The following is a 109,888-nucleotide window of genomic DNA, read 5'->3' as shown; positions in this document are numbered from 1 at the left end:
GTAAGGAGAAGGTCAACGGTTCGATTCCGTTTTGGGGCTCTGGGGTGCGTGATCCTCCGCTCAGGCGGTGGGCTCCATCTCATGGCGGCGTAGCTCAGTCGGTAGAGCAAACGGCTCATAATCGTTGTGTCACCGGTTCGAGTCCGGTCGCCGCTACGCCTAGTAGCCGATTGTAGGGTCGCTCCTCCGATCGGCTACTCTTCTCTGCGTTCATCTTCCGTACCGGCAAGGAGCACTCACGTGGCTGCCACCGACGTCCGCCCGAAGATCACGCTGGCCTGCGTGGAGTGCAAGGAGCGGAACTACATCACCAAGAAGAACCGGCGCAACGACCCGGATCGCATGGAGATGAAGAAGCACTGCCCCCGCTGCAACGCCCACACGGCCCACCGCGAGACCCGCTGACCGGACCGGGACCCGCCACGATGGCGCTAGACCAGTCCTTCGTCGGGCGGAGCTACTCCCACGACGGCCCGCCGTACGAGGTGGGGCGGGAGAAGATCCGCGAGTTCGCCGAGGCGATCGGGGACGACAACCCCGCGTACTCCGACCCGGAGGCCGCGAGGAAGCTCGGCCACCCGGACGTGATCGCCCCGCCCACCTTCGTCTTCGCGATCAGCCACCGCGCCGTCGAACGGCAGGTCATCGCGGACCCCCAGCTCGGTCTCGACTACAGCCGGGTGGTCCACGGCGACCAGAAGTTCACGTACTCGCGCCCGGTGCGCGCGGGGGACCGGCTGCTGGTCACCTCCACCATCGAGTCGATCAGGACGATGCGGGGCAACGACATCCTGGAGATCCGTGGCGAGGTCCACGACGCGTCGGGGGAGCACGTGGTGACCGCGGTCAGCAAGCTCGTGGCGCGCGGGCCCGAGGAGGACGAGGGCGGGGGGAGCGCGGCATGACGGCCCAGATCGCCTACGCCGACGTCAGCGTCGGCACCGAGCTGCCCGCGGCGACGTTCCCCGTCACCCGGGCCACGCTGGTGCGGTACGCGGGCGCCTCGGGCGACTTCAACCCCATCCACTGGAGCGAGCGGACCGCCCGCGGCGTCGGCCTGCCGAACGTCATCGCGCACGGCATGTTCACCATGGCCGAGGCGATCCGCGTGGTCACGGACTGGGTCGGTGACCCCGGCGCGGTGGTGGAGTACGGGGTGCGGTTCACCAAGCCCGTCGTGGTGCCGGACGACGACACCGGCGCCCTGATCGAGGTCACGGCGAAGGTCTCGGCCAAGCTCGACGACGAGGCCCGCACCGTTCGGGTGGACCTCACGGCCACCAGCGCGGACCAGAAGGTCCTCGGCGCCTCCAAGGCCGTCGTCCGTCTCGCCTAGCCGCCGTCCAGCCATCGTCCAGCCGTCGTTCACGTGGGGGCCAGGTCGCCTGACCTGGCCCTTTCTTTCTGGGTTGACGAGATAGTGATTGACCACTAACTTATTCCCCATGGCCAGGGAGAGCATCCGTATGAGCGCCGAGGAGCGGCGCGAGGCGGTGCTGCGTGCCGCGATCAGCGAGTTCGCCCGCGGCGGGTACGCGGGCACCGCGACCACGGCGATCGCGCGGCGGGTCGGCGTCTCGCAGCCGTACCTCTTCCGGCTCTTCCCCGACAAGCGGGCCATCTTCCTCGCCGCCGCCACGCGCTGCACGGACGAGATCCGGATCTGCTTCGAGCGCGCGGCGGAGGGGATCGACGACCCCGGGCAGGCCCGCGAGGCGATGAGCAGGGCGTACACGGAGCTGATCGCCGACCGGGACCGCCTGATGTTCCAGATGCAGGCGTACGTCGCGGTGTACGCGGCGGAGATGGCGGGGGACCACGCCTTCGGCGAGGAGATCCGCGCCTCCTGGGCGCGGCTGTGGGACTCCTCGCACCTGCTGCTGGGCGCGGACACGGAGGGGACCTGGGACTTCATGAGCACGGGCATGCTGATCAACGTGCTGCTGTCGCTCGGCTTCCCCGAGGGGCACCGCACCTGGAACGCCTGCGACATCTTCGCCGAGATGAACCACCCCCCACCGGGCCCCGACGCCCGCGATCCCAACGACCACTGAGACGACGCCGACGTGTGCCGCACGCCGACGTCGGTGCCCTTCGCCATGTCCACAGAAGTTATTGACCGCTCACTAATTGTTCGAGCGGGCCACGACGACCGAGCGAGAAAGTGACCTCATGCGCGACCACGCACCGCCCCAGCCCACCGACCAGCGGCGCTCCCTCGCCGTCTGGACCCTGCTGCTCACCGGCGCCGCCACCTTCATGGCCGCCCTCGACAACCTCGTCGTCACCACCGCGCTGCCCGTCATCAGGGAGGACCTCGGCGGTGACCTCACCGACCTCGAATGGGTCGTCAACGGCTACACGCTGCCGTTCGCCTGTCTCCTGCTGCTCGGCGCCGCGCTCGGCGACCGCTTCGGCCGCCGCCGGATCTTCACCGTCGGCATCGCCCTGTTCACGCTCGCCTCGGCCGGCGCCGCCCTCGCCGGCTCCACCGGGGAGCTCATCGCCGCCCGCGCGGTGCAGGGTGCCGGCGCGGCGATCCTCATGCCACTCAGCCTGACGCTCATATCCGCGGCCGTCCCGGCCGAACGGCGCGGCGCCGCCTTCGGCATCTGGGGCGCGGTCAACGGCCTGGCGGTCGCCGGCGGCCCGCTCGTCGGCGGCGTCATCACCGAGCACATCGCCTGGGAGTGGATCTTCTGGCTGAACGTTCCGATCGGCATCGCCCTGCTGCCGCTCGTCCGTGCCCGGCTCGCCGAGAGCCACGGCCCGAACAACCGCCTCGACCTGGTCGGCACCGTCCTGGCCAGCGGCGGCCTCTTCGGCGTCGTCCTGTCGATCGTGCGGGGCCACGAGCACGGCTGGACCTCCGGCTCGGTCCTCGCGGGCTTCGTCGCCGGCGCCGTGCTGCTCGTCGCGTTCGTCGCCTGGGAGCTGCGCACCCCCCACCCCATGCTCCCGATGCGCTTCTTCCGCTCGCGCGCCTTCAGCGCCGTCAACGCCGCGAGCCTGCTGATGTTCGCCGGCATGTTCGGGTCGATCTTCCTGCTGACGCAGTTCCTCCAGCTGATCCAGGGCTACTCGCCCACCGACGCCGGCCTGCGCATGCTGCCGTGGACCGCCATGCCGATGGTGGTCTCCCCGATCGCCGGCGCCCTCGCCGACCGCATCGGCGGCCGGCCCATCGTCGCCACCGGCATGGTGCTGATGGCGGCCGGCCTCGGCTGGCTGGCGGTGCTGGCGGAGCCCGAGGTCAGCTACGGCAGCCAGGTGCCCGCGTTCGTGCTCTGCGGCGCCGGCATGGCGATGTTCTTCGCCCCGACCGGGGCCATGGTGATGGGCTCGGTGGCCGAGGAGGAACAGGGCATCGCCTCGGGCGTCAACAACTCGCTGCGCGAGGTCGGCGGCGCCCTCGGCGTGGCCGCGCTCGCCTCCGTCTTCTCCTCCCAGGGCGGCTACGAGTCGCCGCAGGCGTTCACCGACGGCCTCGTGCCCGCCGTGTGGGTCGGCGTCGCGGCGCTGCTCGCCGCCGCGGCCGCGATCCTCGTCGCCCCGGGACGCCGGGCCGGCCGCGCCGGCACGGGCGCGGGCGGCGGTGCGGGCGGCGGTGCGGGCACGGGGACGCGGCAGCCGGACCCGGGCCCGGAGAAGGAGCTCGCGCCCCTCGGCTGAACCACCCACCGCGCACCGCCTCTCACCGTGCGCCGGCTCTCACCCCCCAGCGCCCCTCGACCGGGCCGTTCCCCCCACCAGGGCGACGGCCCGGTCGAGGGGAAAGCCGCGTCACGGGCCGCCCCCGCCGTATCCTGAGCGGGTGCAGGAGACCCGCGACGCCCCCCTCGCCCCGCTGACGACCCTGCGTCTCGGCGGGCCCGCCGCCCGCCTCCTCACCGCCACGACCGACGCCGAGGTCGTCGCCGCCGTCCAGGAGGCCGACGCCTCGGGCGCCCCGCTGCTCGTCCTCGGCGGCGGCAGCAACCTCGTGGTCGCCGACGCCGGATTCCCCGGCACCGTGCTGCGCGTCGCCACCTCCGGCCGCGACCTCGACGGCACCCACCTCGAACTCGCCGCCGGCGAGAACTGGTCGGCCGCCGTCGCCCACGCCGTCGACGCCGGCCTGGCCGGCGTCGAGTGCCTCGCCGGCATCCCCGGCAGCGCCGGCGCCACGCCCATCCAGAACGTCGGCGCCTACGGCCAGGAGGTCGCCACCACCATCACCGAGGTCGTCGCCTACGACCGCGCCGCCGGCCGCACCGTCACCCTCCCCGCCGCCGACTGCGGCTTCTCCTACCGCCACAGCCGGTTCAAGGCCGACCCCACCCGTTTCGTCGTGCTCCGCGTCCGGTTCGCCCTCGACGACGCCGGGGGCCTGTCCGCCCCCGTCGAGTACGCGGAGGCCGCCCGCGCCCTCGGCGTGCGCCAGGGGGAGCGCGTACCCCTGGCGGACGCCCGCGAGGCGGTGCTGAAGCTCCGCGCGGGCAAGGGCATGGTCCTCGACCCCGAGGACCACGACACCTGGTCGGCCGGCTCGTTCTTCACCAACCCCGTCCTCACCGAGGCCGAGCACGCCGACCTCCTCGCGCGCGTCGCGGAGCGCCTCGGCCCCGACGCCCCCGCGCCGCCCGCGTACCCCGCCGGCCCCGGCCGGGTGAAGACCTCCGCCGCCTGGCTCATCGACCACGCGGGCTTCCCCAAGGGCTACGGCTCGGGCCCCGCCCGCATCTCGGGCAAGCACACCCTCGCGCTCACCAACCGTGGCGCCGCCCGCACCGCCGACCTCGTCGCCCTCGCCCGCGAGGTGCGCGACGGCGTGCGCGCCGCGTTCGGCGTCACCCTCGTCAACGAGCCCGTCTGCGTCGGCTTCACGCTCTGAGCCAGGGCCCATCCGGGGGCCGGCGCCCCCCAGCGTTAGCCCGCGAGCCAGGTGTCGATCTCCACCAGCAGCTTCTCCCGCACCTCCGCCGGCGCCGTGCTCGCCCGTACCGACTGCCGCGCCAGCTCCGCCAGCTCCGCGTCCGTGAAGCCGTGGTGCTCCCGCGCGATCTCGTACTGCGCCGCGAGCCGCGCCCCGAACAGCAGCGGGTCGTCCGCCCCCAGCGCCATCGGCACCCCCGCCTCCCACAGCGTCCGCAGCGGGACGTCGGGCAGCTCCTGGTACACCCCGAGCGCCACGTTCGACGACGGGCAGACCTCGCAGGTCACCCCCGCCTCGGCCAGGCGCTCCAGCAGCCGGGGGTCCTCCGCCGCCCGCACGCCGTGGCCGACCCGGTGGGCCCGCAGGTCGTCCACGCAGTCCCGCACGCTGGTCGGCCCCGACAGTTCGCCGCCGTGCGGGGCCGACAGCAGCCCGCCGTCCCGCGCGATCGCGAAGGCCCGGTCGAAGTCCCGCGCGAAGCCCCGTCGTTCGTCGTTGGAGAGCCCGAAGCCCACCACACCCCGGTCCCGGTACCGGACCGCGAGCCGGGCCAGCGTGCGGGCGTCCAGCGGGTGCTTGGTGCGGTTCGCCGCCACCAGCACCCGCATGCCGAGGCCCGTCTCGCGCGCCGTGGTCTCGACGGCGTCCAGGATGACCTCCAGCGCCGGGATCAGGCCGCCGAGACGGGGCGCGTACGACGTGGGGTCGACCTGGATCTCCAGCCACCGCGAGCCGTCCCGCAGGTCCTCCTCCGCCGCCTCCCGCACCAGCCGCTGGATGTCCTCCGGCGTGCGCAGGCAGGACCGGGCGATGTCGTAGAGCCGCTGGAAACGGAACCAGCCGCGCTCGTCCGTGGCCCGCAGCCGGGGCGGCCGGCCGCTGCTGAGCGCCTCCGGCAGGTGGACGCCGTACCGGTCGGCGAGCTCCAGCAGCGTGGCCGGCCGCATCGAGCCGGTGAAGTGCAGGTGGAGATGGGCTTTCGGGAGGGACCGAATGTCGCGCGCACGTGCCATCCCAGGATGGTGCCGCACGGGCCGGGCCACCGGGTAATCGACGGCCGGCCGGCTCGCTCGGACGTGCGAGGACGGCCTACGCGGGCGGCGTCGCGCGGGCGGCGTGCGCGGGCGGCGCGCGAGGCGGCGAACGCTCAGGCGAGGAGCCGCTGCATCCGCGAGACGCCCTCGACCAGGTCGTCGTCGCCCAGCGCGTAGGACAACCGCAGGTACCCGGGGGTGCCGAAGGCCTCGCCGGGGACCACCGCCACCTCCGCCTCCTCCAGCAGCAGCTCGGCCAGTTCGAGGCTGCTGCGCGGCCGACGGCCGGCGATCTCCCGGTCCAGCAGCGCCCGCACGGACGGGTAGGCGTAGAACGCGCCCCGCGGCTCCGGGCAGCTCACGCCGTCGATCTCGTTCAGCATCCGCTGGATCGTCCGCCGGCGGCGGTCGAACGCCTCGCGCATCGCCGACACCGCCGTCAGGTCGCCCGAGACGGCGGCCAGCGCGGCGACCTGGGAGACGTTGGCGACGTTGGAGGTGGCGTGGGACTGGAGGTTGGTCGCGGCCTTCACGACGTCCTTCGGGCCGATGACCCAGCCCACCCGCCAGCCGGTCATCGCGTAGGTCTTCGCGACGCCGTTGACGACCACGCAGCGCTCGGCGAGCTCGGGGACGGCCACCGGCATCGAGGTGAAGCGGGCGTCGCCGTAGACGAGGTGCTCGTAGATCTCGTCCGTCAGCACCCACAGCCCGTGCTCGACGGCCCAGCGGCCGATCTCCGCCACGCGCTCGGCGGGGTGGACCGCGCCGGTGGGGTTCGAGGGTGAGACGAACACCAGCAGCTTCGTGCGCGGGGTGCGGGCCGCCTCCAACTGCTCGACGGAGACCAGGTACCCGCTGGTGTCGTCGGTGACGACCTCGACCGGGACGCCGCCGGCCAGGCGGATCGACTCGGGGTAGGTCGTCCAGTACGGGGCGGGCAGGAGGACCTCGTCGCCCGGGTCGAGCAGGGTGGCGAGGGCCTCGTAGATCGCCTGCTTGCCGCCGTTGGTCACCAGCACCTGGGAGGCGTCGACGCGGTACCCGGAGTCGCGCAGCGTCTTCGCCGCGATCGCCTCGCGCAGCTCGGGCAGGCCGCCGGCCGGGCTGTAGCGGTGGTACCGGGGCTCGCGGCAGGCCGCAGCCGCGGCGTCCACGATGTAGTCCGGCGTCGGGAAGTCCGGCTCGCCCGCGCCGAAGCCGACGACGGGCCGGCCGGCGGCCTTCAGGGCCTTGGCCCTGGCGTCCACGGCGAGGGTGGCGGACTCGGCGATCGCGGCGACGCGCGCGGAGATCCGGCCCGTGGGGGAGGGCGGGGTCGCCGGGGTGGACGGTGCGGCGGCCTGTGCGGGGTCGTTCGTTGCGGCACTCATACGGGCATCGTGGCAGACCACGGGGGTGGCGGAGGCGCCGGCCGGCGGGGTGTGGCCGGGCCCGCGGGCGCCGGGCGGGGGCCCTCGGCGCCGCCGCCGTGACCCGTCGGGCCATCCGGAGCGGCTACGCGATCGACGCGCGGCGTCCCGAGCACGTACACTCTTGCCTCGTTGGTCCTCACCAACCGTTGTCCGGTAGGTTGAGGGCGAGCCTAGGGTCGTAGCTCAATTGGTAGAGCACTGGTCTCCAAAACCAGCGGTTGGGGGTTCGAGTCCCTCCGGCCCTGCTGCACGCACAGGCCGTCCGGGCAGCCGGGCGGCTTATGACCATGACCGGGATCAGGTGAGGACGAGTGGCTGGGATCACAGACTCCGTGGAGGCGCCGGAGCCCCGGGGCGAGAGCACCGGCCGTCGAGGCAGGCGCGCGAAGCGTGGACCACTGGGCAGGCTCGCCCTGTTCTACCGACAGGTCATCGCCGAGCTGCGCAAGGTGGTCTGGCCTGGCCGACGCCAGCTGACCACGTACACCACGGCGGTGATCGTCTTCGTCGTCGTCGTCATCCTCATCCTGACCGTGCTTGACTGGGGATTCAGCCGAGGCGTCGAGTGGATCTTCGGCTGAGCACGTCATCGTGCACCACCCCGTCAACCCGGAAAGCCAGGAAGAAGCAGCTACCGTGTCTGAGCCGTCTGACCCGAACCTGAACGACGCGGTGCCCGCCCCCGAGGGCGAGGACACCGAGCGCGACACCGTCGAGGCAGCGGACACCGCCCCCGAGAACACCGCCCCGGAAGCGGCCGAGGAGGCCGACGAGGCCGAAGAGGTCGAGGTCACCGAAGCGGCCGAGGAAGCCGACGAGGCGGACGAGGACGAGGCTGGGGCGGCGGAGGCCGAGGAGGCCGAGGCCGAGGAGCCGGTCGACCCGGTGGCGCAGCTGCGCGAGGAGCTCAGCCAGCTGCCCGGCGAGTGGTACGTCGTGCACACCTACGCGGGGTACGAGAACCGCGTCAAGACGAACCTGGAGCAGCGGGCCGTCTCGCTCAACGTCGAGGACTACATCTTCCAGGTCGAGGTGCCGCAGGAGGAGGTCGTCCAGATCAAGAACGGCGACCGCCGCACCATCAAGCAGAACAAGCTCCCCAGCTACGTGCTGGTCCGCATGGACCTGACGAACGAGTCCTGGGGCGTCGTGCGGAACACCCCGGGCGTCACCGGCTTCGTGGGCAACGCCTACGACCCGTACCCGCTGACCCTCGACGAGATCGTGAAGATGCTGGCCCCCGAGGCCGAGCAGAAGGCCGCGGCCGAGGCCGCGGAGGGCGCCCCGTCGGCCGGCCGCAGGGTCGAGGTCCAGGTGCTCGACTTCGAGGTCGGGGACTCGGTCACCGTCACCGACGGCCCCTTCGCCACCCTCCAGGCGACGATCAACGAGATCAACCCCGACTCGAAGAAGGTCAAGGGCCTGGTCGAGATCTTCGGCCGCGAGACCCCGGTCGAGCTCAGCTTCGACCAGATCCAGAAGAACTGACAGCGGCGGTCTTCGAGCGACAGCGACAGAGCAGCGACAGAACAGCGACGAAGAGGCCCCTGACCGGCGCGTGTGGCGCGGGTCAGGGGCTTTCGCGTGGTCGGTGGGTGGCGGGCGTCGGGGCGTCGGGCGTCAGAACCAGCGCGGGAGGGTGGGCAGCGGGGCCGCGGCGCTGAGGCCGTGGGTGCCGCGGCCGGTCAGCCAGCGGACGAGGTCGGCCATGGTGCCCGTGACCGCCAGCGGGTCCGTGCCCCCCGTGGTGAGCGGTTCCGCCCGGTCGCTCGGCAGAAGCGTGAGCGCGGGCGCCACCTCCCCGCGGCGTCGCCAGGCTGCCAGCACGTCGACCGCCAAGCGGTCCAGCATCGCGGGCGGCACGTCGCGGAAGGTGCCGCCGTTGCCGAGGTCGACGGCGTGGACCCAGACCTCGCGGGCGCGCATCCAGGCCGTCTCCCGCGCCGGGACGGTGCGGCCCTGCGCGGTGCGCACCTCGGCGTCCCAGGCGGCCGACGGCAGGTCGCGCCACTCGACGTTGAGGTGGACCTCGGCGTGGGCGACGAGGTTGCGCAGGGCGCGGGCGGGCAGCGTGGCGCCGTCGGCGATCTCGGCGGCACGACGCTCGGGCGTCGCGTACATGGGCGTGGCCCGGCCCGTCCTCGCCCAGACGCACAGCCGCGCCAGGGCGCGGGCGTTGTACCCGACGTGCGCGGTCAGGGCGCGGCGGTTCCAGCCGGACAGCAGGCTCGGCCCGTCCAGGCCCTCGTCGCCGGCGTCGGGCAGCTCGCCGAGCTTCCTGGCGAAGTACGCGGTGCCGGTCCTGGCCCAGGACAGCTCGGTGTGGGGGGCGCCCGGGGCGTCCTCGCGCGCGCCACGGCCCTGGCGGGCGCGCAACGCGGCGCGCGCCCGCCGGAGGTAGTCCGTGTCGCCCGTCATGCGCCGTCCGCCACGACGGGGTTGGTCAGGGTGCCGAGGCCCTCGATGGTGGTGGTGACGGTCTGGCCGGGGGTCAGGTAGCGGGCGGGCTTGCGGGCGTGGCCGACGCCGCCCGGGGTGCCGGTGGCGATGACGTCGCCGGGGCGCAGGGTCAGGATCGTGGAGGCGTAGGCGACGAGTTCGGCGGGGCCGAAGACGAGGTCGCCGGTGGAGGCGCGCTGCACCTCCTCGCCGTCGACGGCGGTGACGAGGTCGCTTCCCGGCTCCCACTCGTCGGTGGTGACCAGCTGCGGCCCGAACGGGGTGGTGGCCTCGAAGGTCTTGCCCTGGAGCCACTGCGGGCCGCGGTACTGCCAGTCCCTGGCCGTGACGTCGTTGAGCACGGCGTATCCGGCGATGGCGGCGCGCGCCTCGGTCGGGCCCGCGCGGCGGACGGCGGTGCCGATGACGATGGCCAGTTCGCCCTCCCAGTCGAGCTTCTCGCTCTCCGGCGGCTTGCGGATGCCGTCGCGCGGGCCGATCAGGGCCTCGGGGTACTTGGCGAAGAGCGTGGGGAACTCGGGGAGCTCGCGGCCCATCTCCAGGATGTGGTTGCGGTAGTTGAGGCCGACGCAGAGGATCTTGCCCGGGGTGGGCACGACGGGCGCCAGCTCGGCGTCGGCCAGCGCCACGGTGGTGCCGTCGGCCTCGGCGGCGCGGGCGAGGGCGTCGGGGCCGCCGTCGCGCAGCAGGGCGCCGACGTCGGCGTGGCCGAGGCGGACGGCCTGGTCGCCGTCCACGCGGACGGCCTCGGTGCGGCCGTCGGCCAGCCGGATCGTCGCCAGTCTCATCGGGTGTCTCCTTCGGGTGCGTCGGGTGCGTCGGGTGCGCTGATGTGGGTGCGGGCGAAGTGGAGGCGTTCCATCACGGGCGCGTCGGAGAAGCGGAACAGGTCGAAGCCGCTCTCGGCCCGCAGGGAGAACGGCACCCAGGACGGCACGGTGAACAGGTCGCCGGGCCGCAGCTCGTGCCGCCGCCCGTCGAGGGTGACCTCGCCCCGGCCGTCGAAGACCTGGAAGACGCTGGACCCCACCTCGCGGCGGGTGGCGGTCGCCGCGCCGGGCCGCAGCCGGTGGAACTCGGCGCGGATCGTCGGCATCACGTCGCCGCCCGTGGTGGGGTTGACGTAGCGGACGGCGGCGTGGCCCTGCTCGACGGTGGCGGGCTGCCCCTCCTCCTCCAGCAGCAGCTGCTCGGTGAGCGCCCGGTCGGTGTGCTCCCAGCGGTAGGCGGCGATCGGCGAGGAGACCGTGTCGCGCAGGCCGCTGAGGGGGCGCAGCCCGGGGTGGGCCCAGAGGCGTTCGGAGCGGGAGAAGTTCGGCGTGGCGTAGTCGGTGACGCGGTCGGCGCCGAACTCGAAGAAGCCGGTGTCGGCGTAGTGCGAGAACGGGATGTCCAGGCCGTCGAGCCACGCCATGGGCTGGTCGGTCTCGTTGTGGTGGCCGTGGAAGTGCCAGCCGGGGGTGAGCAGCAGGTCGCCGCGGCTCATGCGGACGGGGTCGCCGTTGACGACGGTCCACACCCCCTCGCCCTCGACGACGAAGCGGAACGCGTTCTGCGCGTGCCGGTGCTCGGGAGCGGTCTCCTTCGGGCCGAGGTACTGGATGGCGGCCCACAGGGTGGGGGTGGCGTAGGCGGCGCCGCCGAGGCCGGGGTTGGCCAGGGCGATGGCGCGGCGCTCGCCGCCGCGTCCGACGGGGACGAGGTCCCCGGCGCGCTGGGCGAGGCGGTAGAGGGAGCGCCAGCGCCACACGTGGGCGGCGGCGCGGGGGGCCGGGGCCAGCGGCATCAGGTCGTCGCGCTGGGTCCACAACGGAGTGAGGTGCTCGGCCGTGAAGCCCTCGTACAGCGCGCGCAGTTCGGGGCCCTCGTCGCCGGTCATCTCGTTGTTCTCGGGCGGGGTGGTGGTCATGCGGGAGTCACCTCCGAGGCGGGTCGGTGGCCGCGCTTGGCCTGCTGAACCAGCGCGTAGACGCGGGTGCGCAGCTCGTGGAAGCGCGGGTCGTTGCGCGTGGTGAGCTGGTCGCGCTCGGCGGGGAGGTCGACGGCGACGTCCTCCAGGATCACGGTGGGCCGGGAGGACAGCACGAGGACGCGCTGGCCGAGGTAGATGGCCTCGTCGATGTCGTGGGTGACGAACAGCAGGGTCACGCCGAGGCGCTTCCACAGGTCGCGGACGAGGTCCTCCAGGTCGGCGCGGGTCTGCGCGTCGACCGCGGCGAACGGCTCGTCCATCAGCAGGATGCGCGGCTGGAACGCCACGGCGCGGGCGATGGCGACGCGCTGCTGCATGCCGCCGGAGAGCTGCCACGGGTAGGAGCCGGGCACGTCGGCGAGGCCGACGGCCTCCAGCGACTCGGCGACGAGGCGGCGGCGCTCCGCCTTCCCCACACCCTTCTCGCGCAGCGGCAGCTCGACGTTCTGCGCGACGGTCAGCCAGGGGAAGAGGCTGCGGGCGTAGTCCTGGAAGACGACGGCCATGCCCTCGGGCGGCCCCGCGACGGGCCGGCCGGAGAGGACGACCTCGCCGGAGGTGGGCGGCAGCAGCCCGGCGATACAGCGCAGCAGCGTGGTCTTGCCCGCGCCGGAGGGACCGACGATGCAGACCATCTCGCCCTCCCTCGTCGCGAAGCTCAGGTCGCGCACGGCCTCGGTCTCGCCGCGGCCCGAGCCGTACACCTTGCGCAGGGCCTGGACACGGAGCAGATCGGCCGTGGTGGTGGGGGCGGTGGGGCTGGTCATCGGTTACCTCCTCGTTGCGCTTGGCGCTGCCCGCGGTACCAGGCAAGGACGACGCGCTCGACGGCGCGGAAGATCAGGGAGAGCAGCAGGCCCACGAGACCGAGCAGGATGATCCCGGTCCACATCTCGGGCAGGGCGAAGCCGCGTTGGAACTGCACGATGGAGAAGCCGAGCCCGTTGTTGGCGGCGAACATCTCCGAGATCACCATGAGGACGATCGCGATGGACAGCGCCTGCCGGGCGCCGGTGACGATCTGCGGGCTGGCGCCGCGCAGCACCACGGTCCGGAGCCGCGTCACGGGCCGCAGCCGGTAGACGCGGGCGGTGTCGTGGAGGAGGCCGTCGATGCCGCGCACGCCCTCGACGGTGTTGAGCAGCACCGGCCAGATGGCGCCGGAGACGATGACGGCGACCTTCATCGTGGTGTCGATCCCGAGGAAGAGCATCAGGATCGGCGCCATCACCGGGGGTGGGATGGCCCGGAAGAACTCCAGGACGGGCTCGGCGAAGGCCCGCAGGGCCGGCCGGGTGCCGATGAGGACGCCGAGCGCGACGCCGAGGAGCAGCGCGAGGGAGTATCCGGCGGCCAGCCGGCCGAGCGAGGGCAGCACGTCGTCGGTGATGCGGCCCTCGAACCAGGTCGGGCCGAACTCGGCGAGGATCTCGCTGAGCGGCGGGAAGAAGAAGTTGTCCGCCCGCTCGGAGACGACCCACCAGAGGGCGACGAGCACCGTGGGCAGGCCGAGCAGCACCACGAGCCGCCTGCCGTGTCGGCCGAGCCGGGCGGCGGGGGACGCGGCCGACCCGGGGGCGGCGGCGGTGGGGGTGGCCGGGCCGGAGGGCGCGGACGGGGCGGTGAGCGAGGTCATCAGACGGCCTCCTGCCGGACGGAGGGGTGCCAACGGAGCACGCGGCGTTCGAGCAGCCGGGCCAGCAGGTTCACCGTGACGCCGAGCAGGCCGGCGACGATGACGAACGCGTACATCGGCGCGACCGCGCCCGAGGTCTGCGCGACGGCGATCAGCCGTCCGATGCCCGGCGTGCCGATGATCAGCTCCCCGGTGATGGTGAGGATCAGCGCGACGCTCGCGGCCAGCCGGAAGCCCGTGACCGCGTACGGCAGCGTGGTGGGCCACACCAGGCGCAGCGCCCGGGTGCGGTGACGGAAGCGGAAGGACCGGGCGGTGTCCCGCGCCACGGGGTCGACGTCGCCGACGCCGGCGAGCACCTGCATCAGGACCTGCCAGAACGCGGAGTAGACGACGAGGATGAGCGTCGCCTCCATGCCCGTGCCGTAGAGCAGCACGGCCACGGGGATGAGCGCCACGGCGGGGATGGGCCGCAGGAACTCGATCGTCGAGGCGGTGGCGTCGCGCAGCACGGGAACGGAGCCGATCACCATGCCGGCGACGGTCCCGGCGGCGAAGGCGAGGGCGAGCCCGGTGCCCCAGGTCCGGAGCGTGTCGAGGAGCGCCTGCCAGAACTCGCTGGTGGCCGCGCTGTCGCCGAGGGCGCTGGCCATCTCGCTGAACGGCGGGAGGTACCGGTCGTCGACCAGGCTGGTGCGGGGGAGAAGCTCGAGGACGGCGAGGAGCGTGGCCACGCCACCGAGCCCGAGGAGGGCCTTGCGCATCACTCGTCTCCCTCGCCGGCCGTGGTGGTGGGGGTGGCGATCAGAGAGTCCACATCGATCTCCTCGTCGGTGAAGCCGCTGACGAGCATCCGGTCGGCGACGAACCGGAGCGAGTCGGGGTCGACCCGGTCGCGGTAGGAGGGGAGCACCATCGCCTCGGCGAGCGCCGGGTCCATCTCCTCCAACTCGGGCAGCGCGGCCCGGAACTCCTCCGGGTGCTCGGTGATGAACGCCGCCACGTCCGCCACGGCCTCGCGGAAGGCCGCGGCCTTCTCACCGTTCTCGCGCAGGAACTCCTCGGTGGTGAGGAAGCAGCCGACCTGGAGGCCCTCGCGCGCCTCGGCGTAGGGCCGCATCACGGGCCGGAGCCCCTGCTGCTGGCCGATGGAGAGGAACGGCTCGATGACCCAGGCGGCGTCCACGCGTCCGCTGTGGAGGGCAGGCAGCATCTGGGGGAACCCGATCTCGGTGAACTGGATCTCCGAGGTGTCCACGCCCTGCTCCTGGAGCGCGGCGACGATGCTGATGTCCCCGATGTTCTGGAGGGTGTTGACGGCGATGGAGGCGCCGGCGAGGTCCTCGGGACCGTCGATGCCGGAGTTCTCGGAGACCAGGACGGCGGAGAAGTCGCGTCGGGTGTCGTCGGTCGCGAAGGTGCCGGGGGCGATGATCCGCACCGGCAGGCCCTGGTGGCCGGCGAGCATGCCGCTGACGACGTTGGATCCCGCGACGTCGAGGTTCCCGCCGACCAGGGCGGGGATGGCGGCGGCGCCTCCGGCGGAGGCGTCGATCTCCAGCTCGATGCCGTGGTCGGCGAAGATGCCCTGCTCCTGACCGAAGCGGAGGAAGGCCGCGGGCATGCCGTCGGTCTCGCCGACGCGGACCACGTTGGTGCCGTCCGTGCCGGAGTCGCCGCCGGCGGCGGTACCGCAGCCCGTGGCGCCGATCAGCGTGGCGGCGAGCGCCGCGCCCAGTGCGGCGGCGCCTCTCGCCCGAAACATCATTGTTGTCCCCTTCGCTCTCGGGCCGGGTGTGAGCAACGTAGGCGGCGGTCACGACGGCGGGGGACACCGGCCACTCAGATTCTTCTATGACGAATCTTTGGTCCACGGTAACCGCTGAGTCGACATTCACTGCCTACTGTCGGGCTCTGGCCACTGCTGACGCCACTCGACGCCACTCGACCAGCGTCCAGTAGCGTTCCGCACACAAGAATCGAGGACCAGCGCACATGAACGTCGTCATCGCGGGCGCGGGAGTCGGAGGCCTGACTCTCGCGCTGGAACTCCACCAGGCCGGGGTCCCCTGCCGCGTCCTGGAGGCGGTGCCGCGCCCGGAGCCCATCGGCGCGGGCATCAACCTCCTGCCCCACGCCATGCGCGTCCTGGGCGACCTCGGCGTCGAGGACCGCCTGGCCGCCGCCGGCGTCGAGACGCGCGAGGCGGTCTTCTTCAACCGCTTCGGCCAGCTCGTCTACCGCGAGCCGCTCGGCCGGCACGCCGGCTACGACCACCCCCAGCTCTCCCTCCACCGCGGCGACCTCCAGCTGACCCTGCTGGACATCGCGCGCGAGCGGCTTGGCGAGGACGCGGTCGTGCTCGGCCGCCGCGTGCTGGGAGCCGAGGACGCCGGCGACCACGTGCGCGTCACCGTGTCCAACGCGGCGACGGGCGCGGTCACCACCGAACGCGCCACCGTCCTCGTCGGCTGCGACGGCATCCACTCCGCCCTGCGTTCCCAGCTCTACCCGGACGAGGGCGAGCCCCGGTACTCCGGCGTCACGATGTGGCGCGGCGTCACGCCCTGGGAGCCGTTCCTCAGCGGCGCCAGCATGGTGCGCGCCGGCTGGCTCGCCTCGGGGAAGATGGTGATCTACCCGGTCCGCGACCGCGTCGACGCCGCCGGCCGCCAGCTCGTCAACTGGGTCGCCGAGGTCGAGCGCCCCCGCTCCCCCCGCCGCGACTGGAACCGCGCCGGCCGGCTGGAGGACTTCATCGACGTCTTCGCCGACTGGAACTTCGACTGGCTCGACGTGCCCGCCCTCATCCGGGGCGCCGAGACCGTCCTGGAGTACCCCATGGTCGACCAGGACCCGCTGCCCCGCTGGACCTTCGGCGGCATGACGCTCCTCGGCGACGCCGCCCACCCGATGGTGCCCCGCGGCTCCAACGGCGCCGGCCAGGCCATCCTCGACGCGCACGCCCTGCGCGTCGCCCTCCAGGAGTGCGCCGACCCGCGCGAGGCGCTGCTGCGCTACGAGGCCGAGCGGCTGCCCGCCACCGCCTCCGTCGTCGAGACCAACCGGACCCGGCCGCCGGATACGATTCTGAAGGAGGTGTACGAGCGGACCGGCGACCGTCCGTTCGCGCGCATCGAGGACGTCATCAGCACCGAGGAGATGGCCGAGATCTCCAGCAGCTACCAGAGGGTCGCCGCCTATGACAGAGACCGCGTCAACCGCACCGCGTGAGCCCGGACCCGGGTCCGGGGCCGCGTCCGGAACCGGGCCCGGAACCGGCTCCGGCGGGGACCGCGTCCGCGAGCCGGGCGACGGCTGGGCCGCCGCCCCGCCGTACTCCCTGGCCTCCGTCGACAACGCCCTGCGGCTGATCCGCGCCCTCGACGAGCACGGTGAGCTGCGCGTCTACGAGGCCGCTGAGCTCCTCGGCGTCGCCCGCTCCACCGCCCACCGCCTGCTGTCCACCCTCGCCTTCCGCGGCTTCGCCGAGCAGCGGGACGGCAGCCACGTCTACCGACCCGGCCCCGCCCTGGCCGAGGCGGGTCTGCGCGCCATCTCCCGCCTCGACCTGCGCCAGGTCGCCCGCCCGCACCTGCGGGCGCTGTCGGAGGAGACGGGCGAGACGGTCCACCTCGTGGTGCTGGAGGGCAACGGCGCCCGCTTCGTCGACGGCGTGGAGTCCACCCAGCCGCTGCGGGTGGGCCTGCGCATCGGCATGGTCCTCCCCGCCCACGCCACGGCGGCGGGGAAGGCCATCCTGGCGGCGCTGCCCCCCGAGCAGGTGCGCGACCTCTACCCGAGGGGGATGCAGACGCTGACCGACCGCACCCTGCGGACCCTGCCGGACGTCGAGCGCCACCTGACGGGCGTCGTCCGCGCCGGCTACGCCACCAACCACGGCGAGAGCGCCGACGACGTCTCGGCCGTCGGCGTCGTGATCCGCAACCCCGCGCGCGTCCCGGTCGCCGCCCTCGCCGTGGCGGCGCCGGCCGAACGCCTCCAGCCCGCGCGAATCCCGCTGGTCGCCATCCGCATACACCGCACCAGCCACGCCATCACCGACGCCATGACCGTTCCCCATTAGGGCCCAGCTCCCTACCAGGACCGGCGACCAGGCCCACGCCCTGCTGCTACGGTGACGCCCCTGCGACAGCGGAGAACGGGGAGGCGCGAGGATGCGGCGCTGTGGCTGGTTACTGACGGGCGTGCTCGTGGCCGTGACCGTGGCGGGCGCGGGCGGCTGCGAGGCCGGCGGCGAGCCGGGGAACGCGACGCTCCCACCCTCCCCCACGCCCTGCGCCTCCTGGACCCCGCACGGCTCGCCCCCGCCGCCGAGCGAGACCCGCCTCGCCTACCGGGCGGAGGAGATGGCGGACGGCTCGATCCACATGACCGTGGGCGACGTCGACGCCGCCCCCGAGAACCCCGACGCCGTCGCCGCCGTCGACCACCGCGCCCCCGCCTCCGTCGTCGACTGCGAGACCGTGCGGATCGAGACGGTCGAGGGCTGGTGGTGCACCACCACCGTCGAGCCGGTCGCGGTCGAGGGCGAGATCGTCGTGGGCGGCGCGGAACCCCGCGCCCGGATCGGCGCGGACGGCTTCGCCACCCGCTGCCACGGCCGGCTGCCCGGCCGGCTGCGGCAGGTCCACGAGATCCAGCGCGACAGCTGGTCGGGCTGGCGCCCCTACACCGAGGAGGCGTACACGGAGTGGACCGGCCGGCGGCGCCAGCGGGAGGGGGCCGTCTCCGAGCCGTGCCCGCGCGGCCGGGTGGGCACCTACGACTACCGGCTCGCGGTCCGCGTCGAGGTCGAGGGCATGACGGTCGGGGAGTCCCTCGCCGCCAGCGCGCCGATCAGGACCGACTGCGGCACGGGCGTCAGCTGAGGCGGCGGAAGGGCCCGGATTTGGGCGCGGGCACGGCAGCCGCTACCGTTGCACGGTATGCCTCCGTGCGGACGGCCGGCGGATGACCGCGGGCCCTCCCGGAGGCGGAACCTCTCTCTGAACGAAGGACCCGGAGACAGCATGCCTCCCAAGAAGAAGGTCGCGGGGCTGATCAAGCTCCAGATCCAGGCCGGCGCGGCCAACCCCGCACCGCCCGTTGGCCCGGCACTGGGCCAGCACGGCGTCAACATCATGGAGTTCTGCAAGGCCTACAACGCGGCGACCGAGTCGCAGCGCGGCTGGGTCATCCCGGTGGAGATCACGGTCTACGAGGACCGTTCCTTCACCTTCATCACCAAGACCCCGCCGGCCGCGAAGATGATCCTCAAGGCCGCGGGCGTGGAGAAGGGCTCCGGCGAGCCGCACAAGACCAAGGTCGCGAAGATCACCCGCGCCCAGGTCCGCGAGATCGCCACCACGAAGATGCCCGACCTGAACGCCAACGACCTGGACGCCGCGGAGAAGATCATCGCCGGCACCGCCCGGTCCATGGGCGTCACCGTCGAGGACTGAGCCCCTCCCGCCACCGTGGCAGGGCCTCGCGCTGGCCCGGACCACGACTCCGCACCACACATCCCCAGGAGCAGCAGTGAAGCGCAGCAAGAACCTCCGGGACGCGGCCGCCAAGGTCGACCGCACCCGCACGTACGCCCCGCTGGAGGCCGTCCGCCTCGCGAAGGACACCTCCACCATCAAGTTCGACGCGACCGTCGAGGTCGCCATGCGGCTGGGCGTCGACCCCCGCAAGGCCGACCAGATGGTCCGCGGCACGGTGAACCTGCCGCACGGCACCGGCAAGACCGCCCGGGTCCTGGTCTTCGCCACCGGTGACCGTGCCGCCGCGGCCGAGGCCGCCGGGGCCGACATCGTCGGCTCGGACGAGCTGATCCAGGAGGTGGCCGACGGCCGCCTCGACTTCGACGCCGTGGTCGCCACGCCCGACCTCATGGGCAAGGTCGGCCGCCTCGGCCGCGTGCTCGGCCCCCGCGGCCTGATGCCGAACCCGAAGACCGGCACCGTCACGCCCGACGTCGCCAAGGCCGTCACCGACATCAAGGGCGGCAAGATCGAGTTCCGCGTGGACAAGCACGCCAACCTCCACTTCGTGATCGGCAAGGTCTCGTTCGGTGAGGCGCAGCTCGTGGAGAACTACGCCGCCGCCCTGGAGGAGATCCTCCGGCTGAAGCCGGCCGCCTCCAAGGGCCGGTACCTGAAGAAGGCCGTCATCACGACGACCATGGGCCCCGGCATCCCCGTGGACACCAACCGCACGCGCGACCTCCTGGCGGAGGAAGCCGCCGTCTGACGCCCGCCGCCGGCTCGACGCCGGTCAGCGGTGGAATGCCCGTCCCCCGCCCTCCTGTGGAGGGGGGACGGGCATTCTCCTTGTCGGCGGGGCGGGTTACGGTGAGAGTCAGGTCATCAAGGAGGGGGACCGCGCATGCGTTCCACAGGCACCACCATCGGCAGAGCCGTCCTCGCGGGCGCCGCGGTCGCGGCCCTCGCGGTGGGCACGGCGGCCTGCGGCGGCTCGGAGTCCGGCCGCTTCGGCATGGACCAGGCGCCCGAGCGGGGAGGCGATCAGGCGGCGCCCGTGCGGGCGCTCACCGCCGCCGCCGAGAGCACCGAGGAGATCACCTCGGCCGACTTCCACGCCACCACCAGCGCGCCCGCGGCGGCGGGCGGGGACGTGTCGGTCAGCGGCTCGATCTCCTGGGAGGACGAGGTCGCCATGGAGCTCACCGTCGACGGTGAGCAGCTCGGCGCGGCCGGGGGAGTGGCGGGCATGCCCGCCGAGGTCGGCGTCGTCTGGCTCGACGGCGTGATGTACATGGACATGGGCGAGGCGTTCGCCGACAGCTTCGACGGCCGCAGCTGGATGCGGATGGACCTGATGGGCATCGTCGAGGAGACGGGCGACGAGGACCTGGCCGACGCCATGGCGCACGGCATGGAGCAGGCCAACCAGGACCCGGCGGAGCAGGTGGCGCTGCTGCTTCAGTCCCCGGAGATCGAGCACGTCGGGGAGGAGACGCTCGACGGCGCCCCGGTCGACCACTACCGCGGCACCATCACCGTCGAGGACGCGCTGGCGAACGGCGCAGGCGGGGCGGGTCTCAGCGAGGCCGAGCGCCAGCAGCTCACCGACACCATGCGTGAGCTGGGCGTCGACGCCTACGAGCTCGACATCTGGGTCAACGAGGACGACTTCCCGATCCGGACGCTCCAGTCCTACGACACCGCCGACGGCCCGGTCGAGTCCGAGGTCACCTACAGCAACCTCGGCACCGACGTCACCGTCGCCGCGCCGCCGGCGGACTCCGTGATCGACTTCATGGAGATACTCGGCTCCCTGGAGTCCGGCATGGTGTCCGGCTTCTGACACGGCCGTGACGGGCCCCGCCGGCACGCGGGGCCCCCGGACGGCACACGGGGCGGAGCCGGGCCCTTCCACGGTGCTCCGCCCGGTCGTGGCGTCCCGCGTCGCGCTGCCCGCGTCCGCCGTCGCGTGACGGATTTGCCTGTGCCGTCGCGGCTCGCGTATCGTCGCAGCGAAGCCAGAGACCGCAGGCTGCCGCCGGCCCCTCCCGGGACCAGCGGCCGAAGGATCCGCGACATCGCGGGCGGCCCGCGCAGGTGACACGGAAGACGAGGACCCTCGGGTCCGTACGCCCTGTGCGCCTGCGCCAGGGCGTTTCGCTTGTTTTCGTTCCCCTTCCGCGCGGTCGCCGGCATCGCCGGTATCCACCGGCATCAACCGGAATCGACCCGGAAGGAGGCAAGAGGTATGGCGAATCCCGAGAAGGTCGCGGCCGTCGCGGAGATCAGGGAGAAGTTCGAGAGCTCCTCCGCCGCCGTCGTCACCGCTTACACCGGTCTCACCGTCGCGCAGCTCAAGGAGCTGCGGCGTTCCCTCGGCACCAACGCGCAGTACCGCGTCGCCAAGAACACGCTGACGAAGATCGCCGCCAACGAGGCGGGGGTCACCGGGCTCGACGAGTTCTTCACGGGCTCCACGGCCGTGGCCTTCGTGACCGGGGACCCGGTCGAGGCGGCCAAGGGTCTGCGTGACTTCGCCAAGAGCAACCCCGCCCTGGTGATCAAGGGCGGCTTCCTCGAGGGCAAGCCGCTGACCGCCGGCGAGATCGAGAAGCTCGCGGACCTGGAGTCCCGCGAGGTGCTGCTGGCCAAGCTGGCCGGCGGCATGAAGGCGTCCCTGGCCAAGGCCGCGGCGACCTTCCAGGCCCCGCTGACGAAGCTCGTCCGCACCGCGGACGCGCTGCGCGAGAAGACCGCGCAGCAGGAAGAGACCGCGTCCGCGTGACCCGGCGGACGGCAGGGCCGCCTCGCCGGCCCCACCGCCCCCAGACCAGATCCCCCAGAGCTGTAACGAGTGGAAGGACCCCACCATGGCGAAGCTGAGCCAGGACGAGCTGCTTGAGCAGTTCAGCACGATGACCCTGATGGAGCTCTCCGACTTCCTGAAGGCCTTCGAGGAGAAGTTCGACGTCACGGCCGCCGCCCCGGCCGCCGTGGCCGTGGCCGCCCCGGGTGCCGGCGGCGCCGCCGCCGAGGCCGAGCCGGAGCAGGACGAGTTCGACGTCGTCCTCACCGGTGCCGGTGACAAGAAGATCCAGGTCATCAAGGTCGTGCGCGAGCTGACCTCGCTGGGCCTGAAGGAGGCCAAGGACCTGGTGGACAACACCCCGAAGCCGGTCCTGGAGAAGGTCAACAAGGAGGCCGCCGAGCAGGCCAAGGAGAAGCTGGAGGCCGTCGGCGCCGGCGTCGAGGTCAAGTAGTCCTCGTCACCCTGACGACACCACACCGACCGCGGCGGCATCCGCGGACCGCGCCGGGGCGATCATCCAGTCGGGTGGTCGCCCCGGTCGCTCTGGTGACCGCCCCCGCCACGAGGCGGCGGGACAGGTATGGTGATCTCCGGTCGCGACCTCCGGCTCCGGGGACGGGGCCTTGACGAACCGCGGTGGGCGCGCGATTCTCATGGTCGGCTCGGACGGTCACGGGCAGACGGGGCCCGCCGAGGCCGGCACCGCCAGATCGATCCATGATTCGAGGCATGGATTCGCGGCGAGGCGGGAAGTGATGCGGGCAGAAGGACACACGCCGGCAGCGAGGCGGCTGGCAGCGTGTCGCGTCGAACACCGAGGGTGCCCCCTCGATGATGGATGGCGGCATTGGACATCAGTGAGTCTTGTGGCTACACTGACCCTTTGCGCTGCCTATTAGCCTATCCCCTGCCCCGTCACCAGGGGGGGCGGTATGCGCGCAGAGAGTCCGAGCCCTCGGAAGGACCCCCCTCTTGGCCGCCTCGCGCAACGCCTCGACCAGCATCAACAACGGCACCAGCACCGCGCCCCTGCGTGTCTCCTTTGCGAAGATCAAGGAGCCCCTAGAGGTTCCGAATCTCCTCGCGCTGCAAACTGAGAGCTTTGACTGGCTCCTCGGCAACGACGCCTGGAAGGCTCGTGTCGAGGCAGCGCTTGAGAGTGGACATGACGTGCCCAGGAAGTCGGGCCTGGAGGAGATCTTCGAGGAGATCTCCCCGATCGAGGACTTCTCCGGCTCGATGTCGCTGACGTTCCGTGATCACCGTTTCGAGCCGCCGAAGAACTCGATCGACGAGTGCAAGGAGCGCGACTTCACGTACGCCGCGCCGCTCTTCGTCACCGCCGAGTTCACGAACAACGAGACCGGTGAGATCAAGTCCCAGACGGTCTTCATGGGCGACTTCCCGCTCATGACCGACAAGGGCACCTTCGTGATCAACGGCACCGAGCGTGTCGTCGTCTCCCAGCTGGTCCGTTCCCCCGGCGTCTACTTCGACAGCACGATCGACAAGACCTCCGACAAGGACCTCTTCTCCGCCAAGATCATCCCCTCCCGGGGTGCCTGGCTGGAGATGGAGATCGACAAGCGCGACATGGTCGGCGTCCGCATCGACCGCAAGCGCAAGCAGTCGGTGACCGTCCTGCTGAAGGCCCTGGGCTGGACCTCCGACCAGATCCTGGAGGAGTTCGGGGACTACGAGTCGATGCGCGCGACCCTGGAGAAGGACCACACCCAGGGCCAGGACGACGCGCTCCTCGACATCTACCGCAAGCTCCGTCCGGGCGAGCCGCCGACCCGCGAGGCCGCGCAGACCCTGCTGGAGAACCTCTACTTCAACCCCAAGCGGTACGACCTGGCCAAGGTCGGCCGGTACAAGATCAACAAGAAGCTTGGCGGGGACGAGCCGCTGGACGCCGGCGTCCTCACCGTCGAGGACATCGTCGCCACGATCAAGTACCTGGTGAAGCTGCACGCCGGCGAGACCGAGACCGTCGTCGGGGGCCGGACGATCGTGGTCGAGACCGACGACATCGACCACTTCGGCAACCGCCGCCTGCGCAACGTCGGCGAGCTCATCCAGAACCAGGTCCGCACCGGCCTGGCCCGCATGGAGCGCGTCGTCCGCGAGCGGATGACCACCCAGGACGTCGAGGCGATCACGCCGCAGACCCTGATCAACATCCGCCCCGTCGTGGCGTCGATCAAGGAGTTCTTCGGCACCAGCCAGCTCTCGCAGTTCATGGACCAGACCAACCCGCTCTCCGGGCTGACCCACAAGCGCCGCCTGTCGGCGCTGGGCCCCGGCGGCCTCAGCCGTGAGCGGGCCGGCCTGGAGGTCCGTGACGTGCACCCCTCCCACTACGGCCGGATGTGCCCGATCGAGACCCCCGAGGGTCCGAACATCGGTCTGATCGGCTCGCTGGCCGCCTTCGGCCGGGTCAACGCGTTCGGTTTCGTCGAGACCCCGTACCGCAAGGTCACCGACGGCGTCGTCACCGACGAGGTCCACTACCTCACGGCCGACGAGGAGGACCGCTTCGTCATCGCCCAGGCCAACGCCAAGCTGACCAGTGACTACCACTTCGCCGAGTCCCGCGTGCTGGTCCGCCGCCGTGGCGGCGAGGTCGACTACGTCTCCGGCTCGGACGTGGACTACATGGACGTCTCGCCGCGCCAGATGGTGTCGGTCGCCACGGCCATGATCCCGTTCCTGGAGCACGACGACGCCAACCGCGCGCTCATGGGCTCGAACATGATGCGCCAGGCCGTGCCGCTGATCCAGGCCGAGTCGCCGCTGGTCGGCACCGGCATGGAGTACCGCTCCGCAGTGGACGCCGGCGACGTGATCAAGGCCGAGCAGGACGGCGTGATCACCGACGTCTCCGCCGACTACGTCTCGATGCAGCACGACGACGGCACCCACGTCACGTACCGGCTGGCGAAGTTCCACCGCTCCAACCAGGGCACCTCCTACAACCAGAAGGTCCTGGTCGAGGAGGGCCAGCGGGTGGTGGCCGGCGAGGTCATCGCCGACGGCCCCTCCACCCAGCGCGGCGAGATGGCGCTCGGCAAGAACCTGCTGGTCGCCTTCATGCCGTGGGAGGGCTACAACTACGAGGACGCGATCATCCTCTCCCAGCGCCTGGTGCAGGACGACGTCCTGTCCTCGATCCACATCGAGGAGCACGAGGTCGACGCCCGCGACACCAAGCTGGGCCCCGAGGAGATCACCCGCGACATCCCGAACGTCTCCGAGGAGGTCCTGGCCGACCTCGACGACCGCGGCATCATCCGCATCGGCGCCGAGGTGGAGGCCGGGGACATCCTGGTCGGCAAGGTCACCCCGAAGGGTGAGACCGAGCTGACCCCCGAGGAGCGGCTGCTGCGCGCGATCTTCGGCGAGAAGGCCCGCGAGGTCCGCGACACCTCCCTGAAGGTGCCGCACGGCGAGACGGGCAAGGTCATCGGCGTGCGCGTCTTCGACCGCGAGGAGGGCGACGAGCTGCCGCCCGGCGTGAACCAGCTGGTCCGCGTCTACGTGGCGCAGAAGCGCAAGATCACCGACGGTGACAAGCTCGCCGGCCGCCACGGCAACAAGGGCGTCATCTCCAAGATCCTGCCCGTGGAGGACATGCCGTTCATGGAGGACGGCACCCCGGTGGACATCATCCTGAACCCCCTGGGCGTGCCCTCCCGCATGAACCCGGGCCAGGTCCTGGAGATCCACCTGGGCTGGCTCGCCTCCCAGGGCTGGCGCATCGAGGGCGAGGACGCGGACTGGAAGGAGCGGCTGCGCGCCATCGGCGCCGACGACGTCGCCCCCGGCACCAACGTCGCCACCCCCGTCTTCGACGGCGCCCGTGAGGACGAGCTCACCGGTCTCTTCGAGTCCACCATCCCCACCCGCGACGGCGAACGGCTGGTGATGCCGTCCGGCAAGGCGCGGCTGTTCGACGGCCGCTCCGGCGAGCCGTTCCCCGACCCGATCTCCGTCGGGTACATGTACATCCTCAAGCTCCACCACCTGGTCGACGACAAGCTGCACGCGCGCTCGACCGGCCCGTACTCCATGATCACCCAGCAGCCCCTGGGTGGTAAGGCGCAGTTCGGCGGCCAGCGCTTCGGCGAGATGGAGGTGTGGGCGCTGGAGGCGTACGGCGCCGCCTACGCCCTCCAGGAGCTGCTGACCATCAAGTCCGACGACGTCACCGGCCGCGTGAAGGTCTACGAGGCGATCGTCAAGGGCGAGAACATCCCCGAGCCCGGGATTCCCGAGTCCTTCAAGGTGCTCATCAAGGAGATGCAGTCGCTCTGCCTCAACGTGGAGGTGCTGTCCAGTGACGGCATGTCCATCGAGATGCGTGACACCGACGAGGACGTCTTCCGCGCCGCGGAAGAGCTCGGAATCGACCTGTCCCGGCGCGAGCCGAGCAGCGTCGAAGAGGTCTGACGGGTCTGGCCGGGGAGGGAGGCTCCTCTCCCTCCCCGGCAGTCCCCGGACCCGGAAGACCATTGACATGACACGACCCTGAGAGGGATTGACGAGAGTGCTCGACGTCAACTTCTTCGACGAACTGCGTATTGGCCTGGCCACGGCTGACGACATCCGTCAGTGGTCGCACGGCGAGGTCAAGAAGCCGGAGACCATCAACTACCGCACCCTGAAGCCCGAGAAGGACGGACTCTTCTGCGAGAAGATCTTCGGTCCGACCCGGGACTGGGAGTGCTACTGCGGCAAGTACAAGCGCGTCCGCTTCAAGGGCATCATCTGTGAGCGCTGCGGCGTCGAGGTGACCCGCGCCAAGGTGCGCCGTGAGCGGATGGGCCACATCGAACTGGCCGCCCCCGTCACCCACATCTGGTACTTCAAGGGCGTTCCGTCGCGCCTCGGGTACCTGCTCGACCTCGCTCCGAAGGACCTGGAGAAGGTCATCTACTTCGCCGCGTACATGATCACGTACGTGGACGAGGAGCGCCGCACGCGCGACCTGCCGTCGCTGGAGGCCCACATCTCCGTGGAGCGTCAGCAGATCGAGCAGCGCCGCGACGCGGACCTGGAGGCCCGCGCCAAGAAGCAGGAGGCGGACCTCGCCGAGCTGGAGGCCGAGGGCGCCAAGGCCGACGTGCGCCGCAAGGTGCGCGAGGGCGCCGAGCGCGAGATGAAGCAGCTCCGTGACCGGGCCCAGCGCGAGCTGGACCGCCTGGAGGAGGTCTGGAACCGCTTCAAGAACCTCAAGGTCCAGGACCTGGAGGGCGACGAGCTGCTCTACCGCGAGCTGCGCGACCGCTTCGGGACGTACTTCGACGGCTCCATGGGCGCCGCGGCGCTCCAGAAGCGGCTGGAGAACTTCGACCTCGACGAGGAGGCCGCCCGGCTGCGGGAGATCATCCGCACCGGCAAGGGCCAGAAGAAGACCCGCGCCCTCAAGCGGCTGAAGGTGGTCTCCGCGTTCCTGCAGACCTCCAACAGCCCCAAGGGCATGGTGCTCGACTGCGTCCCGGTGATCCCGCCGGACCTGCGGCCGATGGTCCAGCTCGACGGTGGCCGCTTCGCCACCTCCGACCTGAACGACCTCTACCGCCGCGTCATCAACCGCAACAACCGCCTGAAGCGACTGCTCGACCTCGGCGCGCCCGAGATCATCGTGAACAACGAGAAGCGGATGCTCCAGGAGGCCGTGGACGCCCTGTTCGACAACGGCCGCCGTGGCCGTCCCGTCACCGGTCCCGGCAACCGGCCGCTGAAGTCCCTGTCCGACATGCTCAAGGGCAAGCAGGGCCGCTTCCGCCAGAACCTCCTGGGCAAGCGCGTCGACTACTCGGCCCGTTCCGTGATCGTCGTCGGCCCGCAGCTGAAGCTGCACCAGTGCGGCCTGCCCAAGGCCATGGCGCTGGAGCTCTTCAAGCCGTTCGTGATGAAGCGCCTGGTGGACCTGAACCACGCGCAGAACATCAAGTCGGCCAAGCGCATGGTCGAGCGCCAGCGCACCGTGGTGTACGACGTCCTCGAAGAGGTCATCGCCGAGCACCCGGTGCTGCTCAACCGCGCCCCGACGCTGCACCGCCTCGGCATCCAGGCGTTCGAGCCGCAGCTGGTGGAGGGCAAGGCCATCCAGATCCACCCGCTGGTCTGCACGGCGTTCAACGCGGACTTCGACGGCGACCAGATGGCGGTCCACCTGCCGCTGTCCGCCGAGGCCCAGGCCGAGGCCCGCATCCTGATGCTGTCCTCGAACAACATCCTGAAGCCCGCCGACGGCCGTCCCGTCACCATGCCCACCCAGGACATGGTGCTCGGCCTGTTCTTCCTCACCACCGACGAGGAGGAGCGGGAGGTCAGGGGCGAGGGCAGGTCGTTCTCCTCCACCGCGGAGGCGATCATGGCGTTCGACGCCGGGGAGCTCTCGCTCCAGGCGAAGATCGACATCCGCTTCCCCGTGGGCTCCGTGCCGCCCCGCGGCTGGACCCCGCCGGAGGAGGGCGAGGGCGACGGCGGCGCCTGGCAGCCCGGTGACAGCTTCCGGCTGCGCACCACGCTCGGCCGCGCGCTGTTCAACGAGCTGCTTCCCGAGGACTACCCGTTCATCGACCAGTCCGTCGGCAAGCGGCAGCTGTCGCAGATCGTCAACGACCTCGCCGAGCGGTACCCGAAGGTCGTCGTCGCCGCGGCGCTGGACAACCTCAAGACCGCCGGTTACTTCTGGGCCACCCGCTCCGGCGTCACCATCGCCGTCTCGGACATCGTCGTCCCGGCGGAGAAGCCGGAGATCCTCGCCAACTACGAGGCGCAGGACGAGAAGGTCCAGAAGCAGTACGAGCGCGGTCTGATCACCAAGGACGAGCGCACCCAGGAGCTGATCGCGGTCTGGACGAAGGCGACCAACGAGGTCGCCGAGACCATGAACGCCCACTTCCCGAAGACCAACCCGATCTTCATGATGGTGGACTCGGGCGCCCGCGGAAACATGATGCAGATGCGCCAGATCGCGGGCATGCGCGGCCTGGTGTCGAACGCCAAGAACGAGACGATCCCCCGTCCGATCAAGGCGTCCTTCCGCGAGGGCCTCAGCGTTCTGGAGTACTTCATCTCCACGCACGGCGCCCGCAAGGGTCTGGCCGACACCGCCCTGCGAACCGCCGACTCCGGGTACCTCACCCGGCGTCTGGTGGACGTCTCGCAGGACGTGATCATCCGCGAGGAGGACTGCGGCACCGACCGTGGCCTGAAGCTGGAGATCGCGAGCCGTGGCGCGGACGGCGTGCTGCGCAAGGCGGAGAACGTCGAGTCCAGCGTCTACGCCCGCTGCCTGGCGGAGGACGTCGTGGTCGACGGCAAGGTGCTGGCCCCGGCCGGCACCGACCTCGGCGACGTGCTCATCGACGAGCTCGTCCTCCACAACGTGGAGACGGTCAAGACCCGTTCCGTCCTCACCTGTGAGTCCGCGGTCGGCACCTGCGCCATGTGCTACGGGCGCTCGCTGGCCACCGGCAAGCTGGTGGACATCGGCGAGGCGGTCGGCATCATCGCCGCCCAGTCGATCGGTGAGCCCGGCACCCAGCTGACGATGCGCACCTTCCACACCGGTGGTGTGGCCGGTGAGGACATCACGCAGGGTCTGCCGCGTGTGGTCGAGCTCTTCGAGGCCCGCACGCCCAAGGGCGTCGCGCCGATCTCCGAGTCCTCCGGCCGTGTGCGGATCGAGGAGACGGAGAAGACGAAGAAGGTCATCGTCACCCCGGACGACGGCTCCGACGAGACCTCGTACGCGGTCTCCAAGCGGGCCAGGCTGCTGGTGGGCGAGGGCGACCACGTCACCGTCGGCCAGCCGCTGACGGTCGGCGCGGCCAACCCGCACGACGTGCTGCGCATCCTCGGCCAGCGCGCCGTCCAGGTGTACCTGGTGGGCGAGGTCCAGAAGGTCTACAACTCGCAGGGTGTGTCGATCCACGACAAGCACATCGAGATCATCGTCCGGCAGATGCTCCGCCGGGTGACGATCATCGAGTCCGGCGACGCGGAGCTGCTGCCGGGCGAGCTCGTGGAGCGCTCGCGCTTCGAGTCGGAGAACCGTCGGGTGGTGGCCGAGGGCGGTCACCCGGCCTCCGGCCGTCCGCAGCTGATGGGTATCACCAAGGCGTCGCTGGCCACCGAGTCGTGGCTGTCGGCGGCGTCCTTCCAGGAGACGACCCGGGTGCTGACCGACGCGGCGATCAACGCCAAGTCGGACTCCCTGATCGGCCTCAAGGAGAACGTCATCATCGGTAAGCTCATCCCGGCCGGCACGGGCCTGTCCCGGTACCGGAACATCCGGGTGGAGCCCACCGAGGAGGCGAAGGCCGCGATGTACTCGACCGTCGGCTACGACGACATCGACTACTCGCCCTTCGGCACCGGCTCCGGCCAGGCCGTTCCCCTGGAGGACTACGACTACGGCCCCTACCAGGGCTGAGGTCTCGTCCAGAGGTCACCGAGAGACACGAGAACGGCCCGCCGCGGTTCGCCCGCGGCGGGCCGTTCCGCGCGTGCCGGGGTGGCTGGTTCTCGCGGGTGGGGTGCGCGGGGGAGGGCGATCGGGTTTCGTTTTGACCCTGGCCCATGTGCTGGGTAGGCTCTGACCTTGTGCCTGGGGTGTTCCCTGCTCTCTTTCAGAGTCAGCGCGAACTCCGGAATCTGCATATCCGTCGCGATCGCGGGAACCGTGCAGTCTTCGACACGCCCGACCGCGTGGGTCGGTGAGTGTCCCAGGTTAGTCTTACCGAGATCGGCACAGAGAAACCGGAGAAACGGTGCCAACGATCCAGCAGCTGGTCCGCAAGGGCCGGCAGGACAAGGTGGAGAAGAACAAGACGCCCGCGCTCGAGGGATCCCCCCAGCGTCGCGGCGTCTGCACGCGTGTCTTCACCACCACCCCCAAGAAGCCGAACTCGGCCCTGCGCAAGGTCGCCCGTGTGCGCCTGAGCAACGGGATCGAGGTCACCGCCTACATTCCGGGGGAGAACCACAACCTTCAGGAGCACTCCATCGTGCTGGTGCGCGGTGGCCGTGTGAAGGACCTGCCGGGTGTTCGTTACAAGATCATCCGTGGCTCCCTCGACACCCAGGGCGTCAAGAACCGCAAGCAGGCCCGCAGCCGTTACGGCGCCAAGAAGGAGAAGTAAGCCATGCCTCGTAAGGGCCCCGCCCCGAAGCGTCCGGTTCACGTCGACCCGGTCTACGGCTCTCCTCTGGTGACCTCGCTGATCAACAAGGTGCTGCTGCACGGCAAGCGTTCCACCGCCGAGCGCATCGTCTACGGCGCGATGGAGGGCCTGCGGGAGAAGACGGGCAACGACCCGGTCATCACCCTGAAGCGGGCGTTGGAGAACGTCAAGCCGACCCTCGAGGTCCGCTCCCGCCGCGTCGGCGGCGCCACCTACCAGGTGCCGGTCGAGGTCCGTCCCGGCCGTTCCTCCACGCTCGCGCTGCGCTGGCTGGTGGGGTACTCCCGCGCCCGCCGCGAGAAGACCATGACCGAGCGGCTCATGAACGAGCTGCTCGACGCGTCCAACGGACTCGGTGCCTCCGTGAAGAAGCGTGAGGACACCCACAAGATGGCCGAGTCCAACAAGGCGTTCGCGCACTACCGCTGGTAGTCGCAACCCACATCGAGACCGAGAGAAGACTGAAGCCAGATGGCTACCACTTCACTTGACCTGGCCAGGGTCCGCAACATCGGGATCATGGCCCACATCGACGCGGGCAAGACGACGACCACCGAGCGCATCCTGTACTACACCGGCATGAGCTACAAGATCGGTGAGGTCCACGACGGAGCCGCCACCACGGACTGGATGGAGCAGGAGCAGGAGCGCGGCATCACGATCACCTCCGCCGCCGTCACCTGTCACTGGTCGGTCGATGACGTGGACCACACGATCAACATCATCGACACTCCCGGCCACGTGGACTTCACCGTCGAGGTGGAGCGCTCGCTGCGGGTGCTCGACGGTGCGGTGACGGTGTTCGACGGTGTCGCCGGTGTCGAGCCCCAGTCCGAGACCGTCTGGCGTCAGGCCGACCGCTACGGCGTGCCGCGCATCTGTTTCGTCAACAAGCTCGACCGCACGGGCGCCGACTTCTTCCGCTGCGTGGACATGATCGTGGACCGGCTCAACGCCACCCCGCTGGTCATGCAGCTGCCGATCGGTGCCGAGGCCAACTTCGCCGGCGTCGTGGACCTGGTCCGCATGCAGGCGCTGGTCTGGTCGGCCGAGGCCAAGCTCGGCGAGATGTACGACGTCGTGGACATCCCCGAGGACCTGCGTGAGCAGGCCGAGGAGTGGCACGGCAAGCTCGTCGAGGCCGTCGCGGAGAACGACGAGGAGATGATGGAGCTGTACCTGGAGGGCGAGGAGCCCTCCCCGGAGCAGCTCACGGCGGCGATCCGTCGCGTCACCCTCGCCTCCACCGGCCAGGCCGACACCACGATCACGCCGGTCTTCTGCGGCACCGCGTTCAAGAACAAGGGCGTGCAGCCGCTGCTCGACGCCGTCGTGCGGTACCTGCCGTCGCCGCTGGACGTCGAGGCCGTCGAGGGCCAGTCGGTGAAGGACCCGGAGGAGATCATCCGACGCAGGCCGTCGGAGGAGGAGCCGCTCGCGGCTCTGGCCTTCAAGATCGCCAGCGACCCGCACCTCGGGAAGCTGACCTTCGTCCGGGTCTACTCGGGTGTGCTCGCGGCCGGCTCGCAGGTGATGAACCCGGTCAAGGGCAAGAAGGAGCGCATCGGCAAGGTCTATCGCATGCACGCGAACAAGCGTGAGGAGATCGACCACGTCGGTGCCGGAGACATCTGCGCGGTGATGGGTCTGAAGCAGACCACCACCGGGGAGACGCTCTGCGACGCCACCCACCAGGTGATCCTGGAGTCCATGGAGTTCCCGGCGCCGGTCATCGAGGTGGCCATCGAGCCGAAGTCCAAGGGCGACCAGGAGAAGCTGGGCATCGCGATCCAGCGGCTGGCCGAGGAGGACCCGTCCTTCCAGGTCAAGTCCGACGAGGAGACCGGCCAGACGATCATCGCCGGCATGGGCGAGCTTCACCTCGACGTGCTGGTGGACCGCATGAAGCGGGAGTTCAAGGTCGAGGCCAACGTCGGCAAGCCGCAGGTCGCGTACCGGGAGACGCTGCGCAAGTCGGTGGAGAAGGTCGACTACACCCACAAGAAGCAGACGGGTGGGTCCGGCCAGTTCGCCAAGGTGCAGATCAACCTGGAGCCCCTGGAGGGCGGCGGGTACCTCTTCGAGAACAAGATCACCGGTGGTCGCATCCCCAAGGAGTACATCCCCTCGGTGGACGCCGGCTGCCAGGAGGCGATGGAGTTCGGTGTCCTCGCCGGGTATCCGTTGACCGGTGTCAAGGTGACCCTGGTCGACGGCTCGTACCACGAGGTGGACTCCTCGGAGATGGCCTTCAAGATCGCCGGCTCGATGGCCTTCAAGGAGGCCGCCCGCAGGGCCGGTCCGGTCCTGCTGGAGCCGCTGATGAAGGTCGAGGTCACCACGCCCGAGGACTACATGGGTGACGTGATCGGCGACATCAACTCCCGCCGTGGCCAGATCCAGGCCATGGAGGACCGCAGCGGCGCCAAGGTCGTCAAGGCGCTGGTTCCGCTGTCGGAGATGTTCGGCTACGTCGGTGACCTGCGCAGCAAGACCTCCGGTCGCGCGAGCTACAGCATGGAGTTCGATTCCTACGGCGAGGTTCCCAAGAACGTCTCCGAGGAGATCATCGCAAAGGCGAAGGGCGACTGAGCCCGTAAGCTGGAGCTAAGGGACATTCGGGGACATTCGCGCAGCGAGTGATCCCCGGTGTCCAGCCCTTTATCAGGCGAAACGGTCAAGGGCGTCCCCCTCGGGGTCCTGACCGGTTCGGTACGACCAACTGAAACCTTCCGCAGCACCGCGGAGGGCGTACAGCACCAGTCCACAGGAGGACCCCAGTGGCGAAGGCGAAGTTCGAGCGGACTAAGCCGCACGTCAACATTGGCACCATCGGTCACATCGACCACGGCAAGACGACGCTTACCGCGGCGATCACCAAGGTGCTGCACGACGCTTTCCCGGACCTGAACGAGGTCTCCGCTTTCGAGAACATCGACAAGGCTCCCGAGGAGCGTCAGCGCGGTATCACGATCTCGATCGCGCACGTCGAGTACCAGACGGAGAGCCGTCACTACGCCCACGTCGACTGCCCGGGTCACGCGGACTACATCAAGAACATGATCACCGGTGCCGCCCAGATGGACGGCGCGATCCTCGTGGTCGCCGCCACCGACGGCCCGATGCCGCAGACCAAGGAGCACGTGCTCCTGGCCCGCCAGGTCGGTGTGCCGTACATCGTCGTCGCCCTGAACAAGGCCGACATGGTGGACGACGAGGAGATCATGGAGCTCGTCGAGCTCGAGGTCCGTGAGCTGCTCACCGAGTACGAGTTCCCGGGCGACGACGTCCCCGTCGTCAAGGTCTCCGCGCTGAAGGCGCTGGAGGGCGACGAGAAGTGGGGCCAGTCCGTGCTCGAGCTGATGAAGGCGGTGGACGAGTCCATCCCGCAGCCGGAGCGCGACGTCGACAAGCCCTTCCTCATGCCGATCGAGGACGTCTTCACCATCACCGGTCGTGGCACGGTCGTCACCGGCCGCATCGAGCGTGGTGTGCTGAAGGTCAACGAGACCGTGGACATCATCGGCATCAAGGAAGAGAAGTCCACCACCACCGTCACCGGCATCGAGATGTTCCGCAAGCTGCTCGACGAGGGCCAGGCCGGTGAGAACGTCGGTCTGCTGCTGCGTGGCATCAAGCGCGAGGACGTGGAGCGCGGCCAGGTCGTCATCAAGCCGGGTTCCGTCACCCCGCACACCGAGTTCGAGGCCACGGCGTACATCCTCTCCAAGGACGAGGGCGGCCGCCACACCCCGTTCTTCAACAACTACCGCCCGCAGTTCTACTTCCGTACCACGGACGTGACCGGCGTGGTGCACCTCCCCGAGGGCACCGAGATGGTCATGCCGGGCGACAACACCTCGATGCGCGTCGAGCTGATCCAGCCCGTCGCCATGGAGGAGGGCCTGAAGTTCGCCATCCGCGAGGGTGGCCGGACCGTGGGCGCCGGCCAGGTCACCAAGATCCTCAAGTGATCCGGGTGCGCTGACGGGCGCTCTGGCAGCGTCTGACGAAGGGGCCCCGCTTCCGCCGACTCCGGCGGTGGCGGGGCCCCTTCCGTGTGCGCGCCGCCGCCCGGGTTCCGGTGCGCGCCCGCCCGGCTTCCCGTCCGGCTCTCCGCCGGGCGCTCCGTCGGGTCCGCCCGGCCGGCCCCCCCGCCCGCGCCACGCGCGCCGCCGCTCGTCGCGGATATCGACCGCTCGTCGTGTACCTGGCGACCGTTCACCGCCGCATGCCGGCGTTCAGCGCGTGCTCCTGTCAAGCACCTGCCCTCGCGGTGTGACGCTCCTTACCTTTCCGACAGCGACAGCCGAAGGCGATGTACCAGCCGGATTGCCCGAGGCACCACCGGAGCGATCCCTGACAGGAGTCAACGATGACGAGCACTTCCAAGACCGGCGCCGGGGGTCCGCCCGGTTCGCCACCGGGCGGTGACCTGACGAGCCGCTCGATCGCGATGCACGAGGACCCGCGCTTCCGCGAGCTCCGTTCGCGCCTGCTGCGCTTCGTCTTCCCGCTGAGCGTCGGATTCCTCGTCTGGTACCTGCTGTACGTGGTGATGTCGGTCTACGCCCGCGACTTCATGGCCACCGAGGTCGTCGGCAGCGCCAACATCGCCCTCTTCTTCGGCCTGCTCCAGTTCGTCACCACCTTCGGCATCGCCATCTGGTACTCGCGCTACGCCGGCCGCCGCCTCGACCCCCTCGCCGACGAGCTGCGCGCGGAACTGGAGGGCAGCCCGTCATGATGACCTTCGCCGCCGAGTCCACCTCGGGGGAGCGCACCGTCACGCTCGTCCTCTTCGCCGTGCTCATCGCCGCCACCGTCGGCGTCACCATCTGGGCCGGCCGCAGCACCAAGACCGCCGCCGACTTCCACTCCGGTGGACGCGGCTTCTCCGGCGTCCAGAACGGCTTCGCCATCGGCGGCGACTACATGTCGGCCGCCTCCTTCCTCGGCATCGCCGGCATGATCGCCCTCTCCGGCTACGACGGCTTCCTGTACTCCATCGGCTTCCTCGTGGCGTGGCTGGTGGCCCTGCTGCTCATAGCCGAGCTGCTGCGCAACTCCGGCCGCTTCACCATGGCCGACGTGGTCTCGTACCGCATGAAGCAGCGCCCGGTGCGCACGGCCGCCTCCGTCTCCACCCTGATCGTCTCGATCTTCTACCTGCTGGCGCAGATGGTCGGCGCGGGCGCCCTCGTCTCGCTGCTCCTCGGCATCGAGGAGGGCCAGACCTTCCTGGGCATGGACGACGACACGGCGAAGATCGTCGGCATCGTCGTCGTCGGCATCCTGATGACCCTCTACGTCACCATCGGCGGGATGAAGGGCACCACCTGGGTGCAGGTCATCAAGGCGTCCATGCTGATGTCCGGCGCCCTGCTGATCACGATCCTGGCGCTCGCGATCTCCGACTTCAACTTCGGCGGGCTGATGAACGACGCCGCCGAGGCCAGCGGGGTCGGGCAGTCCTTCCTCGAACCCGGGCAGCGCTACGGCGTCGAGGTCGAGGGCGACGCCTGGAAGACCCTGACGAACAAGCTCGACCTGATCAGCCTCGGCCTGGCCCTGGTGCTCGGCACCGCCGGCCTGCCGCACATCCTGATCCGCTTCTACACCGTGCCCGACGCCAAGGCCGCCCGTAAGTCCGTCAACTGGGGCATCGGCCTGATCGGCACCTTCTACCTGATGACGCTGGTCCTCGGCTTCGGCGCCGCGGCACTCGTCGGACGGGAGGCCATCGTCGCCCAGGACCCGGCGGGCAACACGGCGGCTCCCCAGCTCGCCGAGGCCGTCGGCGACTACTGGGGTGGCGACTGGCTCGGCGCGGTGCTGCTGGCCTTCATCGCGGCGGTCGCGTTCGCGACGATCCTGGCCACCGTCGCCGGCCTCACCATCGCGTCCTCGTCCTCCCTGGCGCACGACTTCTACAACAACGTGCTGCGCCGCGGAAAGGCCAGCGGCGCGGAGGAGGTGCGGGTCGCGCGGTTCGCCGCCTTCGGCGTCGGCGCGGTCGCGATCGTCCTGGCGATCTTCGCGCAGAACCAGAACGTCGCCTTCCTCGTCGCCCTCGCCTTCGCGGTGGCCGCCTCGGCGAACGTCCCGACCCTGCTGCTGAGCCTCTTCTGGAAGCGGTTCAACACGGCGGGCGCGGTGACCGGCATCTACGGCGGCCTCGGCAGCGCCGTCCTGCTGGTCTTCTTCTCCCCCGTGGTCTCCGGCAAGGTCGACGCCGAGGGCAACAGCCTGGCGCTCTTCCCCGAGGGCGTGGACTTCCACTGGTTCCCGCTGGAGAACCCGGGCCTGGTCTCCATCCCGCTGGGCTTCCTGTTCGCCGTCGTCGGCACCCTGCTGTCGAAGGAGAGCAACCCCGAGCGGTTCGCACAGCTCCAGGTGCGTGCCCTCACCGGTGCCGGCGCCGAGAAGGCCTCCCAGCACTGACCGACCCCCCGTCCCCACTGATCCCCCGTCCCCACGACCCATCCGTCCCCCCACCCGACCGGTTCTCCGACCGCTCACCCCCCGCCGCGGACTCCCTCCCCGCGGACCCGCCGGGTTCGTGTCACCACCCGGCGACCAGCCCGGGGTCTTGAGAGGCCCCCTCAAGACCCCGGGCTTCACCTCGCCCGTCACCTGCAAGGACGTCCCCCGACGGGGGCGTGCAGGGGGGCGCACGGTGGTGGAGATTTCGAGCAATCGGCTGACCGAGCAACCCCGAGCCATCACACTGGGCACATGAAGGATCACCGGAAGACGCCTCCACACCTGACCATCAGGGTGACCCGCCGAGACGATCCGGTCTCCGAGGTCATCGAGCAGGACACCATCAGGTCCGCCAGGCGCTATCCCAACGTCGTCATCCGCGGCCCCGTCTTCGGATTCGCCCAGCAGACCCCGTCCGACGGCGACCGATGGCGCCTGCTGAGCGACGTCGCCGACGGCTTCCCCCAGCACTCCCGCGACGCCCTCAACTCCCACCTGTGGTTCCGGGCGAAGAACGAGACACGGCCGGGCGACCCGCTGCGCGAGGAGCTGCTGGCCGCCGTCGCCCGCCTGGAGTCCGAGCCGGTCAACGAGCTCGGCGTCGGCGACACCCGGTACCGCGTCGTGCGGGGCGACGAGTTCGCCCGCGTCGGCTCCGACGGCATCGAGGGCCCCCGCCCCACGGACCCCGACGAGCCGGGCCGCGACATGGGCGACCGCTCCACCACCGCGGCCTGCCGCACCACCGGCTTCGTCGTCGACCACGCCAGGGCCACCGGCATCATGGAGTCGATCCAGCGCATGGAGCTGCTCCCGCTGCGGTACCAGGCCGAACGCATCCCGAAGGACGTCCGCGACGACTCGCTGCGCGCCCTCGCCACCCACCCGGGAGTGGTCCTGCTGCCCGCCGCGTTCACCTTCGCCGAGCGCAAGCAGACCTCCTGGGAGCCGATGGCCGGCCTCCACCCCACCCCGCAGGACGCCCGCGCCACCCTCTTCAACTACCTCGCCGAGTTCCTGCCGAAGCTGGAGCACGACATCCCCGCCACCGACGCGGAGCTCTACGCCCGCGCCGCCGAGGAGTACCGCGCGGGACCGCCGAGGAACGAGCTGCTCGTCCTCGGCCGCCGCTTCCAGATCATCCGCGTGGAGCGCCTCATCCGCATCGGCCCCGACGGTCCCGAGCCGCCCCGCCCCAGCGACACCGACCCGTACGGCCCGATGCGGCTGCACCCCCCGCTCGCCGAGTTCGAGGAGCGTGAACGCGGGCTCGAACGCGGCCGCGGGCGCAGGACGGGCGAATGAGCCAAGGGGGACCTCGGGGCGCCTCCGGCGCCCTCGGCGGTTCCGACCGCGGGCGTCGCGGGAGGTCAGGCGGCGATCCCGGGGGAGGGCGGGGGAGGAGGAGGTTCGGGAGGTTCGGGGCGTTCAGGCTCTACAGCCTCGCGGCCCGCTGGGATAGCGTGCGGGACATGCTGGACCGACGGCGAGGGCGCCGGGTCGACGGCCGCCCCGACCCCGCGCACACCGTGCGCGTGCTCACCGCTGTCCAGCAGATCGACACCGACCTGCGCGACGGCCTGCGCGGTCGCGGCGGCCCCCAGGCCGCCCGACGGCTGCGTCGCCTGCTCCACTCCAGGACCGTCGTCCTCGCCGACCTCAACGGCGTCGTCGCCGTCGCGGGCCCCGACCCCGACCCCGAGGAGCTGGCCCCCGTCCTCGCCCAGACCTACGACCGGGCCGCCCACACCCACCGCGGCGCCTGGTCGGCCTCGCCCCTCATCGTCGACGGCGAGCTGTCGGGCGCGCTGGCCGTCCTGCACAACGGCGAGGACGACGCCGGACCCACCGAGGACGAGCTCACGGCCGTCGCCGCCCTCGTCTCCCGCTCCCTCGACCACGCCGCGCTGCGCCGGGCCCGTGCCCGCATCGCCCAGGCCGACCTGCGCACGCTGCGGGCCCAGATATCCCCCCACTTCCTGCACAACGCGCTCGCCGTGATCGGCGCCCGCATCCGCACCGACCCCGACCGCGCCCGCACCCTCCTCAACGACTTCGCGGACTACCTCCGCTACAGCTTCGCCACCAAGGGCGACTACGCCACCGTCTCCGACGAGCTCCAGGCCATCCAGACGTACCTGGAGCTCCAGCGCGCCCGCTTCAACGACCGCATGGAGCTCACCGTCCGCATGGCCCCCGAGGTGCTGCCCGTCGCCATTCCCTTCCTGGTGATCCAGCCCATCGTGGAGAACGCGGTGCGCCACGGCCTCGAACCCAAGCCGGGGCCCGGCTCCATCAGCGTCTCCGGCTTCGGCGAGGGCCCGCTGTGCGTCATCGAGATCGAGGACGACGGCGTCGGCATGGACCCCGAGCTCGCGCAGGCGATCCTGGCGGGCAGCGGCCCGCCCGCCAAGCGCGTGGGCCTGGCCAACGTCGACCAGCGGCTGCGGACCGTCTACGGGCCCGAGTACGGACTGGTCATCGAGACCGCACCGGGCAGCGGGACGAAGGTCGTCATCCGCGTGCCCCGTTTCAAGCGAGGAGTGGCCGCGACATGACGCGTGACACCACGGCGCGGCTTCGGACCCTGGTGGTCGAGGACGAGGCGTCCACCCGGGAGGAGCTGGCCGACATGCTCGCCGCGCTGCCGGAGGTCGGCGCCGTCGGCGAGGCCGACAGCGGCGAGGCCGCCGTGCGCAGCCTCGGCACCGACAGCTACGACGCCGTCTTCCTCGACATCTCCATGCCGGGGCTCGACGGCATGGCCGTGGCCCGCGTCGTCAGCCAGCTCTCCACGCCCCCCGCCATCGTCTTCGTCACCGCCTCCGAGCACCACGCCGTCGAGGCGTTCGGCATCGGCGCCGCCGACTACCTGCTGAAGCCCGTCCGCGCCGAGCGCCTGGCCGAGGCCGTCGGCCGCGTCCGCACGCTGCGCCGCCCCGCCCCCGCCCCGCCCGCGACCGCGGCCGACGAGCTCTCCGTCGTGCAGATCGAGACCGGCCGCCACACCGTCTTCGTCCACCGCAACGACATCCAGTTCGCCGAGGCCCAGGGCGACTACGTGCGGCTCCACACCGGCCAGGCCAGCCACCTCATACGCCTCTCCCTGAGCTACCTGGAGGAGGTCTGGGCCCCGGCCGGCTTCGTCCGCGCCCACCGCGGGTACCTCGTCGCCGTCCGCTGGGTCCGCGACCTGCGCGTCACCAGTTCCTCGGGGCTGCTGGCCCGCACCCCGGCCGGCGACGTGCCCGTCAGCCGCCGCCACGCCCGCGAGCTGAAGGAGCGGCTGCTCGCCGCCGTCCGCGACGGGGCGCAGGACGGCGTCCAGGACAGTCAGGACGCGCGCGAGGCCAGGGACGACGCCCGATGACCGCCTCCCCGCGCCGCGTCCGGATCACCAGCCCGCAGACGCGCATCGCCCTCTCCCGCAGGAACCAGCCCGCCCCCCACCTCCTGCCGCACGTCCTCGACGGCACGGGCATCGCCGCCGAGACCGATCCCGCCGACCACGCCCTCTACCTCAGGCAACGCCGGCTCGCCGTCCGCACTCTCTGCGTCCTGGGCGCCGTGGTCTTCGGCCTCAGCGGCCTGCTCGGCGCCCTCCCCGTGCTCGACCGCGTCTCGGTCCTCGGCATCCCCGCCTCCTGGCTGCTGCTGATGACCGCGAGCTACCCGTTGCTGCTCCTCATCGCCCTGCTCCACGTCCGCCGCGCCGAGCAGCACGAGCGCGCCTACGCCCACCACGCCCACCACGCCCGCCACTCCCGCAACGTCCACCACGCCCGCCCAGCACGTTCCGCCGCGGGATCCGCCGACGACCTCGCCGCCGGCGCCGCGGAGCACCCCTTCCTGCCATGACCGGACTGCTGGCGATCGGGCTGCTCTTCGCGGCCAGCATGGTCATCGGGGTCTACGGCGTGCGCGCCGCGCGCACCACCCCCGACTTCCTCGTCGCCTCCCAGCGCGTGGGCCCCGTGTGGAACTCGATGGCCATCGCCGGCGAGTACGTCTCGGCGGCCTCGGTTCTGGGGCTGGCCGGGCTCATGCTGAAGGACGGCATCGGCTCCCTGTGGTACGCGGTCGGCTTCACCGCCGGGTACGTGGCGGTGGCCGCGCTGGTCGCCGGGCCGATGCGCCGCTCCGGCGCGTACACCGTCCCGGACTTCGCCGACTACCGCCTGGCCTCCCAGGGCCTGCGCAAGCTGTGCGCCGTCATCGTCCTGGTGATCATGTGGCTCTACCTCGTGCCGCAGTTCAAGGGCGCGGGCGTCGTGCTGCACCTGGTCAGCGGCACGCCGTACTGGGTCGGCGTGGTGCTGGCGGGCCTGGTGGTCACCGTCTCGATCGCGGCCGGCGGCATGCGCTCGGCCACCTACGTCCAGGGCTTCCACTACCTCGTGAAACTGCTCTTCATCGCCGTCCCCGCCGTCTTCCTCGTCGTCCACGCCGGCGAGGACGCGCGCCAGGAGGCGCTGCACGTGGACGTGGACGACTGGAGTCGCCCGCTGCTGGACCTCAACGGCTCGGGCGAGCCACTGCTGGCCACCTGGTCCGTTCTCCTGGCCACTACCCTCGGCGCGGTGGGCCTGCCCCACGTGATCATGAGGTTTCACACGAGCGCCACCGCCTGGGTGGCGCGCCGGGTCGCCGTCGGCGTGATCCTGCTGCTCGGCGTCTTCTACCTCTTCCCCGCGGTCTACGGCCTGCTCGGGAGGGTCTTCACCCCGCACCTGGAGCACAGCGGGGACACCGACACCGTGGCGGTGGTGCTGCCGGGGGAGATCATCGGCGGCGGCTGGGGTGAGGTGCTCACCGCGATCGTCGCCGCCGGCGCCTTCGCGGCGTTCCTGTCCACCTCCTCCGGGCTGCTGATGGCGCTGGCCGGTGGCCTCTCGCACGACCTGGCCAGGCCCAGCGTGCCGCGGCTGCGCAAGGCGGTGGCGGGGGGCGCGCTCGTCGCGGTCCTGCTGTCGCTGCCCGCGGAGCGCGTCGACATCAACGTGCTGGTGGGCTGGGCGTTCGCGGTGGCCGCCTCCACGTTCTGCCCGCTGCTGGTGCTCGGCATCTGGTGGCGCGGCCTGACGCTGACCGGCGCGGCGGCGGGGCTGGCCACCGGCGTGCTGGCCTCGACGGGCGCGGCGCTCGCCTCCGTCCTCACCGACCCGGGCCAGGGCTGGCTCGTCGTCCTGCTCGCCCAGCCCGCCGCCTGGACGGTGCCCCTCGCCTTCCTCGTCATGATCACGGTCTCGCTGCTGGGCACCCCGCCCGACTGGTCGGAGCGGGCCGTCCTGCGCCTGCACGTCCCGCGCTGAACGCGCGGTGAAACGATCGCGCAACGGAACCCGCCGAACGATGTCGCACAGCGGTCTCAGGACGCGGGCGCGAGAGGGGCTCGACGAGCGGTTCGCGGGTGCGGGGGAGGGGCCGGGTGGGGACGAAACCACCCGATTGGCAAGCGCAGCGCCTGGTGTGGCACACTAACCAGGTTGCTCGGCTGAGAGTCGATGCTGCGCGCCTCCCGCCGGGAGGACCGGAAGCGAGTCCCACTGTATTCGTCGGGCCTGATCAGGCCCGGAAGTACCGGGATCTTCCGGGAAGCGTGGGCGGGGCATCAGCCAGGCACCCGGTGGATGTTCTCCCCCTTCTCCTCACCAAGGAAACCTCCGGGGGCGCACTGCGGGAACGGGCGCGACACGCCCGACCGCGTGGGTCGGAGGCGGGTGGGAGGCGAGGGCGAGCGGACGCCGGGAGCAGAGCGCCGACGACAGAGACAGGACGACGAAGTAGCCATGGCGGGACAGAAGATCCGCATCCGGCTCAAGGCCTACGACCACGAGGTCATCGACAACTCGGCGAAGAAGATCGTCGAGACGGTGACCCGCACGGGTGCGTCGGTCGCGGGCCCGGTGCCGCTTCCCACGGAAAAGAACGTGTACTGCGTCATCAAGTCGCCGCACAAGTACAAGGACTCGCGCGAGCACTTCGAGATGCGCACCCACAAGCGGCTGATCGACATCCTCGACCCGACCCCCAAGACCGTTGACTCGTTGATGCGCCTCGACCTGCCGGCCGGCGTCGACATCGAGATCAAGCTCTGAGCAGGCCGGGAGACTGAATCATGACCAAGCAGATCAAGGGAGTGCTGGGCGAGAAGCTCGGCATGACCCAGGTCTGGGACGACAACAACCGCGTCGTCCCCGTGACCGTGGTCAAGGCCGGCCCCTGCGTCGTCACCCAGGTGCGGACCAAGGACCGCGACGGCTACGAGGCCGTCCAGATCGCCTACGGCGAGATCGACCCGCGCAAGGTGAACCGCCCCCTGAAGGGCCACTTCGCCAAGGCCGACGTCACGCCCCGCCGCCACCTGGTGGAGATCAGGACCGTCGACGCCAGCGAGTACACCCTCGGCCAGGAAGTCACCGCCGAGGTGTTCGACTCCGGCGTCAAGGTCGACGTGACCGGCAAGAGCAAGGGCAAGGGCACCGCGGGCGTCATGAAGCGCCACGGCTTCCGTGGCCTCGGCGCCTCGCACGGCACCCAGCGTAAGCACCGCTCGCCCGGCTCCATCGGCGGCTGCGCCACTCCGGGCCGCGTCTTCAAGGGCCTGCGCATGGCCGGCCGGATGGGCAACGAGCGGGTCACCACCCAGAACCTGACCGTCCACGCCGTGGACGCGGAGAAGGGCCTGCTGCTCATCAAGGGCCCCGTCCCCGGCCCGAACGGCGGCCTCGTCCTGGTCCGCACCGCGGCCAAGGGGGCCTGAACACCATGACCACCGTAGACATCCTTTCCCCCGCGGGGGAGAAGACCGGCACCGTCGAGCTGCCGCCGGAGATCTTCGACGCCACCGTCAGCGTTCCGCTGATGCACCAGGTCGTCGTCGCCCAGCTGGCCGCGGCCCGACAGGGCACGCACAAGACCAAGACCCGTGGCGAGGTCCGCGGCGGTGGCAAGAAGCCGTACCGCCAGAAGGGCACGGGACGTGCCCGCCAGGGCTCGATCCGCGCTCCGCAGTTCACCGGCGGTGGCGTGGTCCACGGCCCCGTGCCGCGCGACTACTCGCAGCGCACCCCGAAGAAGATGAAGGCCGCCGCGCTGCGGGGAGCCCTCACCGACCGGGCCAGGCACGAGCGGATCCACGTGGTCAGCGGCGTGGTGGACGGCGACGCCTCCACCAGGGCCGCGCGCACCCTGCTGGAGAAGATCACCGACCGCAAGAAGCTCCTGCTGGTGGCCGAGCGCTCCGACACCACCGCGTGGCTGTCGGCGCGGAACCTCCCGCGGGTGCACCTCATCGACCCCGGCCAGCTCAACACCTACGACGTGCTGGAGTCGGACGACGTGGTCTTCACCAAGGCCGCCTTCGACACCTTCGTGGCCCGCGCCACGAACAAGCAGCCCGAGGGGAGTGACGCCTGATGGCCGACGAGTCCGTCGTTGAGGTGATCTCCAGCAAGGAGTTCTCCGACCCCCGCGACATCCTGATCAAGCCGGTCGTCTCCGAGAAGAGCTACGGGCTCCTCGACGAGAACAAGTACACGTTCATCGTGGACCCGCGCTCGAACAAGACCCAGATCAAGCAGGCCGTTGAGTCGATCTTCTCGGTCAAGGTCACGAGCGTGAACACGATCAACCGGCAGGGCAAGCGCAAGCGCACCCGCACCGGCTGGGGCCGGCGCGCCAACACCAAGCGCGCCATCGTGACCCTCGCAGAGGGCGACAGCATCGACATCTTCGGCGGACCGTACGTCTCCTGACGGAGACGACGGGCCGTCCGGAACCGGACGAGGACGTTAAGAATGGGAATCCGCAAGTACAAGCCGACGACGCCGGGCCGCCGTGGCTCGTCCGTCGCCGACTTCGTCGAGGTCACGCGGTCCACGCCGGAGAAGTCGCTGGTCCGCCCGCTGCACAGCAAGGGCGGCCGGGACAACTCCGGCCGGATCTCCATGCGCCACCAGGGCGGCGGCCACAAGCGGGCCTACCGCCTGATCGACTTCCGCCGTCACGACAAGGACGGCGTGCCGGCCAAGGTCGCGCACATCGAGTACGACCCGAACCGCACCGCGCGCATCGCGCTCCTGCACTACGCGGACGGTGAGAAGCGGTACATCATCGCCCCGGCCAACCTCCGGCAGGGCGACCGGATCGAGAACGGCCCCGCCGCCGACATCAAGCCCGGCAACAACCTGCCGCTGCGCAACATCCCGGTGGGTACCGTCATCCACGCGATCGAGCTCCAGCCCGGCGGCGGCGCGAAGTTCGCCCGCTCCGCGGGTGCCTCGGTGCAGCTGCTGGCGAAGGAGGGCCGCATGGCCCACCTCCGCATGCCCTCCGGCGAGATCCGCCTGGTCGACGTCCGCTGCCGCGCCACCGTCGGCGAGGTCGGCAACGCCGAGCAGTCCAACATCAACTGGGGCAAGGCCGGCCGCATGCGCTGGAAGGGCAAGCGCCCGTCCGTCCGCGGCGTCGTGATGAACCCGGTGGACCACCCGCACGGTGGTGGTGAGGGCCGCACCTCCGGTGGCCGTCACCCCGTGTCGCCGTGGGGCAAGAAGGAAGGCCGGACCCGTTCGCCCAAGAAGGCGAGCAACAAGTACATCGTCCGCCGCCGCAAGACGAACAAGAAGCGCTAGGAGCAGACGAGGATGCCGCGCAGTCTCAAGAAGGGGCCCTTCGTCGACGACCACCTGATGAAGAAGGTGGACGCGCAGAACGAAGCCGGCACCAAGAACCTCATCAAGACCTGGTCGCGCCGTTCGATGATCGTCCCGGCGATGCTGGGCCACACCATCGCGGTGCACGACGGCCGCAAGCACGTCCCGGTGTTCATCTCCGAGTCGATGGTCGGCCACAAGCTCGGCGAGTTCGCGCCCACCCGCACCTTCCGTGGGCACGTCAAGGACGACCGCAAGTCGCGGCGGCGCTGAGGCGGACGTGACCAACATGACCGAAGGGACAGCCATGGAAGCCGTGGCCCGTGCGCGCTACATCCGCGTCACGCCCATGAAGGCCCGCCGAGTGGTGGACCTCATCCGGGGCAAGGACGCGGCGGAGGCGCAGGCCGTGCTTCGTTTCGCGCCGCAGGCCGCGAGCGTGCCGGTGGGCAAGGTGCTCGACAGCGCCATCGCCAACGCCGCGCACAACCACAACCACACCGACCTCGACGACCTCTACGTCAAGGAGGCGTACGTCGACGAGGGTCCGACCCTGAAGCGGTTCCGTCCGCGGGCCCAGGGTCGGGCGTACCGGATCCGCAAGCGGACCAGCCACATCACGGTGGTCGTCAGCAGCAAGGAAGGAACCCGGTAATGGGTCAGAAGGTAAACCCGCACGGGTTCCGGCTCGGCATCACCACCGACTTCAAGTCGCGCTGGTACGCCGACAAGCTCTACAAGGACTACGTCAAGGAAGACGTCGCGATCCGCCGCATGCTCACGCAGGGCATGGAGCGGGCCGGCATCTCCAAGGTCGAGATCGAGCGCACCCGTGACCGGGTCCGCGTCGACGTGCACACCGCGCGTCCGGGCATCGTCATCGGACGCCGTGGCGCCGAGGCCGACCGGCTGCGGAGCAACCTGGAGAAGCTCACCGGCAAGCAGATCCAGTTCAACATCCTCGAGGTGAAGAACCCCGAGCTGGACGCGCAGCTGGTGGCCCAGGCCGTCGCCGAGCAGCTCTCCTCCCGCGTCTCCTTCCGCCGTGCCATGCGCAAGTCCATGCAGAGCACGATGAAGGCCGGCGCCAAGGGCATCAAGATCCAGTGCGGCGGTCGCCTCGGCGGCGCCGAGATGTCCCGCTCGGAGTTCTACCGCGAGGGCCGCGTGCCCCTGCACACCCTCCGGGCCAACGTGGACTACGGCTTCTTCGAGGCCCGCACCACCTTCGGCCGCATCGGCGTGAAGGTCTGGATCTACAAGGGCGACGTGAAGAACATCGCCGAGGTCCGTGCCGAGAACGCCGCGGCCCGCGCGGGCAACCGCCCGGCGCGCGGTCCCGGCGAGCGGCCGGCCCGTGGCGGACGCGGTGAGCGCGGCGGACGCGGCAGGCGCCCGCAGCAGCAACAGCAGGCCGCCGCCACCGAGGCGGCCGGCCAGTCGGCCCAGCCGGCCCAGGGCGGCCAGGCCGCCGCCGGCGAGAGCACGGGAACGACGGAGAGCTGAGCCATGCTGATTCCCCGTAAGGTCAAGTACCGCAAGCAGCACCACCCCAAGCGCCGCGGCATGGCCAAGGGCGGTACCGAGGTCGCCTTCGGTGAGTACGGCATCCAGGCCGTCACCGCCGCCTACGTGACCAACCGGCAGATCGAGGCCGCGCGTATCTCGATGACCCGCCACATCAAGCGTGGCGGCAAGGTCTGGATCAACATCTTCCCGGACCGGCCGCTGACGAAGAAGCCCGCCGAGACCCGCATGGGCTCCGGCAAGGGCTCGCCCGAGTGGTGGGTGGCGAACGTCAAGCCGGGTCGGGTGATGTTCGAGCTGTCCTACCCCAACGAGAAGATCGCTCGTGAGGCGCTCACGCGCGCCGCTCACAAGCTTCCGATGAAGTGCCGGATCGTCCGGCGCGAGGCAGGTGAGTCCTGATGGCCGTCGGCACCAAGGTTTCCGAGCTGCGCGAGCTGAACGACGAGGAGCTCGTCGTGAAGCTGCGTGAGGCCAAGGAGGAGCTGTTCCGGCTCCGGTTCCAGGCGGCCACCGGCCAGCTGGAGAACAACCAGCGCCTGCGGGCCGTCCGCAAGGACATCGCCCGGGTCTACACCCTGATGCGCGAGCGTGAGCTCGGCATCGAGTCCGTGGTGGTGGAGGCCCAGGCGGAGCCCGCTGACCAGGCCGAGGCCGTGGAGGACGCCCGATGAGTGAGAACACCGTGACCGAGACGAACGCGGAGCGCGGCAGGCGTAAGACCCGCGAGGGCCTCGTCGTCAGCGACAAGATGGACAAGACCGTCGTCGTCGCCGTCGAGGACCGCGTGAAGCACGCCCTGTACGGCAAGATCATCCGCCGCACCAGCAAGCTCAAGGCACACGACGAGCAGAACGCCGCCGGCGTCGGCGACCGCGTGCTGCTGATGGAGACCCGTCCGCTCTCCGCGACCAAGCGCTGGCGCGTCGTGGAGATTCTGGAGAAGGCGAAGTAACCAATGATCCAGCAGGAGTCGCGACTGCGCGTCGCCGACAACACGGGTGCCAAGGAGATCCTCTGCATCCGTGTTCTCGGTGGCTCGGGTCGCCGCTACGCGGGCATCGGGGATGTCATCGTGGCCACCGTCAAGGACGCGATCCCCGGTGGCAACGTGAAGAAGGGCGAGGTCGTCAAGGCCGTCATCGTGCGCGCCGTGAAGGAGCGCCGCCGGCCCGACGGCTCGTACATTCGCTTCGACGAGAACGCCGCCGTCCTGCTCCGCAACGACGGCGACCCCCGCGGCACCCGCATCTTCGGCCCCGTCGGCCGTGAACTGCGCGAGAAGAAGTTCATGAAGATCATCTCCCTCGCGCCGGAGGTGCTGTAAGCCATGAAGATCAAGAAGGGCGACCTGGTCCAGGTCATCACCGGCAAGGACAAGGGCAAGCAGGGCAAGGTCATCGTGGCCTTCCCCCGCGAGGACCGTGTCATCGTCGAGGGTGTCAACCGGGTCAAGAAGCACATCAAGGCCGGCCAGACGCAGCGCGGCTCGAAGACCGGTGGCATCATCACGACCGAGGCCCCCATCCACGTCAGCAACGTGATGCTCGTTGTGGAGAAGGACGGCAAGAAGGTCACGACCCGGATCGGCTACCGCTTCGACGACGAGGGCAACAAGCTCCGCGTCGCCCGGCGAACCGGTGAGGACATCTGATGACCACTGCCACCCCCACCATGCCCCGCCTCAAGGTGCGCTACCGCGAGGAGATCATCGGGAAGCTGCGTGACGAGTTCAAGTACCCGAACATCATGCAGGTGCCCGGCCTGACCAAGATCGTGGTCAACATGGGCGTGGGCGAGGCCGCCCGCGACTCCAAGCTGATCGAGGGCGCCGTGAAGGACCTCTCCACGATCACCGGCCAGAAGCCCGTGGTGACGCGGGCCCGGAAGTCCATCGCGCAGTTCAAGCTCCGCGAGGGACAGCCGATCGGTGCCCACGCCACGCTGCGCGGCGACCGGATGTGGGAGTTCCTCGACCGCCTGCTGTCGCTGGCGCTGCCGCGGATCCGTGACTTCCGCGGCCTGTCCCCCAAGCAGTTCGACGGTCAGGGCAACTACACCTTCGGCCTCACCGAGCAGCTGATGTTCCACGAGATCGACCCGGACGCGATCGACCGGGTGCGCGGCATGGACATCACCGTGGTCACCACGGCCAAGACCGACGATGAGGGCCGCGCCCTGCTGCGCCACCTCGGATTCCCGTTCAAGGAGGCGTGAGCAGCTGTGGCGAAGAAGGCTCTGATCGCCAAGGCCAACCGCAAGCCGAAGTTCCAGGTGCGGGCCTACACCCGCTGCCAGCGCTGCGGTCGGCCCCACTCCGTGTACCGCAAGTTCGGCCTGTGCCGCGTCTGCCTGCGCCAGATGGCGCACCGCGGCGAGCTGCCGGGCGTCACCAAGAGCTCCTGGTAACCCTGCTACGCCGCAGGTCCCCGCGCCTGGTCACCACCAGGTGACCGGCGGGGGAAACCGCGGCGGGAGAGGCCGAAGGCCATCCACATGACCATGACCGACCCCATCGCGGACATGCTGACACGGCTCCGGAACGCGAACTCCGCGTACCACGACACCGTGACCATGCCGCACAGCAAGATCAAGTCGCACATCGCGGAGATCCTCCAGCAGGAGGGCTACATCACCGGCTGGAGCACCGAGGACGCCCCCGTCGGCAAGAACCTGGTGCTCCAGCTGAAGTTCGGCCCGAACCGGGAGCGTTCGATCGCCGGCGTGAAGCGGATCTCCAAGCCGGGCCTGCGGGTCTACGCGAAGTCCACCAACCTGCCCCGGGTGCTGGGTGGCCTGGGAGTGGCGATCATCTCCACCTCCCACGGCCTGCTCACCGACAAGCAGGCGCAGAAGAAGGGCGTGGGCGGGGAAGTCCTCGCCTACGTCTGGTGACGAGGGATACGGAAGGAGAGCCAAGCCAATGTCGCGCATCGGCAAGCAGCCCATTCCGGTCCCCGCCGGCGTGGACGTCACCATCGACGGCCGCACGGTCGCGGTCAAGGGCCCCAAGGGCTCGCTGTCGCACACCGTGGCGGCACCGATCGAGGTCGACCGCTCCGAGGACGGCACCATCGTGGTGACCCGCCCCAACGACGAGAACAAGGTCCGTGCCCTGCACGGCCTCTCCCGCACGCTGGTGGCGAACATGATCACCGGCGTCACCGAGGGGTACGTGAAGCGGCTGGAGATCAGCGGCGTCGGGTACCGCGTCGCGGCCAAGGGCAGCACGCTGGAGTTCTCGCTGGGCTACAGCCACCCGATCGTGGTGGAGCCGCCGGAGGGCATCACCTTCAAGGTCGAGACGCCCACGCGGTTCAGCGTCGAGGGCATCGACAAGCAGAAGGTCGGCGAGGTCGCGGCGAACATCCGCAAGCTGCGCAAGCCCGACCCGTACAAGGCCAAGGGCGTGAAGTACGAGGGTGAAGTGATCCGCCGCAAGGTCGGAAAGGCGGGTAAGTAAGCCATGCCATACGGTGTGAAGATCGCCAAGGGTGACGCGCGCAAGCGTGCCGCGGCCAAGCGCCGCCACCTGCGGGTGCGGAAGAAGATCTCGGGCACGCCCGAGCGCCCGCGCCTGGTCGTGACCCGGTCCAACCGCCACATGTGGGCCCAGGTCGTCGACGACGTCGCCGGTCACACCCTGGCCTCCGCCTCCTCCCTCGACGTCTCGATCCGTGAGACCGAGGGCGACAAGAGCGACAAGGCCAAGCGGGTCGGCGCCCTCGTTGCCGAGCGGGCCAAGGCCGCCGGCATCGAGACCGTCGTCTTCGACCGCGGCGGCAACAAGTACGGCGGGCGGGTGGCCGCGCTGGCCGACGCCGCCCGCGAGGCGGGGCTCAGGTTCTGAGCCGGTTCCGTCGTCCTAGAAAACGAGAAAGGTAGTACATCTCATGGCTGGACCACAGCGCCGCGGTGGCGGCGCAGGTGGCGGCGAGCGGCGGGACCGTAGGGGCCGGGACGGCGGCGCGGCCGCCGAGAAGACCGCCTACCTGGAACGTGTCGTCGCGATCAACCGCGTCGCCAAGGTTGTGAAGGGTGGTCGCCGCTTCAGCTTCACCGCGCTCGTCGTGGTGGGTGACGGCGACGGCACCGTCGGCGTCGGATACGGCAAGGCCAAGGAAGTGCCGGCCGCGATCGCCAAGGGCGTGGAGGAGGCGAAGAAGCACTTCTTCAAGATCCCCCGCATCCAGGGCACCATCCCGCACCCCATCCAGGGTGAGGAGGCCGCCGGCATCGTGCTGCTCAAGCCCGCCTCCCCCGGTACCGGTGTGATCGCGGGTGGCCCCGTCCGCGCGGTGCTGGAGTGCGCGGGCATCCACGACGTGCTGAGCAAGTCGCTCGGTTCGTCGAACCCGATCAACATCGTGCACGCCACGGTCGCCGCGCTGAAGGGCCTTCAGCGCCCCGAGGAGATCGCGGCCCGCCGCGGCCTGCCCCTCGAAGAGGTGGCGCCCGCCGCTCTGCTGCGGGCCCGCGCGGGAGTGGGTGCGTGATGGCGCGGCTGAAGATCACCCAGGTCAGGTCCCAGATCGGGACCAAGCAGAACCACCGGGAGACGCTGCGCTCGCTGGGCCTGAAGAGGATCAACCACTCGGTCGTCAAGGACGACCGTCCGGAGATCCGCGGCATGGCGAACACCGTGCGCCACCTGGTGACGGTCGAGGAGGTGGACTGAGATGGTGGAGTTCGCGAAGGACGGCGGTCAGGCCGGCGGCCCGATCAAGCTCCATGACCTCCGCCCGGCCGCCGGTGCCAAGAAGGACAGGATCCGCAAGGGTCGCGGTGAGGCCTCCAAGGGCAAGACCGCGGGCCGTGGCACCAAGGGCACCAAGGCCCGTTCGCAGGTGAGGGCCGGATTCGAGGGTGGGCAGCTGCCGCTCCACATGCGGCTGCCGAAGCTGAAGGGCTTCAACAACCCGTTCCACAAGCACTACCAGGTCATCAACCTGGACCGCCTGGCCGAGCTCTACCCCGAGGGCGGCGAGGTGACCAAGGCCGACCTGGTGGCCAAGGGCGTGGTCCACAAGAAGGAACTGGTGAAGATCCTCGGCCGTGGGGAGATCTCCGTGGCAGTGACGGTGTCGGTCGACGCCGTCTCCGCCTCCGCCCGCGAGAAGATCACCGCGGCCGGCGGCACCGTCACGGAGTCCTAGACGGACGACCCAGGTCGACGACGGCCCCCGTCGTGTGCGCGGCGGGGACCGTCCGGCGTGGTGGCGCCCTTCGCCGCCCGCCGCCGTCGCAGACGTTCGACCGTGGCGCCGAGGGTCGTCCCCCCCGGCGCCACGGCGGTCCTGACTTCGGTACCGGGGCGGCACCCCGGGCTGGCTCGGCGGAGGCTGGTCATTCCGGCCAGGCGGTAACGCCGGTATCGTTGCGAAGGCCGTCGCCACCGCAGGACCCTTCGTTACCCGTCGAATATCCGTTGAACTTCAAGACCGTCACCTCTCGCGCGCGGCGCGGGGGGCGCAGGAGGAGCCGTGCTCACCGCGTTCGCCCGGGCGTTCCAGACGCCCGACCTGCGTAAGAAGCTGCTCTTCACCCTCGGCATCGTGGTGCTGTTCCGGGTGGGAGCACACATCCCCGTCCCAGGCGTGAGCTGGTCCAACGTCAATACGTGCGTTCAGGAGATGGAGGACCAGACGGGCTCCTCGAGCCTCTTCGGTCTGGTCAACATGTTCAGCGGTGGCGCGCTGATGCAGCTGACCATCTTCGCGCTCGGCATCATGCCGTACATCACCGCGAGCATCATCCTCCAGCTGCTGGTGGTGGTGATCCCGCGTCTGGAGGCCCTGAAGAAGGAAGGCCAGTCCGGGACCGCCAAGATCACCCAGTACACGCGCTACCTCACGGTGGCGCTCGCCGTGCTCCAGGCCACCGGCCTCGTGGCCACCGCCCGCAGCGGCACCCTCTTCCCCCAGTGCTCGGTGCGCAACGAGATCATCCCCGACAACTCCATCTGGGCCACCATCGTCATGGTGATCTGCCTGACCGGCGCCACGATCCTGATCATGTGGATGGGCGAGCTCGTCACCGACCGCGGCATCGGCAACGGCATGTCGCTGCTGATGTTCGTCTCCATCGCCGCCGGCTTCCCCGCCTCGCTGTGGCAGATCAAGCAGCAGGGCAGCCTCGCCGACGGCTGGATCGAGTTCGGCGTGGTCGTCGCCTGTGGTCTCGCGATGGTGGGCCTGGTGGTCTTCGTCGAGCTGGCACAGCGCCGCATCCCCGTGCAGTACGCGAAGCGGATGATCGGCCGCCGCTCCTACGGCGGCACGTCCACGTACATCCCGCTCAAGGTCAACCAGGCGGGCGTCATCCCCGTCATCTTCGCGTCCTCGCTGCTGTACATCCCGCAGCTGCTGGTGCAGTTCGCCGGCTCGAACAACGAGTCCGGCTGGGTGGACTGGATCAACCGGTACTTCACGGGCGGTGACCACCCGTACTACATCATCACGTACTTCCTGATGATCGTCTTCTTCGCCTTCTTCTACGTCGCCATCACGTTCAACCCCGAAGATGTCGCGGAGAACATGAAGAAGTATGGTGGCTTCATTCCGGGCATCCGTGCGGGTCGCCCCACGGTGGAGTACCTGAGCTACGTGCTGAACCGCATCACGTGGCCGGGCTCGCTCTACCTGGGCCTCATCGCGCTGGTGCCCACCGTCGCGCTGGTGATGTTCCAAGCCCAGCAGGACTTCCCCTTCGGAGGGACATCGATCCTGATCATCGTGGGCGTGGGTCTGGAGACCGTCAGGCAGATCGAGAGCCAGCTCCACCAGCGTAACTACGAAGGGTTCCTCCGCTGATGCGCATCGTCCTCACGGGACCCCCTGGCGCGGGCAAGGGCACGCAGGCCGTGCTGCTCGCCAAGCGTCTGGAGATCCCACACATCTCCACCGGCGACCTCTTCCGGGCCAACATCTCCCAGCACACCGAGCTGGGTAAGCAGGTCGAGTCGATCCTGCGCGAGGGTGGCCTGGTGCCCGACGAGGTCACCGTGGCGATGGCGGCGGACCGCATGGAGCGGCCCGACGCCGAGGACGGATTCCTGCTCGACGGCTTCCCGCGCAACATCGCCCAGTCCGAGGCGCTCGACGGCCTCCTGCGGGACTGGGGCCACAAGCTCGACGCCGTGCTCGACCTGGAGGTTCCCGAGGAGGAGGTCGTCAAGCGGATCGCGGGTCGCCGCGTCTGCCGGACCGACTCCAGCCACGTCTTCCACCTGGACTACAGCCCGCCGCGGCAGGAGGGCGTCTGCGACGCCTGCGGCGGCGAGCTGTACCAGCGGGAGGACGACCGCGAGGACACCGTGCGGAAGCGGCTCGCGGTCTACCACGAGGAGACCGAGCCGATCATCGACTACTACCGGGCCCAGGGCCTGGTCGTGACGATCTCCGCCCTCGGCACGGTCCCCGAGGTCACCCAGCGCGCGATGGCGGCCCTCCCGGACCGCGGCGCGTAACCCGTCAGTCCCGGGGCGCCGCCACCCCCACACGGGCGGCGGTGCCCCCACGGAAGTCCCCACAGAAGCCGTCACGGAAGCGAAGCCGCGGCAGGCGGCAGGAGCGAAGTCACACCACCATGGTCGAGATCAAGACCCCCGAGCAGATCGCCAGGATGCGGGCCGCCGGCCTCGTCGTGGCCGAGATCCACCGCGCCTGCGCGGCGGCGGCGGTGCCCGGGGCCACCACCAAGGACCTGGACGAGATAGCGGCCCAGGTCCTGGCCGACCACGGCGCCAAGCCGAACTTCCTCGGCTACGGCGGCTTTCCCGCCACCATCTGCACCTCCGTCAACGAGGTCGTCGTGCACGGCATCCCCGATCGGGTGACGGTGCTGAAGTCGGGCGACATCATCTCCATCGACGCCGGCGCCATCGTGGACGGCTGGCACGGCGACGCCGCCCTCACCGTCCTCGTGGGCGAGGGGCACCCGCCGGAGGTGGCCGAGCTCAGCCGCGTCACGGAGGAGTCCCTCTGGGCGGGCATCGCCGCGATGCGCAGGGGCAACCGCCTGGTGGACATCTCCCGGGCCATCGAGGGGCACATCCGCCGCCAGCCGCTGCCGCCCTCGGGGAGGTACGGGATCATCGAGAGCTACGGCGGCCACGGCATCGGCAGCGAGATGCACATGGACCCGCACCTGCTGAACTACGTCGACCGCAGGCGGGGACGCGGCCCGAAGCTCGTGCCGGGGATGTGCCTGGCCATCGAGCCGATGGTCTCCCTCGGCACCGCGAAGACGCACGTGCTGGCCGACGAGTGGACCGTCAAGACGAACGACGGCACGTGGTCGGCGCACTGGGAGCACTCCGTGGCCCTCACGGAGGAGGGCCCGCTGGTCCTCACGGCCCCCGACGGCGGGCGTGAGCGCCTGGCCCGCCTCGGCGTGACGGCCGCCCCCGATCCCCTCGCGTAGCCTCTCAGCAGGCATAACGATCTTCCCATCGGGGAATGGATCACTGATTCGTCTTTTTGAGTGGGGTGCCGTAGACTGGTGCGTCGGTCCTGGTACACCCCTGTGTCAGGGCTGTCCCAGGTAGCCGATTCCGGAAGGTGAAGCGCTCAGGCATGGCCAAAAAACAAGGGGCCATCGAGATCGAGGGCACCGTCGTCGAGTCTCTCCCGAACGCGATGTTCAAGGTGGAGCTCCAGAACGGCCACCAGGTCCTCGCGCACATCAGCGGCAAGATGCGAATGCACTACATCCGCATTCTTCCCGACGACCGGGTCGTGGTGGAGCTGTCTCCGTACGACCTGACGCGCGGACGGATCGTCTACCGGTACAAGTAGCCAGGACACCCCCAGTAAACCGTCGATCCAGATCCAGACTCGGAGAACCTCGCATCTCATGAAGGTCAGGCCGAGCGTCAAGAAGATCTGCGACAAGTGCAAGGTGATCCGCCGCCACGGCAGGGTCATGGTCATCTGCGAGAACCTGCGCCACAAGCAGCGCCAGGGCTGACCGCACACCGACCGCATCCGCGCACTGTCGCTGCTTCGCCGCGCGACACTCAGACATCCGCATCGCAGTCACCCGCCCCCCCGCCTCGGCGGGGACGACACCCCCGGTCGGAGGCCGGGGACCCGGACACACGTCCGGGAACGGTGCTGCGCAGACCTCCGACGACCCACAGGAGCCACATTCATGGCACGCCTCGCCGGCGTTGACCTCCCGCGCGACAAGCGCGTCGAGGTCGCCCTCACCTACGTCTTCGGCATCGGGCGCACCCTTGCCAAGGAGACGCTCGCGAGTACGGGAGTGAACCCCGACACCCGCGTCCGCGACCTTGTCGAGGAGGACCTCGTCAAGCTTCGCGAGTACGTGGACAACAACATCCGGGTGGAGGGTGACCTCCGTCGCGAGATCCAGGCCGACATCCGCCGCAAGGTTGAGATCGGCTGCTACGAGGGCCTGCGCCACCGCCGCGGACTGCCCGTCCACGGCCAGCGCACCAAGACCAACGCCCGCACCCGCAAGGGTCCGCGTCGCGCCATCGCCGGCAAGAAGAAGCCGGGCAAGAAGTAGTCCACCGGTCCGCTCACGTCAGTGCGTCCCGCAGGACCTACTCCGTAGGACCGACCAGGACCGACCACCTCCAAGGAGTTCCACCACATGCCACCCAAGGGCCGTGGCGCCGGCGCCAAGAAGGTGCGGCGCAAGGAAAAGAAGAACGTCGCCCACGGGCATGCTCACATCAAGAGCACGTTCAACAACACCATCGTCTCGATCACCGACCCCAGCGGCAACGTGATCTCCTGGGCCTCCGCCGGCCACGTCGGCTTCAAGGGCTCCCGGAAGTCCACGCCGTACGCCGCGCAGATGGCCGCCGAGAACGCCGCCCGCCGTGCCCAGGAGCACGGGATGCGGAAGGTCGACGTCTTCGTGAAGGGTCCCGGCTCCGGCCGGGAGACCGCGATCCGCTCGCTCCAGGCCACCGGCCTGGAGGTCGGCTCGATCCAGGACGTCACCCCCACCCCGCACAACGGTTGCCGCCCGCCCAAGCGTCGGCGCGTCTGACCAGGTGAAGTAGGAGACTGAAGAGAAATGGCGCGTTACACCGGGGCCGACTGCAAGCGTTGCCGTCGGGAGAAGCAGAAGCTCTTCCTCAAGGGAGCCAAGTGCGAGAGCGCTAAGTGCCCGATCGAGATCCGTCCTTACCCCCCGGGTGAGCACGGACGCGGGCGCACCAAGGACAGCGAGTACCTGCTGCAGAAGCGCGAGAAGCAGAAGTGCGCGCGCATCTACGGCGTGCTCGAGAAGCAGTTCCGTGGGTACTACAACGAGGCCAACCGCCAGCAGGGCAAGACCGGCGAGAACCTGCTGCGGATCCTGGAGTCCCGTCTGGACAACGTGGTCTACCGGGCCGGCTTCGCCAAGTCCCGCGACCACGCCCGTCAGCTCGTCCGGCACGGCCACATCCTGGTCAACGGCCGGAAGACCGACATCCCCTCGGCGCGGCTGTCCGCGAGCGACATCGTCGAGGTCCGCGAGTCCTCCCGCACCCTGACCCCCTTCCAGGTGGCGGTGGCGGAGGCCGGGGACAAGACGGTGCCCGCGTGGCTGGAGGCCATCCCCTCCCAGCTGCGGATCCTCGTCCACTCGCTGCCCGAGCGCCAGGTGATCGACACCCAGGTGCAGGAGCAGCTCATCGTCGAGCTCTACTCGAAGTAGCTCGCAGTAGACCGGCGAGAACACCGCACGACCCGGGATACGGGGGGACGGTCGCGTCCCCCCGTATCCTGAAAAGCACATGTTGTCTTCGTTCGGCATCAAATAGCGGTTGCCGAAGACTGGAGTCACCCCATGCTGATCGCTCAGCGCCCCTCCCTGACCGAAGAGGTCGTCGACGAGTTCCGCTCCCGGTTCGTGATCGAGCCGCTGGAGCCGGGCTTCGGGTACACCCTCGGAAACTCCCTGCGGCGTACGCTGCTCTCCTCCATCCCCGGCGCGGCCGTCACCAGCATCCGCATCGACGGCGTGCTGCACGAGTTCTCCACCGTGCCGGGCGTGAAGGAGGACGTGACCGACCTCATCCTCAACATCAAGCAGCTCGTCGTCTCCAGCGAGCACGACGAGCCCGTGGTGATGTACCTGCGCAAGCAGGGCCCCGGCCTGGTCACCGCCGGTGACATCGCCCCGCCCGCCGGCGTCGAGGTGCACAACCCCGACCTGGTGCTCGCCAGCCTGAACAACAAGGGCAAGCTGGAGATGGAGCTGACCGTCGAGCGCGGTCGCGGCTACGTCTCCGCCGTTCAGAACAAGCAGGTGGGCCAGGAGATCGGCCGCATCCCGGTCGACTCCATCTACAGCCCGGTCCTCAAGGTCACCTACAAGGTGGAGGCCACCCGCGTCGAGCAGCGGACCGACTTCGACAAGCTCATCGTCGACGTCGAGACCAAGGAGGCCATGCGCCCCCGCGACGCCATGGCCTCGGCCGGCAAGACCCTCGTCGAGCTGTTCGGCCTCGCCCGCGAGCTGAACGTGGACGCCGAGGGCATCGACATGGGTCCGTCCCCGACGGACGCGGCGCTGGCCGCCGACCTGGCCCTGCCGATCGAGGAGCTGGAGCTCACCGTCCGCTCCTACAACTGCCTCAAGCGCGAGGGCATCCACTCCGTCGGCGAGCTGGTGGCCCGCTCCGAGGCGGACCTGCTGGACATCCGGAACTTCGGCGCCAAGTCGATCGACGAGGTCAAGGCGAAGCTCGCCGGCATGGGTCTGGCCCTGAAGGACAGCCCGCCCGGATTCGACCCCGCCTCGGCCGCCGACGCGTTCGGCGCGGAGGACGAGGGCGACACCGGGTTCCACGAGACCGAGCAGTACTGACCAAGCAGCACTGATTCTGGTACTGCCCCGCTGACACCGGTACCTGGCACGGCCGGTGCAGACCTGACAGGAGAAACCAATGCCGAAGCCCACCAAGGGCGCCCGGCTGGGTGGCAGCCCGGCCCACGAGCGTCTGATGCTGGCGAACCTCGCCACCGCGCTCTTCGAGCACGGCCGCATCACGACGACCGTGGCCAAGGCCCGCCGGCTGCGGCCGGTGGCCGAGCGGCTCATCACCAAGGCGCGGAAGGGCGACCTTCACAACCGCCGTCAGGTGATGCAGACCATCCGCGACAAGAGCGTGGTCCACACCCTCTTCACCGAGATCGGCCCCCGCTTCGCCAACCGTCCCGGCGGGTACACCCGCATCACCAAGATCGGTAACCGCCGCGGCGACAACGCGCCGATGGCCGTGATCGAGCTGGTGGAGGCCCTCACCGTCCAGCAGGAGGCCGTCGGCGAGGCCGAGGCCGCCACGCGCCGGGCGGTCAAGGAGGCCGACGAGACGAAGTCGAAGGCCGACCTGGAGAAGGCTCCCGAGGACGCCGAGGGCACCGAGGCCGTCAACGAGGAGCCGGCGGACGAGGAGAAGAAGGACGCCTGACCGGTCCCTGACCGGACTCCGAGCGGCCTCCTTCGCACCGCGTCACCCGCGCCGGAAGCACCACGCGCACACCGTCGGGGCCCGCTCCCTCACCACGAGGGGGCGGGCCCCGACGCGTTCCCGGGAGAGCGTGGTCGGGGAGGGGCCGTGGAGCGTCGCTCGGTCAGTGGCGGCGGGAGCTCAGGGCACCGGCCAGGGCGTAGGCCGCGGCAGCGGCCGCAGCGGACGCGAGGAGGGGGAGCGGGAGCAGCCACAGGTCGACGGTGCCGGTGCGCGAGCCGTTGACCAGCTCGGAGACGGCGGCGTTCGCCGGCGAGACGTCGGCGACGAGGACCGTTACCGCCGCGAGCACGGCGGCGGGGATCGCCCGGCCGGCCCCGCGCACCACCGGCCAGGAGCACAGCGCCCCCACGGCCGTGCCCAGCAGCGCGCAGGCCAGGGCCGCCAGCAGGCCCGCGGCGGTGGCGTCGAGGCGGGGGACGGCGACCTCCCCTCCCGAGCCGTGTGGGGCGCTGACGCCCACGACGACGAGGGTGGTCACCGTGCCGAGCGCGGCGGACGCGCAGAGGGCCGTGAGCAGTCGGGAGACGTGGGCCCGAGCGGGGCCGCCGGCGGCGGCGACGCAGGCGCGGGCGGCGGGCGGCTCGGCCGCGGCGCACGCACGTGCCAGCCAGACCGCCGCGGGCAGCAGCGCGGCGGCCGACCAGCCGAGGGAGTCCAGGACGGGCTGGCCGCCCCGCACGCCGACCGCCAGGAGGATGGCGTGGAGCAGGAGGGGCGGCAGCCAGCGGCGGGAGCGCAGCAGCAGCGAGGCCTCGTACCTCAGGAGGGGGATCACGCGTCCCTTTCCTCGGCGCGCACCGCCCGGACGTGCCACGGCGGCTCCGCGGAGAGCAGGGCGAGCAGCAGCGCGTCGGACTGGTCGGCGGCGACGGTCAGGCGCAGGAGGCCGGGAACGGCGGCGGGCCCGCCGGACCCGCCGGGCTCGTCGGACGCGACGGATGCGACGGATGCGACGGGTGCGACCGAGTCCGGGAGGCCGGGGGGCAGCGCCGCGCCCGGCGGCCCCTCCGCCAGGACCGTCACGCGCGGGCGCGCCGAGCCGCCCCGCGCCGGGGGAGCCGCCGGAGCGACGCGCCCCCCGGCGACCCGGTACACGGCGCCCGTCACGCCCGCCAGGCGCCCCGGGTCGTGGTCGACGAAGACCACCGCGCCGCCGGCGGCGACGCGCTCGGCGACCGCGCGCTCCAACTCGCCCCGCGCGGCCTCGTCCAGGCCGCTCCACGCCTCGTCCAGGACGAGGAGACCGGGCTCGGCGAGCAGCGCCTGCGCGACGGCGACCCTCTGGCAGCCGCCCTTCGACAGCTCCGCGAGCGGCGTCCGCGCGTGCAGCCCCGCGCCGAAGCGCTCCAGCCACGCCTCGCCGCGCCGCGCCGCGACCGCCCCCCGCAGCCCGTGGACGCGGCCGAGGTGGGTGAGGTACCCGAGGGCGGTGAACGGCAGCTCGGACGGGAAGCGCTCCGGCACGTACGCGGCGCGCGGCCGGTCGGTGACGCGGCCGACGGTGGGGGCGTCGACGCCGGCGAGGAGCCGCAGCAGCGTCGACTTGCCGCTGCCGTTGGCCCCCACGACGCGCGTCAGCGAGCCGGGCGCCAGGCCCAGCTCGACGTCCCGCAGCACCCACGGGCCGCGTATGCCGTACCGTCGCCCGACTCCTCGAAGCCTCACGACCCGTGAACGTCCCCGCCCGGCCGGGAGATCCCCCCGCGCCCTTTCCGTCTCGCCGGGAAGGCGCGCCGGCGGGCCGGCGGGCTCTGAGAGGATCGGTGGCGTGAGCGATGGAGTGGGCGACGTGGTGCGGGTGCGGCTGGATCTGGCGTACGACGGGGCCGGGTTCGCGGGGTGGGCCAGGCAGCGGGAGCGGCGGACGGTGCAGGGGGAGGTCGAGGAGGCGCTGCGGATCGTCACGCGCGCCGAGCGGGGGTACGAGCTGACCGTGGCCGGGCGCACCGACGCCGGGGTGCACGCCCGGGGCCAGGTGGCCCACGTGGACCTGCCCGTGGCCGTGTGGCGGGAGCAGGGCGAGAAACAGCTGCTGCGGCGGCTGGCCGGCCGCCTGCCGCACGACGTGCGCGTGTGGCGGGTGACCGAGGCGCCGCCGCACTTCGACGCCCGGTTCTCGGCGATCTGGCGGCGGTACGCGTACCGGGTGAGCGACCACCCCGGCGGTGTCGACCCGCTGCGGCGGGGCCACGTGCTGTGGCACAACTGGCCGCTGGACGTCGAGGCGATGAACCGGGCGTCGGCGCTGCTGCTGGGCGAGCACGACTTCGCCGCGTTCTGCCGGCGGCGCGACGGCGCCACCACGATCCGGGCGCTGCGCGAGCTGCGCTGGGAGCGGCTGCCCGACGGCGTCGTGGAGGCCACCGTCAGGGCCGACGCGTTCTGCCACAACATGGTGCGCTCACTCGTCGGCGCGCTGCTCTTCGTCGGCGACGGACACCGGCCGCCCGAGTGGCCGGCCGCGGTGCTGGCGGCGCGGGTGCGGGACTCGGCGGTGCACGTGGTGCGGCCCCACGGGCTGACGCTGGAGGAGGTCGGGTACCCGCCGGAGGACCGGCTGGCGGCGCGGAACCGCGAGGCGCGGCAGATGAGGACGCTGGGCCCGGTGGACTCGCCGGAGTCGGTGGCCGGGGCGCTCGGCGCCGCGGGCGCGTAGAGGCCCCTGGCGGGGCCTGGGAGGGCCGGCGGGGCGTCGGGGGCGGTCGGGGGCGCGGGGGTGGCTGGTGGCCCCCACGCCCGCCGTCAGTCCTGGTTGCGGCGCTCCTCGACGCGGGCGCTGGCGGAGGCGGAGGCCTGGGCCTCGCCGCGCTGGATGATCAGCTCGAAGGCGTGGTCGTTGCCGTCGTGCGCGGCCTGCCGGGCGGGGGAGCCCTCGCCCGAGGCGGGGGTGCCGTCCGCGTTGCCCGCGATCGTGAAGTACGTGTACCTGCCCACCTGGTTCGCGGTGGTGGAGCAGCCGCCCGAGCCGCAGAAGTCCGGGGCGTCGCCGCTGGTCAGGGGCAGCAGGTTGAGCTCGGTCTCCTTGTGCGCGGCGTCCGCCTCCGCCTGGGAGGGGAACTGGGCGACGCCCACGGTCACCGCGACCGAGCCGTCGCTGTAGGTGGCGCGCAGCAGGGAGACGCAGTCGTGGCGGGTGAGCACGTCGCCGAGGGCGGGGGTGACGGCCGAGGCGCAGTCACGGTGCCCGGCGGTGGCCACCTCGTCGTAGGCGCGGCCGTCGATCTCCATCGTCGCGCCCGTGAAGAAGGAGTCCGCGGTGAAGGGCGCGAGGTCCTTGTCGGCGTCGGATATGAACTCGCGCGGCTCGGGCAGGGGTGGGAGGGTCGTCTCCGCGAAGGTCGGCTGCGGCTGCGAGGTGTCGGGCGGCAGCTCCTGCGGGTCGGGCAGCGAGGACGAGGAGCCCTCGGAGTCGCCGCCGCTGGTCACGATGGCGAGCGCCACCACGGTGCCGATGGCCGAGGCGGCGAGCACGCTGCCGCCGATCAGCCACCAGCGGCGGCGCAGCCGCGCGCGCTCGGCGTCGCCCGCCAACGCGCTCCAGTCAGGTGTCTGCGGCCCCCTCGGGCCGCTCGGGCCGCCAGGACCCCCGGGACTCCACCCGGGACCCCCCGGGCCTTGGCCATAGCTCATGGACGCATGATAGAGGGGTCGACCAGGGTGCTCGTTTTGACCCGTGAAGCCGGGGGCAGGTACCCTGCTTGGTCGATAATGCGTATGGCTTGCTCGATCTCACGTGAGAGGCCTTGCGCCGGTCCCGTCCCCGCGGGCAGGGCCTGTTCACCACTCACCAGAAGATAGCGAAGGCTACGACCGTGCGTACGTTCAGCCCGAAGCCCGGCGACATCCAGCGTCAGTGGCACATCATCGACGCCACCGACGTCGTGCTGGGCCGCCTGGCATCCCAGGCCGCCACCCTCCTGCGGGGGAAGCACAAGCCGGTGTACGCGCCGCACGTCGACGCGGGTGACTACGTCATCATCGTCAACGCGGACAAGGTGCACCTCTCCGGCAACAAGCGGACCCAGAAGCTCGCCTACCGGCACTCCGGATATCCGGGCGGTCTGCGGTCCATCCGCTACGACGAGCTGCTGGACAAGCACCCCGAGCGGGCGGTCGAGAAGGCGATCAAGGGGATGCTCCCCAAGAACTCGCTCGGCCGTCAGATCTTCACCAAGCTCAAGGTCTACGCCGGCCCCGAGCACCCGCACGGCGCGCAGAAGCCGCAGCCGTTCGAGATCACCCAGGTCGCGCAGTAGTCCGGCCACCCACCCTTAACGAAGAGAATTTCGAGGAGAACCGTGGCCGAGACCACCCCCGAGTCCCTTGACGCCGAGGTCCCCGAGGTCGAGGAGTACACCACCGAGTCCGCCCCCGAGGAGTTCGCCGGCGAGGCCGAGAGCGCGAGCGCGCGCTTCGGCGACCCGCTGCCCGGCGTCGGCACCGGCCGCCGCAAGGAGGCCATCGCCCGCGTCCGCATCCGCCCCGGCAGCGGCGTGTGGCGCATCAACGGGCGCACCCTGGAGGGGTACTTCCCGAACAAGGTGCACCAGCAGTCGGTCAACGAGCCCTTCAAGGTCCTGGAGCTCGACAACCGGTACGACGTGGTCGCCCGCATCTCCGGCGGCGGCATCTCCGGCCAGGCCGGTGCCCTGCGCCTGGGCGTGGCCCGCGCGCTGAACGAGGCGGACGTGGAGAACAACCGCGGCCCGCTGAAGAAGGCCGGCTTCCTGACCCGCGACGCCCGCGCGGTCGAGCGGAAGAAGGCCGGTCTGAAGAAGGCCCGTAAGGGCACCCAGTACAGCAAGCGCTGATCAGGCGGCTCGCCAGGCGTCCGCCTCCGGCGGCGCCTGGCGGTGCCCTGCTGGCGCCGCACCAGCCTTCGTTTGGGTCGATCCAGCGAACTTGGCGCAGAAGTCACTGACGCCCCGGCAGCCCCTGTCGCTGCCGGGGCGTTCCTTTTATACGGTTAACGCGGTGGGGGGCGCGACGGGGCGGGGCGGCCGTTCCGTAACACCCTTGAACCTCGGAGGACACCAGTGGGACGACTCTTCGGTACGGACGGCGTGCGCGGTGTCGCCAACGCGGATCTCACGGCCGAGATGGCGCTCGGCCTGGCGGTCGCGGCGGCGGGCGTGCTCGCTCCGGCCCGTGGGGGGGAGCACAACGGGAACGGGGACGCGAACCGGAACGGGAACGCGAACGCGAACGGGCGGGCGGCGCGGCGGCCGGTGGCCGTGGTGGGGCGTGACCCGCGGGCCTCCGGGGAGTTCCTGGAGGCGGCGGTGGTGGCGGGCCTGGCCAGCGCGGGCGTGGACGTGCTGCGGGTCGGGGTGCTGCCGACCCCGGCGGTCGCCCACCTCACCGGGCACCTCGGCGCCGACTTCGGCGTCATGCTGTCGGCCAGCCACAATCCCATGCCGGACAACGGCATCAAGTTCTTCGCCGGCGGCGGTCACAAGCTCCCCGACGAGCTGGAGGACCGGATCGAGGCGGCGTACGCCGACCACGCCGCGGGCCGGCGCGGGGGCCCCCGCCCCGTGGGGGCGGACGTCGGCCGCGTCACCGACTACGACGAGGGCTTCGACACCTACGTCGCGCACCTGGTCGACGCGCTGCCCAACCGGCTCGACGGCGTGACGGTCGTCATCGACGCCGCGCACGGCGCGGCCTCGCGCGTGGCGCCCGAGGCGTTCGCCCGCGCCGGCGCCCGGGTCGTCGCGATCGGCGCCGAGCCGGACGGCCTGAACATCAACGACGGCTACGGCTCGACGCACCTGGGCGCGTTGCGCGCGGCCGTGCGGGAGCACGGCGCCGACCTGGGCGTGGCGGTGGACGGCGACGCCGACCGGTGCCTGGCCGCCGACGCCGAGGGCCGGGAGATCGACGGCGACCAGATCCTCGCGATGCTGGCGCTGGCCATGCGCGAGGCGGGCCGGCTGCGGCAGGACACCGTCGTCACGACGGTCATGTCCAACCTCGGGCTGCGACTGGCGATGGACCGCGCCGGGCTGCGGCTGCGGCAGACGGCGGTCGGTGACCGGTACGTGCTGGAGGAGATGAAACGCGGCGGGTACTGCCTGGGCGGCGAGCAGTCAGGGCACGTCATCGTGCTCGACCACGCCACGACGGGCGACGGCACGCTGACCGGGCTGCTGCTGGCGGCCCGCGTCGCGGCGACGGGCCGGCCGCTGGCCGAGCTGGCGGCGGTGATGGAGCGGCTGCCGCAGGTGCTGATCAACGTCCCGGACGTGGACAGGAGCCGCGTCGACGACAGCCGTGAGCTGGCCGAGGCGGTGGCCGACGCGGAGCGGCAGCTCGGGGAGAGCGGCCGGGTGCTGCTGCGGCCCTCGGGGACGGAGCCGCTCGTTCGGGTGATGGTGGAGGCGAGGGACTCGGCGCTGGCGGAGACGGTGGCCACGGGGCTGGCGGACGTCGTCAAGCGGCACCTCGGGTGAAGGCCCACGTTGCCGCGCGGCGCGGGAGGCGACGGACCGTTCCGCGGTCCGAGGGCGGCCCTCGGCGTGCGGGGCGCCGTGTCTGACGCCGTGGCCTGACCCGACGCGTCCCCGCGGACACGCCCGGGAGGGCCGTCCCGTCATCCCCGGTGGCTCCGGGGGCGGCGGCTCACAGCTTGCGCAGCCGCAGCCGGCGGACCGCGTGGTCGGGGCCCTTCTGCAGGACGAGGGTGGCCCTGGCCCTGGTGGGCGCGATGTTCTCCACGAGGTTCGGTTCGTTGACCGCCCGCCACGTCTCGGCGGCGTAGGCCAGCGCGTCCTCCTCGGGCATCTCCGCGTACCGGCGGAAGTAGGACTCGGTGTCGCGGAACGCGGTGGCGCGCAGCCGGCGGAAGCGGTCGAGGTACCAGCGGCGGACGTCCTCGACGCGAGCGTCGACGTAGACCGAGAAGTCGAAGTAGTCCGCGAGTCCGACGCGGCCCGGCGGGGCCTGCTGGAGCACGTTCAGGCCCTCGACGATCAGGATGTCGGGGCGGCGCACGACGCGCCGTTCGCCGGGCACGATGTCGTACCGCAGGTGGGAGTAGACCGGGGCGCTGACCTCGTCCTGCCCCGCCTTCACGGCGGCGACGAAGCGGGTGAGGGCGCGGCGGTCGTAGGACTCGGGGAAGCCCTTGCGGCGCATCAGGCCGAGCCGGGCGAGCTCCGCGTTGGGCAGCAGGAAGCCGTCGGTGGTGACGCGTTCGACGCGCGGGTGCTCCGGCCAGCGGGACAGCAGCTCGCGCAGCAGCCGCGAGACGGTCGACTTCCCGACCGCGACGCTGCCCGCCACCGCGACGAGGAACGGGGTGGGCGGCTCGCCGGGGCCGCGGGTGCCGTCCGGGCCGGTGAGGAAGGTGCGGACGGCGTCGTGGAGCCGGCCCGTCGCGGCGACGTAGAGGTTCAGCAGCCGCGACAGCGGCAGGTACACCTCGCGCACCTCGGTCAGGCCGGTGACGTCCCCGAGGCCACGCAGCCGCGCCAGCTCGGCGTCGGTCAACGGCAGCGGCGTGCGCTCGCGCAGCGCGCTCCACTCGGCGCGGCCCAGGTCGACGTAGGGACGGACACGGCGGGGGACGGAGGCTGCCACCCGGACATTGTCGGCGTCGGGCTACGCTGCCCGCATGTGCGGGATCGTCGGTTACACAGGAGCCCAGGCCGCGCTGGACGTGGTCCTGGCCGGTCTCGACCGGCTGGAGCGGGGGCTCGCGGAGCCCGGATACGACGCCGCGGGGGTGGCCGTGCTCGCGGACGGCGGCCTGGCGGCGGCGAAGACCGCGGGTGAGCTGGGCGAGCTGCGGGCGCTGCTCGGGCGTCGCCCGCTCCCGACGGGCGGCACCGCCGTCGGGCACCTGCGCCGCGCCACCCATGGCGGCCCGACGCAGGACAACGCGCACCCGCAGCTGGACAACGCCGGCCGCGTCGCCGTCGTCCACGACGGCGTGATCGACAACCACGCCGCGCTCCGCGAGGAGCTGGCGGCCCGGGGCCACCAGCTGGCCTCGCAGACCGACACCGAGGTGGTGGCGCACCTGCTGGCGGAGGCGTTCTCCTCCTGCCAGGAGCTGGGCGAGGCGATGCGGCAGGTCTGCGGGGCGCTGCGCGGCTCCTTCGTGCTGCTGGCGCTGCACGCCGACGAGCCGGAGACGGTGGTGGCGGCGCGGCGCGGGATGCCGCTGGCCGTGGGGGTCGGCAGCGGGGAGGTGTGCGTCGCCTCCGACGTGGCGGCGTTCCCCGCCGCGTTCCCGGCGGGCGGCGAGGAGCTGGTGCGGCTCGACGCCACGGAGCCCGACCATGTCGTGGTGGTGCGGCGCGACGCCGACGAGGTCCGCTGCGAGATCACCGACGTGGCCGGCACGGTGGTCCACGCGTGATCGTCGGCGTCGGCATCGACGTGGTCGAGATCGACCGGTTCGGGCAGGCGTTGGAGCGCACACCGGAGCTGGCGCGGCGGCTGTTCGTCGAGGCGGAGCTGTGGCTGCCCAGCGGCGAACGGCGCGGCGTCGCCTCGCTCGCGGCGAGGTTCGCCGCCAAGGAGGCGCTCGCGAAGGCGCTCGGCGCGCCCGCGGGGCTGCGCTGGACCGACGCGGAGGTCACGCAGGCCGACTCGGGCCGGCCGCACCTCACGGTGCGGGAGACGGTCGCGGCCCGCGCCGCGGAGCTGGGGGTGCGCGGCTGGCACCTGTCGCTCAGCCACGACGCGGGGGTGGCGTCCGCGGTGGTGATCGCCGAGGGGTGATCGCTGAGGGGTGATCGGGGAGGCGTGATCGGGGGGTGGACGGGGAGGGGTGAACGGCGGTGGAGACGGCCGTTCAGCGCTCCACGGGTGCGGGCTGGTGGCCCAGGAGGTGCGACCAGGCCGCGGTCAGGGCCTCGCCGACCGTCGAGGCGCTGGGCGGCGCGGCGGCGAGACCGCCCGCGAGGCCGTGGACGTGGGCGCCGACCGACGCCGCGTCCATCGCGCCGAGTCCGGCCGCCAGCAGCGAGCCGACCAGGCCCGACAGCACGTCCCCGCTGCCGGCCGTGGCCAGCCACCCGGTGCCCGTCGCGTTGACCCGCACCGGCTCGTCGTCCGGCCCCGCGACCAGCGTCGTCGAGCCCTTGAGCAGCACTGTGGCGCCGTAGCGTCGCGCCAGCTCGCGCACGGCGGCGAGGCGCGCCGCCTCCACCTCCTCGCGGGAGCTGCCGAGCAGCGCCGCCGCCTCCCCCGCGTGCGGGGTGAGCACGGTCGGCGCGGCGCGGCCGAGCGACCGCTCCCGGTCCAGCCAGCGCAGCCCGTCGGCGTCGACCAGCACCGGGACGTCGGCCGCCAGCACGTCGTCGACGAGCTCGCCGGCCGCCGGCTCCGTGCCGAGGCCCGGCCCAACGACCCACGCCTGGACGCGGCCCGCGCGGTGCGGCGGACCCGCCGAGACCAACGCCTCCGGATACCGGGCGATCACCGCGTCCGTGGCGGGCCCCACGTACCGCACGGCACCCGCGCCGCCGCACAGCGCGCCCCCCACGGCGAGCACCGCCGCGCCCGGGTACCGGGCCGAGCCCGCCGCGACGCCGACCACGCCGCGCCGGTACTTGTCGGTCTCCGCGGCCGGGCGCGGCAGCAGCGCCGCCACGTCGGCGTCCTCCCACGCGATCACGTCGGGCCGCGCCGGCAGGTGCGGGCGAAGGCCGATGTCGACCAGCCGCACCCCGCCCGCGTGCTGGCGCGCCGGGTCCACCAGCAGACCCGGCTTGTGCGTGCCGAAGGTGACCGTCACGTCGGCGTGGACCGCCTCGCCCGTCACCTCCCCCGTGTCGGCCTCGACGCCGCTGGGCAGGTCCACGGCGACGACCAGCGCCTCGTCGGTGTCGACCGCGGCCAGCAGGCGCGCGGCGGCCGGCCGAAGCCCGCCCCGGCCGCCGATGCCGACGACGCCGTCCACCACCAGCCGCGCCCGGCGCAGCGCGTCCGTCGCCCGCTCCGGCTCCCCCTCCGGGTCCACCACCCGGCCGCCGGCGGCGCGGAGCGCGGCGAGGCCGGCCCGGTGGGCGCGCTCGGGCGACAGCAGCAACGCCGTCACCCCGGCGCCGCGCCGCGCGAGTCGGGCGCCGGCGAACAGGGCGTCCCCGCCGTTGTCGCCGCCGCCGACGAGGAGGACGACGCGGGCGCCGTAGGTGCCGCCGGAGGGGCGCAGGAGGCGCGCGCAGACGGCGGCGAGCCCCGCCGCCGCCCTGGCCATCAACGTCCCCTCGGGCAGGCGCGCCATCAGCGCCCGCTCGGCGGCTCTCACGGTCTCCACGCGGTATGCGGTCCTCATGGGCCCAGTCTGGCCCCTCCGGCGGCGGACGCGACGCGCGGGCGGGTCGCGGGCGGTGTCGGCGTGGCCGGCGGGCGGTCCTCGCCGAGGCTCCGCCCCGTCGTCACACGAGGTCACCACCCAGCGGTGTGTTCGGGGAATCTGCTGCGACACTGGGACTGATGAACGACCGCTCACCTCTCGGACCGACGTCGCCCGCCGGCCCCGGCCCCGCACCCGGCCCCGGCGCCGGCAGGCCGTCCGCACCGCCGCGTGACGACGCGTGGCGGCTGCGCGCCGACGTCGACCTCGACGCGCTCCGCTCCAACGTCCGCGCGCTGCGCGAGCACGCCAGCGGCGGCGCGCGGGTGATGGCCGTCGTGAAGGCCGACGCGTACGGGCACGGCCTGGTGCCGTGTGCCCGAGCGGCCCGCGAGGGGGGCGCGGCGTGGCTGGGGACGGCCACGCCCGAGGAGGCGCTGGCGCTGCGCGCGGCGGGGGACACGGGGCCGTTGCTGTGCTGGCTGTGGACGCCGGGCGGGCCGTGGCGGCAGGCCATCGAGGCCGACGTCGACGTGTCGGCGAGCGCCCGTTGGGCCGTGGCCGAGATCGTCGCCGCCGCCCGCGCCGCCGGCCGTGCCGCCCGCGTCCACCTCAAGATCGACACCGGGCTGGGACGCAACGGCTGCCCGCCCGCCGACTGGGCCGAACTGCTGGCCGCGGCCCGCGCCGCCGAGGCCGAGGGCGCGCTCACCGTCACCGGCGTGTGGTCGCACTTCGCCTGCGCCGACGAGCCGGGGCACCCCTCGATCGCCGCGCAGCAGGCGGTGTTCGTCGAGGCGTTGGAGGCCGCGAAGCGCGCCGGCGTCCGGCCCGAGGTGCGGCACTTCGCGAACTCGCCCGCCACCCTCACCCTCCCCGCCTCCCACTACGACCTGGTCCGCCCCGGCGTCTCCGTCTACGGCCTCTCGCCCTCGCCCGCGATCGGCACCGCCGAGGAGTTCGGGCTGCGTCCCGCGATGACGCTCCGGGCGCGGCTGGCCGCGGTCAAGCGGGTCCCCGGTGGACACGGCGTGAGCTACGGCCACCGGTACACCACGCCGGGCGAGACGACCCTCGCGCTGGTGCCCGCCGGGTACGCCGACGGCATCCCGCGGCACGCCTCGGGCGGTCAGGGCCAGGACGGCGGCCCGGTGTTGGTGGCGGGGAAGCTGCGGACCGTCGCGGGGCTGGTGGCGATGGACCAGTTCGTGGTGGACCTCGGCGGGGACACGGCCGCGGCCGGGGACGAGGCGGTCCTCTTCGGGCCGGGCGACGGGGGAGAGCCCACGGCGGAGGACTGGGCGCGCGCCGCCGGCACCATCGGGTACGAGATCGTCACCCGCGTCGGGGCCCGCGTGCCCCGCCACTACGTGGGGGAGCGCGTGGGGGACCGGGCGGGAGAGGGCGCGTGAGCTGGGCGCGGCGGGCGGGGATCGCGGGGGCGGCGCTCGGCGCCCTCGCCACGGGGGTCGCCGCGGGCGTCGCCGTGGAGCGCCTGACGGTGCACCGGACGGTCCGCCGCACGGCGCGGCTCGCGCTCGACGCGACGGCCCCGTTCGGCACGTTGCGCGGCACCCCCGGCACGGCCTTCGCCGACGACGGCACGGAGCTGTACTACGAGGTCGACGGCGAGCCCGACGACGGTGAGTCCGACGACGGAGGAGCGGACGACGGAGGCCCCGAGGCCGGTCGGTCCGAGGCCGGCGAGCCGGCGCACGACGAGGCCGGAGACGAGGCCGGCGGCGAGCCCGAAGGCGAGGCCGTGGCGGCGAGACGCGTGGCACCCACGGTGGTCTTCAGCCACGGATACTGCCTGGCCCAGGACGTGTGGCACTTCCAGCGCGCCGCCCTGCGCGAGACCGGCACCCGCGCCGTCTTCTGGGACCAACGCGCTCACGGCCGCTCCGCGCGCGGCCCGAACGGCCACGGCGGCGAGCCCGACACCCCGGTCACCATCGAGCGGCTCGGCCGCGACCTGCGGGCGGTGCTCGACGCCGCCGTCCCCGACGGGCCGGTCGTGCTCGTCGGCCACTCCATGGGCGGGATGACGATGATGGCGCTGGCCGAGCAGTACCCGGAGTGGGTCGCCCGGCGCGTCACGGGCGCCGTGTTCCTCGCCACCTCCGCCGGCGCGTTGGACGACGTGACCTACGGCTTCCCCGCCCCGGCCGCCCGCGCCGTGCGGCGGGTGCTGCCCGGGGTGCTGCGGGCCCTCGGCTCCCAGGCGGCGCTCGTCGAACGCGGCCGGCGCGCCCTCGGCGACGTGTACGCCGGCATCGTCCGGCGGTACTCCTTCGGCTCGCCGAAGGACGTGGACCCGGCGGTGGCGCGCTTCGCGGAGCGGCTGATCGACGCCGTGCCGGTGGACGTGGTCGCCGCCTTCTACCCCGCCTTCGGCGAGCACGACAAGACGGCGGCCCTCGGGGTGTACGCCGGCCTCGGCGAGGCGTTGGAGACGCTGGTCCTCGCGGGGGACCGGGACGAGCTCACCCCGCCCGAGCACAGCGAACGCCTCGCCGCCGCGATCCCCTGCTCGCGGCTGGTCATGCTGCCGGGCGCCGGCCACCTGGTGCTGTTGGAGCAGCCGGAGCAGGTCAACGCCCACCTCGCGGAGCTGCTCGCGCGTAGCATCGGGAGCCATGAACCAGGTGTCTGAGCTGTCCGGGGTGGCTGGGGTGACGGGCGTGTCCGAGGGGGCCGGGGTGCCGGAGGAGCCGGACGCACGGGAGGTGACGGTCAGCCTGTCCGTCACCGGCCCGGACCGGATGCGGGAGCTCGGGCGCGCGCTGGCCGCGCTGCTGCGGCCCGGGGACCTGCTGGTGCTCACCGGCGAGCTGGGCGCGGGCAAGACCACGCTGACGCGTGGCATCGGCGAGGGCCTGAACGTGCGTGGCCCCGTCACCTCCCCGACGTTCGTCATCGCCCGCGTCCACCCGCCGCTGGGTGACGGACCTCCGTTGGTCCACGCCGACGCGTACCGCCTGGGCGGGGACCTGGAGGAGCTTGAGGACCTCGACCTGGACGCGGCGCTGGCCGAGTCGGTGGTCGTGGTGGAGTGGGGCGAGGGCCGGGTCGAGGGCCTGGCGGAGGACCGCCTCCACCTCGTGCTCCGCCACCCCGACGGCGCACCCGACGAGCAGCGCGTCGTGACCCTGACGGGGCACGGTGCCCGGTGGGCGGGCGCCCGGGAGCGGCTGGCGGCGCTCGGGCGCGGCACCGCGTAGCGGTCGGGACGAAAGGGGCGGGCGCCGAGGTCGGTCGAGCCCGTCGAGCCCGTCGAGGTCCGACGCCGCCTACGGCACCACGACGACGGGCGTGCCGACCGGCGCGAAGTCCCACATGAGCTCCCCGTCCTCCCGCGACTGCCGCACCGCGCCCGTGCGCAGCTGCGCGTCCGGGTCGGGCGTCGAGCCGTCGGTGGCCGAGGAGAAGCCGAAGACCGTCGCGTCGGCGGCGGCGTGGAAGACCAGGACGTTCTCGATCGGCACCCCGTCGGAGCCGATGGTCTGCTCCGTCGCCGAGGTGACCTGGTACTCCCCGGGCGGCGGGTCGACCGAGCTGGGGAACGCCTCGTGGGTGTGCTCGACGATCTCGCCCGTGCCGTCGGCCGCTATGTCCACCAGCCAGATGCGGCTCTGCCCCACCGAGTAGACGACGCGCTTGCCCGTGCCCGAGTCCGCCGGCAGCGGTGGCTCCTGGTCCTGCCCACCACCCGCGCCGCCGCCCTCGCCGCCGGGCCCGCCGTCCCCCTCGCCGCCGCCGCGGCCCGAGCCGTCCGAGGACGACTCGCCTGTGGGCGGGCTGGCGAGCGGGCGGTCGTCGGCGGCCGAGGCCTGGTACGCGAAGAAGGCGACGACGCCCAGAGCCGCGACGGTGAGCGCGGTCACGAACGCCCCGGGTCGCCGCGGGCCGGAGGAGTGACGCGCCACGCTGTGCCGCCTTTCGCGCTGCCCGTTGGTCTGTGAGCGACGCTACCAGGGAGCCGACCGCCTCTCCCGTCGCCGTAGGCTAGCTGGCGTGCTGTTGCTCGCCCTGGACACCGCCACCCCCGCCGTCACCGTCGCGTTGCACGAGACCGACGCCGGCGTCCTCGCCGCCCACCAGCAGGTCGACGCCCGCCGCCACGGCGAGCTGCTGCTGCCGACCGTCCACCGGGTGCTGGCCGACGCCGGGCGCGGTCTCGACGAGCTCGGCGGGATCGTCGTCGGCACCGGACCCGGCCCGTACACGGGGCTGCGCGTCGGACTGGCCACGGCGGCGGCTCTCGCGCTGGCCCGCGACGTTCCCGTGCACGGGCTGTGCACGCTCGACGCGATGGCCTACGCGGCGGCGACGGGCGGAGAGGCCGACGGCGGCGGAGACGGCGGCGGGGCTCTCACCCCTGGCGAGCCGTTCCTCGTCGTCACCGACGCCCGCCGCAAGGAGGTGTACTGGGCGCGCTACGACGACGCCCGCACCCGCGTCGCGGGGCCGGCCGTGGCGCGGCCCGCCGAGCTGCCGCCCGAGGTGGCCGCGCTGCCCGCCGTCGGCGCCGGCGCCCTGCTCTACCCCGAGGTCTTCGCCGACGCCCGCCCCGCGCTGCCACGGCACGCCTCGGCTGTCGCGCTCGCGACGCTCGGCGCCGAACGGCTCGCGGCGGGCGAGGAGCTGCCGGCGCCGCGCCCGCTGTACCTGCGACGACCGGACGCCCGCGTGCCGACCGGGTACAAGGCGGTCCTCCCGACATGACCGGCTCGACGGCGGGGAGCGACCCGGCGGGGACGGGCCCGGCGGGGATCTCGCTGCGCGGGATGCGCTGGTGGGACCTCCAGGCGGTGCTCGCGCTCGAACGGGAGCTGTTTCCCGAGGACGCCTGGTCGGCGGGCATGTTCTGGTCCGAGCTGGCCCACGCGCGCGGCCCGCGCCGCTCGCGGCACTACGTGGTGGCGCGACGCGCGGCCGACGGCGCGATCGTCGGCTACGCGGGCCTGGCCGCCGCCGGTGCCGGCGGCGACGTGACCGGCGACGTGCAGACCATCGCCGTCGCCCCGTCCGAGCAGGGCCGCGGGCTCGGCGCCCGGCTGCTGACGGAGCTGCTGCGCGCGGCCACGGAGTTCGGCTGCCGCGAGGTCTTCCTGGAGGTCCGCACGGACAACGTCACCGCGCAGCGCCTCTACGCCCGCTTCGGCTTCGAGCCCCTCGGCATCCGCCGCGGCTACTACCAGCCGGGCAACCACGACGCCCTCACGATGCGCCGCGACCACGAGCGGGAGACGCGCGGGACCCCGAAAGCCTCGCAGGCCCCGAAAGCGCCTCAGGCCCCGAAAGCGCCTCAGGCGTCCGAGGACCAGAAGACTCCGACGACTCCGAAGAACCCGAAGGAGACGGACCACCAGCATGGCTGACGAACCCCTCGTCCTGGGCATCGAGACCTCCTGCGACGAGACCGGCGTCGGGATCGTCCGAGGCCACACCCTGCTCGCCGACGCCGTCGCCTCCAGCGTCGACGATCACGCCCGCTACGGCGGCGTCGTCCCCGAGATCGCCAGCCGTGCCCACCTCGAGGCGATGGTCCCGACCATCGAACGTGCCCTGGCCCAGGCCGGCGTGACCGCCCGTGACCTCGACGGCATCGCGGTCACCGCGGGCCCCGGGCTGGCGGGCGCGCTGCTCGTCGGCGTCGCGTCGGCCAAGGCGTACGCCTACGCCCTCGGCAAGCCGCTGTACGGCGTGAACCACCTCGCCTCCCACGTCTGCGTGGACCAGCTGGAGCACGGCCCGCTGCCGGAGCCGACGATGGCGCTGCTCGTCTCGGGCGGACACTCCTCGCTGCTGCTGACCCCGGACATCACCTCGGACGTGCGTCCGCTGGGCGCCACCATCGACGACGCGGCGGGCGAGGCGTTCGACAAGGTGGCGCGGGTGCTCGGACTCGGCTTCCCCGGCGGCCCGGTCATCGACCGGTACGCGCGCGACGGTGACCCGGACGCGATCCGCTTCCCGCGCGGGCTGACGGGGCCGCGCGACGCGCCGTACGACTTCTCCTTCTCCGGCCTGAAGACGGCCGTGGCGCGGTGGGTCGAGGCGCGGCGCGCGGCGGGTGAGCCGGTGCCGGTCGCCGACGTCGCGGCCTCCTTCCAGGAGGCGGTGGTGGACGTCCTCACCCGCAAGGCGGTCCGCGCCTGCCGGGACGAGGGCGTCGACCACCTGATGATCGGCGGCGGCGTCGCGGCCAACTCGCGGCTGCGCGCCATGGCCGAGGAACGGTGTGCGGCGGCCGGCGTCACGCTGCGGGTGCCGCGGCCGAAGCTGTGTACGGACAACGGCGCGATGGTCGCGGCCCTGGGGGCGGAGATGATGGCGCGGGGTCGACCCGCCTCCGACCTCGCGCTGCCGGCGGACTCCTCGCTGCCCGTCACCCACACGCACGTCCCGGGAGAGGCCCTGACATGAACGACGGCCCCACCGAGACCCCGGGGACCTCGGCACCGGGGACCTCGGCTCCGGCGACCCCGGCGCCCGCGACCTCGGCGCCCGCGACCGAGGCCCTGATGTGGGAGGCGCGCGCCGTCGCCGGCCGGGGCGCCGAGCTGCTGGCGTGGGTCCGTTCCGAGCGCCTGGACCCGGCGCCCGCGCGGCGGGAGACCTTCACGGCCTCGCCCGACCGTGTCCTCGTCATCACCTGGTGGCCGGCGGGCACCCGGCCCGTCGACCTCCCGGATCCCGCGCCCGAGCTCCTGCACCGCCCGGTCCACCGCTGGCGCTTCACCCAGGAGCCCGACGAGGAGTGAACGGCCGCCGCGAGAGGCGGACCGGGGGCGCGGTATTTCGGTGGGCGCCGAAGCGTTGGGGGGCTAGCGTGGCCGGCCATGGAGCAACGCCACGTACAGCCCGACACCGAGCGGGGAGATCGCCGTGAATGGCTGACGCTGGCGGCGGCCGGCGTGACGGTCGTCCTGTGGGCCTCGGCCTTCGTCTCGATCCGCTCGGCCGGGTCCTCGTACTCGCCCGGCGCCCTCGCGCTCGGGCGGCTGCTGACCGGGACCCTCGTGCTGGGCGTGATGTGCCTGGTGCGCCGCGTCGGGTGGCCGCCGCGTGCCGCCTGGCCGGGAATCGCCTGCTCGGGGGTGCTCTGGTTCGGCATGTACATGGTGGCGCTCAACTGGGGCGAGCGGGAGGTCGACGCGGGCACGGCGGCCATGGTGGTCAACGTCGGGCCGGTCCTCGTGGCGCTGCTGAGCGCCAGGCTGCTGGGGGAGGGGCTGCCCCGCCCGCTGCTGGTCGGCATCGCGGTGTCGTTCTGCGGCGCCGTCGTGGTGGGCCTGTCCAGCTCCGGTGAGACCGACGTGTCCGCGCTCGGCGTGCTGCTGTGTCTGGTGGCGGCCGTCACGTACGCGACGGGCGTCGTCGCGCAGAAGCCGGCGCTGCGGCACGCGGGGCCGTTGCAGGTGACGTTCTACGGCTGCGCGACGGGGGCCGTGGCCTGTCTGCCGTTCACCGGGGCCCTCATATCCGACGCGGCCGACGCGCCCGCGTCAGCCACGCTCAACATGATCTACCTCGGCGTCTTCCCCACCGCGCTCGCCTTCACGACGTGGGCGTTCGTCCTGTCGCGGATGACCGCGGGCCGGACGGGGTCGACGACCTACGTGGTCCCCGCCCTGGTCGTCCTCATGTCCTGGCTGGTGCTGGACGAGGTGCCCGCGCCCCTCACCCTGCTGGGCGGCGCGCTCTGCCTCTGCGGCGTGGCCCTCTCCCGCCGGGCGCCGCGGACGACCTCCTCCCGGACGGTGGCGGCACGGCCCGCGGCACCCGGGGCCGCGAAGCCGGCTGCGCCCGTAACGCCCGCCGCGCCCGTAACGCCCGCCGAGCCGGTGGCGTCCGCCGAGCCCGTGGCACCCGCCGGGGAACGGGACGCCGGCAGCGCGGCGGAGCCGGAGCCCCGCTAGCGGCTTCACGGCGGGGGCCCCCGGCAGGGTCCACGCCCGGGTCCACGGCCCACGGCCCCAGACGGTCGCTCTTGGTCGTCCTGGCCGCTCGGGGCCGTTGGCTCCGGAGCGAAGGACTGGTTCCTGCCGGACCGCGCGCGGTCCGGCGTCCTGAGACGGCGTTCACCCGAAGCCGAAGCCGAAGCCGGAGCCGGAGCCGGAGCCGGAGCCGGAGCCGAAGCCGAAGCCGCCAGGCGGCGGAGCGAAGCAGTCGCGGGCCGTCGAGCCGACGAGGACGGCAGAGCCCTCGCCGGCGACGCCCAGGGCCTCGGCGGGTGTCCGGCCCACCCTCAGGCGGAGGCGGCGGCCACGAAGAACGGAACGGCGACGAGGAAGCGGCCGGCCTCGGCACGCCGGTGCTGCTCGGCGAGCCACGCGTCGGCCTGCTCCCGGCCGACGGCGCCGCTCGCGCAGGCCGGCTCGGCGAGCCTGGTGAGCAGCGACAGCATCGCGGGGTCGGTGAACACGTGGGTGTGCGCCTCGACGGTGATGTCGTCGAAGCCGCCGTCCAGGAGCAGGTTGCGGTACTGGCGGCCGGCGCGGGGCGTGCCCAGGAGGTCGGCGCGGGCATACACGATCGTGCGGGTGAGCTCCGCGTCGTCCGAGTCGACCATGATGGCGTCCCAGTCCTGCCCGACCAGGACGATCCTGCCGCCCGGGGCGAGCACGCGACGTGCCTCCGCCACCGCGCGCGCTGGTTCCCGCAGTACGTGGAAGACCTTGTCGGCACGGTAGCCCCGCACGCTTCCGTCGGCGAACGGCAGGTCCTCCGCGCCCGCCTCCCGGAACTCGGCCGCCGACCATCGTTCCCGGGCCGCGGTCAGCATCCACGGGTCGGGGTCCACGCCCACCGCGTGGACGCCGCGTTCGGCCAGCTCGGCGACGGCGCGTCCGGCGCCGCAGCCGACATCCACGACGGTCGAGCCCGGGACGAGCGAGAGCAGTTCGTAGGAGCGGGCCCGCAGCCGGGTGGTGCTCGGTATCTGGTCGGCCGCGTCGAGGACGGCCAGCAGGGCCTGGGTGTCGCGGTGCTCTTCCACCGCTTCCTGGTTGTTGGACATGGACGCCAGGCTGTTACTTAATGTCGGCATGAAGTCAAGTGACGACAGCGGCGTCGGCACGATGGGCATCGGCGCCGTCGCGGCACGGTTCGGCCTGGCCACGCACGTCCTGCGGCACTGGGAGTCGATGGGCCTGCTGCACCCTGGACGGGACGCCGGCGGGCGCCGCCGCTACGGTGCCGACGACCTCACCCGCGTGGCGATGATCCTCCTCTCCAGGGAGGCCGGCCTCGGCCTGGGCACCATCAGGAGCCTGTCCGCCTCTGTCGATCGCGCCACCCGGCACGAGGTCCTGCGTGCCGAGGCCGAGCAGCTCCGATCGAGAATCGCGGCGGCCCAGGCGTCGTTGGAGCTCATCGAGGGCGGCCTGAACTGCGCGCACGAGGACGTCACCCAGTGCCCGAACTACCGGCGGCTCATCGCCGAGCGGGTCGGCCCTCGACTGCCGGCGCACGGACGGGCGCGAGACGGGAACCCCTGTGCTTCGCGGGACGACTGACCACGGATCGGCCGCGGAGCCGGTGATCCTGGGCCGTGGCTCCAGCCTCACGAGACGGCACAGCCGCAGGGCCACCCCAGGCCCCCGGAGGCCAGGCTCCTAGGACACGCCGCACAGGCGCAGCACCGCCGTGGTCGCGGCGCCCGCGACGACGATGACGGGGAAGGGCGCGCGGCGCAGCGCGAGCGCCCCCGCGACGACCACCCCAGCGGGCCGGGCCCAGCCCGCGAAGCCCTGGTCCTGCGTCACCGTGGCACTCGCGACGAGCGCGAGGAGGAGCACGACCGCCGCGGCGGGCAGCAGCTGGCGGAGCCGGTCGGGAATCTCCAGTCGGTCACGGAGCGCCGGCCCGGCGACGCGGAACGCGTATGTTCCGACGGCGAGCAGGACGATCGCCAGCAGCGGCATCGGAGGACCTCCCGGGGAAGACGAACATCAGGGCCAGGCCGGCCAGCGCCAGCAGCACGGGCAGCCCGGCGGGCAGGAACGGCGTGGTGGCGACGGTGACGACGGCCCCGGCGAGCGCGGCGTCCCGGGTGGCGCGGTCGCGGAGCGAGGGCAGCACCAGCGCCAGCAGCGCGGCGGGGAACGCGGCGTCGAGCCCGAGCGCGTCGGTGTCGCCGATGACGCCACCGGCCAGCGCGCCGAGCACGACCGCCACGTTCCACACCACGAAGAGGGCGACGCCGCACACCCAGAACGCGGCGCGGCGGGCGCTCGGGTCGCGCTGCCCCATCGCGAAGGCGACCGACTCGTCGATCGTCAGGTGCGCGCCGAGCAGCCGGCCGCGCCACCGGTCGCCGAGGACGTCGGCGACGGCGAAGCCGAACGGGAGGTGGCGCGCGTTCAGCACCAGGCCGGCGACGACGGCCGCGACCGGGCTGCCGCCGGAGAGCACGACGCCGACGGCCGCGAACTGCGAGCCGCCCGCGAAGACGAGGACCGACATGACGATCGGCACCCACAGGTCGAGGCCGCCGGCCACCGAGATGGCGCCGAACGACGCGCCGACGAGCCCGGCGGCCACGCAGACCAGCGCGATGTCGCGCAGCGTGGCCTGGTCCAGCGACGCGAATGACCCTGGTGTTCGACGAAACGAACGCATGTCCGTTATCCTGAACGGACTCGGCGTCGTTCGTCAAACCGAATATCTGGTCGTCCACACCGAACACCGCTGGTCGTGGCCCGGCCACCGGCCGGAGTCGCGGCGGGCCGCGCGGGGACGTCGAGCCGACGCCCGTACGGCGGCGCCCCCCGGCGCCCCCAGCGCCCCGCGGCACTCGGTAGCGCGAGCAGTACGAGCAGCAGCACGAACAGCACGAACAGCACGAACAGCACGAACAGTACGAACAGCACGAACAGCACGAACAGTACGAACAGCACGAACAGCACGAACAGCACGAACAGCACGAACAGCACGAACAGCAGGAGCAGTAGGAGCAGCATGGGAGACGGTCCCGCCCCCGCCAGTGACCTGACCGCCCGCATCGCGTCCGCCCTGCGGCGCGAGCGCGGGCGCGCCGGCCTCTCCCTCACGGAGGTCGCGCGTCGCGCGGGCATCGCCAAGTCGACCCTCTCCCAGCTGGAGTCGGGCGGGGGCAACCCGAGCGTCGAGACGCTCTGGGCCCTCGGCGTCGCGCTGGAGGTGCCGTTCAGTCACCTCGTCGACCCGCCACGCACCCCCGTGCGCGTGATCCGCGCGGGCGAGGGCCCCGTCACCCGTTCCGAGCGCGCCGAGTACACGGCCACCCTGCTGGCCACCTGCCCGCCCCACGCCCGCCGGGACATCTTCCGCATCACGGCCGAGCCGGGCGAGCCGCGCCTGTCCGATCCGCACATACCGGGGTCCTCCGAGCACGTCGTCCTCAGCTCCGGCCGCGCGCTCGTCGGCCCCGCCGACGATCCAGCCGAGCTGCTCCCCGGGGACTACGTCACGTATCCCGGGGACGCCCCGCACGTCTTCCGCGCCCTGGAGCCCGGCACCTCGGCGGTGCTGGTCATGGAGCACGTCTGACGAGCGAGCCGCCCGGCTGCCCGACCAGGAGGGGATTCGGCTGGGCGGCCGGGCGGCTCGACACTCCGAGGCTCGGAGCCATCGAGTCCCGGAGGCCCCTGGTGGCACGGTGATCGGTGACGGGCGGCCGATGGCCCGAGACGCCACCCCGGCGCAGTCGAGGTCGCCGAGGTGACGTTCAGGCCCTGGCCGTGATCCTGACCGAATCCGAGCGGGGAGGCGGTCGTCGCCACGGTTCCCCCCAGGTGTGGCCATACTGCCGGCGCGCTCTTTCCCGCCGCTTTCGTGCGATACCCCGTGCGCTTTCCTCCCGTCGCCGTCGCCCTCGTCCCGCCGCTCGCTGTCGGGCGTAACTGCTTATACTGGTTACATGACGGACGTGCCCCGCGGTCTCCCGCTCCGCTCCCACACCGGGGCGCCCTATCGCTTCGACGCCGGGGCGCTCTGCCTGGAGCTGCTGACCACCGGCGGGCCCGGCGCGTTCCGGAGGTACGAGGTGCTGCGCGAGCCCGCCGACGTCGTCGCGTGGGCGGAGCGGTCGAGGCTCGCGCCCACGCCCGAGCTTGCGGTCACCGAGGAGGAGGTGGCGCGGGCCAGGCGGCTGCGTGACGCGCTCTGGCACGTGGTGCTCGACGTGACGGGCACCGAGCCTCCCCCGGATCCGGATTCCCCTTCGGCCCCGCCCTCCCGGCTGGCCGACGCCGTCGCCACGCTGAACGAGGCCGCCGCCGAGCCGCCGTTGGCCCCGGCCCTCGGGCCCGGCCTGTCCCGTGCCTGGGCGGCCGGGCCGGCCAGCGGCACGCGCCTGCTCGCCACCGTGGCGCGCGACGCCGTCGAGCTGCTGACGGGCCCGTTCGCCCACCGCATCAGGGCCTGCGCGGCCGACGACTGCTACCTCACGTACGTCGACACCTCACGCCCCGGCCGCCGCCGTTGGTGCTCGATGGAGCACTGCGGCAACCGCCACAAGGTGCGCACGCACCGCGCCCGCCGCGTCTTCGACCACATCCCCGCCACGGCCCCACCCCCCGAGGAAGGTTGAGCGACCATGCCCCCGACAGGACTGACGCAGGACGCCGGCTGGCAGATCGGCGTCTCCCGCACCCTGCCCCACCCGCTCCCCGTCGTCTGGGACTTCGTCAGCGGACCCGAGGGCCTGGCCCTGTGGCTCGGTCCCGGCGCGGAGCTCACCCCCGAGCGCGGCGCCCCGTACCGGACGAGCACCGGCGTGACGGGCGAGGTCCGCGGGTACCGCCCCCACGACCGCATCCGCGTCACGCACGGCGCGACCACCGTGCAGGTGGCCGTCAGCGCCGCCGGGGACGGGGAGCGGACGACGCTCCGGTTCCACCAGGAGCGGATGGGCAGCGCCGAGGAGCGTGAACGGCAGCGGGCGCACTGGCGGCACGTGATGGACGAGGTCGCCGCCCGCCTGTGACGGGCCGCCGCCGAGCATCCCGCGCGGCGCACGCGGACGGCGACGCGGACGGGGCACCGACGGTGACGCGGGTCGGGACGTGGGCGGCGACGCGGGCGGCCGGCCCGTCAGGCGTCAGGACGTGCCCGCGTTGACGGTCGCGCTCTCGACCGCGAGGTCCGCCACGTCCGCCTCGTCCATGATCCGCGCGTACGTCCCGTCGTCGATGACCCGCTGCAACGCCTGCTGGAGCGCGTCGACGAGCTCCTCGTTGCCCTGCGGCACCGCGATGCCGTACGGCTCCACGTGGAACTGCTCGTCGGTGAGGGTCAGCCCGGTGGCGTCGAAGTCGGCCAGGACGGCCTCCGCGGAGACGTAGGGGAGGACGACGGCGTCCGCCTCTCCCGTCCGCGCCAGCTCGATCAGCATCTGGGTGTCGTAGCTCCCCGAGAACGGGATCTCCTGCGCACACCCGGCGGTCAGGCTCTCCGTCTCGACGAGCTCCCGCATCTGCGGGGTGTCCCAGCCGGCGACCACCCCGTCGCACAGGTCACCGAGGTCCGACACCTGGCCCGCCCGCCCCTCGCGGACCGCCAGGACGTACCCCGCCTGGAAGTGGTTGACGTAGTCGATCTCTCCCGCGGGGGCGTAGCCGTCCCCGTCGATGAGGCCGGCCATGCCCATGACGCTCTCGCCCGCCGCGGCCATGGTGGCCATCCTGATCTGAAGGTCCTCGTAGGAGGAGTGCTCGTAGACGATCTCCACGCCCAGCAGCTCGCCCATCGCGGCGGCGAGCTCGGGCTCGATGCCGGCCGGCTGGCCGTCCTCGCCCTCCGCGATGATCGGCGAGTCGGAGGTGTTGGCGACGACGACCGTGGTGAGCTCGCCGGCCTGCTGGACGTCGGTCGGCAGCAGGTGGTGCAGCGGCGCGTCGTCGGATCCCGTGCCGTCGTCGGGTCCCGTGCCGCCGTCGGGCCGCTCGTCGTCCTCGTCCGGCGTCCGGTCGCCCTCCGTCTCCAGCGGGGCCGTGGGGTCGTCGGTCGGCTGGTCGCCGGCCTGCGGGCCACCGTCGCCGGAGGAGAGGCTGATCAGCACGGCCACCAGCGTGATCACCGACGCCACGGCGGCGACCGCGACCGCCGCCCTCCGGGCGCGCCGTGTCCGTGCGGCGGCGAGGTCCTGCGGTGAGGCGGCGGGCGGCGCCGTGGTCACGGTGGGCGCGTAGGCCGGCGGCACCGACGACGGTGGCGGTGGCGGTGGCGGTGGGGGCGCGGCGGCCGGGTAGGCCGGTGCCGTGGTCTGCGGCGTGGCTGGTCCCGCCGCTGGTCCCGCCGCTGGTCCCGCCGCTGGTCCCGACGGCGCCGCGGGCATCGGACTGCCGAGCGCGAGCAGGCCGGCCGCGTCCCGCCCCAGCCGTGCCGTCAGCGCCGGCGGCAGCCACAGCCGCACCTCGTCGTCCCGCCCCGCCAGGTCGACGCCGCCGGCCGTCGCCGCGGCCTCCGCGACCTCCGCGGCCTCCGCGACCTCCGTCACCGTCGGCCGCTCGGCGGCGTCCTTGCGCAGGCAACGGGCCGCCAGCTCCCGCAGCGGACCCGACAGCGCGCCCGTCTCGGGACCCAGCTCGGGCTCCTCGTGCAGCACCCGGTACAGCAGCGTGTGGATCGACGGCTCCCCGCCACCGAACGGACCGGTCCCGGTCGCCGCGAACACCAGCACCGCACCGAGCGCGAACACGTCCGTCGCCGCGGTGACCTCCTCGCCGCGGATCTGCTCGGGGGCCATGTAGCCGGGGGAGCCGATCATCGAGCCGGTGCGCGTGGCGACGCTGGCGTCCGCGGCCCGCGCGATGCCGAAGTCGATGACCTGCGGACCCTCCAGGGTGACCATCACGTTGGAGGGCTTGAGGTCCCGGTGGACCAGCCCGCTGCCGTGGATGTCGCGCAGCGCCTGCGCGAGCCAGCCGGCCAGCGGCCACACGGACTCCTGCGGCAGGGGCCCGTGGAGCGAGGTGACGACGGAGTGGAGCGAGGGGCCCGGGACGTATCCGGTGGCGATCCACGGGACCGCCGCCTCGGTGTCGCTGTCCAGCACCGGCGCGGTCCACCGGCCGCCGACCCGCTGGGCCGCCGCCACCTCGCGGCGGAAACGCCGCCGGAACTCGGGGTCTGACGCCCACTCGGCGCGGACGAGCTTGACCGCCGCCGCGCGTCCGTCGGGTGCCCGCCCGAAGAAGACGTCGCCCATTCCACCCGCACCGAGCCGGCCCACCAGGTGGTAGGGCCCGACGGCGACCGGGTCGTTCGGACCGAGAGCCTCCACGTCGTCTCGCCTCCCCCTCCGCGCAACTCACGTCCACCCGTGGGCGCGTGGCGGCCATCCTAGTGACTCGCCCTCACCAGTCCGTTCCCGGCCATACTCCGGTGCGCGCCCGCCCGGCGACGCCCCATCCTGGGGACCGTGAACGACGACCGGGCGAACGGGCGCCACGTGCATCACCCGAGGAAGGCGAACGACGCGAACGTCGCCGACGCGAGCGGGGACGACGAGCGGGAGCCACGGCACCGGATACGCGCCGCCCACACCGCCTCCACCATCACCGTCTACCAGGCGTACCCGCCCGCGATCGGCCTCGCCGCCGCCCGCGACGGACGCTTCCCCAGCCTGTGGAAGCGCGACCGGATGACGTGGATCAAGCCGTCCTTCCTGTGGATGATGTACCGCTGCGGCTGGGCCACGAAGGAGGGACAGGAGACGGTGCTGGCGATCGACGTCAGCCGCGACGGCTTCGACTGGGCCCTGCGCCACGCCTGCCTGTCCCACCACGACCCCCGCCTCGACCCCGACCGGGCCACGTGGCAGCAGCGGCTGCGGCGCTCGCCGGCCCGCGTCCAGTGGGACCCCGAACGCGACCTGCGCCTGCGCCCGTTGCCCCACCGCTCCCTCCAGCTCGGCCTCGGCGGCGAGGCCGCCCGCCGGTACGCGGACGAGTGGATCGTCGCGATCAGGGACGTCACCGCCCTCGCGCGCGAGATCCACGCCCACGTCCGCGCCGACGCCCTCCCTCGCGCCGCCCGCCTGCTGCCGGAGGAACGCCCCTACCCGTACCCGGCCGACGGCGCACCGTTCCCGCCCTAGCCAGGCGGCCCGTGATCACCGAGAATCGCGGGGCAGGAGGGAGCAGGCGTGTCGGAGTTCGCAGAACAGGACGAGCGGGAGCGACGGGACCAGCAGGACCAGAGGGGTCGACGGGGCCGGCTGGAGCGTCGAGTCCCGGGGGATCAGACGGTCCCGGAGGACGGAAGCGGGAACGGGCGCGGGAACGCGGACGGGGACGCGGACGAGGACGGTGAGGGGCGACGGGAGACGCTGCGGCTCGTCCTGGAGTCGATGGTGCCCGAGTTCGGCCCCGGCCTGTTCGCGCTGGTCACGGAGCACGGCCGGCCCACCTTCGCCGGCGCGGCGGGAACGGCCGAGGTCGGGACGGAGCGGCGCATCCAGGCGGATGACCGCTTCCGGATCGGCGGCGTGACGCAGACCTTCGTCGCGGCGCTGGTCCTCCAGTTGGCGGGCGACGGTGGGGCGTTGAGCCTCGACGACACCGTCGAGCGCTGGCTGCCGGGGGCGGTGCCGGGCGGCGAGCGGATCACCGTCGAGCACCTGCTGCGGATGCGCTCAGGGCTGCCGCACCAGGTGCCGGCGCTCCTCGGCGGCCGGCCGGACGGCTCGGTCTACGCGCGCTACCACGCCCCCGAGGAGCTGGTGGCGCGCGCCGTGGCGGCGGGTGCCCGGCACGAGCCCGGCGCACGCCACGCGTACTCCAGCACGAACTACGTCCTGCTGGGCCTCATCGCGGAGCGCGCGACGGGACGGCGGCTCGGCGCCCTGCTGTGGGAGCGGATCTTCGCCCCGCTGGACCTCGACGACACCGACTTCCCCGAGGTGGACCCGCACCTGCGCGGCCCCCACGCCACGGGGTACGCGCGGGTCGCGCTCGGCGCGCCCTACGTCGACCTGACGACCGCGACCCCGTCCCAGGCGTGGGCCGCCGGCGCGATCGTCTCCACCCCCCGCGACGTGGCGCGCTTCCTCGACGCGCTGATGGGGGGCGAGCTGCTGGACAAGGCGGCGTGGGAGGCGATGGCCGACACCACGTCCACGGGCGAGCGGCGCGGCTACGGCATGGGGCTGATGCGCGTGGACCTCCCCGGCGGGGAGGTGGCCTACGGGCACACGGGCGGGGGAGCGCCGGGCTTCGACTGCGTCGCGCTCCGCTCGGAGTCGGGCCGCGCCGTCGTGCTCTACCGCAACGCGATGGACCTGACCAACCCGCTGCCCCTGCACCTGCCGTTCGTCTTCGAGGCGATGTACAGCTGAGGCCGTCACCGTTCAGCTGAGGCCGTCACCGAGCCCGCCGCCCACGACGGAGGTGTCCAGCGCGGGGTAGGGCTCGGGAAGCGGCAGCTTCTCGCCGAGCTTCACGGTGGTCGTCGTCCGGTAACGCGTCTCGTCGGGCACCGGGTCGGTGTGGGCGTAGGCGTGGCCGTCCTCGCGGTTGACCAGCACGTACACGGGGACGCCCGCGGCGGCGTAGGTGCGGTACTTCGGGCCCGTGTCGATCTCGTGGTTGGTGGAGGTGATCTCGCCGACCAAGGCGAGCATGTCGATGGGGTACCAGCCCTGGTGTGCCGCGCGGTACGCCTCGTCGATGTCGGTCGGTTTGCGCCGCTGCACGTAGAAGTCCGGGACGACCAGGTTCCTCGTGCGCTCCCCTCTGCGCCCGCTGCGGTAGCCGTTGCCGAGGCCGGCCAGCGTGATTCCGGCCGAACGGAGCTGGAAGTACAGCTCAGCCGCGCCCTGGTTGTGATCGTCGTCCGGCTGTGGTGGCACGACCACCATCCCCTCGATGCACTCGGGTCGAATCGGCTCTTCCCAGGCCTCTTCGATCGCGATCAACAAGTCGATGGGGTCTCGCTGCGGGCTCTTGGACTCGGTCATGGGCTCAACCAACGGCTGCTCGGCGGTCGTCATCGCTGCCCTCCCTGTCACTTCTGCCAGGCTACGCCCGTGCGGGCTGCCCCAGCAGCATCGTCGGTGCGCCCGCCACACGCGTGAGGATGATCGTGCAGGAGTTCACCCCTTCGAGGCGGAGCTGCGGGCGGAGCTGTTCGGGTGTGACCGGTGAGCCGCGCTTCTTGATCGTGACGGTGCCCACGCCGCGTTCGCGCAGCAGGGCGCGCAGACGTTTCACGTTGAACGGCAGCACGTCGGTGATCTCGTAGGAGCGGGCGAACGGCGTCGGGGGCGGGAGGGTTTCGGTCGTCAGGTAGGCGATGGTGGGGTCCACGAGGTGGGCGTCGAGGCGCTCGGCGAGCTCCGCGACGAGGTGGGCGCGGATGACGGCGCCGTCCGGCTCGTGGAGGTAGCGGCCGGGTGGGCCGACGGGGGCCTCGGGGCCGGTGCCGGTGAGGGTGTGGGAGCCGGGCAGGAGGGTGGCGCGGCGGGGGCCCGCCGCCTCCCGGGTGCCGAACCAGAGCACGGCCTCCTTGACGTCGCCCTCGTGGGAGACCCACTCGGCCTCGGAGCTCTCGGCCGGGATCGCCGCGTGCGGCAGGCCGGGGGCCACCTTCAGCGCCGCCACCGGCACCCGGCGGGCCAGGTCGACGGCCAGGGAGAGGGGCGGGGTGTACGCCTCGGGGTCGAAGGTGCGGCCGCGCGCGCCGCGCCGGGCGGGGTCGACGAAGAGCGCGTCTTGGCCGGCGAGGTCGGCGTCCCCGAGCTCGGCGGCGTCGGCGCGGCGGACGGTGACGCGGTCGGCCAGGCCGAGCGCCGCCGCGTTGGCCTCGGCGACGGAGCAGGTCAGCGGGTCGCGGTCGAGGGCGAGGACGGTCAGCCCGGCGCGGGCCAGGGCGATGGCGTCGCCGCCGACGCCGCAGCACAGGTCGACGACGCTGCGGACGCCGAGCGCCGCGAGGCGCCGCGCCCGCCACGCGGCGACGGGAGCGCGGGTGGCCTGTTCGACGCCGTCGGCCGTGAAGTACATCCGCGCCGCGTCCGGCGCGCCGAACTTCGCCACCGCGCGTTGCCGCAGCCGGGCCTGGGCGATGGCGGCGGTGACGAGCTCGGCGGGGTGGTGGCGGCGCAGGCGGGTGGCGGCGGCCAGTTCGTCGGAGGGGGTGAGGTCCCGCAGCTCTGCGAGGAGTTGCTGGCCGGTCGGGGTCAGCAGCTGGGGGAGGGCGCCGGGGGGCGGGGAGGGGGATGCGGCCACGCGGGTCATTCTGCCGGGACGTCCGGGGCGGGCTGCCGGGGAGCGCCCTCCGGGGATGGCAGCATCCCGAATCATGAGGATTATCCTACAAATAGGACAAAATGATCGTCATGCTTCACGCGGGCACCGGCCTCATGCCGCCCGCCGTGCCCGGGGCGTGCTGCGGCGGGCCGCGACGCTCCTCGTGGCCTGGGCGGCGACGCTCCAGGGCATCGGGGCGGTCCACGCCCGTCAGGCGTCCCTCGACGGGCCCGACCTCGCCCCCGTGGCCCAGCCCCTGGCCCGCACGGCCGCCGAGGGCCCCGCGCTGCCGCCCGTGCCCTACGCGTTGGACGCCCTGCCGCCCTTCGCCCCCGCCGCGCGGTCGGCGAGCCTCCCGCTCGACGTGTCGCGTCAACGGGCGCGCATCGCGTCACGCAACGCCGCCAGCGCGCTCTCCGCGTACGCCGACCGGCTCGCGCGCGCCGAGAAGCGTCGGGTCGCCGCCGTCGAGACCTGGGGCCTGCGGCGCACCCCGCTGATCCCCCCCGACCCGCCCGACGCCGAGGACCTGCGCCCGCTGAGAACCGAGCCCGGCCACGTCAGGGGCGAGGGTCTGCCGGCGGTCATCACCCGCGTCCCGACCGACGACAAGGTCGTGTTCCTCACCATCGACGACGGCGCCGAGAAGGACCCCGACCTGCTGCGGATGCTGCGCGAACTCCAGATCCCGTTCTCCGGCTTCCTCAGCCACGACTCCGTCGGCGAGGACTACGGCTACTTCCGCGAGGCGCACGCCGACGGCGCCGCCATGCACAACCACTCGGTCAACCACCTGGAGATGCCCACGCTCGGCTACGCGGAGCAGAAGCGTGAGATCTGCGACCAGCAGGAACGGCTCGAACGTGAGATCGGCGAGCGGCCCACCCTCTTCCGCCCGCCGTACGGGGCCTACGACCGCGACACGCTGCGCGCCGCCGCGGCCTGTGGGGTGGAGGTGGTGCCGCTGTGGACGCAGGAGGCGTTCGCCGACCGGATCGAGTGGGCGTACCCGGACCGGAAGCTGCGTCCGGGGGACATCATCCTCACCCACTTCCGGGGGAAGGGTGAGTGGGACGACGGCGGCGAGGGGGACATGACGGACATGCTGCGCCGGCTGGTGGACACCGTCACCCGACAGGGCTTCTCCGTCGCGCGCCTTGAGGACTACCTGCCCTGAGCCGCCTGAGCTGCCCTGACGCGCCGTGACACCCCGCGCGGGTCAGGCCCGGACGGATCCCGGGCCGCGGCGCGTCGGCGCGTGTCGGGATGTCGGGGGGCGGGCGTGTCGCCGTGGGAAGGGCGTGAGCGGCGGCGGGCGGCCACGCGAACGCCCGCGTGAGCCCGCGTGTGACCGTGGAGCCCGGTGCGTCCGACCGGCGCGCGCCGTCCCGCGTCAGCCGCGCCACGCCCCGGGCGCCTGGCACTCTAGTTGACTGAGTGCTAACGGCGGCCTAGTCTCGACGCTGGCACTCTCCATAGAGGAGTGCCAGCCAACGTGCGATGGGCGGATCCGGCACCCGCGACGACGGGTCCACCAGGTCGCCGTTCGTTCCTGACACCAAGACCCCGCGAGATCTCCGAAGGGGGAGGTCGGATCGTGACGACCACCAGTTCCAAGGTTGCCATCAAGCCTCTTGAGGACCGCATCGTGGTCCAGCCGCTCGACGCCGAGCAGACCACGGCCTCGGGCCTGGTCATCCCTGACACCGCCAAGGAGAAGCCCCAGGAGGGCACCGTCCTGGCCGTGGGCCCGGGCCGCTTCGAGGACGGCAACCGCCTGCCGCTCGACGTCAAGGTCGGCGACATCGTGCTGTACAGCAAGTACGGCGGTACCGAGGTGAAGTACAACAACGAGGAGTACCTCGTTCTCTCGGCCCGCGACGTGCTCGCGATCATCGAGAAGTGATCGCCTCGTAGCACGAGCGCGACAGGCGCAAGCCCAGAAGCACACCGCGCCCCGGGCCCGCGTCCGGTTCCCCGGACGGCTGGGGCTGGGGCGCGGCCCTCGTTGCGGGCCGGGCGCGGACAGCAGGCAGCGACAAGGGACCACACGGACCACAGGGACCAGAGGGAACCAGAGGGACTAGGGGACACGACCCATGGCGAAGATCCTGAAGTTTGACGAGGACGCGCGGCGCGCCCTCGAGCGCGGCGTGAACAAGCTCGCCGACACGGTGCGCGTGACCATCGGCCCCAAGGGCCGCAACGTCGTCATCGACAAGAAGTTCGGCGCTCCGACGATCACCAACGACGGCGTCACCATCGCCCGGGAGATCGAGACCGAGGACCCGTACGAGAACCTCGGCGCCCAGCTGGTGAAGGAGGTGGCGACCAAGACCAACGACATCGCGGGTGACGGCACCACCACCGCCACCGTGCTGGCCCAGGCGCTCGTCCGCGAGGGTCTGCGCAACGTCGCCGCCGGCGCCTCCCCGTCCGGTCTGAAGCGCGGCATCGACGCGGCCGTCGCGGCCATGGCCGACGACCTGCGCGCCTCCGCCCGCCCCATCGACTCCAAGGAGGACATCGCCGCCGTCGCCGCGCTGTCCGCCCAGGACAAGCAGGTCGGCGAGCTGATCGCCGAGGCGATGGACAAGGTCGGCAAGGACGGTGTGATCACCGTCGAGGAGGCGCAGACCTTCGGCCTGGAGCTCGACTTCACCGAGGGCATGGCCTTCGACAAGGGGTACCTCTCGCCGTACATGGTCACCGACCAGGAGCGGATGGAGGCCGTCCTGGAGGACCCGTACATCCTGATCCACCAGGGCAAGATCTCCTCCATCCAGGACCTGCTGCCGCTGCTGGAGAAGATCATGGCGGCCGGCTCCTCGCGGCCGCTGCTGGTCATCGCCGAGGACGTCGAGGGCGAGGCCCTGTCCACCCTCGTGGTCAACAAGATCCGCGGCACCTTCAACTCGGCGGCCGTGAAGGCCCCCGGCTTCGGCGACCGCCGCAAGGCGATGCTCGGTGACATGGCCACCCTCACCGGCGGCACCGTGATCTCCGAGGAGGTCGGCCTCAAGCTCGACCAGGCCGGTCTCGACGTGCTGGGCTCCGCCCGCCGCGTCACCATCACCAAGGACGACACCACGATCGTCGACGGTGCCGGCAAGTCCGAGGACATCGAGGCCCGGGTCGCCCAGATCAAGGCCGAGATCGAGAGCACCGACTCCGACTGGGACCGCGAGAAGCTCCAGGAGCGCCTCGCGAAGCTGGCCGGCGGCGTGTGCGTGATCCGGGTCGGCGCCGCCACCGAGGTGGAGCTGAAGGAGCGCAAGCACCGTCTGGAGGACGCCATCTCCGCCACCCGCGCCGCGGTGGAGGAGGGCATCGTCGCCGGCGGTGGCGCCTCGCTGGTGCACTCGGCGAAGGTGCTGGCCGACGGCCTCGGCCGCGAGGGTGACGAGGCCACGGGTGTGGCGATCGTCCGCCGCGCCGCCGTCGAGCCGCTGCGCTGGATCGCGGAGAACGCCGGCCTGGAGGGCTACGTCATCACCTCCAAGGTGGGCGAGCTGGAGAAGGGCCAGGGCTTCAACGCCGCCACCGGCGAGTACGGCGACCTGGTGAAGGCCGGCGTCATCGACCCGGTGAAGGTCACCCGCTCGGCCCTGGAGAACGCGGCGTCGATCGCCTCCCTGCTGCTCACCACCGAGACCCTGGTGGTGGAGAAGAAGGAGGAGGAGCCGGAGTCCGGCGGCCACGGCCACGGGCACGGCCACGCGCACTGAGCGCGCGTCCTCCCCGCGCGTTCTGCCGAACGTCGCTCAGCGGGCCCCGTCGACCGCCCTCGCGGTGGTGGACGGGGCCCGTTCGCGTGCCGCCGCGCCGCTGCCCGGACGGCCCGGGGCTACGGCTCCAGCACGCCGATCTGGGTGAGCAGCCCGAGCTGGTCCCAGTTCCACCAGCCCTCCACGATCCGTCCGCTGTCGTCGAATCGGAAGGTCGTGTGCCCGCTGGTGTTCACCGGTCGGCCCGTGGGCTCCAGGCCCTCGTAGGCGCCGCGGTGGCTGCCCACGGCGGTCCACCGCGTCGTCACCAGGTCCCCCTCGGCGACCTGACTCTCCACGCGCATCGTCGGTCCGAAGGCCCTGACGTGGCGCTCGGCGTTCTCCCTGGCCTCCGCGTGGTCGCGGGTCCGGGTCTGGCCGGCGGCGGCGGAGGGGAGGGCGTCGTGCTCGGTGTACTCGGGGTGGAAGAGCTCCTCGAACAGGTCGACGCGGCGCTCGTTGACCAGCTCCTCGAAGAACCGCCGGGCGGCCGTCTTGTTGAGCTGGTCGTCCCTGACCACGTCGAGGTCGGTGAAGCGTGGCGGCGCGTCACACAGCTTCACCATGTCCTGGTAGATGAGGTCCGTCTCGGGGAGTCGGGAGTTGGCCATCGCCTCCTCGTACGAGGGGAACTCGACGATCTCCACCACGTGGTAGGGGTCGGACCGGTCCTGGCCGACGATGGTGTGGGTCGCGGTGCGCTTGCCCTGGGTCGCGACGACCCAGTCGTCCATGAGCCGGTTCAGCTCCTCGACCCGGTGCGTTGTGCAGTCGATGATCTGTACGAATGACATGGCTGGCGCTCCTGTGCGGATGCGGTCTCCTCCAGCCTAGTCAGATGACTCGCTTGTCGCATATGCCCGTTTCACTGCGCGGACTCGGTGGGCTCGGTCGACTCGGGGGGCCGCGCCTCGCCCGTCGGCTCGGCCGGTCGGGACCGCCGCGGGCCGTAGCGCCGCCCCGCGCGGGAGGAGACGCCGCCGAGCGCGCCACGCGGCAGCAGCTTCGCCGCCCCCATCAGCGTCTTGTAGCGCGCGCTCGGTATGCACACGGTCCGCCCACGCTCCAGGGCCTTCATCCCCGCGTCGACCACCCGGTCGGCGTCCAGCCACATCCAGCCGGGGATGGAGTCGGTGCGCATGCCGGCCCGCTGGTGGAACTCGGTGCGGACGAAGCCAGGACACAGGGCCAGCAGGCGCACGCCGCTGCCGGCCAGGTCGCGGGCCGCCCCCTGGGTGAACTGCACGACCCAGGCCTTGGACGCGCCGTAGGTGCCGCGCGGCAGGAAGGCGGCGACGGAGGCGACGTTGACCACCGAGCCGCGCCCGCGCTCGCGCATGCCCTCGGCCGCGGCCGACGTCAGGCGCAGCACCGCCTCGCAGTGGAGCGTGAGCATCCGCAGCTCGTCGGCGACGGGAATCCGCAGGTAGCTGCCCTTCAGGCCGAAGCCCGCGTTGTTGACCAGGAGGTCCACCGGGCGGGAGCGGTCGCTCAGCCGCTCCTCGACGGCCGCGATGCCCTCCTCGGTGGTCAGGTCGGCCACCAGCACGGTGGCCTCGACGCCGTGTCGGTCGTGCAGCTCGGCCGCCTGTCGCCGCAGCGCGTCGGCGGACCGTGAGACCAGCACCAGGTCGTGCCGGTCGCGCGCCAGCCGCCGGGCGAAGGCGGCGCCGATGCCGGCGGTGGGTCCCGTCACCAATGCTGTCGTCATACGGCTGACGGTAGCCGGTCGGGGCGCGCCGACACGCGACCGCCCACCGGGCCGCCCGGGCCGACCGGCGGCGGGGGCCCGGCCCGGGGTCGGGCGCGGGAGCGGGGTGGGGTGGGTCGGCTGGTGCTCCTAACGGTCGGAGACGCCGTGTGCCCGTGCCTCCGCGGGCAGGGGCCGTCCGGGGGAGGTGTCGGCGTGCGCGGTCTCGGCGCGCGGGCTCGGTCGCGTGGCGGCGGACGCGCTCGCGTGGGCGCGCGCCAGGTCACGGCGGCCGCGGCCGAGCAGCTCCTCTCGCTCGTCCTCGGTCAGCCCGCCCCAGACGCCGTACGGCTCGCGGACGGACAGCGCGTGCGCGGCACACTCCGCCCGCACCGGACACCGCATGCACACCTCCTTCGCGGCCTCCTCACGTGCGCTGCGGGCCGCGCCCCGTTCTCCCTCGGGGTGGAAGAAGAGCGAACTGTCCACGCCGCGGCAGGCGGCGAGCAGCTGCCAGTCCCACAGATCGGCGTTCGGGCCGGGGAGCCGGGAGAAATCTGCCATGAGTCCTGTGTCCCATCGAAGCGAATGGATAGGGATCGGGATCGGATGGGGCTGCTGTAAATATGACTACCCGCCGAATATAGTCCCTACCGCTCGCATATGGGCAATAGGTAAGAAATGGGATAAGGAGGATGTCGCATCGTGTGCGTTCGATGGACGGATGGAGGTCCCGCCAGGGTGATGGGTTGATCACGTAGAGTGCCTGTGGCAGGGGGTAGTCGCCCGTAACTCTTTCGGGTGACCGTCGTTGAGAGGGCGAAGGCGGTTGACGCGGACAAAAGCCCCCAGGTGGGGTCGGGGCTGTCAACCGCACCGGTGACGACTGATCAACTGATCAACCTGCCAGGAGGCTCACGGTGATGCGCATCAGCTGTGGAGGGCGCTCATGACTTCCGTCCTCGTCTGCGACGACTCCCCGCTCGCCCGGGAGGCGCTCCGCCGCGCGGTCGCGACCGTGCCCGGCGTCGAGCGGGTCACGACGGCGGCCAACGGCGAGGAGGTCCTCCGCCGCTGGGGCGCCGACCGCTCCGACCTCATCCTGATGGACGTCCGGATGCCGGGCCTCGGCGGCGTCGAGACCGTCCGCCGACTGCTCTCGGCCGACCCGGGTGCCCGCATCATCATGCTCACCGTGGCCGAGGACCTCGACGGCGTCGCGCTCGCGGTCGCCGCCGGCGCCCGCGGCTACCTGCACAAGGACGCCTCGCGCGCCGAGCTGCGCGCCACGGTGACCCAGGCCCTGGCCGACCCCACGTGGCGGCTGGCGCCGCGCCGGCTGCGCTCCTCCGACATGGGAGCCGCGCCGACGCTGACCGCGCGTGAGATCCAGGTGCTGGAGGGCATGAGCCACGGCCGGTCGAACGCGGAGATCGGCCGCGAGCTCTTCCTCTCGGAGGACACGGTCAAGACCCACGCCCGTCGGCTCTTCAAGAAGCTCGGCGCCTCGGACCGTGCCCACGCCGTGGCCCTCGGTTTCCGATGGGGCCTCGTGCGGTAGCGGCGGCGGGTCGACGGTCCGCGCCCGGTCCGCGCGCCCGGTCGGGTGTCGGCGCGCCGGGCCACCCCGTCCGGCGTGTCGCGTCGCCGCGTCGCGGTCGCGTGTCACGTTCGTGTGTCCGTGCGGCGTCGGTGTGTCACAGCTTTGTCAGGGCCGCGCCGCGTTCCACACCGGGCGGAAACATCGGGACCGGGCCGCCCACGACGCCGGCGATCCACCCGTCCGACCAGGTCGGACGCCTGTCCGACACCGCCAGGGGCCCGTCCGGTCGACGCACCGGACGGGCCCCTGGCGTGCGCGGCTGGTGACGGCGACCGCAGGAGTTTCGCGAGTGTCGCATGCTTGAATGCATGACGCTGCTTGGGGACGAGTCGGCCAGGTGTGAGGGGAGGGCACAGACCAATGCCCCGTAACACGCCCAGCCCGAGCGACGCACGTGAGGTAGGGGACGCACGTCGCGCGGATAACGCTTCGGTGCACAACTCCGCCCGGACCGGTCCACCACGCGCCGGGTCGGTGCACGATGGTCCGATGCGCGATGACGAGAGCAGGGGAATCGGCACGCTCGTTCATCGCGCCGCCGGGGGGGACGCCGAGGCCACGCACGAGCTGCTCGCCCACGTGCACCCGCTCGCGGTCCGGTACTGCCGGCGCCGGCTGGCGCGCCTGCCGGGAGAGGCCCGGCACTTCGTGGACGACCTCGCGCAGGAGGTCTGCCTGGCGGTGCTGTGCGCGCTGCCGCGCTACCGGGACACCGGTCGTCCGTTCGACGCCTTCGTCGTCGCCATCGCCCAGCACAAGGTCGCCGACCTCCAGCGGGCGGCGCTGCGCCATCCCGGCATCTGGGCCGTGCCCTCCGACGAGATGCCCGAGTGGCCCGACGAGGCGCTCGGCCCCGAGGAGCGGGCCCTGGCCAGCAGCGACGCCGAGTGGGCCAGGAAGCTGCTCGCCGCGCTCCCGCGCCACCTGCGCGAGCTCGTGCTGCTACGGGTGGCCGTGGGCCTGACGGCGGAGGAGACCGGACAGGTCCTCGGCATGTCGCCCGGCGCCGTCCGCGTCGCCCAGCACCGCGCCCTCACCCGCCTGCGTGCCCTGGCCACGATGCCGTAGCCGCGCCGCCCCGGGCCCGGCGTCCGTGGCGGTGGCCCGCCGTGCCCACGCACGGGCCCGAGCGCGGGCGCGGGCCGGGCGGACGCCGGGGACGACGGGCTCGGGCGCGCCCACCGTCGTCGGGGCCGTAGCATGGACAGCCCGCCGGGCACAACGGGCAGGCGGTGCGGGACACGCGGACACGGCGGCACACCGACGACGTGGACGAGCGGGCGAGGCGCGGAAGGGCGAGGCTGTTCGATGACCAGTGACGTAGCGGGAGTGCCGGAGAAGTTCGCGGCGCTCGGTCTGACCTTCGACGACGTGCTGCTGCTGCCCGGCGCCGCCGACCTCGCGCCGGGCGACATCGACACCTCCACGCGGCTGTCGCGGAACGTCCGGATCAACATCCCGCTGATCTCGGCCGCCATGGACAAGGTCACCGAGGCGCGCATGGCCATCGCCATGGCGCGGCAGGGCGGTGCCGGCGTCCTCCACCGCAACCTGTCGATCGAGGACCAGGCCGCCCAGGTGGACCGGGTCAAGCGCTCGGAGTCGGGCATGGTCACCGACCCGATCACCATCCGGCCGGACGCCACCCTCAGGGAGGCCGACGAGCTCTGCGGCCGGTTCCGCATCAGCGGCGTCCCCGTCACCGACGACGCCGGGAAGCTGCTGGGCATCGTCACCAACCGCGACATGGCGTTCGAGCTGGACCGCTCCCGCCAGGTCCGCGAGGTGATGACGCCGATGCCGCTGGTCACCGGCCAGGTCGGCGTCTCCGGCGAGGCCGCGATGGAGCTGCTGAGGCGGCACAAGATCGAGAAGCTGCCGCTGGTCGACGGCGAGGGCCGGCTGCGCGGCCTGATCACCGTGAAGGACTTCGTCAAGGCCGAGAAGTACCCGAACGCCGCGAAGGACGCCGAGGGCCGCCTCATCGTGGGCGCGGCGGTCGGCGTCGCGGGCGAGGCGTACGACCGGGCGCAGGCCCTCATCGAGGCCGGCGCCGACTTCATCGTCGTGGACACGGCCCACGGCCACTCCCGCCTCGTCGCCGACATGGCCGCCAAGATCAAGTCCAACACCGACCGCGTCGACGTCATCGCGGGCAACGTCGCCACCCGCGACGCGGCGCAGGCGCTGGTCGACGCCGGGGTGGACGGCATCAAGGTCGGCGTCGGCCCGGGGTCCATCTGCACCACCCGCGTCGTGGCCGGCATCGGCGTGCCGCAGGTCACCGCGATCTACGAGGCGTCGCTCGCCGCCCGCGCCGCGGACATCCCCGTCATCGGCGACGGCGGCCTCCAGTACAGCGGCGACATCGCCAAGGCCCTGGTCGCCGGCGCCGACACCGTGATGCTCGGCAGCCTGCTCGCCGGCTGCGAGGAGTCCCCCGGCGAGCTGATGTTCATCAACGGCAAGCAGTTCAAGTCCTACCGCGGCATGGGCTCCCTCGGCGCGATGCGCTCGCGCGGCGAGCAGCGCTCGTACTCCAAGGACCGGTACTTCCAGGACGAGGTCGCCGACGACGACAAGCTCGTCCCCGAGGGCATCGAGGGCCAGGTGCCCTACCGCGGCCCGCTGTCCTCCGTGGTCCACCAGCTCGTGGGCGGCCTGCACCAGTCGATGTACTACCTCGGTGGCAGGACCGTCTCCGACATCAAGGAGAAGGGCCGCTTCGTGCGGATCACCGCGGCGGGGCTGAAGGAGAGCCACCCGCACGACATCCAGATGACGACCGAGGCACCGAACTACTCGCGGCGCTGACGCCGGCCGCGCGGACCGTGGGGCCGGGCACCGCCTGCCGGCGCCCCGCCGCGCCGCCGCGCGCCCGGCCCCCTGCCTGCCGGCCCGCCCCCGACGGCGCCGCCGGCCACGCACCAACGCCCCCCGGTGAGGACCGGGGCGTGCGAACCCACCGGAGGTGGACACGTGACTGAGATCGAGATCGGGCGCGGCAAGCGCGGGCGGCAGGCGTACGCCTTCGACGACATCGCCGTGGTGCCCAGCAGGCGGACCCGCGACCCGAAGGAGGTCTCGATCGCCTGGCAGATCGACGCCTACCGCTTCGAACTGCCGTTCCTCGCCGCGCCCATGGACTCGGTGGTCTCGCCGGAGACCGCGATCCGCATAGGGCGCTTCGGCGGGCTCGGCGTGCTGAACCTGGAGGGTCTGTGGACCCGGTACCAGGATCCCGAGCCGCTGCTCGCGGAGATCGTCGACCTCGACCCGGTCGACGCCAACCGCCGCCTCCAGGAGATCTACGCCGCCCCCGTGCGCGAGGAGCTGATCGTCGAGCGCATCCGCGAGGTGCGGGCGGCGGGCGTGGTCACCGCGGCGGCGCTGTCGCCGCAGCGGACCGCGCAGTTCTCGAAGGCGGTCATCGACGCGGGCGTGGACATCTTCGTCATCCGCGGCACCACCGTCTCGGCCGAGCACGTGTCCTCGGCGGCCGAGCCGCTCAACCTCAAGCAGTTCATCTACGAGCTCGACGTGCCGGTGATCGTCGGCGGCTGCGCCACGTACACCGCCGCGCTGCACCTGATGCGCACGGGCGCGGCGGGCGTCCTCGTCGGCTTCGGCGGCGGCGCCGCCCACACCACGCGGAACGTGCTCGGCATCCAGGTGCCGATGGCCACCGCCGTGGCGGACGTGGCCGCCGCCCGCCGGGACTACCTCGACGAGTCCGGCGGCCGGTACGTGCACGTCATCGCCGACGGCGGCGTGGGCTGGTCGGGCGACCTGCCGAAGGCGATCGCCTGCGGCGCCGACGCGGTGATGATGGGCTCCCCGCTGGCCAGGGCCACCGACGCCCCCGGGCGCGGGCACCACTGGGGCATGGAGGCGGTCCACGAGGAGCTGCCGCGCGGCGAGAAGGTGCGGCTGGGGACGGTCGGCACCACGGAGCAGGTCCTCACCGGGCCCTCGCACACGCCGGACGGCTCGATGAACTTCTTCGGCGCGCTGCGCCGGGCGATGGCGACGACCGGGTACTCGGAGCTCAAGGAGTTCCAGCGGGTGGAGGTCACCGTCGCCCCGTCGCGATGACGGCGACCCCCACCCCCGAGACCCACCCCTGACCGCCCCCGGCCCGCCCCGGCCGGGGGCGGTCAGCGCTGGCGGCGCCAGGGGCCGGTGACGGCCAGCAGGACGCCCGGCTCCTGGATGCTGGCGTACAGCGTCTGGCCGTCGGGGGAGAAGGTCACCCCGGCGAACTCGCTGAACTCCGGCGCGGCCTCGGTGCCGACGTTCAGCTCGTTGCGCGCCAGCGGGAAGGTGCGGCCGTCGCCGGCCGCGCCGATGAGGTGCTGGAGGCCCTCGCCGTCCTCGGCCAGGATCAGTCCGCCGTACGGGGAGACCGTGATGTTGTCCGGCCCGTCGGCGTGCTCGGTCCCGGACGGGTCGGTGGTGACGCCGAAGCGGACGGTGAGGGTGACGGTGCGGCGTCGGGGGTCGTAGAACCACACCTGCCCGTCGTGCGGGGTGCCGGGGCTGTCCTCGGCTCGGGCGTAGGACGAGACGAAGTACGCGCCGCCGTCGCCCCACCACATGCCCTCCAGCTTCCGCGCGCGGGTGACGCGGCCGTCGCGGAACTGCTCGCGCAGCGGCGTGTCGCGGGCGTCGCGGTCGGGGACGTCGATCCAGTCCACGCCGTGGACGGTGCCGACGCGAGTGGCGCGGGAGAGGTCGTCGACGAAGCGGCCACGGTCGTCGACGCAGCGGAACGCCTGGAGCGCGCCCGCGTCGTCGGGCAGGGAGCCGAGCCGGCCCCGGCCGTGGCGGAAGCCGCGCGGCGGCGTCCAGCGGTAGAGCAGGCCGTTCGGCTCGTCCGCGTCCTCCGTCAGGTAGAGGTGGCCGCGGTGCGGGTCCACGACGACGGCCTCGTGGGCGAAGCGGCCCAGCGCCCTGATCGGCTCCGGGTCGCGGCAGGCGTCGCGGTCGTGGGGGTCGACCTCGAAGACGTAGCCGTGGTCGCGCGTCATGCCCGCCTCGCCGGCGCGGTCCTCGGTCTCCTCGCAGGTCAGCCACGTCTCCCACGGGGTGGTGCCGCCGGCGCAGTTCGTGGAGGTGCCGGCGATGGCGACCCACTCGGTCACCGGCCCGCCGTCGCGCGGTATCTCGACGACGGTGCATCCGCCGGCCGCCGCCGGGTCGTAGACCAGGCCCTCGGCCAGCGGCACCGGGTGCTCCCAGTCCGCGCGGGGGCCGTCGAGCTCGTGGTTGACGACGAGCAGGTCGCGTCCGTCGCGGCCGGCGAAGGTGCCGGTGCCGTCGTGCTTGGTCGGGGTGGGCTCACCGGACTCCAGCGTCGTGCGGCCCGCCCAGTTCACGACGCGGTAGCGGAAGCCCTCCGGCAGCGACAGCACGCCCTCGGGGTCGGGGAGCAGCGGGCCGTAGCCGAGGCCCGCGCCGGGTCCGCCCGTGGCGGCGGACTCGCCGAGCGCCCCGGGGGCGGTGGCGAGGGCGCCGACGCTGCCGGTCAGGGCCACGCCCGCGGTCGCGGCGGAGCGCCGCACGAACTGTCGACGGCTGAGTGGCATCACTGCCTCCAAGGTCACCGGTGGACGAGACGGCCTCACCCTGCCGCCGCGCGGTCAACACCGCTGGCCCCTCCGGTTGAACAGCCGCCGAACCCCGGCGAACAGGCGCGCGGGCCTCAGAGCCGGTGGGCGGCACCGGCGGGTGTGGCGCCGCGCGTGTCGAGCAGCAACTGCGCCTTGGCGGCCAGGCCCTGGAGATCGTAGACGCTGTGCGGCTGGAGCAGCAGCGTGAGATCGGCGGCGGCAGCGGCCTCGTGGGGCGTTCCGGCCCGCGACACGGGGCGGCCGGCGACCCGCCAGGCCGGCACGTGGGGGTCGTGGAAACTCAGCTCGGCGCCGAGGGCCGCGAGCCGTTCCGCGACCTCGCGGGCCGCCGCGCTCGCGGGTCCCGGCAGGTCGGGGCGGGTGGTGACGCCCAGCAACAGGACGCGCGCGCCTCGGGCTGATTTGCCGTGTTCGTTCAGCAGCTGCGCGGCCCGGCGGGTCACGTAGCGTGGCATCCGGTCGTTGATCTCGGTGGCCAGGCCGACCAGGCGCAGCCGCCCTCCGGGGTTCACCGGGCCGGGTTCGGCGTCCGTTGGCGTGCCCGGCGCGGCGTCCGCGTCGGCCGCCGCGCCCGGTCCGGGGCGGGGCACGGAGGGGCCCGACGGGCCCTCGCCGAGGGCCCACGGGCCGGCCTCGACGCAGCGCAGCACGTCCCACAGATCGATCCCACGATCGTGGCAGAGCGCGGCCATCTCGTTGACGAGGGCGGTGGTGACGTGGCGGGCGTTGACCGTCAGCGCCAGCGCGGCCTCGGCCTCCGCGAGGCCGCGCGCCCGCACCACCTTGGCGGTGAGCCGGCCGTAGAACGCGGCGGCGGCCTCGACGCAGGCGGGGGTGAGGCCGCCGATGACGCGGGGGGCCCGACTGAGGGGGCCCGCCGGGCGCGGCGCGCACGCGAGGTGGAAGTCCCGTCCGGCGGTGAGTCCCGAGCCGGCCTCCAGCAGGGGGCGCAGCACGTCGCGGGTGGTGCCGGGGGCGCCGGCGGCCTCCAGCACGACGAGGGTCCGCGGGCGCAGGCGCGGCGCGAGGGCGCGGGCGGCCTGCTCGACGGGGGAGCAGACCAACGCGGTGCGCACTCGCGCCAGTTCGGCGGGCTCGCTGGTGGCGGTGAAGCCGCGGGCGAGCATCCGGCGCAGCTCCGCGGCGGCGAGGCAGCCGTCGGCGGGCGGGCGGCCGGCGGCGAGCGCGGCGGCCTCGCGCGGGTCGGGGGTGAAGCCGACCGTGGGGACGGCGGCGGCGGTCGCGGCCTGTGCGGCGGGCAGCCCCAGGGGGCCCAGGCCGAGGACGGCGAGATCGGCGGGCATGCGGTACGGCTCCCTCCGCTGAGGGGACGAAAGGCGTCGGGCGGACGGTGGCAGATGGACGGGTGTGAGCGGGTGGGACGGTTGTGCCGATCAGCTTAGGGGTCTATATGACAGATTGGGTGGATTGTTCCTCGCATGGGGCGGGTGGCGCGCCAAACCTGGCGTTTTGAGGGAGCATCGTTGGGGGAGATCCGTTGACCTGATGAGCCGATCAAACGGGTAGATCAGGAGAACCATCCACAAGCGTGCGCGGGAGGCAGCGGTGAGAACGGCGGCGATGGGGCCGAACGACAGGACCGAGGCACTTGCCCGGATGGCGGAACGGGAGCTCGACGTCCTGGTCGTCGGGGGCGGCGTGGTCGGCGCGGGCACCGCCCTGGACGCCGTCACGAGGGGCCTGAGCACCGGACTGGTCGAGGCCAGGGACTGGGCGTCGGGCACCTCCAGCAGATCCAGCAAGCTCATCCACGGCGGCCTGCGCTACCTGGAGATGCTCGACTTCGGCCTCGTCCGCGAGGCCCTGAAGGAGCGTGGCCTGCTGCTGGAGCGGATCGCCCCGCACCTGGTCAAGCCCGTCCCGTTCCTCTATCCCCTCCAACACCGCGCCTGGGAGCGGCTCTACGCCGGCACGGGCGTGGCCCTCTACGACACCATGGCCCTCTCCTCGGGACACGGCCGCGGCCTGCCCCGGCACCGGCACCTCAGCCGCCGCCGCGCGCTGCGCGTCGCGCCCTGCCTGCGCAAGGACTCCATGGTCGGCGCCCTCCAGTACTACGACGGGCAGGTGGACGACGCCCGCTTCGTCGCCACTCTCGCCCGCACCGCCGCCGGGTACGGGGCACACGTGGCGAACCGCGCCCGCGTCGCGGAGTTCCTGCGCGAGGGCGAGCGGGTCGTCGGCGCCCGCGTGGAGGACCTGGAGCACGACGGCGGCATGTACGAGATCCGCGCCCGGCAGGTCGTCAACGCCACCGGCGTGTGGACCGACGACACCCAGGCCATGATCGCCGAGCGGGGCCAGTTCCACGTCCGCGCCTCCAAGGGCATCCACCTCGTCGTGCCCAAGGACCGCATCCACTCCTCCACCGGCCTCATCCTGCGCACGGAGAAGAGCGTCCTGTTCGTCATCCCGTGGGGCCGCCACTGGATCGTCGGCACCACCGACACGCCGTGGGACCTCGACAAGGCCCACCCGGCCGCCTCCAGCGCCGACATCGACTACCTGCTGGAACACGTCAACGAGGTGCTCGCCCTGCCCCTGACCCGCGACGACGTCGAGGGCGTCTACGCCGGGCTGCGCCCGCTGCTGGCCGGCGAGTCCGACGCCACCAGCAAGCTCTCGCGCGAACACACCGTGGCCCACCCCGTGCCGGGCCTGGTCGTCGTCGCGGGCGGGAAGTTCACGACGTACCGGGTGATGGCCAAGGACGCGGTCGACGCGGCGGTCCACGGCCTCGACCAGCGGGTCGCCGACTGCTGCACGGAGGAGGTGCGGCTGGCCGGCGCCGAGGGATACCACGCGCTGTGGAACGCCCGCGCCCGCATCGCCGCCCGCGCCGGGCTGCACGAGGCCAGGATCGAGCACCTGCTCAACCGCTACGGCTCACTGACGGAGGAGGTGCTCGACCTGATCACCGAGGACCCGCGGCTCGGCGAGCCCCTGCCGGCGGCTGACGACTACCTCAGGGCCGAGATCGTCTACGCCTGCTCGCACGAGGGCGCCCGCCACCTGGAGGACGTCCTCACCCGTCGCACCCGCATCTCCATCGAGACCTTCGACCGCGGCACGCGCAGCGCCCGCGAGTGCGCCGAGCTGATGGCCGGGGTGCTCGGCTGGGACGCGGAGCAGATCGACCGCGAGGTCGAGCTCTACGGGAAGCGGGTGGAGGCGGAGCGCGAGTCCCAGCTCCAGCCTGACGACCAGACGGCCGACGCGGCCCGGCTGGGGGTGCCCGACGCGGCGGCCCTGTGACGGGCTGTGGGGAACCAACTCCCTGGGGGATCAGCGTCCCACCCATGGGTGACAATGACCTTCGGTAGCCGGAGGGGACGACAGGCATGGGCGGCGGTATGGGGCAGGACAGCAGCCAGGACAGAGGCGACGAGGGCGCCGGCGTGGGCGACACGGACGGCGGCGGGCGCGGGCGGGAGGCCGACGCCCCGCGCGACGGCGGCACCCTGCACATGGGCCCGCGCGACGAGGACGCGAGTGAGCCCGGCACCCTGGTCCTGGAGGGGCTGGGGCGTGGGCAGGACGCGTCCGAGCCGCGGACGCTGGCCATGGGGGCGGTCGAGCCGCGCGACGACCGTGGCGCGAACCCGGCGACGTTGAACATGGGGCAGGTCGAGGCGGGCGGCGGGCCCGCGTCGGAGCCCGTGCGCGAGCCCCTGCCCGACGAGGACGAGCCGGGCGAGGACGAGCCCGGCGGCGACGAGCCCACCGACGCGGTGCCCACCGACGCGGCGTCCCGCGACGGGGAGGAGCCGCGCGACCGCGACACGCCGAGGGTGCCGCCCGAGCCCGGGACCGTCCACCTGACGCTCTCCGAGCCCGAGCCCGAGCCCGAGCCCGAGCCCGAGGACGCGACGCCCCCACCCACCCCGTCGACGCGGCCCTGGACGGGAGGGCCGGGCAGCGACGACGACGACTCGTTGGGCGGCGACGCCCCGCTCGTCGGCCTCCCGGGCGACACCGCCGCCGACCCCCGCGACCCCCGGGCCCGCGACGACGAGGACCACTCCCTCGGCGGCGACGCGCCGCTGGTCAGCCTGCCCACCGAGCCGACGGACCCCCCGACCCCCGCCACCCCCGCCCCTCCGGAGGAGGTCGCGGCGGAGGAGCCGGCGGAGACGTCGGTGCCGCGCATCGACCCGCTCGGCTGGTCGCCCGACCACGCCGGACGCCTGCTCGCCAGCCGGTACCGCCTCGTCGACGCCGTCGGCCGCGGCGGCATGGGAACGGTGTGGCGGGCCGAGGACGAGATCCTCGGCCGCGCCGTCGCCGTGAAGGAGCTGCGGCTGCCCGCCAGCGTCGACGACTCGGAGCGCGGCCGCCTCATCACCCGCACGCTGCGCGAGGCCAAGGCCATCGCCAGCATCCGGAGCAACGGCGTGGTCACCATCTTCGACGTGGTGGACGAGGGCTCCCGCCCCTGGATCGTGATGGAGCTGATCGAGGGCCGCTCCCTCGCCGACGTCATCCGCCACGAGGGGCCGATGCCCCCGGTGCGCGTCGCCGAGATCGGCCTCGCCGTCCTCGACGTGCTGCGCGCCGCGCACGGCGCGGGCATCCTCCACCGCGACGTGAAGCCGTCGAACGTGCTCGTCGCGCACGAGGACGGCCGTGTCGTCCTCACCGACTTCGGCATCGCCAAGGTGGAGGGCGACCCCTCCATCACCTCCACGGGCATGCTGGTCGGCGCCCCCTCCTACATCTCCCCCGAGCGCGCCCGCGGCGAGGTGCTGGGCCCGGCGACGGACCTGTGGTCGCTCGGAGCCCTCCTCTACTGCTGCGTCGAGGGGCGCCCGCCGTACGACGAGGGCAGCGCGATCGCCACCCTCTCCGCCGTCATGCACGAGCCGGTGCCCCCGCCGCGCCAGGCGGGCCCGTTGACCGAGGTCCTCACGGGGCTGCTCGACAAGGAGCCGGCGCTGCGGCTGACCGAGGCGGCGGCCCGTGAGCTGCTGCTCGGCGTCGTGGCGGACGCGCGGCGGCCCCCGATGCCCGAGCCGTCGGTCGGCGGCGCGGCTGGCGGCGCGGCCGACGGCGCGGCCGACGAGCCCGAGGGGCAGGGGGAGAGCGCGCCCGAGGGCGAGACGTCGGGCGAGGCCGGCGACGGCGGCCCCGGCACGGTCGTGCTGGACCCCCGCCGCACCACCCCGGGCGGCTTCGGCGAGCCGGCCACGCCGCCGATGTTCCCCGCCCCGGAGATGCCGCCGCCCCCCTCGGGCCCGAGCCCGCTCGACGGCGGCACGCCGCCCCCGCCGTCGGCCCCGGACGGCGGGAAGCGGAGCCGGACGATCCTCCTCGCCGCCGTGGCGGTCGTGGTGCTCGCGGGCCTGGCCGTCGCGCTGGTCCTGCTGCTCGGCGGCGACGACTCGCCGGCCGAGGGGGAGCGCGACGACCCGGGCGCGAGCGCCGACGAGTCGCCCCAGGGAGAGGACTCGGGCGGCGCGAGCGGCGACCCCGCCACGGACGAGCCCACGGACGGCGCGACGGACGAGCCCACGGACGGCGCCACGGACGACCCGACGGACGGGGCGACCGAGGATCCCACGGACGGGTCAACGGACGACCCCACCGGGCCGCCCACGAACGAGCCCACCGAGGACCCGACCACCGACCCCACGGACGACGGCCCGCCCGGGACCACGCCGAGCAACGACCCGGACCCCACCATCCCCACCGACCCGACGGGGGCCTGAACCGCCTGCGGGCCACCCTCGGGTCCGTCCTCGGGCTGTCCTCGAACCAGCCCTCGGACCACCCCCCGGGCCACCCCGCCCCGGCCGACCGTGTGACGGCTGGGGCGGGACGGACGTGAGCGTCCGTCAGGCGTCGAAATGGGCCGACGAGGCGTTGAAGTCCCGTGGCCGTGGTATGCCTACGACACGTATCGTGTGAGTCCGGTACCGCTACGGCTACCACGACCGCTACGACGTGACGAGGGCCCGGGGGGCGTTCCACCATGGGGAGGTGATGTGTCGTGAACGCGCACGACAGGCACGACACGTACACGGGGAGGCTGTTGGCCGACCGTTACCGCCTTCCCAGGGCTCCCTCGGAGGAGTTCGAGCTCGTCGAGGCCCGCGCCTTCGACACCGTCGTCGGCCAGGAGGTGCTGGTCCGCCAGGTGCCGCTGCCCGAGGTCGTCGACGCCGAGGTGCTCGACGTCGACGGGCCCCGCCCCGTCCGCCACGGCGCGGTCGGCGGCCGGGCCACGCGCGAGCCCGAGGACCCCACGGTCCGCCGCGCCGTCGAGGCGGCGCTCGCGGCGGCGCGCCTGCCCGACCACCCCCGGCTCGACCAGGTCTTCGACGTCTTCGTGCAGGGCGACGGCCTGTGGATCGTCAGTGAGTTACTGACCGCGAGGCCGCTCGCCGCGGTGCTCGCGGAGGAGCGGCTGAAGCCGTACCGGGCGGCCGAGGTCGCCGCCGACCTGCTCGCCGCGCTGCGCATCGTCCACGCCCACGGCTGGACCCATCGCAACGTCACGGCCCGCACGGTGCTGATCTGCGACGACGGCAGGGCCGTGCTGACGGGCCTGGCGGTCGGCGCCGCGCAGGAGGCCCTGTGCGGGTACGACCCGCTGCCGGACGACGAGCAGCGGGCGCGGCAGCTCGGGGCGCGCCCGGCCGGCGGCTGGGAGGAGCGGCACGGCGAGGGCGCGGGCGGCGACGTCCGAGGGCCGGGCGGAGCCGGTTCGTACGGCGGCCAGCCGAACGGGCCTGTGGCGTACGGGCAGGCGTCGTTCGGCCCCGGCGGGGCGAGCGGCTGGCCCCCCAACTCCGGCGGCTCGAACGAGCCGCACCCGCGCGGCAACCGGCCGCCCTCGTCGCCCCCACCGCCGTCGCCGTCGCCGTCGTCCCCGTCGTCGCCGCCGTCGTCGCCCTCCGCGCCGCGGGTCCCCGGCCCGCCGTCCGGCGGGCCCGTCGGGCCGTACGGTCCGGTCGGGGGCGCCGACTGGCGCGTCGGGGACGCCCCCGCGGCCGAGGGGCGGCAGGGCGAGGACGAGCCGCCGCGCGCCGCGCCCGCGGCGTACGGGCGCTGGGACACCGGAGCCGTGCGGCGGGTCACGGACACCGGTCCCGTGCCGATCCCGCACCAGCAGCGTGGCCCCGAGCACGCCCCGGAGCAGCGCCAGGCACAGGGCGACGCGTCGTGGGGCGGTCAGGCGCCCGACCAGGCGCCGGGCGGTCCTGAGCCGACGCGGCCGGGCGGCGGCGCCGCCGACCTCGTGGCGCGCCTGCGCCAACAGGGCGGCCACCAGCCCTCCGAGCCTCCCGAGCCCACGGAACCCGCCGGCCCCGCCGCTCCCGCCGGCCCCATCGAGCCGGCGCCGCGCGACGCCGGGCTGCCCGCCACCTGGGACTTCGAGGGCGGCGGCCAGCGGCCGGCGCTCCCCGGCCCCCGGCCCGTCGACGAGCGGGCCGCCCGCAGCGGTGCCATAGCGGCGTACCGCGCCGGCACCCAGGCGGGCGCCAGCGCCCGCCGCGGTGGCCAGGGC

The 109,888-nt window shown here is 72.5% G+C and carries 116 protein-coding genes, 3 tRNA genes and 2 pseudogenes (1 of these 121 cut by a window edge); 93 read left to right on the top strand and 28 right to left on the bottom strand.

What is annotated here, in order from left to right; translation table 11 throughout:
- The 8 genes from ACTWP5_RS20475 to ACTWP5_RS20440 form a co-directional block, all read left to right on the top strand.
- Positions 1-39, top strand: a tRNA-Thr gene (locus tag ACTWP5_RS20475); it begins 34 nt to the left of the window's first position.
- A gap of 44 nt (positions 40-83) precedes the next feature.
- A tRNA-Met gene (locus ACTWP5_RS20470) sits at positions 84-156 on the top strand.
- Between the two features lie 84 nt (positions 157-240).
- Positions 241-405: a 50S ribosomal protein L33 gene (gene rpmG, locus ACTWP5_RS20465; protein ID WP_016578602.1), complete on the top strand. Its 165-nt coding sequence runs from the start codon at positions 241-243 to the stop codon at positions 403-405.
- A gap of 20 nt (positions 406-425) precedes the next feature.
- Positions 426-905: an FAS1-like dehydratase domain-containing protein gene (locus tag ACTWP5_RS20460; protein WP_443222483.1), complete on the top strand. Its 480-nt coding sequence runs from the start codon at positions 426-428 to the stop codon at positions 903-905.
- Complete coding sequence (locus ACTWP5_RS20455; RefSeq protein WP_443222482.1) at positions 902-1,336, top strand: MaoC family dehydratase; 435 nt, start codon at positions 902-904, stop codon at positions 1,334-1,336. Before ACTWP5_RS20460 ends, ACTWP5_RS20455 begins: the two co-directional genes overlap by 4 nt.
- Positions 1,337-1,445: 109 nt before the next feature.
- On the top strand, positions 1,446-2,054 hold the full coding sequence (locus ACTWP5_RS20450) for a TetR/AcrR family transcriptional regulator (protein WP_443222481.1): 609 nt from the start codon (positions 1,446-1,448) through the stop codon (positions 2,052-2,054).
- A 118-nt stretch (positions 2,055-2,172) separates the two neighbouring features.
- A complete protein-coding gene (locus tag ACTWP5_RS20445; RefSeq protein WP_443222480.1) occupies positions 2,173-3,672 on the top strand; it encodes a DHA2 family efflux MFS transporter permease subunit in 1,500 nt (499 codons plus the stop codon).
- A 142-nt stretch (positions 3,673-3,814) separates the two neighbouring features.
- Positions 3,815-4,873 carry a UDP-N-acetylmuramate dehydrogenase gene (locus ACTWP5_RS20440; protein ID WP_443222479.1) on the top strand — a complete coding sequence of 353 codons (1,059 nt, stop codon included), beginning with the start codon at positions 3,815-3,817 and terminating at the stop codon, positions 4,871-4,873.
- A 35-nt stretch (positions 4,874-4,908) separates the two neighbouring features.
- Here ACTWP5_RS20440 and ACTWP5_RS20435 read toward each other — a convergent pair whose 3' ends face one another.
- Positions 4,909-5,928 (bottom strand): adenosine deaminase, encoded by a 1,020-nt coding sequence (locus tag ACTWP5_RS20435; protein ID WP_443222478.1) that lies wholly within the window; start codon positions 5,926-5,928, stop codon positions 4,909-4,911.
- A gap of 134 nt (positions 5,929-6,062) precedes the next feature.
- Entirely contained in the window at positions 6,063-7,322 is a 1,260-nt protein-coding gene (locus tag ACTWP5_RS20430) for a pyridoxal phosphate-dependent aminotransferase (protein ID WP_443222477.1), read from the bottom strand.
- A gap of 214 nt (positions 7,323-7,536) precedes the next feature.
- Between ACTWP5_RS20430 and ACTWP5_RS20425 the strand changes: the two genes are divergently transcribed.
- The 3 genes from ACTWP5_RS20425 (at position 7,537) to nusG (ending at position 8,852) form a co-directional block, all read left to right on the top strand.
- A tRNA-Trp gene (locus tag ACTWP5_RS20425) sits at positions 7,537-7,609 on the top strand.
- 66 nt (positions 7,610-7,675) lie between these two features.
- On the top strand, positions 7,676-7,945 hold the full coding sequence (gene secE, locus ACTWP5_RS20420) for a preprotein translocase subunit SecE (RefSeq protein ID WP_443222476.1): 270 nt from the start codon (positions 7,676-7,678) through the stop codon (positions 7,943-7,945).
- A gap of 55 nt (positions 7,946-8,000) precedes the next feature.
- Positions 8,001-8,852 carry a transcription termination/antitermination protein NusG gene (gene nusG / locus ACTWP5_RS20415; RefSeq protein WP_443222475.1) on the top strand — a complete coding sequence of 284 codons (852 nt, stop codon included), beginning with the start codon at positions 8,001-8,003 and terminating at the stop codon, positions 8,850-8,852.
- 132 nt (positions 8,853-8,984) lie between these two features.
- Here the strand turns inward: nusG and ACTWP5_RS20410 are convergent, their stop codons facing one another.
- The 7 genes from ACTWP5_RS20410 to ACTWP5_RS20380 are packed head-to-tail and all read right to left on the bottom strand — an operon-like array spanning position 8,985 to position 15,197.
- Complete coding sequence (locus tag ACTWP5_RS20410; RefSeq protein WP_443222474.1) at positions 8,985-9,782, bottom strand: maleylpyruvate isomerase family mycothiol-dependent enzyme; 798 nt, start codon at positions 9,780-9,782, stop codon at positions 8,985-8,987.
- On the bottom strand, positions 9,779-10,612 hold the full coding sequence (locus ACTWP5_RS20405) for a fumarylacetoacetate hydrolase family protein (RefSeq protein WP_443222473.1): 834 nt from the start codon (positions 10,610-10,612) through the stop codon (positions 9,779-9,781). Before ACTWP5_RS20405 ends, ACTWP5_RS20410 begins: the two co-directional genes overlap by 4 nt.
- Positions 10,609-11,733 (bottom strand): cupin domain-containing protein, encoded by a 1,125-nt coding sequence (locus ACTWP5_RS20400; protein ID WP_443222472.1) that lies wholly within the window; start codon positions 11,731-11,733, stop codon positions 10,609-10,611. The genes ACTWP5_RS20405 and ACTWP5_RS20400 overlap by 4 nt, the downstream gene beginning before the upstream one ends.
- The gene (locus ACTWP5_RS20395; RefSeq protein ID WP_443222471.1) at positions 11,730-12,563 is read right to left on the bottom strand and encodes an ABC transporter ATP-binding protein; all 834 of its coding nucleotides are present in this window, start codon (positions 12,561-12,563) and stop codon (positions 11,730-11,732) included. The genes ACTWP5_RS20400 and ACTWP5_RS20395 overlap by 4 nt, the downstream gene beginning before the upstream one ends.
- Entirely contained in the window at positions 12,560-13,432 is an 873-nt protein-coding gene (locus tag ACTWP5_RS20390) for an ABC transporter permease (protein WP_443222470.1), read from the bottom strand. Before ACTWP5_RS20390 ends, ACTWP5_RS20395 begins: the two co-directional genes overlap by 4 nt.
- Positions 13,432-14,196: an ABC transporter permease gene (locus tag ACTWP5_RS20385; protein WP_443222469.1), complete on the bottom strand. Its 765-nt coding sequence runs from the start codon at positions 14,194-14,196 to the stop codon at positions 13,432-13,434. Before ACTWP5_RS20385 ends, ACTWP5_RS20390 begins: the two co-directional genes overlap by 1 nt.
- Entirely contained in the window at positions 14,196-15,197 is a 1,002-nt protein-coding gene (locus ACTWP5_RS20380) for an ABC transporter substrate-binding protein (RefSeq protein WP_443222468.1), read from the bottom strand. Before ACTWP5_RS20380 ends, ACTWP5_RS20385 begins: the two co-directional genes overlap by 1 nt.
- Positions 15,198-15,427: 230 nt before the next feature.
- Between ACTWP5_RS20380 and ACTWP5_RS20375 the strand changes: the two genes are divergently transcribed.
- The 52 genes from ACTWP5_RS20375 (at position 15,428) to rplQ (ending at position 60,045) form a co-directional block, all read left to right on the top strand.
- On the top strand, positions 15,428-16,666 hold the full coding sequence (locus tag ACTWP5_RS20375; RefSeq protein ID WP_443222467.1) for a flavin-dependent oxidoreductase: 1,239 nt from the start codon (positions 15,428-15,430) through the stop codon (positions 16,664-16,666).
- Positions 16,635-17,519, top strand: coding sequence for an IclR family transcriptional regulator (locus ACTWP5_RS20370; RefSeq protein ID WP_443222466.1), 885 nt, complete (start codon positions 16,635-16,637; stop codon positions 17,517-17,519). Before ACTWP5_RS20375 ends, ACTWP5_RS20370 begins: the two co-directional genes overlap by 32 nt.
- A gap of 91 nt (positions 17,520-17,610) precedes the next feature.
- Complete coding sequence (locus ACTWP5_RS20365; protein ID WP_443222465.1) at positions 17,611-18,324, top strand: hypothetical protein; 714 nt, start codon at positions 17,611-17,613, stop codon at positions 18,322-18,324.
- A 141-nt stretch (positions 18,325-18,465) separates the two neighbouring features.
- A complete protein-coding gene (rplK, locus tag ACTWP5_RS20360) occupies positions 18,466-18,897 on the top strand; it encodes a 50S ribosomal protein L11 (protein WP_443222464.1) in 432 nt (143 codons plus the stop codon).
- A 76-nt stretch (positions 18,898-18,973) separates the two neighbouring features.
- On the top strand, positions 18,974-19,690 hold the full coding sequence (gene rplA / locus ACTWP5_RS20355; protein WP_443222463.1) for a 50S ribosomal protein L1: 717 nt from the start codon (positions 18,974-18,976) through the stop codon (positions 19,688-19,690).
- Between the two features lie 135 nt (positions 19,691-19,825).
- Entirely contained in the window at positions 19,826-20,767 is a 942-nt protein-coding gene (locus tag ACTWP5_RS20350; protein WP_443222462.1) for a hypothetical protein, read from the top strand.
- A gap of 405 nt (positions 20,768-21,172) precedes the next feature.
- Positions 21,173-21,709 carry a 50S ribosomal protein L10 gene (gene rplJ / locus ACTWP5_RS20345; RefSeq protein WP_443222461.1) on the top strand — a complete coding sequence of 179 codons (537 nt, stop codon included), beginning with the start codon at positions 21,173-21,175 and terminating at the stop codon, positions 21,707-21,709.
- Between the two features lie 85 nt (positions 21,710-21,794).
- Positions 21,795-22,184 (top strand): 50S ribosomal protein L7/L12, encoded by a 390-nt coding sequence (rplL, locus tag ACTWP5_RS20340; protein ID WP_443222460.1) that lies wholly within the window; start codon positions 21,795-21,797, stop codon positions 22,182-22,184.
- Positions 22,185-22,705: 521 nt separating this feature from the next.
- Positions 22,706-26,185: a DNA-directed RNA polymerase subunit beta gene (gene rpoB / locus ACTWP5_RS20335; RefSeq protein WP_443222459.1), complete on the top strand. Its 3,480-nt coding sequence runs from the start codon at positions 22,706-22,708 to the stop codon at positions 26,183-26,185.
- A 97-nt stretch (positions 26,186-26,282) separates the two neighbouring features.
- Positions 26,283-30,185, top strand: coding sequence for a DNA-directed RNA polymerase subunit beta' (locus ACTWP5_RS20330; RefSeq protein ID WP_443222458.1), 3,903 nt, complete (start codon positions 26,283-26,285; stop codon positions 30,183-30,185).
- A gap of 337 nt (positions 30,186-30,522) precedes the next feature.
- Positions 30,523-30,894, top strand: a complete 372-nt coding sequence (rpsL, locus tag ACTWP5_RS20325; RefSeq protein WP_049572471.1) for a 30S ribosomal protein S12 — start codon at positions 30,523-30,525, stop codon at positions 30,892-30,894.
- Between the two features lie 3 nt (positions 30,895-30,897).
- Positions 30,898-31,368: a 30S ribosomal protein S7 gene (gene rpsG, locus ACTWP5_RS20320; protein WP_443222457.1), complete on the top strand. Its 471-nt coding sequence runs from the start codon at positions 30,898-30,900 to the stop codon at positions 31,366-31,368.
- A 39-nt stretch (positions 31,369-31,407) separates the two neighbouring features.
- Positions 31,408-33,528 (top strand): elongation factor G, encoded by a 2,121-nt coding sequence (gene fusA, locus ACTWP5_RS20315; RefSeq protein ID WP_443222456.1) that lies wholly within the window; start codon positions 31,408-31,410, stop codon positions 33,526-33,528.
- 188 nt (positions 33,529-33,716) lie between these two features.
- Complete coding sequence (gene tuf / locus ACTWP5_RS20310; RefSeq protein ID WP_443222455.1) at positions 33,717-34,910, top strand: elongation factor Tu; 1,194 nt, start codon at positions 33,717-33,719, stop codon at positions 34,908-34,910.
- A 401-nt stretch (positions 34,911-35,311) separates the two neighbouring features.
- Entirely contained in the window at positions 35,312-35,683 is a 372-nt protein-coding gene (locus ACTWP5_RS20305; RefSeq protein ID WP_443222454.1) for a DUF485 domain-containing protein, read from the top strand.
- Complete coding sequence (locus ACTWP5_RS20300; protein ID WP_443222453.1) at positions 35,680-37,380, top strand: solute symporter family protein; 1,701 nt, start codon at positions 35,680-35,682, stop codon at positions 37,378-37,380. Before ACTWP5_RS20305 ends, ACTWP5_RS20300 begins: the two co-directional genes overlap by 4 nt.
- 294 nt (positions 37,381-37,674) lie before the next feature.
- Positions 37,675-38,727, top strand: coding sequence for a DUF5954 family protein (locus tag ACTWP5_RS20295; RefSeq protein ID WP_443222452.1), 1,053 nt, complete (start codon positions 37,675-37,677; stop codon positions 38,725-38,727).
- A gap of 167 nt (positions 38,728-38,894) precedes the next feature.
- Entirely contained in the window at positions 38,895-39,980 is a 1,086-nt protein-coding gene (locus tag ACTWP5_RS20290; protein ID WP_443222451.1) for a sensor histidine kinase, read from the top strand.
- Entirely contained in the window at positions 39,977-40,792 is an 816-nt protein-coding gene (locus ACTWP5_RS20285; protein WP_443222450.1) for a LytR/AlgR family response regulator transcription factor, read from the top strand. Before ACTWP5_RS20290 ends, ACTWP5_RS20285 begins: the two co-directional genes overlap by 4 nt.
- Positions 40,789-41,280 carry a hypothetical protein gene (locus tag ACTWP5_RS20280; protein ID WP_443222449.1) on the top strand — a complete coding sequence of 164 codons (492 nt, stop codon included), beginning with the start codon at positions 40,789-40,791 and terminating at the stop codon, positions 41,278-41,280. The genes ACTWP5_RS20285 and ACTWP5_RS20280 overlap by 4 nt, the downstream gene beginning before the upstream one ends.
- Complete coding sequence (locus tag ACTWP5_RS20275) at positions 41,277-42,734, top strand: sodium/solute symporter (RefSeq protein ID WP_443222448.1); 1,458 nt, start codon at positions 41,277-41,279, stop codon at positions 42,732-42,734. Before ACTWP5_RS20280 ends, ACTWP5_RS20275 begins: the two co-directional genes overlap by 4 nt.
- Before the next feature lie 477 nt (positions 42,735-43,211).
- Complete coding sequence (gene rpsJ / locus ACTWP5_RS20270) at positions 43,212-43,520, top strand: 30S ribosomal protein S10 (protein ID WP_016473429.1); 309 nt, start codon at positions 43,212-43,214, stop codon at positions 43,518-43,520.
- Between the two features lie 20 nt (positions 43,521-43,540).
- The gene (gene rplC / locus ACTWP5_RS20265; protein ID WP_443222447.1) at positions 43,541-44,185 is read left to right on the top strand and encodes a 50S ribosomal protein L3; all 645 of its coding nucleotides are present in this window, start codon (positions 43,541-43,543) and stop codon (positions 44,183-44,185) included.
- A gap of 5 nt (positions 44,186-44,190) precedes the next feature.
- Complete coding sequence (gene rplD, locus ACTWP5_RS20260; protein ID WP_443222446.1) at positions 44,191-44,841, top strand: 50S ribosomal protein L4; 651 nt, start codon at positions 44,191-44,193, stop codon at positions 44,839-44,841.
- Positions 44,841-45,179, top strand: a complete 339-nt coding sequence (rplW, locus tag ACTWP5_RS20255; protein ID WP_443222445.1) for a 50S ribosomal protein L23 — start codon at positions 44,841-44,843, stop codon at positions 45,177-45,179. The genes rplD and rplW overlap by 1 nt, the downstream gene beginning before the upstream one ends.
- A gap of 42 nt (positions 45,180-45,221) precedes the next feature.
- Positions 45,222-46,058, top strand: coding sequence for a 50S ribosomal protein L2 (gene rplB, locus ACTWP5_RS20250; protein ID WP_443222444.1), 837 nt, complete (start codon positions 45,222-45,224; stop codon positions 46,056-46,058).
- A gap of 12 nt (positions 46,059-46,070) precedes the next feature.
- The gene (gene rpsS, locus ACTWP5_RS20245) at positions 46,071-46,352 is read left to right on the top strand and encodes a 30S ribosomal protein S19 (RefSeq protein ID WP_443222443.1); all 282 of its coding nucleotides are present in this window, start codon (positions 46,071-46,073) and stop codon (positions 46,350-46,352) included.
- A gap of 34 nt (positions 46,353-46,386) precedes the next feature.
- Positions 46,387-46,734 carry a 50S ribosomal protein L22 gene (gene rplV, locus ACTWP5_RS20240; protein WP_443222492.1) on the top strand — a complete coding sequence of 116 codons (348 nt, stop codon included), beginning with the start codon at positions 46,387-46,389 and terminating at the stop codon, positions 46,732-46,734.
- The gene (gene rpsC / locus ACTWP5_RS20235; RefSeq protein WP_443222442.1) at positions 46,734-47,585 is read left to right on the top strand and encodes a 30S ribosomal protein S3; all 852 of its coding nucleotides are present in this window, start codon (positions 46,734-46,736) and stop codon (positions 47,583-47,585) included. The genes rplV and rpsC overlap by 1 nt, the downstream gene beginning before the upstream one ends.
- Before the next feature lie 3 nt (positions 47,586-47,588).
- Complete coding sequence (gene rplP / locus ACTWP5_RS20230; protein WP_443222441.1) at positions 47,589-48,008, top strand: 50S ribosomal protein L16; 420 nt, start codon at positions 47,589-47,591, stop codon at positions 48,006-48,008.
- Positions 48,008-48,280 carry a 50S ribosomal protein L29 gene (rpmC, locus tag ACTWP5_RS20225; RefSeq protein WP_443222440.1) on the top strand — a complete coding sequence of 91 codons (273 nt, stop codon included), beginning with the start codon at positions 48,008-48,010 and terminating at the stop codon, positions 48,278-48,280. The genes rplP and rpmC overlap by 1 nt, the downstream gene beginning before the upstream one ends.
- Positions 48,277-48,561, top strand: a complete 285-nt coding sequence (gene rpsQ, locus ACTWP5_RS20220) for a 30S ribosomal protein S17 (RefSeq protein WP_443222439.1) — start codon at positions 48,277-48,279, stop codon at positions 48,559-48,561. The genes rpmC and rpsQ overlap by 4 nt, the downstream gene beginning before the upstream one ends.
- Before the next feature lie 3 nt (positions 48,562-48,564).
- Positions 48,565-48,933, top strand: coding sequence for a 50S ribosomal protein L14 (rplN, locus tag ACTWP5_RS20215; protein ID WP_443222438.1), 369 nt, complete (start codon positions 48,565-48,567; stop codon positions 48,931-48,933).
- A 3-nt stretch (positions 48,934-48,936) separates the two neighbouring features.
- Positions 48,937-49,260, top strand: coding sequence for a 50S ribosomal protein L24 (gene rplX / locus ACTWP5_RS20210; RefSeq protein WP_443222437.1), 324 nt, complete (start codon positions 48,937-48,939; stop codon positions 49,258-49,260).
- Positions 49,260-49,823 (top strand): 50S ribosomal protein L5, encoded by a 564-nt coding sequence (gene rplE, locus ACTWP5_RS20205; protein ID WP_443222436.1) that lies wholly within the window; start codon positions 49,260-49,262, stop codon positions 49,821-49,823. Before rplX ends, rplE begins: the two co-directional genes overlap by 1 nt.
- A 6-nt stretch (positions 49,824-49,829) precedes the next feature.
- Positions 49,830-50,015, top strand: a complete 186-nt coding sequence (locus ACTWP5_RS20200) for a type Z 30S ribosomal protein S14 (RefSeq protein WP_443222435.1) — start codon at positions 49,830-49,832, stop codon at positions 50,013-50,015.
- Between the two features lie 87 nt (positions 50,016-50,102).
- Positions 50,103-50,501 (top strand): 30S ribosomal protein S8, encoded by a 399-nt coding sequence (gene rpsH / locus ACTWP5_RS20195; RefSeq protein ID WP_443222434.1) that lies wholly within the window; start codon positions 50,103-50,105, stop codon positions 50,499-50,501.
- Positions 50,502-50,529: 28 nt separating this feature from the next.
- Complete coding sequence (gene rplF, locus ACTWP5_RS20190; protein WP_443222433.1) at positions 50,530-51,069, top strand: 50S ribosomal protein L6; 540 nt, start codon at positions 50,530-50,532, stop codon at positions 51,067-51,069.
- Between the two features lie 3 nt (positions 51,070-51,072).
- Positions 51,073-51,456 (top strand): 50S ribosomal protein L18, encoded by a 384-nt coding sequence (gene rplR / locus ACTWP5_RS20185; protein ID WP_443222432.1) that lies wholly within the window; start codon positions 51,073-51,075, stop codon positions 51,454-51,456.
- 43 nt (positions 51,457-51,499) lie between these two features.
- Positions 51,500-52,102, top strand: coding sequence for a 30S ribosomal protein S5 (gene rpsE, locus ACTWP5_RS20180; protein ID WP_443222431.1), 603 nt, complete (start codon positions 51,500-51,502; stop codon positions 52,100-52,102).
- Complete coding sequence (gene rpmD / locus ACTWP5_RS20175) at positions 52,102-52,284, top strand: 50S ribosomal protein L30 (protein ID WP_443222430.1); 183 nt, start codon at positions 52,102-52,104, stop codon at positions 52,282-52,284. Before rpsE ends, rpmD begins: the two co-directional genes overlap by 1 nt.
- 1 nt (position 52,285) lies before the next feature.
- Positions 52,286-52,762 carry a 50S ribosomal protein L15 gene (gene rplO, locus ACTWP5_RS20170; RefSeq protein ID WP_443222429.1) on the top strand — a complete coding sequence of 159 codons (477 nt, stop codon included), beginning with the start codon at positions 52,286-52,288 and terminating at the stop codon, positions 52,760-52,762.
- A 327-nt stretch (positions 52,763-53,089) separates the two neighbouring features.
- The gene (secY, locus tag ACTWP5_RS20165) at positions 53,090-54,418 is read left to right on the top strand and encodes a preprotein translocase subunit SecY (protein WP_443222428.1); all 1,329 of its coding nucleotides are present in this window, start codon (positions 53,090-53,092) and stop codon (positions 54,416-54,418) included.
- Complete coding sequence (locus ACTWP5_RS20160; RefSeq protein WP_443222427.1) at positions 54,418-55,074, top strand: adenylate kinase; 657 nt, start codon at positions 54,418-54,420, stop codon at positions 55,072-55,074. The genes secY and ACTWP5_RS20160 overlap by 1 nt, the downstream gene beginning before the upstream one ends.
- A gap of 119 nt (positions 55,075-55,193) precedes the next feature.
- Complete coding sequence (gene map, locus ACTWP5_RS20155) at positions 55,194-56,030, top strand: type I methionyl aminopeptidase (RefSeq protein ID WP_443222426.1); 837 nt, start codon at positions 55,194-55,196, stop codon at positions 56,028-56,030.
- A gap of 152 nt (positions 56,031-56,182) precedes the next feature.
- Positions 56,183-56,404, top strand: coding sequence for a translation initiation factor IF-1 (gene infA, locus ACTWP5_RS20150; protein ID WP_003948620.1), 222 nt, complete (start codon positions 56,183-56,185; stop codon positions 56,402-56,404).
- A gap of 58 nt (positions 56,405-56,462) precedes the next feature.
- The gene (gene rpmJ, locus ACTWP5_RS20145) at positions 56,463-56,576 is read left to right on the top strand and encodes a 50S ribosomal protein L36 (protein ID WP_049567412.1); all 114 of its coding nucleotides are present in this window, start codon (positions 56,463-56,465) and stop codon (positions 56,574-56,576) included.
- Between the two features lie 183 nt (positions 56,577-56,759).
- The gene (gene rpsM, locus ACTWP5_RS20140) at positions 56,760-57,140 is read left to right on the top strand and encodes a 30S ribosomal protein S13 (RefSeq protein WP_443222425.1); all 381 of its coding nucleotides are present in this window, start codon (positions 56,760-56,762) and stop codon (positions 57,138-57,140) included.
- Between the two features lie 87 nt (positions 57,141-57,227).
- Positions 57,228-57,632, top strand: coding sequence for a 30S ribosomal protein S11 (gene rpsK / locus ACTWP5_RS20135; protein WP_443222424.1), 405 nt, complete (start codon positions 57,228-57,230; stop codon positions 57,630-57,632).
- Positions 57,633-57,659: 27 nt separating this feature from the next.
- Positions 57,660-58,286 (top strand): 30S ribosomal protein S4, encoded by a 627-nt coding sequence (gene rpsD, locus ACTWP5_RS20130; protein WP_443222423.1) that lies wholly within the window; start codon positions 57,660-57,662, stop codon positions 58,284-58,286.
- 132 nt (positions 58,287-58,418) lie between these two features.
- On the top strand, positions 58,419-59,441 hold the full coding sequence (locus tag ACTWP5_RS20125) for a DNA-directed RNA polymerase subunit alpha (protein WP_443222422.1): 1,023 nt from the start codon (positions 58,419-58,421) through the stop codon (positions 59,439-59,441).
- A gap of 79 nt (positions 59,442-59,520) precedes the next feature.
- The gene (gene rplQ, locus ACTWP5_RS20120) at positions 59,521-60,045 is read left to right on the top strand and encodes a 50S ribosomal protein L17 (protein ID WP_443222421.1); all 525 of its coding nucleotides are present in this window, start codon (positions 59,521-59,523) and stop codon (positions 60,043-60,045) included.
- A gap of 163 nt (positions 60,046-60,208) precedes the next feature.
- Here rplQ and ACTWP5_RS20115 read toward each other — a convergent pair whose 3' ends face one another.
- A complete protein-coding gene (locus tag ACTWP5_RS20115) occupies positions 60,209-60,883 on the bottom strand; it encodes an ABC transporter (RefSeq protein WP_443222420.1) in 675 nt (224 codons plus the stop codon).
- The gene (locus ACTWP5_RS20110; RefSeq protein WP_443222419.1) at positions 60,880-61,773 is read right to left on the bottom strand and encodes an ABC transporter ATP-binding protein; all 894 of its coding nucleotides are present in this window, start codon (positions 61,771-61,773) and stop codon (positions 60,880-60,882) included. Before ACTWP5_RS20110 ends, ACTWP5_RS20115 begins: the two co-directional genes overlap by 4 nt.
- A 103-nt stretch (positions 61,774-61,876) precedes the next feature.
- Between ACTWP5_RS20110 and truA the strand changes: the two genes are divergently transcribed.
- On the top strand, positions 61,877-62,764 hold the full coding sequence (truA, locus tag ACTWP5_RS20105; RefSeq protein WP_443222418.1) for a tRNA pseudouridine(38-40) synthase TruA: 888 nt from the start codon (positions 61,877-61,879) through the stop codon (positions 62,762-62,764).
- A gap of 86 nt (positions 62,765-62,850) precedes the next feature.
- Here the strand turns inward: truA and ACTWP5_RS20100 are convergent, their stop codons facing one another.
- Positions 62,851-63,639, bottom strand: coding sequence for a hypothetical protein (locus ACTWP5_RS20100; RefSeq protein WP_443222417.1), 789 nt, complete (start codon positions 63,637-63,639; stop codon positions 62,851-62,853).
- 281 nt (positions 63,640-63,920) lie between these two features.
- Here ACTWP5_RS20100 and rplM point away from each other — a divergent pair, with 281 nt between their 5' ends.
- The 3 genes from rplM (at position 63,921) to glmM (ending at position 66,563) form a co-directional block, all read left to right on the top strand.
- Positions 63,921-64,364: a 50S ribosomal protein L13 gene (rplM, locus tag ACTWP5_RS20095; RefSeq protein WP_443222416.1), complete on the top strand. Its 444-nt coding sequence runs from the start codon at positions 63,921-63,923 to the stop codon at positions 64,362-64,364.
- A gap of 42 nt (positions 64,365-64,406) precedes the next feature.
- Positions 64,407-64,919, top strand: coding sequence for a 30S ribosomal protein S9 (gene rpsI, locus ACTWP5_RS20090; RefSeq protein ID WP_443222415.1), 513 nt, complete (start codon positions 64,407-64,409; stop codon positions 64,917-64,919).
- Between the two features lie 225 nt (positions 64,920-65,144).
- Positions 65,145-66,563 carry a phosphoglucosamine mutase gene (glmM, locus tag ACTWP5_RS20085; protein ID WP_443222414.1) on the top strand — a complete coding sequence of 473 codons (1,419 nt, stop codon included), beginning with the start codon at positions 65,145-65,147 and terminating at the stop codon, positions 66,561-66,563.
- Between the two features lie 169 nt (positions 66,564-66,732).
- On the opposite strand, the gene coaA is transcribed toward glmM, so the two are convergent.
- A complete protein-coding gene (coaA, locus tag ACTWP5_RS20080) occupies positions 66,733-67,692 on the bottom strand; it encodes a type I pantothenate kinase (protein WP_443222413.1) in 960 nt (319 codons plus the stop codon).
- Positions 67,693-67,726: 34 nt separating this feature from the next.
- Between coaA and ACTWP5_RS20075 the strand changes: the two are divergent.
- A pseudogene (locus ACTWP5_RS20075) lies at positions 67,727-68,377 on the top strand (glutamine--fructose-6-phosphate transaminase (isomerizing)); the annotation flags it as partial.
- A 95-nt stretch (positions 68,378-68,472) separates the two neighbouring features.
- Positions 68,473-68,841: a holo-ACP synthase gene (locus ACTWP5_RS20070; RefSeq protein ID WP_443222412.1), complete on the top strand. Its 369-nt coding sequence runs from the start codon at positions 68,473-68,475 to the stop codon at positions 68,839-68,841.
- A 73-nt stretch (positions 68,842-68,914) separates the two neighbouring features.
- Here ACTWP5_RS20070 and ACTWP5_RS20065 read toward each other — a convergent pair whose 3' ends face one another.
- Positions 68,915-70,399, bottom strand: coding sequence for an NAD(P)H-hydrate dehydratase (locus ACTWP5_RS20065; RefSeq protein WP_443222411.1), 1,485 nt, complete (start codon positions 70,397-70,399; stop codon positions 68,915-68,917).
- A 161-nt stretch (positions 70,400-70,560) separates the two neighbouring features.
- On the opposite strand from ACTWP5_RS20065, the gene alr reads away from it, so the two are divergent.
- Genes alr through tsaE form a run of 3 tightly spaced genes read left to right on the top strand, consistent with a single transcriptional unit; the run spans position 70,561 to position 73,644 of the window.
- A complete protein-coding gene (gene alr / locus ACTWP5_RS20060; protein WP_443222410.1) occupies positions 70,561-71,832 on the top strand; it encodes an alanine racemase in 1,272 nt (423 codons plus the stop codon).
- Positions 71,829-73,076, top strand: a complete 1,248-nt coding sequence (locus tag ACTWP5_RS20055; RefSeq protein ID WP_443222409.1) for an alpha/beta fold hydrolase — start codon at positions 71,829-71,831, stop codon at positions 73,074-73,076. Before alr ends, ACTWP5_RS20055 begins: the two co-directional genes overlap by 4 nt.
- On the top strand, positions 73,060-73,644 hold the full coding sequence (gene tsaE / locus ACTWP5_RS20050; protein ID WP_443222408.1) for a tRNA (adenosine(37)-N6)-threonylcarbamoyltransferase complex ATPase subunit type 1 TsaE: 585 nt from the start codon (positions 73,060-73,062) through the stop codon (positions 73,642-73,644). The genes ACTWP5_RS20055 and tsaE overlap by 17 nt, the downstream gene beginning before the upstream one ends.
- A gap of 69 nt (positions 73,645-73,713) precedes the next feature.
- Here tsaE and ACTWP5_RS20045 read toward each other — a convergent pair whose 3' ends face one another.
- Entirely contained in the window at positions 73,714-74,349 is a 636-nt protein-coding gene (locus ACTWP5_RS20045) for a hypothetical protein (RefSeq protein ID WP_443222407.1), read from the bottom strand.
- Positions 74,350-74,437: 88 nt separating this feature from the next.
- Here ACTWP5_RS20045 and tsaB point away from each other — a divergent pair, with 88 nt between their 5' ends.
- The 5 genes from tsaB (at position 74,438) to ACTWP5_RS20020 (ending at position 78,348) form a co-directional block, all read left to right on the top strand.
- Positions 74,438-75,148 carry a tRNA (adenosine(37)-N6)-threonylcarbamoyltransferase complex dimerization subunit type 1 TsaB gene (tsaB, locus tag ACTWP5_RS20040; protein WP_443222406.1) on the top strand — a complete coding sequence of 237 codons (711 nt, stop codon included), beginning with the start codon at positions 74,438-74,440 and terminating at the stop codon, positions 75,146-75,148.
- On the top strand, positions 75,145-75,804 hold the full coding sequence (gene rimI, locus ACTWP5_RS20035) for a ribosomal protein S18-alanine N-acetyltransferase (protein ID WP_443222405.1): 660 nt from the start codon (positions 75,145-75,147) through the stop codon (positions 75,802-75,804). Before tsaB ends, rimI begins: the two co-directional genes overlap by 4 nt.
- On the top strand, positions 75,797-76,852 hold the full coding sequence (gene tsaD, locus ACTWP5_RS20030) for a tRNA (adenosine(37)-N6)-threonylcarbamoyltransferase complex transferase subunit TsaD (protein WP_443222404.1): 1,056 nt from the start codon (positions 75,797-75,799) through the stop codon (positions 76,850-76,852). Before rimI ends, tsaD begins: the two co-directional genes overlap by 8 nt.
- Positions 76,849-77,190: a hypothetical protein gene (locus ACTWP5_RS20025; RefSeq protein ID WP_443222403.1), complete on the top strand. Its 342-nt coding sequence runs from the start codon at positions 76,849-76,851 to the stop codon at positions 77,188-77,190. Before tsaD ends, ACTWP5_RS20025 begins: the two co-directional genes overlap by 4 nt.
- A gap of 78 nt (positions 77,191-77,268) precedes the next feature.
- The gene (locus tag ACTWP5_RS20020; protein ID WP_443222402.1) at positions 77,269-78,348 is read left to right on the top strand and encodes a DMT family transporter; all 1,080 of its coding nucleotides are present in this window, start codon (positions 77,269-77,271) and stop codon (positions 78,346-78,348) included.
- Between the two features lie 162 nt (positions 78,349-78,510).
- Here the strand turns inward: ACTWP5_RS20020 and ACTWP5_RS20015 are convergent, their stop codons facing one another.
- Both ACTWP5_RS20015 and ACTWP5_RS20010 read right to left on the bottom strand, forming a co-directional pair.
- Positions 78,511-78,675, bottom strand: coding sequence for a hypothetical protein (locus ACTWP5_RS20015; protein ID WP_443222401.1), 165 nt, complete (start codon positions 78,673-78,675; stop codon positions 78,511-78,513).
- 2 nt (positions 78,676-78,677) lie between these two features.
- Positions 78,678-79,448 (bottom strand): methyltransferase domain-containing protein, encoded by a 771-nt coding sequence (locus ACTWP5_RS20010; RefSeq protein ID WP_443222400.1) that lies wholly within the window; start codon positions 79,446-79,448, stop codon positions 78,678-78,680.
- Between the two features lie 28 nt (positions 79,449-79,476).
- Here ACTWP5_RS20010 and ACTWP5_RS20005 point away from each other — a divergent pair, with 28 nt between their 5' ends.
- Entirely contained in the window at positions 79,477-79,947 is a 471-nt protein-coding gene (locus tag ACTWP5_RS20005; RefSeq protein WP_443222399.1) for a MerR family transcriptional regulator, read from the top strand.
- 99 nt (positions 79,948-80,046) lie between these two features.
- Here the strand turns inward: ACTWP5_RS20005 and ACTWP5_RS20000 are convergent, their stop codons facing one another.
- The 3 genes from ACTWP5_RS20000 to ACTWP5_RS19990 are packed head-to-tail and all read right to left on the bottom strand — an operon-like array spanning position 80,047 to position 81,393.
- A complete protein-coding gene (locus ACTWP5_RS20000) occupies positions 80,047-80,355 on the bottom strand; it encodes an AzlD domain-containing protein (RefSeq protein ID WP_443222398.1) in 309 nt (102 codons plus the stop codon).
- Positions 80,282-81,052 carry an AzlC family ABC transporter permease gene (locus ACTWP5_RS19995; protein WP_443222397.1) on the bottom strand — a complete coding sequence of 257 codons (771 nt, stop codon included), beginning with the start codon at positions 81,050-81,052 and terminating at the stop codon, positions 80,282-80,284. The genes ACTWP5_RS20000 and ACTWP5_RS19995 overlap by 74 nt, the downstream gene beginning before the upstream one ends.
- A 5-nt stretch (positions 81,053-81,057) precedes the next feature.
- Positions 81,058-81,393 (bottom strand): hypothetical protein, encoded by a 336-nt coding sequence (locus ACTWP5_RS19990; RefSeq protein ID WP_443222396.1) that lies wholly within the window; start codon positions 81,391-81,393, stop codon positions 81,058-81,060.
- Here ACTWP5_RS19990 and ACTWP5_RS19985 point away from each other — a divergent pair.
- From ACTWP5_RS19985 to ACTWP5_RS19975, 3 genes are all read left to right on the top strand, one after another.
- Entirely contained in the window at positions 81,392-81,961 is a 570-nt protein-coding gene (locus tag ACTWP5_RS19985; RefSeq protein ID WP_443222395.1) for a helix-turn-helix domain-containing protein, read from the top strand. The genes ACTWP5_RS19990 and ACTWP5_RS19985 overlap by 2 nt on opposite strands.
- A gap of 370 nt (positions 81,962-82,331) precedes the next feature.
- The gene (locus ACTWP5_RS19980) at positions 82,332-83,003 is read left to right on the top strand and encodes a CGNR zinc finger domain-containing protein (RefSeq protein ID WP_443222394.1); all 672 of its coding nucleotides are present in this window, start codon (positions 82,332-82,334) and stop codon (positions 83,001-83,003) included.
- Between the two features lie 6 nt (positions 83,004-83,009).
- Positions 83,010-83,399, top strand: coding sequence for an SRPBCC family protein (locus ACTWP5_RS19975; RefSeq protein ID WP_443222393.1), 390 nt, complete (start codon positions 83,010-83,012; stop codon positions 83,397-83,399).
- A gap of 114 nt (positions 83,400-83,513) precedes the next feature.
- On the opposite strand, the gene ACTWP5_RS19970 is transcribed toward ACTWP5_RS19975, so the two are convergent.
- Positions 83,514-85,697 carry a protein kinase domain-containing protein gene (locus tag ACTWP5_RS19970; RefSeq protein ID WP_443222392.1) on the bottom strand — a complete coding sequence of 728 codons (2,184 nt, stop codon included), beginning with the start codon at positions 85,695-85,697 and terminating at the stop codon, positions 83,514-83,516.
- Between the two features lie 246 nt (positions 85,698-85,943).
- Between ACTWP5_RS19970 and ACTWP5_RS19965 the strand changes: the two genes are divergently transcribed.
- Positions 85,944-86,513, top strand: a complete 570-nt coding sequence (locus tag ACTWP5_RS19965) for a DUF4291 domain-containing protein (RefSeq protein WP_443222491.1) — start codon at positions 85,944-85,946, stop codon at positions 86,511-86,513.
- Positions 86,514-86,561: 48 nt separating this feature from the next.
- On the top strand, positions 86,562-87,752 hold the full coding sequence (locus tag ACTWP5_RS19960) for a serine hydrolase domain-containing protein (protein WP_443222391.1): 1,191 nt from the start codon (positions 86,562-86,564) through the stop codon (positions 87,750-87,752).
- Positions 87,753-87,764: 12 nt separating this feature from the next.
- On the opposite strand, the gene ACTWP5_RS19955 is transcribed toward ACTWP5_RS19960, so the two are convergent.
- Positions 87,765-88,406, bottom strand: coding sequence for a Uma2 family endonuclease (locus tag ACTWP5_RS19955; protein WP_443222390.1), 642 nt, complete (start codon positions 88,404-88,406; stop codon positions 87,765-87,767).
- Positions 88,407-88,434: 28 nt separating this feature from the next.
- A complete protein-coding gene (locus ACTWP5_RS19950) occupies positions 88,435-89,652 on the bottom strand; it encodes a THUMP-like domain-containing protein (RefSeq protein ID WP_443222389.1) in 1,218 nt (405 codons plus the stop codon).
- A gap of 148 nt (positions 89,653-89,800) precedes the next feature.
- Between ACTWP5_RS19950 and ACTWP5_RS19945 the strand changes: the two genes are divergently transcribed.
- The 3 genes from ACTWP5_RS19945 (at position 89,801) to groL (ending at position 93,392) form a co-directional block, all read left to right on the top strand.
- Complete coding sequence (locus tag ACTWP5_RS19945; protein WP_443222388.1) at positions 89,801-90,841, top strand: polysaccharide deacetylase family protein; 1,041 nt, start codon at positions 89,801-89,803, stop codon at positions 90,839-90,841.
- A gap of 420 nt (positions 90,842-91,261) precedes the next feature.
- The gene (groES, locus tag ACTWP5_RS19940; protein ID WP_443222387.1) at positions 91,262-91,570 is read left to right on the top strand and encodes a co-chaperone GroES; all 309 of its coding nucleotides are present in this window, start codon (positions 91,262-91,264) and stop codon (positions 91,568-91,570) included.
- 193 nt (positions 91,571-91,763) lie between these two features.
- Positions 91,764-93,392, top strand: a complete 1,629-nt coding sequence (gene groL, locus ACTWP5_RS19935) for a chaperonin GroEL (RefSeq protein ID WP_443222386.1) — start codon at positions 91,764-91,766, stop codon at positions 93,390-93,392.
- A 119-nt stretch (positions 93,393-93,511) separates the two neighbouring features.
- Here the strand turns inward: groL and ACTWP5_RS19930 are convergent, their stop codons facing one another.
- The 3 genes from ACTWP5_RS19930 to ACTWP5_RS19920 form a co-directional block, all read right to left on the bottom strand.
- On the bottom strand, positions 93,512-94,225 hold the full coding sequence (locus tag ACTWP5_RS19930; protein ID WP_443222385.1) for an ester cyclase: 714 nt from the start codon (positions 94,223-94,225) through the stop codon (positions 93,512-93,514).
- Positions 94,226-94,296: 71 nt separating this feature from the next.
- Positions 94,297-95,142 carry an SDR family NAD(P)-dependent oxidoreductase gene (locus ACTWP5_RS19925; protein WP_443222384.1) on the bottom strand — a complete coding sequence of 282 codons (846 nt, stop codon included), beginning with the start codon at positions 95,140-95,142 and terminating at the stop codon, positions 94,297-94,299.
- 129 nt (positions 95,143-95,271) lie between these two features.
- Complete coding sequence (locus ACTWP5_RS19920) at positions 95,272-95,685, bottom strand: WhiB family transcriptional regulator (RefSeq protein WP_443222383.1); 414 nt, start codon at positions 95,683-95,685, stop codon at positions 95,272-95,274.
- 385 nt (positions 95,686-96,070) lie between these two features.
- Between ACTWP5_RS19920 and ACTWP5_RS19915 the strand changes: the two genes are divergently transcribed.
- The 4 genes from ACTWP5_RS19915 to ACTWP5_RS19900 all read left to right on the top strand — a co-directional run bounded on the left by ACTWP5_RS19915 (position 96,071) and on the right by ACTWP5_RS19900 (position 100,819).
- Positions 96,071-96,682: a response regulator transcription factor gene (locus ACTWP5_RS19915; RefSeq protein WP_019431595.1), complete on the top strand. Its 612-nt coding sequence runs from the start codon at positions 96,071-96,073 to the stop codon at positions 96,680-96,682.
- Positions 96,683-97,213: 531 nt separating this feature from the next.
- Positions 97,214-97,792, top strand: a complete 579-nt coding sequence (shbA, locus tag ACTWP5_RS19910; RefSeq protein WP_443222382.1) for an RNA polymerase sigma factor ShbA — start codon at positions 97,214-97,216, stop codon at positions 97,790-97,792.
- 240 nt (positions 97,793-98,032) lie between these two features.
- A complete protein-coding gene (gene guaB / locus ACTWP5_RS19905; RefSeq protein WP_443222381.1) occupies positions 98,033-99,538 on the top strand; it encodes an IMP dehydrogenase in 1,506 nt (501 codons plus the stop codon).
- Positions 99,539-99,703: 165 nt separating this feature from the next.
- The gene (locus ACTWP5_RS19900; protein WP_443222380.1) at positions 99,704-100,819 is read left to right on the top strand and encodes a GuaB3 family IMP dehydrogenase-related protein; all 1,116 of its coding nucleotides are present in this window, start codon (positions 99,704-99,706) and stop codon (positions 100,817-100,819) included.
- 62 nt (positions 100,820-100,881) lie between these two features.
- On the opposite strand, the gene ACTWP5_RS19895 is transcribed toward ACTWP5_RS19900, so the two are convergent.
- Together ACTWP5_RS19895 and ACTWP5_RS19890 are read right to left on the bottom strand one after the other, a co-directional pair.
- Entirely contained in the window at positions 100,882-102,312 is a 1,431-nt protein-coding gene (locus ACTWP5_RS19895; RefSeq protein WP_443222379.1) for an alkaline phosphatase PhoX, read from the bottom strand.
- A gap of 116 nt (positions 102,313-102,428) precedes the next feature.
- Entirely contained in the window at positions 102,429-103,661 is a 1,233-nt protein-coding gene (locus ACTWP5_RS19890; RefSeq protein ID WP_443222378.1) for a UDP binding domain-containing protein, read from the bottom strand.
- Positions 103,662-103,923: 262 nt separating this feature from the next.
- On the opposite strand from ACTWP5_RS19890, the gene ACTWP5_RS19885 reads away from it, so the two are divergent.
- From ACTWP5_RS19885 to ACTWP5_RS19875, 3 genes and pseudogenes are all read left to right on the top strand, one after another.
- Positions 103,924-105,633: a glycerol-3-phosphate dehydrogenase/oxidase gene (locus ACTWP5_RS19885; protein WP_443222377.1), complete on the top strand. Its 1,710-nt coding sequence runs from the start codon at positions 103,924-103,926 to the stop codon at positions 105,631-105,633.
- 86 nt (positions 105,634-105,719) lie between these two features.
- A complete protein-coding gene (locus ACTWP5_RS19880) occupies positions 105,720-108,086 on the top strand; it encodes a protein kinase domain-containing protein (RefSeq protein WP_443222376.1) in 2,367 nt (788 codons plus the stop codon).
- 281 nt (positions 108,087-108,367) lie between these two features.
- Positions 108,368-109,888, top strand: a pseudogene (locus ACTWP5_RS19875) (hypothetical protein); the annotation flags it as partial.

Source organism: Streptomyces sp. 4N509B (assembly GCF_052245655.1).
Taxonomy (GTDB): Bacteria; Actinomycetota; Actinomycetes; order Streptomycetales; family Streptomycetaceae; genus Streptomyces.
This window is presented reverse-complemented; position numbering and strand designations above follow the sequence as displayed.

Coding starts and splice junctions, on each gene's coding strand:
- fusA (WP_443222456.1), top strand. CDS start 31,408: ATGGCTACCACTTCACTTGACCTGGCCAGGGTCCGCAACATCGGGATC.
- ACTWP5_RS19990 (WP_443222396.1), bottom strand. CDS start 81,393: ATGCTGCTCCTACTGCTCCTGCTGTTCGTGCTGTTCGTGCTGTTCGTG.
- ACTWP5_RS20350 (WP_443222462.1), top strand. CDS start 19,826: ATGCGTTCCACAGGCACCACCATCGGCAGAGCCGTCCTCGCGGGCGCC.
- ACTWP5_RS20395 (WP_443222471.1), bottom strand. CDS start 12,563: ATGACCAGCCCCACCGCCCCCACCACCACGGCCGATCTGCTCCGTGTC.
- rpsQ (WP_443222439.1), top strand. CDS start 48,277: ATGAGTGAGAACACCGTGACCGAGACGAACGCGGAGCGCGGCAGGCGT.
- rplO (WP_443222429.1), top strand. CDS start 52,286: ATGGTGGAGTTCGCGAAGGACGGCGGTCAGGCCGGCGGCCCGATCAAG.
- ACTWP5_RS20405 (WP_443222473.1), bottom strand. CDS start 10,612: ATGAGACTGGCGACGATCCGGCTGGCCGACGGCCGCACCGAGGCCGTC.
- rplR (WP_443222432.1), top strand. CDS start 51,073: ATGCCATACGGTGTGAAGATCGCCAAGGGTGACGCGCGCAAGCGTGCC.
- rplW (WP_443222445.1), top strand. CDS start 44,841: ATGGCCGACGAGTCCGTCGTTGAGGTGATCTCCAGCAAGGAGTTCTCC.
- ACTWP5_RS19955 (WP_443222390.1), bottom strand. CDS start 88,406: ATGACGACCGCCGAGCAGCCGTTGGTTGAGCCCATGACCGAGTCCAAG.
- ACTWP5_RS20450 (WP_443222481.1), top strand. CDS start 1,446: ATGGCCAGGGAGAGCATCCGTATGAGCGCCGAGGAGCGGCGCGAGGCG.
- rpmD (WP_443222430.1), top strand. CDS start 52,102: ATGGCGCGGCTGAAGATCACCCAGGTCAGGTCCCAGATCGGGACCAAG.
- rplV (WP_443222492.1), top strand. CDS start 46,387: ATGGAAGCCGTGGCCCGTGCGCGCTACATCCGCGTCACGCCCATGAAG.
- rplK (WP_443222464.1), top strand. CDS start 18,466: ATGCCTCCCAAGAAGAAGGTCGCGGGGCTGATCAAGCTCCAGATCCAG.
- rplJ (WP_443222461.1), top strand. CDS start 21,173: ATGGCGAATCCCGAGAAGGTCGCGGCCGTCGCGGAGATCAGGGAGAAG.
- rplB (WP_443222444.1), top strand. CDS start 45,222: ATGGGAATCCGCAAGTACAAGCCGACGACGCCGGGCCGCCGTGGCTCG.
- ACTWP5_RS19985 (WP_443222395.1), top strand. CDS start 81,392: ATGGGAGACGGTCCCGCCCCCGCCAGTGACCTGACCGCCCGCATCGCG.
- ACTWP5_RS20275 (WP_443222448.1), top strand. CDS start 41,277: ATGACCGGACTGCTGGCGATCGGGCTGCTCTTCGCGGCCAGCATGGTC.
- rplC (WP_443222447.1), top strand. CDS start 43,541: ATGACCAAGCAGATCAAGGGAGTGCTGGGCGAGAAGCTCGGCATGACC.
- ACTWP5_RS20285 (WP_443222450.1), top strand. CDS start 39,977: ATGACGCGTGACACCACGGCGCGGCTTCGGACCCTGGTGGTCGAGGAC.
- ACTWP5_RS19980 (WP_443222394.1), top strand. CDS start 82,332: ATGACGGACGTGCCCCGCGGTCTCCCGCTCCGCTCCCACACCGGGGCG.
- ACTWP5_RS20435 (WP_443222478.1), bottom strand. CDS start 5,928: ATGGCACGTGCGCGCGACATTCGGTCCCTCCCGAAAGCCCATCTCCAC.
- rplQ (WP_443222421.1), top strand. CDS start 59,521: ATGCCGAAGCCCACCAAGGGCGCCCGGCTGGGTGGCAGCCCGGCCCAC.
- ACTWP5_RS20430 (WP_443222477.1), bottom strand. CDS start 7,322: ATGAGTGCCGCAACGAACGACCCCGCACAGGCCGCCGCACCGTCCACC.
- ACTWP5_RS20305 (WP_443222454.1), top strand. CDS start 35,312: ATGACGAGCACTTCCAAGACCGGCGCCGGGGGTCCGCCCGGTTCGCCA.
- ACTWP5_RS20000 (WP_443222398.1), bottom strand. CDS start 80,355: ATGCCGCTGCTGGCGATCGTCCTGCTCGCCGTCGGAACATACGCGTTC.
- rpsD (WP_443222423.1), top strand. CDS start 57,660: ATGGCGCGTTACACCGGGGCCGACTGCAAGCGTTGCCGTCGGGAGAAG.
- ACTWP5_RS20290 (WP_443222451.1), top strand. CDS start 38,895: ATGCTGGACCGACGGCGAGGGCGCCGGGTCGACGGCCGCCCCGACCCC.
- ACTWP5_RS20375 (WP_443222467.1), top strand. CDS start 15,428: ATGAACGTCGTCATCGCGGGCGCGGGAGTCGGAGGCCTGACTCTCGCG.
- ACTWP5_RS20410 (WP_443222474.1), bottom strand. CDS start 9,782: ATGACGGGCGACACGGACTACCTCCGGCGGGCGCGCGCCGCGTTGCGC.
- rplD (WP_443222446.1), top strand. CDS start 44,191: ATGACCACCGTAGACATCCTTTCCCCCGCGGGGGAGAAGACCGGCACC.
- rplP (WP_443222441.1), top strand. CDS start 47,589: ATGCTGATTCCCCGTAAGGTCAAGTACCGCAAGCAGCACCACCCCAAG.
- ACTWP5_RS20295 (WP_443222452.1), top strand. CDS start 37,675: ATGAAGGATCACCGGAAGACGCCTCCACACCTGACCATCAGGGTGACC.
- groL (WP_443222386.1), top strand. CDS start 91,764: ATGGCGAAGATCCTGAAGTTTGACGAGGACGCGCGGCGCGCCCTCGAG.
- ACTWP5_RS19880 (WP_443222376.1), top strand. CDS start 105,720: ATGGGCGGCGGTATGGGGCAGGACAGCAGCCAGGACAGAGGCGACGAG.
- rpsM (WP_443222425.1), top strand. CDS start 56,760: ATGGCACGCCTCGCCGGCGTTGACCTCCCGCGCGACAAGCGCGTCGAG.
- ACTWP5_RS20025 (WP_443222403.1), top strand. CDS start 76,849: ATGAACGACGGCCCCACCGAGACCCCGGGGACCTCGGCACCGGGGACC.
- ACTWP5_RS20300 (WP_443222453.1), top strand. CDS start 35,680: ATGATGACCTTCGCCGCCGAGTCCACCTCGGGGGAGCGCACCGTCACG.
- rpmC (WP_443222440.1), top strand. CDS start 48,008: ATGGCCGTCGGCACCAAGGTTTCCGAGCTGCGCGAGCTGAACGACGAG.
- rpmJ (WP_049567412.1), top strand. CDS start 56,463: ATGAAGGTCAGGCCGAGCGTCAAGAAGATCTGCGACAAGTGCAAGGTG.
- ACTWP5_RS20065 (WP_443222411.1), bottom strand. CDS start 70,399: ATGAGGACCGCATACCGCGTGGAGACCGTGAGAGCCGCCGAGCGGGCG.
- ACTWP5_RS20455 (WP_443222482.1), top strand. CDS start 902: ATGACGGCCCAGATCGCCTACGCCGACGTCAGCGTCGGCACCGAGCTG.
- rpsK (WP_443222424.1), top strand. CDS start 57,228: ATGCCACCCAAGGGCCGTGGCGCCGGCGCCAAGAAGGTGCGGCGCAAG.
- ACTWP5_RS20380 (WP_443222468.1), bottom strand. CDS start 15,197: ATGTTTCGGGCGAGAGGCGCCGCCGCACTGGGCGCGGCGCTCGCCGCC.
- ACTWP5_RS20445 (WP_443222480.1), top strand. CDS start 2,173: ATGCGCGACCACGCACCGCCCCAGCCCACCGACCAGCGGCGCTCCCTC.
- ACTWP5_RS20370 (WP_443222466.1), top strand. CDS start 16,635: ATGACAGAGACCGCGTCAACCGCACCGCGTGAGCCCGGACCCGGGTCC.
- ACTWP5_RS19915 (WP_019431595.1), top strand. CDS start 96,071: ATGACTTCCGTCCTCGTCTGCGACGACTCCCCGCTCGCCCGGGAGGCG.
- rpsJ (WP_016473429.1), top strand. CDS start 43,212: ATGGCGGGACAGAAGATCCGCATCCGGCTCAAGGCCTACGACCACGAG.
- rpsS (WP_443222443.1), top strand. CDS start 46,071: ATGCCGCGCAGTCTCAAGAAGGGGCCCTTCGTCGACGACCACCTGATG.
- ACTWP5_RS19890 (WP_443222378.1), bottom strand. CDS start 103,661: ATGCCCGCCGATCTCGCCGTCCTCGGCCTGGGCCCCCTGGGGCTGCCC.
- guaB (WP_443222381.1), top strand. CDS start 98,033: ATGACCAGTGACGTAGCGGGAGTGCCGGAGAAGTTCGCGGCGCTCGGT.
- ACTWP5_RS20010 (WP_443222400.1), bottom strand. CDS start 79,448: ATGTCCAACAACCAGGAAGCGGTGGAAGAGCACCGCGACACCCAGGCC.
- shbA (WP_443222382.1), top strand. CDS start 97,214: ATGCGCGATGACGAGAGCAGGGGAATCGGCACGCTCGTTCATCGCGCC.
- ACTWP5_RS20005 (WP_443222399.1), top strand. CDS start 79,477: ATGAAGTCAAGTGACGACAGCGGCGTCGGCACGATGGGCATCGGCGCC.
- rplL (WP_443222460.1), top strand. CDS start 21,795: ATGGCGAAGCTGAGCCAGGACGAGCTGCTTGAGCAGTTCAGCACGATG.
- rplX (WP_443222437.1), top strand. CDS start 48,937: ATGAAGATCAAGAAGGGCGACCTGGTCCAGGTCATCACCGGCAAGGAC.
- infA (WP_003948620.1), top strand. CDS start 56,183: ATGGCCAAAAAACAAGGGGCCATCGAGATCGAGGGCACCGTCGTCGAG.
- tsaD (WP_443222404.1), top strand. CDS start 75,797: ATGGCTGACGAACCCCTCGTCCTGGGCATCGAGACCTCCTGCGACGAG.
- ACTWP5_RS20390 (WP_443222470.1), bottom strand. CDS start 13,432: ATGACCTCGCTCACCGCCCCGTCCGCGCCCTCCGGCCCGGCCACCCCC.
- map (WP_443222426.1), top strand. CDS start 55,194: ATGGTCGAGATCAAGACCCCCGAGCAGATCGCCAGGATGCGGGCCGCC.
- rplN (WP_443222438.1), top strand. CDS start 48,565: ATGATCCAGCAGGAGTCGCGACTGCGCGTCGCCGACAACACGGGTGCC.
- ACTWP5_RS20385 (WP_443222469.1), bottom strand. CDS start 14,196: ATGCGCAAGGCCCTCCTCGGGCTCGGTGGCGTGGCCACGCTCCTCGCC.
- rpsH (WP_443222434.1), top strand. CDS start 50,103: ATGACCATGACCGACCCCATCGCGGACATGCTGACACGGCTCCGGAAC.
- rplF (WP_443222433.1), top strand. CDS start 50,530: ATGTCGCGCATCGGCAAGCAGCCCATTCCGGTCCCCGCCGGCGTGGAC.
- rpsG (WP_443222457.1), top strand. CDS start 30,898: ATGCCTCGTAAGGGCCCCGCCCCGAAGCGTCCGGTTCACGTCGACCCG.
- rplE (WP_443222436.1), top strand. CDS start 49,260: ATGACCACTGCCACCCCCACCATGCCCCGCCTCAAGGTGCGCTACCGC.
- alr (WP_443222410.1), top strand. CDS start 70,561: ATGAACGACCGCTCACCTCTCGGACCGACGTCGCCCGCCGGCCCCGGC.
- rpsC (WP_443222442.1), top strand. CDS start 46,734: ATGGGTCAGAAGGTAAACCCGCACGGGTTCCGGCTCGGCATCACCACC.
- ACTWP5_RS20280 (WP_443222449.1), top strand. CDS start 40,789: ATGACCGCCTCCCCGCGCCGCGTCCGGATCACCAGCCCGCAGACGCGC.
- ACTWP5_RS20020 (WP_443222402.1), top strand. CDS start 77,269: ATGGAGCAACGCCACGTACAGCCCGACACCGAGCGGGGAGATCGCCGT.
- rimI (WP_443222405.1), top strand. CDS start 75,145: ATGACCGGCTCGACGGCGGGGAGCGACCCGGCGGGGACGGGCCCGGCG.
- ACTWP5_RS20125 (WP_443222422.1), top strand. CDS start 58,419: ATGCTGATCGCTCAGCGCCCCTCCCTGACCGAAGAGGTCGTCGACGAG.
- ACTWP5_RS20160 (WP_443222427.1), top strand. CDS start 54,418: ATGCGCATCGTCCTCACGGGACCCCCTGGCGCGGGCAAGGGCACGCAG.
- rpsE (WP_443222431.1), top strand. CDS start 51,500: ATGGCTGGACCACAGCGCCGCGGTGGCGGCGCAGGTGGCGGCGAGCGG.
- tsaE (WP_443222408.1), top strand. CDS start 73,060: ATGAACCAGGTGTCTGAGCTGTCCGGGGTGGCTGGGGTGACGGGCGTG.
- ACTWP5_RS20365 (WP_443222465.1), top strand. CDS start 17,611: ATGCGGCGCTGTGGCTGGTTACTGACGGGCGTGCTCGTGGCCGTGACC.
- ACTWP5_RS19920 (WP_443222383.1), bottom strand. CDS start 95,685: ATGGCAGATTTCTCCCGGCTCCCCGGCCCGAACGCCGATCTGTGGGAC.
- ACTWP5_RS20460 (WP_443222483.1), top strand. CDS start 426: ATGGCGCTAGACCAGTCCTTCGTCGGGCGGAGCTACTCCCACGACGGC.
- ACTWP5_RS20400 (WP_443222472.1), bottom strand. CDS start 11,733: ATGACCACCACCCCGCCCGAGAACAACGAGATGACCGGCGACGAGGGC.
- ACTWP5_RS19950 (WP_443222389.1), bottom strand. CDS start 89,652: ATGACCCGCGTGGCCGCATCCCCCTCCCCGCCCCCCGGCGCCCTCCCC.
- ACTWP5_RS19995 (WP_443222397.1), bottom strand. CDS start 81,052: ATGCGTTCGTTTCGTCGAACACCAGGGTCATTCGCGTCGCTGGACCAG.
- ACTWP5_RS19930 (WP_443222385.1), bottom strand. CDS start 94,225: ATGTCATTCGTACAGATCATCGACTGCACAACGCACCGGGTCGAGGAG.
- ACTWP5_RS19975 (WP_443222393.1), top strand. CDS start 83,010: ATGCCCCCGACAGGACTGACGCAGGACGCCGGCTGGCAGATCGGCGTC.
- ACTWP5_RS19925 (WP_443222384.1), bottom strand. CDS start 95,142: ATGACGACAGCATTGGTGACGGGACCCACCGCCGGCATCGGCGCCGCC.
- ACTWP5_RS19895 (WP_443222379.1), bottom strand. CDS start 102,312: ATGCCACTCAGCCGTCGACAGTTCGTGCGGCGCTCCGCCGCGACCGCG.